Source organism: Streptomyces sp. NPDC007971, assembly GCF_042958635.1.
Lineage (GTDB): Bacteria > Actinomycetota > Actinomycetes > Streptomycetales > Streptomycetaceae > Streptomyces.
Genome location: NZ_JBIBJK010000014.1, coordinates 173,015 through 268,068 on the forward strand (window position 1 = coordinate 173,015; position 95,054 = coordinate 268,068).

Here is a 95,054-nt window from a genome sequence, read left to right on the forward strand (position 1 = left end):
ACCGTGGAGACCGAGGGCTTCACCGTCGACCTGGCCGCGAAGAAGGTCAACCGCTCCGGCAAGGACGTGCGCCTCACCCCGACCGAGTGGCACCTGCTGGAGGTGCTGGTCCGCAACACGGGCCGCCTGGTCAGCCAGAAGCAGCTGCTGCAGGAGGTGTGGGGGCCCTCGTACGGCACGGAGACCAACTACCTGCGCGTGTACATGGCCCAGCTGCGCAGGAAGCTGGAGACGGACCCGTCGCACCCGAAGCACTTCATCACCGAGCCGGGGATGGGGTACCGGTTCGAGAGGTGAGGGCCGGGGCGGCCGCGGGGCCGGGCGCCGTCCCCCGGGTGGGGGAGACCGCGAGGCGGGGGCGACTCACAGGGCCGGGCGGGCGGGGGACCGCAGGGCCGGGCGGCCGGGGACCACCGGGCCCGGGCGGGCTGGGGACCACCGGGCCCGGGCGGGCTGGGGACCACCGGGCCGGAGCGGGGACCTGCCCGGGAGGCGGGCGGCAGGGGCGGCGCGGGGCGGGAAGTGAGCTCCGCTACGGCGCTGTCGGCGTGCCCCGGTACGCTTCATGTATGACTGCTGTTCCTCGTTCCGGAAAGCCGGCCGGCCGGTTCCGGCGGATGCTCGACCGGCTCTCCTCGTCCCCGGAGGACCTGGAGTCCGAGGAGCTGCGGGAAGACGCCGAGACGACGGGCTGCACCCGGATCGGTGACTGTGTGGACCGCCAGATCGTCACCGTAACTGGTACCTTGCGCACGGTCACCCTGCGACCGCGCGCCGGAGTTCCCGCCCTGGAGGCGGAGCTGTTCGACGGTTCCGCCGCGCTGGACGTGGTGTGGCTCGGCAGGCGCTCCATCGTCGGCATAGAACCGGGGCGCAGGCTCATCGCATCGGGCCGGATCTCGATGAGCCGGGGCCGCCGAGTGCTGTTCAACCCGAAATACGAACTGCGACCCCTTGGACGGGAGTAGCCGGTGACGTCCCTCGACAAGCCGACCCAAGACGCCGGACAGGCTCAGACCGACGACGCCCGGGCGGTGACCGAGGCCGCGTTGTTCGAGGCGTTCGGCGGTGTCCGCGGCATGGTCGAGACGGTTCTGCCCGGTCTCCTCTTCGTCGCGATCTTCACGATCAACAAGGACCTGCACATCTCGGCGATCGCCGCGCTGGCCGTGTCCCTGGTGCTGGTCGTCGTCCGGCTGGTGCGCAAGGACACCGTCAAGCACGCCTTCAGCGGTGTGTTCGGCGTGGCCTTCGGCGTCGTGTTCGCGATGTTCACGGGCAACGCGAAGGACTTCTACCTCCCCGGCATGCTCTACACGCTGGGTCTGGCGCTGGCCTACATCATCACGACCCTGGCCGGCGTGCCCCTGATCGGCCTGATCCTCGGCCCGGTCTTCAAGGAGAACCTCTCCTGGCGCACCCGCAACCCCGGCCGCAAGAAGGCCTATGCGAAGGCCAGTTGGGCCTGGGGCCTGATTCTGCTCGCCAAGTGCGCGATCCTCTTCCCGCTGTACTGGTGGGCCAACACCGCCCAGCTGGGCTGGGTGCTGGTCACCCTGAAGATCCCGCCGTTCCTGCTGGCGGTGTGGCTTACCTGGGTCTTCCTGGCGAAGGCGCCCGCCCCGATCGACGTGTTCGCGGAGATGGAGGCGGAGGAGAAGGCGGCCGAGGAGAGGAAGACGGCGGCTGCGGAGGCAGCGGGAGGCAGGCACCGTCGGGAGGGGTAGCCGTCCTGGGGACTCGGCCCCCAGACGCCCGGGCCTTTGCCCACCCACCATCCGACTCGGTACGTTCAAAAGTGAAAGGGCGCCCTGTTCCCAGGGCGCCCTTTCTCGTCGGCTCAGCTCTCGCGCCGCACCGACAGCAGTTCCTCCAGCTGCTCCTCGCGGGCCTGTGCGGCCACGAAGAGGAGTTCGTCGCCCGCCTCCAGGGAGTCCTCCTTGGAAGGGGTCAGGACGCGCGTGCCGCGGATGATCGTGACCAGCGAGGTGTCCTCGGGCCAGTCCACCGCGCCGACCTGGGTGCCGGCCAGGGCCGACTCCTCGGGCAGGGTCAGCTCCACGAGGTTGGCGTCGCCGTGGCTGAAGCGCAGCAGACGCACCAGGTCACCGACGCTCACCGCCTCCTCGACCAGGGCGGACATCAGACGCGGTGTGGAGACGGCCACGTCGACGCCCCAGGACTCGTTGAACAGCCACTCGTTCTTGGGGTTGTTCACGCGGGCGACGACGCGCGGCACGCCGTACTCCGTCTTCGCCAGCAGCGACACGACCAGGTTGACCTTGTCGTCGCCCGTCGCGGCGATGACCACGTTGCAGCGCTGGAGAGCCGCCTCGTCCAGGGACGTGATCTCACAGGCGTCGGCCAGCAGCCACTCCGCCTGCGGCACCCGCTCCACCGAGATGGCGGTCGGGGCCTTGTCGATGAGCAGGACCTCGTGGCCGTTCTCCAGCAGCTCGCCCGCGATCGAGCGGCCGACGGCGCCGGCTCCGGCAATGGCGACCCTCATCAGTGACCGCCCTCCTCTTCCGGGCCGTCGGCGAACGCGGCCTCGACCTTGTCGACGTCGTCCGCCCGCATCATCACGTGCACGAGGTCGCCCTCCTGCAGCACCGTCTGCGAGGTCGGCAGGATCGCCTCGCCGAGGCGGGTCAGGAACGCCACGCGCACGCCCGTCTCTTCCTGCAGCTTGCTGATCTTGTGCCCGACCCACTTCGGGGAGGCGTGCACCTCGGCGAGCTGGACGCCACCGGTGGGGTCACGCCACAGCGGCTCGGCGCCCGAGGGCAGCAGACGGCGCAGCATCTGGTCGGCCGTCCAGCGCACGGTGGCCACGGTGGGGATGCCCAGGCGCTGGTAGACCTCGGCCCGGCGGGGGTCGTAGATGCGGGCGGCCACGTTCTCCACACCGAACATCTCGCGGGCCACGCGGGCGGAGATGATGTTGGAGTTGTCACCGCTGGAGACGGCGGCGAAGGCGCCGGCCTCCTCGATGCCCGCCTCGCGCAGGGTGTCCTGGTCGAAGCCGACTCCGGTGACCCGGCGACCCCCGAACCCCGGGCCCAGCCGGCGGAAGGCGGTGGGGTCCTGGTCGATCACGGCGACCGTGTGCCCCTGTTGCTCCAGGGTCTGGGCGAGAGCGGAACCCACTCTTCCGCAGCCCATGATGACGATGTGCACGACCGTCCTTCCGGTGTCCAAAAAGTTGCTGCTCAGCATCAGGGTCTCAGACCGACGCCCAAAGCTACACACGTGCGCTTCGGGGTGGGCACCCTTGTGCCGGTGTTTCCGGGATCACCGGAGCCGGACCCCGTCGGCGCGTGATGCTGCGCACGCTGCACAGGGTCAGGATTCCGAGGCCGAGGAGGGCGGCCGTCGCCCCGATCAGCTCTGCGGTCGCGGGCATGGAACCTCCGAAGGGCCGTAACAGGCAGGGTTTGCCATCTAGACACGGAGCGCGCACGGACCGCGGAATCCGCAGTTCCGGGCGCCTGCGATTTCACTCGTGAGGCAGATCTCAGACACCGGGTGGGCGGCTCGCCGTGCGAAGGCCTACGATCCTCTGTCGTGTCCAAACTGACCGACGTGCCCAAACGGATTCTGATCGGGCGCGCTCTGCGCAGTGACCGGCTGGGCGAAACGCTCCTGCCGAAGCGCATCGCACTCCCCGTCTTCGCCTCCGACCCGCTGTCCTCCGTCGCCTACGCGCCGGGGGAGGTTCTGCTGGTCCTCTCCGTCGCGGGTGTGTCGGCGTACCACTTCAGCCCATGGATCGCCGTCGCGGTGGTCGTGCTGATGTTCACAGTCGTCGCCTCCTACCGACAGAACGTCCACGCCTACCCGAGCGGCGGTGGCGACTACGAGGTGGCCACCACCAACCTCGGCCCCAAGGCCGGCCTCACCGTGGCCAGCGCCCTGCTCGTCGACTACGTCCTGACCGTCGCCGTCTCCATCGCCTCCGGCATCGAGAACCTCGGCTCCGCGGTCCCCTTCGTGGTCCAGCACAAGGTGCTGTGCGCGGTCGCCGTGATCGTCCTGCTGACGCTGATGAACCTGCGGGGCGTCAAGGAGTCCGGCAAGCTCTTCGCGATCCCGACGTACGTGTTCGTCGGCGGCGTCTTCATCATGATCGCGTGGGGTGCCTTCCGGGGCATGGTCCTCGGCGACACCATGCACGCCCCGACGGCCGACTACCACATCAAGGCCGAGCACCAGGGCCTGGCGGGCTTCGCCCTGGTCTTCCTGCTGCTGCGCGCCTTCTCCTCGGGCTGTGCCGCGCTGACCGGCGTCGAGGCGATCTCCAACGGCGTCCCGGCCTTCCGCAAACCCAAGTCGAAGAACGCGGCGACCACGCTCGCGCTGATGGGCGGGCTTGCCGTCACCATGTTCTGCGGCATCATCGTCCTCGCCATGTCGACCAAGGTCCGCATGGCCGAGAACCCGGCCACCGACCTGATCCACAACGGCGTCCCGCTGGGCTCCCACTACGTCCAGAACCCGGTGATCTCGCAGGTCGCCGAGGCGGTGTTCGGCAAGGGCAGCTTCCTGTTCGTCGTGCTCGCCGCCGCCACCGCCCTGGTCCTCTTCCTCGCGGCGAACACGGCGTACAACGGCTTCCCGCTGCTCGGCTCGATCCTCGCCCAGGACCGCTACCTCCCGCGCCAGCTGCACACCCGCGGCGACCGCCTCGCCTTCTCCAACGGCATCGTGCTGCTCGCGGGCGCGGCGATGCTGCTGACCGTCATCTACGGCGCCGACTCCACCCGCCTGATCCAGCTGTACATCGTCGGCGTGTTCGTGTCCTTCACGCTCAGCCAGACCGGCATGGTCCGGCACTGGAACCGTCACCTGGCGGCGGAGAGGGACCCGGCCAAGCGCCGCCACATGGTCCGCTCCCGCGCGATCAACGCCTTCGGTGCGTTCTTCACCGGCCTGGTGCTGGTCGTCGTCCTGGTCACCAAGTTCACGCACGGCGCCTGGGTCGCCCTGCTGGGCATGTGCATCTTCTACGCGACGATGACCGCGATCCGGAAGCACTACGACCGCGTCGCCGAGGAGATCGCGGCCCCCGAGGGCCCGTCCGACGACAGCGTGCGCCCCTCCCGCGTCCACTCGGTCGTCCTCATCTCCAAGATCCACCGTCCCACCCTGCGAGCCCTGGCCTACGCCAAGCTGATGCGCTCGGACGGCCTGGAGGCGGTCACGGTCAACGTGGACGCGGCGGAGACCAAGGCGCTGCGCGAGGAGTGGGAGCGGCGCGGCATCGACGTACCGCTGAAGGTCCTCGACTCGCCGTTCCGCGAGATCACCCGCCCGGTGATCGAGTACGTCAAGAGCCTGCGCAAGGAGTCGCCGCGCGACGCGGTCTCGGTGATCATCCCCGAGTACGTGGTCGGCCACTGGTACGAGCACCTGCTGCACAACCAGAGCGCCCTGCGCCTCAAGGGCCGCCTCCTGTTCACGCCCGGGGTCATGGTGACCTCCGTGCCCTACCAGCTGGCCTCCTCCGAGGCGGCCAAGCTGCGGGCCCGCAAGCGGCAGGAGTGGAGCGCGCCGGGCGCGGTCCGGCGCGGTCCGGCGGGCGAGCGTCCGAAGGAGCCGACGGCGGCCCAGGACTGAGACGGGCCTCGGCGTATGGAGCCGAGGCGTGCCGCAGTGGCCTCGGGGCCGAGGTGCGCGGGAGCGCCCTCGGACCGGGGCGGCCCGAGGAGGCCGTAGACTGGTGGGCTGTTGTCGGGCCCGCCGGTCTGCGGCCGCTTCCTTTCCCGCGTCTTTCTTCCCGATCTGGAGTCACCCCACCATGCAGGCAGAACCGATCAAGTCTCTGGTGGGCGAGGAGTACGAGGTCGAGATCGGCCCCGTCGCCCACGGCGGCCACTGCATCGCCCGTACCTCCGAGGGGCAGGTGCTGTTCGTCCGGCACACGCTGCCCGGCGAGCGGGTGGTGGCCCGGGTGACCGAGGGCGAGGAGGGCGCCCGCTTCCTGCGCGCGGACGCCGTCCAGATCCTCGAAGCCTCCAAGGACCGCGTCGAGGCCCCCTGCCCCTTCGCCGGCCCCGGCCGCTGCGGCGGCTGCGACTGGCAGCACGCCAAGCCGGGCGCCCAGCGCCGGCTGAAGGGCGAGGTGATCGCCGAACAGCTCCAGCGGCTCGCGGGGCTCACGCCCGAGGAGGCGGGCTGGGACGGCACGGTCATGCCGGCCGAGGGCGACAAGGTGCCGGCGGGCGAGGTGCCGCAGTGGCGGACGCGCGTGCAGTACGCGGTGGACGCCGACGGCAACGCCGGTCTGCGCCGCCACCGCTCGCACGAGGTCGAACCGATCGACCACTGCATGATCGCCGCCCCCGGTGTCAGCGAACTCGGCATCGAGGACCGCGACTGGGCCGGCATGGCCTCCGTCGAGGCGATCGCCGCGACGGGATCCCAGGACCGCATGGTGATCCTGGAGCCGCGGCCCGGTGCCCGGCTGCCGCTCGTCGAGCTCGACAGGCCCGTCTCCGTGATGCGCGTCGACGAGAAGGACGGCGGCATCCACCGCGTCCACGGCCGCGCGTTCGTCCGCGAGCGCGCAGACGACCACACCTACCGCGTCGGCAGCGGCGGCTTCTGGCAGGTCCACCCGAAGGCCGCGGACACCCTGGTCAAGGCCGTCATGCAGGGCCTGCTGCCGCGCAAGGGCGAGATGGCTCTAGACCTCTACTGCGGCGTCGGCCTGTTCGCCGGCGCCCTCGCCGACCGGCTCGGCGAGAAGGGCGCGGTCCTCGGCATCGAGTCCGGCAAGCGGGCAGTGGAGGACGCGCGGCACAACCTGGCCGACTTCCCGAGGGTCCGCATCGAACAGGGCAAGGTCGAGTCGGTCCTCCCGCGCACCGGCATCACCGAGGCCGACCTCATCGTCCTCGACCCGCCGCGCGCGGGCGCGGGCCGCAGGACGGTCGAACACCTCTCCTCCCTCGGCGCCCGCCGCATCGCCTACGTGGCCTGCGACCCCGCCGCGCTGGCCCGGGACCTCGGATACTTCCGCGAGGGCGGCTACCGGGTGCGGACGCTTCGGGCGTTCGATCTGTTTCCGATGACGCATCATGTGGAGTGCGTTGCCATCCTTGAACCGGCCGCGAAGGGCGCCTGACCTGCGGTTTCGTGCGTGCGCATGATGTGCGGTATGGGCGTTACGGGCAATATCCTGACGCTGAAATGACGCTCGTGATGCTCAAAAGTCGGTCCGTAAGGGCTTCAGTGCCCGAGGAAGGGCCTTAGGTCGTCGGCTCGCGATTCGGGGACGTCCGGCAACCGGGGTGGTGAGCTCGGCGGGTCGACGCGCTCGACGGTGGTCGCTGCCCAGCTGATCCATGCTTCGGCGTCGGTTCTGGCCTGCCCCGGCGGCATGGCCTCGACTCGCGCGCGCACGGCGCTTACGTACTCGGTCAATCGGGTGGCGTGGCGCCAAGACGCTTCCTGCGCTTCGAAGTGCCTGATGCCGGTACGCCTCCGCGTTCCGGATGCGGGCTTCTTCCATGGCGGCTTCCCAGCGGATGCGCTTCTGGCGTGCCGCTTCGATCTCGTTTTGGCGTCTGCGTTCAGCGGCCTCGCCGCGGAGAGTGACCTCTTGGGCGATCTCGGCGAGCTGCTCTTCGAGGGAGCGGCCGGGGGTGTCGGCCCATGAGACGGGGGAGCGAAGCCGGTCCGTCCAGGAGAAGTGGAATGTCCTGTGGCCTCGGCAGCGGTGATGAGCGCCTGGATGAGCCGGAGGGCACGTCCTTGGACGGGCTTCGTGAGGCCCAGCGGTTGGGTTTCGCTCTGTATGGCCTGTACCACGGGGTGCGGACGCGCGAGCCGAGACGGCACGGAGATGGGTTTGAGGACGGCAAGGCGCCAGGCGGGGATGTCGACGAGCTCGATCTCGTACCCGCCACGGCACCAACCCCCGTATAGCTCCTTCGTCTCCGGGACCCTTCCGGACCTACGTGCCGCGGCGACGCGGGACGGCCACTTCTCCATGTCCGGACCGCTGCCGCTCTTGACGATCCGGCCGTCGGCGTCCGCAAGCTCCTGCAGCAGCTGTTCCGTGAACGTCATACGAGGCTGTGATGGAGGGCTTGGCGTCCGCCCGGTGGCCGGAGTTTCGTGCGCTCGGGGGGAGTGGGGTCGTGGAGCGGTGGTCTGGGTCTTGGGCGGGCGTGACCCGCGGGGAGGGTAGGTGCCGTGCGCCGGCACCGCCGCCACCGGATACAGCCGCCCCTGCTCACGGCGCCCGTCGCCCACCTCACCCAGCCTGGCCGGCAGACCCGACAACACCTCGCAGGTGACCTCGACGGCCGTCCCTGCCGCCGGCGACGACACCCAGTCCCCAATCGCGGACAACCCGGCTTCGGGGATGGCAGACTCAACCAGCAACGGAGTTCCGGTGCAGACGATTTGGTGTGATAACCCTCGTCCTACCGGAGCTCCGCCCTGCTCAGCACGCCGACATGCGGCCCGCCACCCACCTCAAACCGATCTTGAAACGGCCGTGGCCTCGACCCTGAACGGGCCAAGAATCGTAGCGTGAGCCAAGCCAACGCCACTCGGCCTGACCGTCCGCTTCGAGCCCATCGAATCATTCGCTGATTGACCCGATCCGCGGGTCACCTCGTTCGCGGCGCAGCCATTCCGGCTGGAGTGGACGGATTCGTCACGTCGGCACTCGCATGTCCCTGATTTCTTCGCGCGGCGTGCCGACGGGAGCGGCGAGGTGGTCGACTGCCGCCCGGAGAACCGGATCACGGCTGCCGACCGGGCGGTGTTCGATGCGACCGCTGGGTTCTGCGATGTGGTGGGCTGGGGCTTTCGGCCCGTGCACGGGCATGAGCCGGTGCGGCTGGGCAATGTGCGCTGGCCGGCCGGGTATCGGATGAGCCGATGCTGCAAGCAGCCATGGGATGCACTGCTGCGGGCGCAGCTCGCCGAGCCGGGGCCGCTGATCGCGGGCGCGAAGGCGGTGGGCGATCCGATCGCGGTGCTCCCGACGCTCCACCACCTGCTGCGGACCGGGCGGCTGCACACGGAGTTGTCCGTCCGACTGGTTGCACTGTCGGTGGTGAGCTGCGCATGAAGGTGCTGCGTGTGGGCGACCGGGTGCTGCTCGACGGCGGCTGCCGGCAGGTCGCGGCTCGACGGGGTGCGGGTGCGCCTGGCCGCGTCCGCACCAGTTCCGGCCCGCGTGTCATGGCCGCGCTGCGGAACCTCGCCATCGGGGCGCTTCACCTGCACGGACGCGACGACACCGCCGAAGCCACCCGCCGGGCAGCGCGACGGGCACAACACCCGTTCCCACATCCTCGGACTCACATCATGATGTGGGAACGGCCGTGCCCCCGGACCACTGCATGCGGAGCGGGCCGGGAATGGTCTGCGCGATGTTGTCTCGCCGGCGAGACAGGCGCAGCATGAGGAGGGCCTGCAAAGGTATTCGTGGGCCGCGGCGAAGTGGTGTCGGCCGCCGTTCGGATGTCGAGTGTCGGATTGTTTGCACAGGAGAGTCATGGCGAACCCAGTTCGAGGATCAGGGAGATGGCCGATGAGTCGCGGCAGAGAGGCGGCGGGCAGGTGACGATCGGCAACGGCGACGGCCTCCTGGCCGTCCGCGGCTATCTCGACGGGCTGATCCGGGCGCGACTGACCAGCCCCCTCAGCTGCGACGTCCCGTTGGTCTCGCTCGGCTTCGACTCGCTCGCGGCCATCGAGCTGTGGAGCCGGCTGCGGACCGACCTCGGTGTGGACGTCCCGGCCGGCGAGCTGCTGGAACTCACCCTGGACGGCCTGACGGCGCGGGTGCGGGCGGAAGGTGGGTCTGTCGCCGCGTTCGCTGCCGGACCGGTTGCCGGCGGACCCGCCGGGGCAGACCTCGGCGATGCCTCTCCGGAGGCGGCCGCGCAGCTGCTGGCGACCCTTGACGGCCTGGACGACGCGGGGATGGAGCGCCTGGCGGCCGGACTCGGACCCGGATCCGAGACGACGCCCGCGGACTGAGCTCGGCCTCCCCGACACGGGCCGTCCATCGTTCGTGCCGGCCGACGACCTGTGCGGTGATCAAGGCTCTACTGGTGAGTCTCATGATCGGTGACACGCGCTGCGAGGGGAGTCCGCTCTTGAATGGCCTTCCCACGACCGTTGGAGGCCGGGGCGCCCCTTTGGCACGGCAGGCACGTGATCGACAAAGCCGAGGACGCGATTCCCAAGAAGTCCCTGTGGTTCAACCGAGACTTCATGCTCTTGTGGAGTGGGCAGGCCGCCAGTGAACTCGGCTCGTCGGTCTCCCTCCTGGCGATCCCGCTGGCCGCGTCGTCCTGCTCAAGTCATCGACGCTGGAAGTCGCGATCCTGTCAAGCCTCGGCGTGCTGCCGTTCCTGCTCTTCTCCCTCCCGGCCGGTGTCGTGGTCGACCGCCTCGCCAAGCACAAGCTCACGATGTGAATGCGACATCGGTCGCTTGCTGCTGCCTCGATCCCGCTGGCCACGCTGCCCGGATTGCGCGGTGATCGGTTGCTGGTGTGCGGGGTTGTAGGTGTCCTTCTCGCCGCTGCGGGGTATGCGGGACCTGGACATGATCGAGGAGGCCCGGTCGGACGAATCGGCGGCTGGTGCCGGGCCCGAGGCCGAGCCGGCCACCGCCGTAACTTGACCGATCACATACACATCCCGTTGTGGAGCCTCGATGAGTTCCTCCTCTGTCTTCCTGAGCGGACCGCAGTACGTGCTGGGGGAGATCGCGTCGCACCATTCCGAGACTCCGGATCTGGAGGCGCGGGCCGGTGAACTAGGGCTGCCGTATGCCCCGGAGGTCTGGGGCTGGGGCCATGTGCACCGGAGCCACAAGTCGCTGGAGGACCTGGCGGTCGAGGCGGGCAAGGCGACTCTCCGCGCCGCCGGTGTCGACCCCTCCTCCGTCGACGCACTGGTGCTGTGCTGCACCAGTTTTCCAGGGGGTCCGGACAGCCACGGCAGTTTCGTGCGGACCATCTCGGAGGGGTTGGGAACGCGTGAGGCCGACTTCCTCGGCATCACGCTCGACCGATGCACGAACCTGCTGGCGGGCCTGCGAGTCGCCGAGGCCTTCGTAGCTTCCGGAATCCATCGGCGGGTCCTGGTCATCACCACCGATCGAGTCCCTGTCGAGGCGGAAAGACTGGCCAAGTTCGCCCTGTTCAGCGATGGCGCGGCCGGTGTGCTGGTGTCGGACACCGACGGGGAGTACGAGATCGTCGCAAGTGCCGCAGCGCACGAGATGAAGGACCTGGACTGGTCGAACGAGATCAGTCCGGACCTCTCCCGCCGCGTGAACACGCAGCTGATGAAACGTGCATCCATGGGAATCGACCAGGTCGACCTCCTCATGCACACCAATATCTTCGAAGCCATCATCGTCATGAAAGAGCTTCAGGCGGGATTTGCCGCGGCGCAGCTGTATACAGACAACATCGCACGGGTAGGCCACTGCTTCGCCGCCGACCCGATCATCAACCTGACGGACCTCGCAGCAGCCGGTCGCCTTCGCGACAACGGGCACTACCTGCTGGCCGCCTCGGTTCCAGGAGTACGGTACGGGGTTCTGCTCCGCAAGCAGACGCGTTAGCACTCGAACCGGCATTATCGGAATGGTCGGGCGGGGGCGTTGTCTCGCTGGCGAGACAGGCGTCGGCCGACACGTCGCAGCAGGCTCATGGTGAAGACGGCAGGCGGAGCGCGAATCCTGCGGTCGTACGGTATCCGACACCAGACGATCACCAGGTTCCGTGCCTTCTTGCCGAATCCCCGCCACGAGGTGCTCAACCGACAGCGGTGAAGTGAAGATGCGCCTAGTGATCCACGATTTCGCCGTCCGTCATGCCCGTGAGTTCACGACCGTCGTCGTTTCCTGATGGGAAGAGGCCCGTCACCACGCCGACATCGGCGTGGTGACGCGAGAGGGCGGCGGATCTGGCGGGGCTGAGCCTCGGTCGCGTAATTTTCATCGAGCATCGCCTGATCAAGGTGCCGCCGGGGTCGCGGCCGTTTCGACCGATGCTGACCTGCGGATCTGAAAGGGCGACACATGACTTACGCGCTGTTCAGTGGTCTCGATGAGGACATACTTGCGTTGCCGTTCTACGAGGAGCAGCACCGCACGTTGGCCGTGGAGCTCGCCGACTGGTGCGCCGGCCATTCCAGCCTGTGGTCACGTCCTCTGGAGCAGACCCCGGAGAAGGCCGGCAGGGAGATCCTGAGCGCGCTTGGCTCCGCCGGATGGCTGGGATTCCTCGATCCCGCGAACGGGTCCGCCGCCGGTGACCACCGCTCGATCTGTCTGGCAAGGGAGATCCTTGCGTACGCCGACGATCTGGCGGACTTCGCCTTCTCCATCCAAGCGCTGTCGGCGACCCCGATCATCCAATACGGAAACAGTGAGCAGCAGTTGGAGTATCTGCCGCGAATGGCGTCGGGCGAGGTGACGGGATCGTTCGCGATCTCGGAGGAGGAGGCCGGCTCCGACATCTCGGCAGTCGGTCTGACTGCCGACCGAGTGTCCGACGGCTATCTGTTGAACGGCCGAAAGGCCTGGATCGCCAATGCCGGCATCGCGGATTTGCACTGCGTGATCGCGCGAACGGGTGGGGGACCCGGTGCGCTGGGGCTCACGGCGTTTCTGGTGCCGGCGCGCACGCCTGGAGTCCGGGTGCTGGAGGAGGTGCGGTTGGTTGCTCCGCGCTCGTTCGGACACCTGGCCTTCGAGGACTGCCTGGTCCCCGAATCGAGCGTACTCGGACGCCCCGGACAGGGGTTCGTGGTCGCGACGGACCTGCTGGAGCGATTCCGGATGACGGTGGGGGCGGCCGCGGTGGGGTTTGCGCGGCGCGCATTCGACTCGGCTGTCCAGCGGGCCCGTGAGCGGCGGATCCAGGGCGGCAAGCTGATGGACCTTCAGCTTGTGAAGGGTGCGCTTGCCGACATGGAAATAAAGCTGAATTATTCTGCGATGTTGGTCGCGCGGGCTGCGTGGGAGCTCGACCACGGGAACCCCGGCTACGCGAAGCACTCGAGCATCGCCAAGGTGGCCGCCACCGAGGCCGCACAGGAGATCGTCGACGCTGCCGTCCAGGTCCACGGGGCAGCCGGCCTGGTTGCCGACAGCGTCCCCGAGCGCTTGTACCGGCAGGTCAGGTCCCTGCGTATCTACGAGGGCGCGTCCGAGGTCCAGAAGCTGATCATCGCGGACGCGCTGGGACGACGGCCGCACGCGGGCCGATCCCGAGCGGCATCCGGACGCAGTGCAAGTCGAGTGGAGCGCTGACTTGTCGTCCCCTGTCGAAGCAGTGACGCGGGCAGATCCGTACCCGTGCATCCTGGCTCACACTGGCTGCCGGGCGCGGAAAGACATCCGATGCATACACGGGGAGAGCCATGAGTGACGAACAGCACTACGAGTGTGTCGGCATAGGCGTCGGCCCTGCGAATCTGAGTCTTGCGTCTCTGTTGCACGGTTGTCCGGGGCTGCCGAACCTCTTCCTCGAGAAGCGTGAGGTGTTCAGTTGGCATGATGGACAACAGATCCCCGATGCGACCCTCCAGGTGTCCATCTTCAAGGATCTGGTGAGTCTGTCGGACCCGACCAATCCCTTTTCGTTCCTGTCCTACCTGAAGGACAAAGGGCGGATATACCACTTCATCAATGCTCAGTTCAGCGCGGTGCCGCGGCAGGAGTTCCGCAACTACCTGGAATGGGCTAGCCGGCGCAACCAGAATGTGGTATTCGGAGAGGAGGTCGTCTCCGTCGACTTCGACGGCGTATTCGTCCTGCGTACCAACCGGCGCACCGTCACGGCGAACAACGTGTCAATTGGCATCGGCAGCAATGCCTGGGTGCCGGCGGAAGCCCGTGACCACCTCGGCCTCACTCAGTTCCACGTCAGCGAATTCGTGCCTCTCAGCCGCGATGTGGCGGGGAAGAGGGTCTGCGTGGTCGGCGGAGGCCAGTCGGGCGCCGAGGCGTTCCTCGACCTCATCTCGCGTCCGTCCAATGAGCGACCGCGCCGGGTCTCGTGGGTGTCACGCCGCCGCAACTTCTACCCCATCGACGACTCGCCCTTCACCAACGACTTCTACATGCCCGGCTACTCGGACTACTTCGCCAGGCTGGACCAGGGGACGCGCGAATCGTTCAACCGGGAGCACGTCCTCACCAGTGACGGCATCTCCGAGGGCACACTCCGCGAGATCTATCAGCGCATCTATGCCGAGCGGTTCATCCACGGAAACACCGACCTGGTCTCGCTGTACCCGAACCGGAACGTGATCGCGGTCTCCGCCTCCGACAACGCGTGGTCGTTGAAGCTGTCCAACAGCAACCATCCGGCGGTCCTCGGGCAGGTCGACGCCGACGTAGTGGTCTGGGCGACCGGGTTCCGCACCGTTGCGCCCGACTTCCTCGCCCCGATCGCGAACCGACTCGAGCGTGAGGGCGACGAGTACCGCATCGACAGTGATTTCGCCGTGAGGTGGGACGGCCCTTCGAACCGAAGCATCTTCCTCCAGAACGCGGCTCTGCGACAGCGCGGACTGGCGGACAAGAACCTCAGCCTGCTTGCCTGGCGGAGCCAGCGGATCATCGACCGCGTTCGATGTGTACGCAGCGACGACACGGTTCCTTCGTTCATCGAATGGTCGGCGAAGCTCAGCCCGGACGAGAGCGTGGGATGAGCCATGACGCATGTCGACTTCGCCGTCGTTGGTGGCGGAATCATCGGGTGCACGATCGCGCGGGAACTGGTGCTACGGGCTCCGCACGCTTCCGTGTTGGTGCTCGAACAAGATGCCGTCGGGTCCGGAGCCAGTCGCCGGTCGGCCGGTCTGCACTTCCCTCGTGGCGCGACGGAGCGTGTACGCCGCATGACCGGCTACAGCCAGGCCTACTACAGGGCCCTGCTCGACGCTGATCCGGCGTTGCCCATTCATCCGGTTCCCATGCTGGTGGTGTCCGACCGTGCGGCTGTGGGCCAGGTGGAGACGGCCTATCTTGACGAGGCTGGACTGTCCCGCGTGGACGCGTTGCCAGACTGGCTGCCACCACTTTCGGACGAGACGGCGGCTTGGACGGGCGAGGGCTGCCAGTACGCCGATGTCGGGGCGTTGACCCGAGCATTGGCCCGGTCTCTGCGGCCGCGGACGAGTTTCAGGGAAGGGGTCTCCGTCGATTCCCTGGACCGGGTCGGGAGCAGGTACGAACTCGGGTTCAGCACGGGAGAGCGCGTCACAGCCGACTCGGTCGTGCTCGCACCCGGCCCGTGGCTGGCCGCACCAGCCTGGCGGGAACGGCTCACCCCCCTGGGCGCCAGGGTGAAGAAGGTCGTCGCGCTGCACATCGAACGGCCGCCCGCGGCCGAGGACGGAGTCGTCGTCTTCCACGACGAGGACGCATTCCTGCTCCCGCTGCACGAGCAGAGGCGTTGGCTCTTCAGCTACACCAGTCAGGTCTGGGACGTCGACCCCGACCGGCTCACCGGCAGCGTCTCCCCGTCGGACCTGGCTGAGGCCCGCGAGGTGCTGATCGGCCGCGCCCCCCGCCTGGCCGACTCCGCCCGCAGCGGAAGGGTGTTCTGCGACGCGTACAGCGCGGATCGGGAGCCGCTGGTACGCGCTCTGGACGAGGAGGGCCGACTGGTGTTCGCGGGTGCCGCCAACGGCTCCGGCTACAGGCTCGCACCCGCCATCGCCGCAGAGACAGCGCACCTGCTCCGTACCGCCGTTGAGAACGTTTCCGACCAAGGGAGCCACCGATGAACGTGAGCGTCTTTTCCACGGAGGAACTGCACCAGGCATTCGGCATCGAGATGAGCTCCGTGGAGAAGATGAGTGCCGGAGCCGGCTGGGGCCGGGTCGCTCCGGGCGTCACCTCCGATCCACACCAGCACGACGAGATCGAGATGTTCGTCGTCGTCGCCGGAACCGGATGGGTGGCTTTCGACGGTCGGCGTATCCGGGTGGAGCCGGGAACGGTGTGCCAGTTCGAGCCCTTCGAGACACACGTCGTCGAGAACGACGGAGACGTCGACCTGGTCTTCTTCGACCTGTACTGGCGCGACCCGGTGCGCGCCGCCCAGGCCGCAGCGGCAGGCGGTACGCGCCGTCGGTTCCACGAGAGGCCGGTCTTCGTCTTCTCGACCCCGCCCACTCCGAACGGCGACCTCCACCTCGGTCACCTGTCCGGTCCCTACCTGGGAGCCGACGCCTACGTCCGGTTCCAACGCATGCAGGGCACTGAGGCATGGCACCTTACCGGGAGCGACGACTTCCAGAGCTACGTGGTCGACTGCGCCCGCCGTGAGGAGCGCGAACCGGCGCGTACCGCCGAGCACTACAGTGCCGAGATCGCCGCGACGCTCCGTCTGATGGACATCGAGGTCGACCAGTACACAGTGACCAACGAGGACCCCGGCTACCGGGACGGTCTACGGGGGTACTTCTCGAAGCTGGTCGACTCGGGGGCGGTTACCGTCCAGCAGACGGCTGCCCTGGTGGACGACGAGACGGACGCCTACCTCTACGAGGTGGACGTCTCGGGAGGTTGTCCCGGATGCGGGGGCGGCACCAGCGGCAACATCTGCGAAGAGTGCGGCGAACCGAACGTCTGCGTCGACCTGGTCAACCCGCGCAGCAGCCGGTCAAAGGCGCCGCCGAAGCAGCAACCTGTCTCACGCTTCGTCCTGCCCCTCCACGAGTTCGGCAGCGAGGTCGCCGATCACCACCGTCTCGGTCGGGTCCCGGCCCGACTCCGTGAACTGGCGGACCGGGTGTTCGCGCGTACCAGGCTCGACATTCCCATGACCCACCCTTCGGACTGGGGCGTCGCACCCGCGGATACGACAGTGGACGGGCAGGTGATCTGGGTCTGGCCCGAGATGTCCTACGGCTTTCTCCACGGCATCGAGGTCCTCGGCGGCCGTCTGGGCCGTGACTGGCAAGCCGTGACTCCCGAGCAGGACTGGAAGTTCGTCCACTTCTTCGGCTACGACAACAGCTTCTACCATGCCGTGCTCTACCCGGCTCTCTACCGGTTGGCGTACCCGCAGTGGAATCCCGATATCGATTACCACGTCAATGAGTTCTATCTGTTGGAGGACGGCAAGTTCTCCACCAGCAGGCGCCATGCCATCTGGGGCAAGCAGATCCTGCGACCGGAGACCGTGGACGCGGTGCGCTACTACCTGTCGCTCACGCGTCCGGAGCGGCGACGGACGAACTTCGAACTCGAGGCGTACACGGAGACCGTCCAGCGGGTCCTGGTGGACGGCTGGCAGGGTTGGCTGAACGACCTGGGCGCACGGGTCGCCGGGCAGTACGGCGGGATCGCCCCCGACGCCGGTGTCTGGACTCCAGAGCACACGGCGTTCCTCAACCGCCTGGGAGTACGGCTCGCCGCTGTCGCCAACAGCTTCGGGCAGGACGGATTCTCGCTGAACAGTGCGGCCGCCGAATTGGACGGGATCGTCGTCGACACTCGGCGGTTCGCTGAAGCAGAGGCACGGACCGCGCTGATCGCCGGTTGGAAGGACGAGGCCCGAACGGCCATCGCGCTGGAACTGGCCGCGGCACAACTGTTGGCCCGCGCGGCCACGCCGATCATGCCTCGATTCGCCGCCCGACTCGCCCGGGCGCTGGGGACGACCGACCTCTCGTCCTGGCCTTCACAGGTCGAGCTGGTCGCGCCCGGCACCCGGATCGACCTCGAACAACAGTCCTACTTCGAGGCTCTGCCGTCGGACTGGTCGCTCGCCGAAGGAGCCACGGGATGACGGACTCTGTGATCAACCGCTTGGTGGCGGGGCCGCCGGCTCCCGGCCACCGGATCTCCTTCATCCGGCTCGGCAGTCTCAGGACGCTGGACCTGACCGAACTGTACGAACAGTCGGGCCATGTCGCCGCCTACCTTCGGAGCCTCGGCGTCGAGTCCGGGGACCGCATCGGAATCCTGGCGGCCAACAGCCTGGAATGGGTTCTGTTGGACCTTGCCGCGCTGCGGCTCAAGGTTGTGGTCGCAGGTTTCGAGCCGGGCAAGTTCACCGATGGCGGAGAGCTGGTGGCACGCTACGGGCTCACGCTTCTGTTCACCGACCAGGACGTGCCGGCGGACGCGTCGGCGGCTGTCCGAACTTTCACTGATGTCGCCGAGGCTGCGAGGCAGGCATGGCCGGAGCCGCCCGGACCCGTCGTGTACGAGCCCGAGGAGGTGACGACGATCAAGTTCACCTCCGGCAGCACCGGTGCGCCGAAGGGACTCGGGGCCACGGTCGGCAGTATCGACGCGTCGATGCAGGCTGTGCAGGAGATCTTCGAGCACCGGGGCGGCGACAACCTCTTCGTCTTCCTTCCGCTGTCGCTGCTGCAGCAGCGGTACTGGCTCTACTCCGCCCTCTGCTTCGGCCACGATGCGACTGTCACCACGTACGAGGCGGCCTTCGCCGCGCTCGCGACGGCTCGGCCGACCGTGGTGATGGGTGTGCCGGCGTTCTTCGAGGCCGCCAGGCAGCAGATCAGCCAGGACGCCGCGCGCGCGGACGGCGTCACGCCGGACGCGGCGCGCCGCGCGGCCGCGCGGCGGCTGTTCGGCGATCGGATCCGCTACCTGTGGACGGGATCGGCGCCGGCGGACAGGGAGGTGCTGCGCTACCTCACCGACGCGGGCCTTCCCATCTACGAGGGCTACGGGCTGAACGAGACGTGCATCGTCAGCAAGAACCATCCCGGTGCCCACAGGGAGGGCAGCGTGGGGAGGGTGCTGCGGGGGAAGGAGGTGCTGTTCGACGAGGACGGCGTGCTCCTGGTACGAAGCGAGCATCCGGTGAACCAGCGCTACGAGTTCGCCGAGCCCGGTGACTCCGAGCGGATGTTCGTCGCGGACGGGGTGGTGCGCACCGGCGACCTCGGCTACGTGGACGAGGACGGCTTCCTGTTCATCCAGGGGCGCGCCGACGACGTCATCGTGCTCGGAAACGGCAGGAAGGTGATCGTCCGGCCGATCGAGGAGCACATGCGGACGAGTCCGGCGATCGAGGAGTGCGTGGTGTTCTGCCCCGCGCAGACGTCCCTGGTCGCGGTGGTCTCGCCGTCCTCCGACACGCCGGACCTCGAGGCGATCGCCGACCAACTGGCCCGCACCAACGCCTCGTTCGGCCGTGACGAACAGATCCGCAAGATCGTGGTCGCGAGCCCCCGGCCCAGCATCGCCAACGGAATGCTCACTTCGCAGTTCAAGCCGAAACGACAGGCCATCTTCGCCGCCTTCCAGGCGGAGATCACGAACAACCAGGACGGTATCCATGCCCAGTGACATCGAGACCATCGCGCGGGAGAACCTGTCGGCCGCGCTCCAGCCGGCCGCGGATCCGCACGGGATCGACCCGGATGTCGCGTTGACCGACTACGGACTGACCTCGCTGCAGAAGGTCCTGTTCCTGACCCGGCTCTGCGAGGACCTCGCGGTCGACCTCGCGCATCTGACCGAGCGCGACGTCGCCGAGATGCGCACTCTCCACGACGTCGTCGACACCCTGTCGCGCTACGCGGGAAAGGCTGCTTAGAGTGAGTTGGGCGGAGCTGGCCGCGGCCACGCTGGAGAATGACCACGTGAGGCTGCGGCCGATCAGTCCCGAGGACCGCGAGTCGATCCACGACATCGCGATGGACCCGGTGATCTGGCGCTACTTCGTGAGCCTGGTCGAGACGGAGGAGGACTTCGACGCCTTTTTCCAGGGCATGGTCGCCGACCACGCGGCAGGCAGGCGTGTGGTCTTCCACATCACCGACAAGACGACGGGGCGCTGCGCGGGGAGTATGAGCTTCGGCAACCTCTCCGAGGCGGACTCGCGCCTGGAGATCGGCTGGTCCTGGTTGGGCGTCGACTTCCAGGGCCGCGGCATCAACCGCTGGGCCAAGTACCTCTTGCTCGAGCACGCCTTCGAGAACCTGGGCGCCGAGCGCGTGGAGTTCAAGACGGACCAGCTCAACGCGCAGGCCCGAGCGGGCCTGCGCAACATCGGCGCCCTGGAGGAAGGCGTCCTTCGCAGCTTCAACCCGATGCCGGGCGGCAGGCGCCGGGACGCTGTCTACTACAGCGTGTTGCGCGGTGAGTGGTCGTGGCTCAAGGACGAGCTGGCCACCAACGCGAAGGTGACTCGTCAGGGCATGGCGGTGTGACCGGCGGAGCGGGCGTCGCCCATCTGCATCTCTGCGGCGATCCATATGAGGTCGGCCGACAGCACGGGGCAGCTCTCGCCGGTCCGCTGCGCGGCTTCGTCGACGACTCGCTCTGCCGCCTCAACCTGCTTCTGGACGAACCGGTCACGACGGCCGGGCTCGAACCGGTGCTGTCCGCGTTCGACAAGGTGATCACGGCAGAGCTGCCACGGCTGGCCGAGGAGATCACCGGACTCGCCGACGGGATCGGCATCCACCGCGACCAGGCGCTGCTGCTGCAGCTGCGCCGGGAGATCCTGGGCTACCGGAAGATCCCGGCGCGAGGCGACTGCACCACCTACGCCAAGGCCGGTTCCCATCCGGTCCTGGCCCAGACGGTGGACCTCAACGGCGACCTGGACGATCAGATCAGCGTCCTCGACGTCCGACTCACAGGTTCCCCGCGCCGGGCCCTGGTGCTCAGTTTCGCGGGCCTGCTCGGCTATCTCGGGGTCAACAGCGACGGCCTGGCCGTGGGCCTCAACCTGGTCCTCGGCGGCGACTGGAAACCCGGAGTCCCGCCGTACCTGGCCATTCGCCACGTGTTGGACTCCGCTGCCACCGTCGATGAGGCGGTCGAGTGCCTCCGCGGCCTCCCGTTGGCCAGCTCACGGTCGTTCATGCTCTGCGACGCGGGCAAGGCGGTCTGGGTGGAGGCTCTGGACGGCGGGTTCCGGTGCCTCGAAGCCCAACAGGCCGAGCACACCAACCACTTCCTCCATCCCGAATTCGAACCCTTCGACGAGATCAACGTCTTCGCGCGGAACTCCTCACGCCGAAGGCTGGAGGCGTGCCGCGCCGGTCTCGCCGCGATGGCGCCGGCCGCAGGGGTGGAGGAGCATTTCGCTTTGCTCTCGGTCCCTCCCATCCGCGTTGTCGGAACCGGTGACATCCGGTACGAGCGCACCGTCGCCGCTGCCGTCGCATTGCCGGGGAGCGGTCGGTTGTACATCAGGCCGGGTGACCCCGCCACATCTGTCACCAGGGAGTTCACCTTTGCGGACCCGGACTGCTGCACTGTCGGCATGCCCCGAGCGGGCACGGAGGACGCGGGGTGATGTCGAGGGCGCCGGGCTCATCTCGATCTTTTCGAACTCCGACGGGCGGGACCATGAACGTGCTCGATGACGAGAAAGAAGGTACTGCCATCAGCGTTGCCGGAATCGATGCCGGGATCGACATCGACGACCTTTCCAGCCTGCTGATGATCAGGCACTTCGAACAGGCCGTGCTCGACCTGTTCGCGCGCGGGCTGCTCAACGGCACCACGCACACCTGCCTCGGCCAGGAGTACGTGCCGGTGGCCCTGGGGCCGCTGCTGGCCCCGGACGACTTCGTGTTCAGCAACCACCGCGGCCACGGACACTACCTGGCCCGCTTCGACGACCCCGAGGGCCTGCTGGCCGAGATGACCGGCCGCGAGGGCGCCGTCTGTTCGGGCGTCGGCGGCAGCCAGCACATCTTCCGGGGCACCTACCTGTCCACCGGGGTGCAGGGCGAGAGCCTGCCGGTGGCCGTGGGCACGGCCTTGTGGTTCCAGCGGACCGGCCGGTCCGGGATCGCCGTGGCCTACATCGGCGACGGCACCTGGGGCGAGGGCGCCGTTTACGAGGCGTTGAACCTGGCCGCGCTGTGGCGGCTGCCGCTGCTGGTGGTCGTGGAGAACAACGGCATCGCGCAGACCACGCCGACCGCGCGCGCCATGGCCGGCGACATCGCCGGGCGGGCCGCGGCGTTCGGAATCGCCCATGTGTCCGTGACCGGCAGCGACGTCGCCGCGATCCGCGCGCGCCTGGCACCGGTGGTCGAACGGACGCGCACCGGCGGCGGCCCGGCTGTCGTGGAGTTCGCGACCCACCGCCTCGGCCCGCACAGCAAGGGCGACGACACGCGCTCCGCCGCCGAGGTCGCCGCCGAGCGGGAGCACGACTGGCACGACGCCTATCGGCGCCTGGACCCCGACCTGTTCGCCAAGGTCGAGGACGAGCAGCGGACGCGGATCGCCGAGGCCGTGGACCGGGTCCTGGCCCGTCCGGCCTCGGTGTGGGAGAGGGGCTGAGCCGTGGAGCGTGTCGCTGAGAACCTGAACCGGGCCCTGCACGCGGCCTTCGCCGCCGACCCCGACCTGTTCCTGCTGGGGGAAGACGTCGCCGATCCGTACGGCGGCGCCTTCAAGATCACCAAAGGGCTGTCGTCGGGCTACCCCGACCGGGTCCTGAGCACACCCATCAGCGAGCAGTCGCTGGTGGGCGTGGCCAACGGGCTGGCGCTGTCCGGCGGGCGCGCCATCGTCGAGATCATGTTCGGCGACTTCGCCACCTTGGCCTTCGACCAGATCGTCAACTTCGCGGCCAAATCGGTCGCGATGTACGGCCGCCGCGTCGAGGTCCCGGTGATCGTGCGCTGTCCCACCGGCGGGCGGCGCGGGTACGGCCCGACCCACAGCCAGAGCCTGCAGAAGCACTTCATCGGCGTGCCGCACCTGTCGGTGCACGAGATCTCGCCGTTCCACGACAGTACGGCGCTGCTGGCCGGCCTGCTCGCCGATGGCGAGCCGGCCGTTCTGTTCGAGGACAAGGTGCTCTACACGCAGCCGATGCACGAGCCGGGGACGGACGGGCCGTTCGTCGCCGATTTCCCGTTCGGAGCCGGCGGCCCGGCACGGCTGCGGGCGTCGGACGGCGACGACGCGGCCGACTGCGTGATCATCGTGCCCGGCGGCGTGGCCCGGCGGGCGCTGGCGGCGGCCGGGACGCTGTTCGCCGAGCACGAGATCACCTGCGAGGTGATCGTTCCGACCCGGTTGTACCCGTTCGACGTGGAGCCACTGCTACCGGCCCTGGCCGGTGCCGAGGTCGTGTGCCTGGTCGAGGACTGCACCGCCGGCGGCACCTGGGGCTCGGAGGTCGCCGCGCGCGTCTACGAGCGGCTGTGGGGCCGGCTGCGGCGCCCGGTCGTGCTGTGCAGCGCCGAGGCCGAGGTGATCCCGACCGCCGCCCACCTGGAACAGACCGTGTTCCCCCAAGCTCCTGACATCCACCGCGCCATCTGGGAGGCGTTGCATGCGTGAACTGCTGCTGCCGAAGTTCAACAACAACGACGAGGACTGCGTCCTGGTCGACTGGACGGTCGACGACGGCGCCGAGGTGTTCGCGGACGAGGTCGTCGCCGAGGTCGAGACCGCCAAGGCCCTGGAGGAACTCGTCGCGGACACGGACGGCCTCCTCCACCAGCTCGTCGAGGCAGGAGCGCGCTGCGAGTTCGGGCGGCCCGTGGGGCTGCTGTTCGACAGCCACCAGGAACGGGACGACTACCTGGCGAGCCCGGCGGCCGCCGCCGTGACCACCGCACCCGAGGGTGAGGGCGAGGCCGGGGACCACGACGGCGGCCCGGACCCGGTCCTCAGCGACGCCGCGCGCACCCTCGCCCAGGATCACGGCATCCGGCCCGAGCAGCTGCGCGCGCTCGGCAAGCGGGTGGTGAAGGCCTCCGACGTCCAGCGGCTCATTGACCAGGGGTCCGCGGAACAGGGGGCGGCTGGGGCGTCCGCGGAAGCCGCCGTCGTCAGCCTCAGCCGGCGCCAGCGCGCGGTGGCCGCCGTCGTCAGCGAGGCGCACCGCACGATCCCGGCCGCCTTCGCCGCGATCGCGGTCGACCTGACGGCGTTCCGCGCCACCCGCGGCGGCGCCCCGTACGGCCTGGTCGAGCTCCTGGTCAAGGCCATTGCCGCCCGCCACGCCGACTTCCCGCTGTTCTTCGCCACGCCCGGTGCGGACCACACCCTCGTCCTCGCGTCGGCCGCCAACGTCGGGGTCACCGTCGACGTCGGGACCGGGCTGTTCATCCCGGTGCTCAAGGACGCCGCCCACCGTCCGATCGGCGACCTGACCGACGACCTCATGGACTTCCGAGTCAGCGCCCTGCGGCAGAACTTCCGCGAGGACGAGTTCGCCGACGAGGCCATCACCCTCTCGCTGCACAACGATCCGGACGTCATCCTGGCCGCGCCGATCGTCCATCCGGGCCGCACCTGCGTCGTGACCTTGTGCGCCGAGCGGAGCGAAGTCGCGCTGACCGAGGACGGTGTGCCGTTCACCCGGCCGGTCACCACGGTCGCGGTCACCTACGACCATCGCTATCTCAACGGCCGCGACGCGGTCCGCTTCCTCACCGCGGTGAAGCAGGACCTGGAGAGCGCCGACGCCATCGCCCGGCTCGCGGGCTGACGGGAGGACGACGAAGCCACTGCCCGGTCCGGCCGACGACGTCGGGCCGGCCGGGCTGGTTCTGTCGCGGACGTCGCCCGACCCGGCGCCCGCCGATCCGGCGGGTGCCGCTTTCGTACAGTCCCCACCTCGGCCGGGCGACCGCGGCGGCGTGGGAAGGAACGGGGTCAGCTCGTGAGCCGGCAGGGCGCGTCGGCGCCGCACGCGTCCTGCAGTCGCTTGAGATAGGTCAAGCCGGTCATGACCTCGTCCGTCGGCAGTCCGAAGTCGATGAGACACGCGATCTCGTCCACGCCGAGCTCCGCGAGCCGCGCCACGACCTGCTCGCCCTTGTCGACCGAGCCGAGCAGGCCGACGTTGTCGAAGTAGTGCTCGAAGGCCCGCTCGACGAGCATGTCGATCTCGTCCGGCTCCAGGTCTCCGGTGCTGAGGTCCGACGCCAGGATGAGCCCGAGTGAGCTGCGCATGTAGTCGCTCAGCGACGGCCGGACCAGCTCTCGGACCGTGTCGGTGTCCTCGCCGAGGTACGTGTGCACCATCACCGCGACGTGGCCCGGCCAGCCGGCGTCGGCCGCGGCCTTCCGGTACTCGGCGATCTTGTGCGCCAGCTGTTCGGGACTCTGGCCGAGCAGGTGGGTGAGGAGCCCGGCTCCGATCCGGCCGGCGCTCCGGAAGGTCTCGACGTCGCCGACACTGGCGACCCAGATCGGCAGGTCGGTCTGGACCGGCGGCGGGAACGACCGCACCTTCACCGGGTTCCCCGCGCCGTCGGTGACCTCGATTTCCTCGCCGCGCCACAGGGCACGCACCTGCTCGATCCGCTCGTACATCTCCGTCCGGCGGTTCGTGTAGGCGGCCGGGTTCAGGGCGAAGTCGACGGCGTGCCAGCCGGAGGCGAAGGACACCCCGACTCGGCCCCGGGAGATGTTGTCCACCACGGACCACTCCTCGGCGATCCGCAGCGGGTGGTGCAACGGCGCCACGACGCTGCCCGCCCGGATCTTGACACGCTCCGTCGTCGCGGCGATCGCCGCACTGGTCACCGAGGGGTTCGGATAGGTCCCACCGAAGGGGTGGAAATGGCGTTCCGGGGTCCACACCGCCGCCAGGCCGTTCTCGTCGGCGAAGCGGGCGCCTTCGAGCAGCAACCGGTACCGGTCGGCCTCGGCGGCTCCGCTGTCGTTGGCGAAATAGAAGAGACTGAGATCCATCGTGCGTTCTCCCCAGCGGATACGAGTTCGGAGTCGGGGGTTGGCGAACATCGGTCGGTTAAATGCGCCCGTTCATGATTCGTAGCACCCTCGTTCTTCGCGGACACACTCACCGCGGACCGCGGTGGAAAACGACCGACGGAGTGTTGTCTCGCCGGCGAGACAAGCGCACGATGGACGCGTCCTTTGGGGAAACAGGTTTAGTTCATGCAGGAGAGCCGTAGTCAATCCCTTCGAACCAGCCTGCGAGAGCTAACCGATGAAGTGCGAGAGGTGGTCAAGTGACGGTCGACAGCGGGTTCCGTAACCCCATGGACGAGCTGGTGGTCGGCAAGGTGCGGGAGCTTCTGGGGAATTCGGGCATCGGCATCGGCGACGACTTCCTGGCCGTCGGCGGCAACTCCATCATCGCCGTCCGCCTCGGCCAGGCCCTCCGTCAGGAGCTCGGGATTTCCCGGATCACGGGCGTTATCCTCAAGAACCCGTTGCTCAGCGACCTCAGCGACGTGCTGAGCGAACTGGTCGGCAAGGCGTCCTGACCGGGTCGTGACGGTTCGATTCCTCGTGCCGGGCTAGTCGCACCGGCATCAGGAGGCCGGGACGGAGAGCCTGTCTCGCCGGCAAGACATCGCGTCATCCCATTCCAGCCCGTCGGATGTCGTCGCGGGCTCACGTGGCTGACTTCTTCCAGACTTGATAGAACGGTTGGAATTCCTTCGTGCCCGGAATGCCGTACGACAATGTTCAGGTCATGTCGGATTCAGACCCCGAGAGCAGTGCCCGGCCGGTGCTGCGGCGCGGAGGGACCTCGTGACGGCGGCCGGAATCCGGCCGCGGATCGGGTTCCTGTTCTCAGGACAGAGCTCTGAGTACGTCGGCATGGGCGTCGAGCTCCATCGCGAGCACCCGTTGTTCCGCGCGGGCATCGACCGGCACGCCGATCGGTTCCGCCGGCTCACCGGCGTCGGTCCGCTCGACGTGTTCGCCGACCCGGCCGCCCAGACCCGGGCCGAGCTGCTCCAGCCCGCGGTCTTTCTGCTGCAGGTCGCGTTGGCGGAGTTCTGGACCTCGTGCGGGGTGCGGCCGGACGCGGTGGTCGGCCACAGTCTCGGCGAGTACGCGGCCGCCTGTGTGGCGGGGGTGTTCGACGTCGAGGAAGGGCTCGAACTCGTCAGCGCCCGCGGCCGGGCCTTCGCGGCCGTGCCCGGCGCCGGCCGGATGGTCGCAGTGGGCGGTCCTGACCCGGCGGAGCTGGAACGCCTGGTCGCGGCACACGGCGGCGCGGCGTCGATGGCCGCGTACAACGCCCCGGAGCGGATCGTCGTCTCGGGGACCGACACAGCGATGGGGGAGTTGGTGGCGGCGTTCGAGCGGCGAGGCTGGCTGACGATCCCGCTGGAGACCACCCACGCCTTCCACTCGACGCTGGTCGCCCCGGCCGTCCCGGAGCTGGTCGCGGCGGCGGGCCGGATCCGGCACCGGAACCCGGCCGTGCCGCTGGCACTGAACCTCACCGGGGGTTGGGCCGCGGACGGGGAGCTCGGCGCGGAGTACTGGGGCCGGCAGCTCACCTCGCCGGTCAGGTTCATGGCGGGAGTCCGGGCACTGATGGACGGCGGCTGCACGGTGTTCGTGGAGGTGGGGCCCGGACGGGCGCTGACCACGGCCGGCCGGGCGCAGAGCGACGGGAGTGAGCTGTGGCTGGCGGGGTTGTCGCCTCGGACACCGGACTCGGTGACGGTCTTGGAGCACCTGACTCAGTTGGAGGAGGCGGGGATTCCGGTCGACTGGGTGAGGTACCACGCGCCGTTCCGTGCGAGGGGGCGGACGGTCGGTGATCGGCCGGGAGCGGATCGGCCGGCTCCGGCGCCGTCCACCGAGCTGCCGTTCCGGCTCGAGCGGGTCGTGATCCACGAGTCGGCGAGCGCTGCGGGGTCCGGAGTCGCGGTGGTCCGGCACCGGGTGGGTGAGACGGCGCGAGAGGTCGTCGACGTCTCGGTCGTCGACGACGCAGGCCGGCCGGTCGTCGAGGTCTTCGGGCTCGAGCTCGGGGCGGGGGCCGGTGAGGAGGCGGGCGGGCCGGAGCGGTTCTCGCCGGAGGAGGCGGAGCGGCTGTTGGCCTCGCTCGACGCGCTGACCGAGGACCAGTTGCACGCCCTCCTGCCTCTGTGGGCCGGCCCAGATGCTTCCAGCCCCGTCGGATCGACCGAGGAGTGACACGCATGACTGACTACGACCTCCGGAAGAAGCTGGAGGCGGTGCTCAGGGCACGGGCCGGACAGGCGCGCACCGAGCACCCGCTCTCGTACGCGCAGAGCTCGATGCTGATGATGCATCAGATGGACCCGGACAGTGCGTCCTACAACGTCGCCCTCACCGCCCGGTTCACCGGCGGATTCGACGCCGCCGCGTTCCACGGCGCGCTGCAGTCGCTCGTCGGGCGGCACGCGGCACTGCGCACCACCTTCAGCCTGGTGGGCGCCGACGACGGGGACGGCGCCGCCGGCCGTCAGGCCGTCCACGGCTGGCTCGAACCCGACTACGCCGAACTGGATGCCCGTCGGTGGACCGAAGGAGAACTCCGCGAGGCGGTGCGAGTCGCCTACCGCGAGCCGTTCGACCTCGTGACCGGGCCGGCCCTTCGAGCGCGGGCATACCTGGTGGCGCCGGGGGAAGCGGTCGTTCTGCTGGCCGCCCACCACGCGGTGTGCGACTTCTGGTCGCTCGGCACCATGCTGGCCGAACTCGAGCAGCTGTACGTCGCCGAGACCGAACGGCGCCCGGCGCGGCTGCCCGGACGCAACAATCCGTACAGCGACTTCGTCGCGTATCAGCGTGAGCTGATCGCCGGCGAACGGGGCGGCCGGGCCCGTTCCTACTGGCACGCCCAGCTCTCCGGTGACCTGGAACCGGCCGAATGGCCCCGGTTCGATCTGGACCCGGCGGACGCCGATGGCGGCGGTTCGCTCATGTTCCCCATCCCCGCAGAACTGGCCGCCGACGTGTTCGCGCTGGCCAAGGCGGAAGCGGTCACGCCCTACGTCGTGCTTCTGACGGCCTTTCAGGTCCTCGTCGGCCGCTACACCGGCCGGCGTGACGTGCTCGTCGGGAGCCCGTTCGCCGGCCGCACCGACCCGGCGCTGGCCGAATGCGTCGGGAACTTCGTCAACTCCGTCGTGCTGCGTGCGGATCTGAGCGACGCGGTCTCCTTCCGCGAGCAGCTCGGCCGCACCCGCCGCACCGTCGCCGAGGCGTTCGAGCACCAGGACTATCCGTTCGAGCTGCTCGTCAGCGAGCTGGCGCCGCGCCGGATGGACGGCCGCAACCCGATCTTCCAGGCGATGTTCATCTATCAGAAGTCCGATCGGCATCCGGCGCACGCCGCCCTCCACGCGGCCGAGGAGGGCGCGGCCCCGGTCGCCTGGGCCGGACTGTCCGCGGCACCGTTCCCGCTGGCCAAGCAGGACGACCAGCTCGAGCTCACGCTTGAGGTCGTCCACGACGGCGACCGGCTCGTCGGACTGCTCAAGTACCGCAAGTCCGTCTTCTCCGCGGCCGCGGCCGGCCGTGCCGCCGAGCACTACGCGACGCTGTTGCGGGCCGCGGTCGCCGGCCCTGACCGCAGTGTGGCGGACCTGCCGCTCCTGACCGAGGCCGGGCACGGCGTCGACCGGCATTCCGCGCCGGTGTCCGTCGCGTCGGACGACAGCGTGGCGGCCCGCTTCCGGCAGGCCGCGGAGCAGCACGCCGATCGAACGGCAGTGCGCTGCGACGGAGACCAGCTCACGTATGCCGAGCTCGACGAACTGGCCGGGCGCTGGGCGGCCCGGCTGCGGGCCGAGGGCGTCGGGCCGGGCAGCCGGGTCGCCCTCCTGCTCGCGCCCTCCCTCGACATGGTGGCCGCGATCGTCGCGGTCCAGCGGGCCCAGGCGGCCTACGTGGTCCTGGACCCGTCCGATCCCGCGCCATGGTGCCGGACGGTGCTCGACGACAGCGGTGCGCGCGTAGTGCTCACCCAGCCGGACCTGGCCGGTCTGCTGGACGGTGTCGCGGTGCCGGTCCTCGTCATGCCGGAGACCGAGCTGCCGTCGGCCGGCGAGCCCGGCGATCTGCCGCGAGCCGGCGACGTGGCCCACACCGTCTACACCTTCGGCCCGACCGGGACGCCCCAGGGGTTCGACGTCGAGCACGGCAACGTCCTGATGCTGCTGGAGTCGATGCGTGAACACGTCGCCATCGACGAGACCTCGGTCGGGGCGTTCTTCCACCCGGCCGGTTCCGACCTGTCGCTGTGGGGCACCTTGCTGGCCGGGGCGTGCCTGGTCGTCGTGCCCTCGGGGGCGGCCCGATCGCCTGAGCTCCTCCGCACGCTGCTCGTCGAGGAGCGGGCCACCCACATGGTCCAGACCCCCTCCGCCCTGCACGGCCTGTCCGCCGTGGTCGGGCGGACCGGGGCCCAGGGTCTGGCGCTGAGGCACGTCTTCTCGTGGGGCGCGCCGCTGCCCGCGCCGCTCGCCCGGACCGTCCGCGAGTGGTGCGGGACGCTGTGGAACACGTACGGCCCGGCCGAGACCACGGTCTGGGTCACCGCGCAGCCCGTCCGGCCCGAGGACTGCGCAGGAACCAGCGTGCCGGTCGGACTCCCGCTGGCGAACGCCCGGGTCCACGTCCTCGACGAGCACGGGCGGCCCGTGCCGCCGGAGTTCACCGGCGAACTGCACATCGACAGCCCGCTCGGGTCGCAGGGCCGGCTGTACCGCACCGGCGATCTGGCGCGGGTCAACCCCCGGGACCAGCTGGAAATCCTGGGACGTGTCGACCGCCAGGTGACGATCGGCGGGTTCCGGGTCGAGCTGGAAGGCGTGGAAGCCCGGCTGGACAAGGTGCCCGGTGTCAGCAGGTCGACGGCGTTGGTCGTCGGCGCGGGCGTCGACGACAGCCGCCTCGTCGCCTGCGTGATTCCCGAGCCGGGGCGGAACCTGACGGAGAGTGCCGTGACAGCGGAGTTGCGTTCCACGCTGCCGCCTCACCTGGTGCCCACCGCGATCGGGTTCTTCGACGAGTTCCCGCTCGACGCCGGTCAGAAGGTCGACCGCGCGCGACTGGCCGAGCAGTTCGCGAGCGTGGCCGCTCGAACCGCCGCCGCCGTGGCGCCGAGCGGCCACGAGCGCCGGGTGACGGCCGTCTGGCAGCAGGTGCTGCAGCGCCAGGACATCGGCCGCGAGGACAACTTCTTCGATCTCGGCGGCAACTCCATGCTGCTGCTGCAGGTCTACGAACTGCTCGACGGCGACGCCGCGGACCCGCCGTTGAAGGGGTCCGAGATGTTCCGCTATCCGACCGTGGCCAGTCTGGCCGCGCGCCTCGGCCGGGCCGACGCCGCGCCCGATGGCGCCGGCGCAGGCGGCGGCAGGGGCAGGACGTCGAGCCGACGCAGCCGAGCGGCGGACGACACGGTCCGCGGCGCGCGCCTGCGGGCCCGGGAGCGGGGAGGACGCAATGCCTGACGCGGACGAGATCGACGTGACGATCCGGTCGAACGACGTGGCCGTGATCGGGATGTGCGGCCGGTTTCCCGGCGCCCCCGACGTGGACGCGTTCTGGAGCCGGCTGCGGGCCGGGGACGAGTTGCTGACCACCTACACCGACGACGAACTCCTCGCGGCCGGTGTGCCCGAGCGGGTGCTCCGCGATCCGCGTTACGTCCGGCGAGCGGCCATCCTGCCCGACGCCTTCGACTTCGACCCCGAGTTCTTCGGCTATACCCGGCGCGAGGCGAAGCTGATCGATCCCCAGCAGCGGATCATGCTGGAGGTCGCGTGGGAACTGCTCGACACCATCGGCTACTCCGGCGGGGCCGGCGATCAGGCGGTCGGGGTGTTCGCCGGCGCGGCGATGAACACGTACCTGACGAACGTCGTGGCTCGGTCCTGTGACCTGCTGACCTACGACGGCATCGAGCTCATGGTCGCCAACGACAAGGACTACCTGACCACGCGGATCTCCTACAAGCTGGGCCTGAAGGGGCCGAGCGTCGCCGTGCAGACCGCCTGTTCGACATCGCTGGTCGCGGTGCACGTGGCCGCGCAGAGCCTGATCGCGGGGGAGTGCGACATCGCGCTGGCCGGCGGCGTCTCGGTGATCGCCAACGCGTATCCGGGCTATGTGTACCGCGAGGGGATGATGTTCTCCCCGGACGGCCGGTGCCGTCCCTTCGACGCGGACGCCGACGGCACCACGTTCGGCGACGGCGTCGGCCTGGTGGCCCTGAAGCGGCTGGCCGAGGCGATCGAGGACGGCGACCGGATCCTGGCCGTGCTGAAGGGATCGGCGGTCAACAACGACGGGTCCGACAAGATCGGCTACACCGCCCCGAGCGTCGAAGGGCAGCGGGCGGTGATCGGCGAGGCGCACGCGGTCGCCGGGGTGGACAGCGACACCATCACGTACGTCGAGGCGCACGGGACCGCGACCGCCCTGGGCGACCCCATCGAGTTCGCCGCTCTCAGCGAAGCCTTCGTCGCCGGCGGCGCCCAGCCCGGGCAGTGCGCGCTGGGCTCGGTCAAGGCGAATGTCGGGCACCTGGCCGCCGCCGCCGGGATCACCGGGTTCATCAAGACGGTGCTGGCCCTGCGGCACCGGGAGATCCCCGGCCACCCGACCTTCACCCGGCCCAACCCGGAGATCGAGCTGGCCGCCAGCCCGTTCCACATCAATGCTCTGCCGATGGCATGGCAGCCGGGCCCGACCCCGCGGCGGGCCGCGGTCAGCTCGTTCGCCATCGGCGGCACCAACGTGCACGTCGTGCTGGAGGAGGCGCCACCGCTGCCCGCGCGGCCGACGCCGGACGCCGGTCCCCGGCTGCTCGCGGTGAGCGCCAAGAGCGACCGGGCGCTGCGCGAGCTGGCCGGCCGGCTGGCCGACGCGCTGGCGCGGCCGGACGCCCCCGACCTCGCCGACGCCGACTACACGCTGCGGGCCGGCCGGCGCGGGTTCGCGTACCGCCGCGCGGTCGTCGCGGACGACCACGCCACCGCCGTGGCCGGACTGCGGGCGATCGCCGCGGGGGCCGCGGCGGCGCCGACGGCGAAGGCCGCCCCGGCCGTGTCGTTCCTGTTCGGCGAGGTCCCGGCCGAGGATTTCCGGGTGCTGGCCGAGCGAGTGCCGGCCGTGGCCGACATCGCGCAGCGGTCCGGCGACAGCGCGCAGAGTCCGTCGGCCGCGCGGGTGACCGCCGGACTGGCGCTCGCGACGCTGTGGGCCGAATCCGGCGCGCGGCCCGACGCGGTCGGCGGTGCCGGAGCCGGTGAAGTCCTCGCGGCCTGCTTCAGCGGGGTCCTCGACGAGACCGAGGCGCTGGCCCTGCTGTCCTGGCGGGCCGGGCTGCTCGGCGGCCCGCCGGAGGTGCGACCGCGGGTCCCGCGCGTCCCGATCCTGTCGGCCGTCGTGGGCGGCGAGCTGCCACAGGCGCGAGCCCTCGACCCGCTGCACTGGACTCGGGACGTGTGGGAGGGCGACCGGCTGGCCGAGGCCTTCGGGGACCGGACTGCGGACGGGGCGACGGTGGTCGTCATCGGAACCCCGGCTGAACCGCTGCCGGGGGACTTCGGCCCGGACGGCGGCTCCGAGTCGTCGCCGGTGGCGCGGCTGCTCCACGACGCGGCCCGACTGTGGACCGCGGGTGTGCCGGTGGACTGGTCGGACTGGTCCGGCCAGGAGCCCCAGCGGGTCCCGCTGCCGGCACATCCGCTGTATCGCAGCAGGCTGCGGCTGGACGAACCGGACCAGGCGCCGCCGGCGGCCCCCGTCGGCCCGCCGCGCGGCGAGGAGCTGAAGCGGCTGCTGGCGAAGCTGTGGACCGAGGTGCTGCGCACCGAGGTCGACCGCTACGACCAGAGCATCTTCGACATCAACGACGACTCGGTGCTCGCCGTGCGGCTCGCCCGCCGGATCGGGACGGAGCTCGGCGTCCCCCTGCCGACGATCGATCTGCTGAAGAACCCGACGATCGACCGCCTGGCGGCGCACCTGGCCCGGGTCGGCTGACGTGAACCACGAGGAGAACACCGTGGAGCCACTGCTCCCAGAGGTCGTCGCGATGGTCGGCGGCTATTTCGACATCCGGCCGGACGCGCTGGATCCGGACGTCTCGTTCGCCGATCTCGGTGCGGACTCGATGGTGCTGCTCGGCATGCTGCGGCTGGTCGAGGAACGCTTCGGCCACAAGGTCTCGCTCCGGCAGCTGTTCGGCGACATCCAGACGCCTGCCGCGCTGGCGGCGCACCTGGCGGCGAACGCGTCGGCCAGGACGTCGCCGGAGGCTGCGGCGACCCCGGCCACCGGTGCTGTGATCGCCGCGGCCGTCGACGTGCCGCAGACCCTCGCAGTGCCGCAGACCCTCGCACCCGCGCCGGTGGCGCCGGTTCCGGCCGGCACTGTGTCGGCGCCCGGATTCACGACGGCGGTCGAGCGGCTGATCACCGAACAACTCGCCGTCATGCGAAGCCAGCTCGCACTCCTGGCGGGCGGTACCGCCTCGGGCGCCGGACCAGTCGTCGCCGGACCGGCCGTCGTCGACCCGGCGCCCGCAGCCCGTCCGGCAGGGCGACCGGCCTCATCCCGGCCGGCCGCCCCGCTCGCACCCGGTGCGCGCGGCGGAGCCGGCCTCGTGGAGTCGGAAGAGGGTGTCCGGTATCTCAAGGTCCTGGCCGAGCGGTTCGGCAGCAGGACGAAGGGCTCGAAGGAGTTCGCCCAGCGGTTCCGCCCGCTGATCGCCGACAGCCGCTCGTCCATCGGCTTCCGGCCGACGACCAAGGAGATGCTGTACCCGATCGTCGCCGAACGCGGGCAGGGCGCGCGGCTGTGGGACATCGACGGCAACGAGTACGTCGACCTCACCCTGGGCTGGGGCGTCCACCTCCTCGGGCACAACCCGCCCGCCGTCATGGCGGCCCTGCGCGAGCGGCTGGACCTCGGCTTCGCCATCGCCTCGCGCACCGAGCTGGTCGAGGAGGTCGCCGCCGGCCTGATCGAGCTCACCGGCATGGAGCGGGTCGCCTTCCTGAACACCGGCACCGAAGCGGTCATGACCGCCCTGCGCATCGCCCGGACCGCGACCGGCCGCGACGACGTCGTGGTCTTCTCCAACGCCTACCACGGTCACGCGGACAGCGTGCTCGCCGCGGCCTCCTCCGAGAACGGCGTGCGGACCACCCGGCCGATCACCCCGGGCATCCCGGCGGGCGCGGTGCAGAACATGCACGTGCTCGAATTCGGCACCGACGAGGCCCTGGAGTTCATCGACAGGCACGGTCCGCGGCTTGCCGCGGTGATGACCGAGCCGGTGACCCTCCGCACCCCCGGAGTGCAGAACCCCGAGTTCCTGCGCCGGGTCCGGGAGATCACCCGGCGGCACGGCACGAAGCTGATCTTCGACGAGATGGTGACCGGTTTCCGCTGCCACCCGGCCGGTGTCCAGGGGCTCTACGGCATCGATGCCGACCTGGCCACGTACGGCAAGATCATCGGCGGCGGCATGCCGATCGGCGTGATCGCCGGCCGGGGCGGGATCATGGACACGATCGACGGCGGCGTGTGGAACTTCGGCGACGACTCCCGCCCGACGGCGGAGTCCACCTTCTTCGCCGGCACGTTCAACCAGCATCCGCTGACCATGGTGGCGGCCCGGGCGGTCCTGGACCACCTCCGCGCGCAGGGCCCCGGCCTCCAGCGGGACCTCGACCGCAAGACCGAGGTGTTCGTCGACCAGTTGAACGCCGACTTCCGCGAGCTCGACGTGCCGATCGACGTCCGCCGGTTCTCCTCGTTCTTCCGGTTCGAGCACGAACAGAACATGGACCCCCTGTACTTCAACCTGCTCGACCGCGGCGTGTTCGTCTGGGAGCTGCGCAACTTCTTCCTGTCCACGGCGCACGAGCAGGCCGACCTCGACCACATCCGGGCAGCGGTCCGCGACTCGATCACCGAGCTGCGGGAGCACGGTGTGCTCGGCCCCGGCCGGGCGGCCCCGACCGGGGCCGTGGTGTCGCCGCCCGCGCCGCGCAGCACCCTCGCGCAGCGGCAGCAGGCGGCACTGGACGAGGGCGGCGTGCCGGCGTATCAGATGTCCGTCGGCTTCTGGCTGGACGGTCGGCTGGACCGGGACGCGCTGCGCGGCGCCGTGCAGGGCCTGGTCGCGCGGCACGAGACCTTGCGGACCACGCTCGCTGCCGACGGCGTGACGCTCGTCGTGCATCCTGCTGCGGAGACGGTGCTGGACGAGGTTCTGACCGAACACGTCTGCCCGGATGACGACGACCTCGACCGCTTCCGGCAGTCCTGGGCCGAGCAGCGGCTCGACCTCGCGGCCGGGCCGGTGTTCCGCGCCGCGATCGTGCAGACCGCTCCGGAGCGGCATCTGCTGCTGATCTCCGGGGCGCACGCCGCGGTGGACGGCTGGTCGTTCAGCGTCCTGGTCGACGACCTCGTCGCGCTGTACAACGCCGGCTGTCAGGATGTCAGGCCCCTGCTGCCGCCCGCGGCGCAGTTCCGGGACTACGCCGCGTGGCACGAGCGGGTCGTCGGCGGCCCCGACGCCGCCGAGCACCGGGACTACTGGCGCACTCTGCTCCAGGGCGCGGCGGCTCCGGAGCTGCCCGAGTCCGGAACGTCCGGGCCCTTCCCCTACAGGGCGGTGCGGCACAGCGTCCGGCTCGACTCCGAGTTCTGCGACCGGATGCGCGACACCGCCCGAGAGCAGGGCGCGACGGTGTTCGCCTACCTGATCGCGGCCTGGGGCGCCGTGCTGCACCAGGTGACGGGGCAGGACGACATCGTCGTCCCGGTCCTGACCGCCCGCCGCCCGCCGGAGCTGGACCAGGTGGTCGGGTACTGCTCGAACCTGCTGCCGCTGCGTCTGCGACGGACGGCGGACGTCCTGGCCGCGGACTACGTGGCCGACGTCATGGAACACCTCGTGACCGGGCTCGAGTCCCAGGACCACCCGTTCGCCGACCTGATCATGGAGCTCACGCCCGGAAGCGGCTTGCGCGCCGACCTGCTCGCGACGTCCATCTCGTTCTACCGCCGCGTGGCGGCGCCCCCGATGGACGGGCTCACGGTGTCGGAGGCCGACCCGCTGCCGATCATTCACACCGGCCACCCCCTGGCGCTGAACATCATCGAGGGCGCGGACGGCTTCCGGTGCGACTTCGAGATCGCGACGGACGTCGTCGCCCCCGACCTCGCCGCCGACGTCGCGCGCCGCTACCAGAACCTGCTCGCCGGCCTGGTCGCGCACGGCGAGCGCCCACTGGCCCAGCTGGAACGGCCCGACCATGACGACCTCTGAGCACCACCCCGGACACGACCACGACAGCCCTCGGACAAACGGGAGCCGCAAGACCATGATCACGGCAGGCTTGAAACTCACGCAAAGCGGCGGCATCGCGATCCTCGACGAGGACCGTCTGGTGTTCAACGTCGAGATGCAGAAGATCGCCAACGGCGCCCGGTACAGCAACGTCGACGAACTCGACGACCTGGTCGGCGTCATGGACAAGTTCGGCCTCAAGGTCGGCGACGTCGGCACATGGGCGTTGGACGGCTGGGACGGCGCCGCCGACGGCCGCGTCAAGGTGCTCGCCGGCGGGATCCAGACCGAGGTCCTGGTCGCCCCCTACCGGGAGACCGACCTGGTGCCCGACCCGGCGCTGCCGGGCCACCGCGGCCGGCTCGTGATCGGCGGCCAGGCGCTGGACTACGACAGCTACGTCCACGTCGCCGGCCACCTGGCCTCGGCCTACTGCACCAGCCCGTTCGCGCGCCGCGGCGAGCCGTCGATGGTGCTGGTCTGGGACGGCGGCTGCTTCCCGCGGCTGTACTGCGTGGACGCCGACGGCCGGATCGAGGCCGGCGGCGAGGCGTTCCCGCTCATCGGCCACACCTACTCGATGACCTCGCAGTACTGGGGCCCGTTCAAGCGGCAGAACAAGTCGAAGAACGTCGACGACCTCTCCGTGGCCGGGAAGATGATGGCGTACATCGCCCTGGGCACCTCGCAGGAACAGATCAAGCAGGTCTTCCGCGAGGAGTTCTTCGAGTTCTTCGACGCCGACTCGCCGCGGGTGCGGGAGTACCGGCGGGCCATCATCGGGTGCGGCAGCACCGGTGAGCAGTCGCACGCCTACGTGCACCAGTTCCTCTCCGCCGTGCAGGCCCGCACCGCCGCGCTCGGGATCTCCGACGAGGACGTGCTGGCCAGCGTCCACACGTTCCTCGAGGAACTGCTGATCGACCGGGTGACCAAGAAGATCCAGGCGTGGAAGGGCGGCGGCGCCTGGAACCTGTGCTTCGCCGGCGGCTGCGCGCTGAACATCAAGTGGAACAGCGCCCTGCGCTCTCACCCGACGATCAAGGCCATGTGGGTGCCGCCGTTCCCGGACGACTCCGGCGTCGCCATCGGCACGGCCTGCCTGGCCGCGGCCGGCGGCTCCGGGCTCCGCCCGATCCAGTGGGGCCCCCGGCTGGGCCCGGCTCTCGAACCGACGCCGGACGTGCCGCGCGGCTGGAGCACGTCGCCCTGCACGCCGGAGGAACTGGCCCAGATCCTGCACACCACGGGCCAGCCCGCGGTCGTGCTCGACGGCCGTGCTGAACTGGGACCCCGCGCGCTCGGCGGACGCAGCATCATCGCATCGGCGGTCGAGGCGTCGATGAAGAGGCTCCTGAACGACGTGAAGAGCCGGGAGCATTACCGGCCGGTCGCGCCCATCTGCCTGGAAGAGCATGCCCCGACCGTCTTCTCCCCGGGCACGCCGGACCCGTACATGCTGTTCGAACACTGGGTCCGTCCCGAGTGGATAGACCGCGTCCCGGCCGTCATGCACCTGGACGGCACCGCACGGCTGCAGACCGTCAACGCGTCCGACGACCCGAACCTGCACGCCATCCTGCGCGAGTACTACAAGTGCAGCGGCATCCCGGTCCTGTGCAACACGAGCGCGAACTACAACGGCCGCAGCTTCTTCCCCGACGTCGCGTCGGCGATCGAGTGGGGCCAGCTCGACCTGGTGTGGAGCGAGGGCGTCCTGTACCGGCGGGAAGACTCGGCGTTCTGAGAGGGCGTTTGATCTGGGCAGTTTGCCGCTTGTGCCTTAGTAGGTTCCTCGCCAGGTGAGTTTCTATTCGTCCGTTATGCGCTTGGTGAGGTTGCCGGCCGAGGCGGTGTGGATCACGGCTTCGGAGCTGGTGGTGAGGGTCACGTCGTCGTGGGCGAGCCGGCGGTGCGTCATGATCCATCCGATGCTTCGCTCCACTGCCCCGACGCCGTGGGGCTGACGAAGCGTGACTGGCACGAAGACGGGCAGAACCGGGGCCTGTGTGAGGTTGTGATCATCAGGTCGTCCGCAGGAGATCGTCGATCCAGATCATCGAGGCACGAAGGTGGAGGCCGGCGGGGTAGCTGTCGGGTTCCGTGTCACAGCGGGTGGCGATGCCTCGCCATGCCTTCAGCTTGTTGATCAGGCGCTCGACGGTGTTCCGCTCCTTGTGGAGGTCGGCGTCGTGGCCGACCGGCCGACCGCCCAGGCTGCCCTTCCGCGTCCGGCTCGCGGCCTGGTCCTTCTTCTCCGGGACGACGGCCTTGATGTGACGTCTGCTCAGGTAGGAGCGGTTGCCGCGGGACGGGTACGTCCTGTCCGCGGCGACCGCGCCGGGCCGGGTGTGGGGACGGCCGGCGGGCAGGCGGACCCGAACCGGGCCGCCGACAGCTTCGGCCGGCCACGCCGACTTTCTCGTCCGCCCTCGGCGTCACGTGAGGATGTCGTCGGAGTCGCTCGTCTCCATGTCGAACACCATCCGGTTCAGGACGTCGGTCCCGGCGCGGTTGACGGGCGAACGGAACGGTCAGGGCGAGCCGGTTGCGGAGAAGAATCGCGAGTGAGGCGGCCTGACATGTCCGTGCGTTCAGTGTCAGAGAAGCCTTGTGGCCGCGATCTCCTGTGTAGCAGGATCACGAGGCGCCTCAGGGGGAGGGCTTGTTGCGGTCATCCCCTGCGTTCAGGCAGAACCCCTCTGCGTACGTCTGAAAGAGGACCGATCGTTGATGGGCTCGACCGTCGTGCGGCATGATCCGACATCCGCTTCCTTATTCGGTGCGATCTCTCGCCCCATGGACCGTCAACTCATGCCCTCCCCAGGCGAACAGGTCGGGGGTACCTCGTCCTCGGTCCGGGAGGTGCTCGTCTGCGCCGCCCTGGTGGCGCTCGCGGACTTCTCCGGCAGCCGTGACCTGGATGTCGGGACGATGGCAGAGCCGACCGGTGACACAACGTCACTTTCCTTACAGGGTCCGACGTTGGAGCTGACGGAGCAGGACAGCCTGCGGGCCTTGGTCTCCCGCGCCCCGCCCTCGCTCGACGAGGCGCCGAGTCCGGCTCCTTAACCTTGGTGACGATGGATCAGGCGGACCCGGCTGGGCTGCCGCCGGAACTCGAACTGGTTCTGGCCGACGAGACCGGAGGCCGGGCGGGCGACCAGCCCGGCAGTCTTCTGGTCCGGTACGCCGAGAATCTGTACAAGGCTTACGCCGCACGGCAGTTGGCCGATCACACCGTCGCCGTGCTCGAAGCGCTGCTGGCCGATCCGGACCGGCCGGTCATGCCGGCGATACGGCCCAACCTCGGCGAGGCGCTCGACTTCCTGCCCGGACAGCACTCCGACCTGGCGTCGGGTGGCCGGCACCGGCCCGGCGAGCTGGTGCGCAGCTGGGTGCATCGGACGCCCGGCGCGACGGCGATCCTCGACCCGGGCGGCGCCTCGCTCACGTACGCGCAACTCGGGCGGGGCCAGGGCGGCGAGCATGCCCCGCCGCGCCCTGCTCGACGTCCGGGTCAGCATCGAGGACGGCCGGCTCCGGGTGGCCTGGCCGTTCAGCGACCGGGCCCTGCCGACGGGTCGGGTCGAGGAGCGGGCCCGGGCCCACGAGGCCGCACTGCGGCTCACCGACGACGCACCCGGCACCGACCGGCCGGCCGCCGGCCCCGGTGCCGACGAGCTGGTCAACGACGAAACGGAAACGTCCCGATGACACCTCAGCACACCCAGAAGAAGCCGACCCTGATCGTCGTCCACGACCGGAAGGGAACGCCCCCGTCCGAGGTGGCCCTCCCCCTGGTCTGGGCGGAGTGCGTCTTCGTGATCCCCGCGACCGACGCCTCCCGCGGGATCGCCCCGATCCTCGCCGCCTTCGGTGAGGTGGTGGAGATGGACCTGGACGCGGTCGAGGAGACGGCCGAACGGCTGCGCAAGTACGGGCCCGACGGCATCATCACCTACTGCGAGCAGCTGCAGCGGGTCACCGCGCACCTGGCGGAGCTGCTCGAACTCCGCTACCAGACACGGCAGATGGCGGAGCTGCTGACCGACAAGTGGCAGCAGCGGGCGGCACTGCGCGAAGCCGGAGTGGACTCGGTGCGCACCGCCCTGATCCACACCGAGGCGGACTGGGCGGCCGCCGCCGCGCACGTCGGCTTCCCCGCTGTGCTGAAGCCCGTCCACGGGGTCGCCAGCGGCAATACCTTCCACGCCCCGGACGAGGCCACTGGGCTCGGCCACCTGCGCGAGGTGCTGGCGCAGGACCGGCCGGGGCTGATCCAGGGCGGCGGCCTGGTGCTGGAGGAGTACCTGGTCGGCCGCCCGACCGAGCCGTTCGGTGACTACGTGTCGGTGGAGATCGCTGTGGTCGACGGCGAGCTGACCACCATCGGCGTCACAGGAAAGCCGCCCCTGGCACCGCCGTTCCGCGAGACCGGCCGGTTCTGGCCGTCCCCGTTCGGCCCGGCGGAGGACGAGGAGTTCACGGCCCTCGCCCGGAGCGCGGTGGCGGCCCTCGGGATCCGCACCGGCATCACCCACACCGAACTCAAGGTCACCCCGCAGGGGCCACGCCTGATCGAGGTCAACGGCCGCCTCGGCGGCGGCATCCAGGAGCTCTCGCTCAGCGCAATGGACCTCGACCTGACCGAGTACGCCGCCCGCATCGCGCTCGGCGAGACGGCCCCGCCGCGGCTGGTCCCGGTGGAGGGGGTGCACTTCCAGCTCATCCTGCTCGCGCCGCAGCGGCCCTGCGAGGTCGTCGCGATCGAGGGGGCGAAGGAGGTGTGGGCCCTGGACGGGGTGACCAACTGCCGGTTCTACGTGAGGCCCGGTCAGACCCTGGACGGCGGAGTCGCCACCAACGTGGTGGGCCGCGTCATGGGTGTCGTTCCCGACCACGACGCGTACACCGCACTGGTCGAGCGGATCAACTCGCTGCTGCGGCTGGGCTTCGCGTTCGATGGGGAGCCGGAGCCCCGCTTCGTCAACGGCGACGAGCTGTCCTCGCTGTAGGCCGACGCGGTACCCGACGCACTCGAAGCACGACGGAAGGTTGAAGGTCACGGCTCACGAGCCGCCCGCCGCACCGGCGGCGAACCCGTTCAGTCCCGCCGAGGCCATGATGACCGAGGTGTGGGAGGAGGTGCTCGGCATCGACGGGGCGGGCCCGACGACGACTTCTTCTCTTGAGGTGGCGACTTCCTGCTGGTGATCACCGTGGTCGCCGAGGCACAGAGGCGCGGCCTGGAGACCACCACGGTGCACCTGTTTCGGAACCCCCACCATCCGCGGCGTGTGCGCCGCCGCTGGCGGATCGCCCGTCGGCCCGCCTGCGGTGACGGACCTCCTCTCGCCGGAAGACCGCGCCAAGGCGCCGGCCGGGGTCCAGGAGGTCATGCCGTCCACCCGCCTCCAGCCGGGCCTGATCCACGGAAGCCTGAGGAGCGACGGCGCGCAGTACGTCCGGGCCGCCCCTTTTTGCCGGGCCTTGTCCGCGTCGTCGGCGGCCCTCTCCAGGGCCGCCAGGGCGTCGGGGCTCGGCCCAGGTGTATCCCGGCGGCGTCGTGGTGAGCCCGAACGGTGCTGGAATCCACGCTGACCAGCGACAAGTCCGCCTCGCGGCTTCGCGATCGCGCCCTCCATCAGGGCTTCGAAGGCGCCCGCGTCACGCCACTGCCGGAAGCGATTGGCGACGGCCGACCACGCACCGAACTCCGACGGCATCGCCCGCCGCAGCCCTCCGGTCTTGAACCGCCAGATCACGCCCCCGAACTGCTGCCGCAGCCGCTCCGGGGACGGGCCGTACTCGCCGACCGGCAGGTACGGCTCGATGAACTCCCATTGCCGCCGAGTCGCCTCCTGCCTGCGCACCGAGGTCGGCCAGGACGACAGCATCTGCCGCCGTCGGCGTCCGCGTACCCCTCGGCGACGGCGATTGCCGCGCCCTCTGCTTGGTCAGTCGCTGCGCCGGAACCCCGACCGGGGGTTTCCGGCGCGGAGCCGGACATCACCTGTGATTCCGCACCGTGAGTTCCAGGTCGGACGCGATCTGGTTGATCATTTCGGTGGCGCCGGCGGGGTCGAAGAAGTGCCCGCCGGACACCGTGGTCAAGTTGAACGCCGCTGAGGTTTCCCGGTACCAGTCCCGCATGAGCTCGGGTGGTGCTTCCGTATCGTCTGTGCCGGTGAAAGCACGCAGCGGCACCGCTAGCGGCGGCCCGCTTCGCGGCGGGCAGGTGCCGACGACGGTGAGGTCGGCGCGCACGGTTGGCAGATACATCTCCAGCAGCTCTTTGCTGTCGAAGATCTCCGCAGCTGTGCCGCCAAGCTCACGCAGGTAGGCGATCAGCATCTCATCCGACTCGTTCCAGCCACGCACCGGCAGGCCTCGGGAAGGAGCACAACTGCTCGCGGAGAACAAATGAGAGGGCTGCGGCAGGCCCCGCTCGCGCAACAGGTGCGACACCGCCAGGGCCACACGCGCGCCCATGCTGAATCCGAAAAAGGCATACGGCGAATCCAGCTCTCCGGCCATCGCGTCGGCAACGGCCTCGGCCAGCGGTCGCATGTCCCGGAAGGGTTGCTCCGCGAAGCGGTTCTCGCGGCCAGGCAGCTGCACGGCCACCACCTCGACGTACGGCGGAAGCAGGAACTGCCAGTCCCGGAATGAGGCGGCACTGCCACCCGCGTAGTGGAAGCAGAACAGGCGCAGTGCCCTGGATCCGTAAGCCGGACCGAACCGCCGGAACCACTTGGTCTCTGGCCCGCGCCGTGACTGAGCAGCCATCTAGGCCCCCTTCGCACCCAGCCCGGCGGCGAACAGCTCGAACAACTCGGTCGGTCCGTCAAGGAACCGGTAGTGCGCCCCCGGAAGGACGTGGTGATCCGTGTCTCCGCACCGGTCCCAGCCACTCATGGTGTGGTGCTGGACTTCGCGGTCCTCACTCCAGCCGATGGTCGTGATCGGCATGGTCAGCCTGACGGGGTCGGGGACGACGTAGCGTTTGTTGACCTCGATGTCGGCACGCAGGACTTCCAGCGCCACTTCGAGCACCTCAGGGCTCGGGTTCCCGCCGCGTTCTTCGATCATGATGCGGAGCTCGTTGGTCAGCCCATCGTCATCGAGTTCCAGGAACCGTCCAGTCGGACCGTCCTGCGGCGCCACCTGGGAGGAGATGAACAGATGGCCCGGAACAGCCGAGCCTGTCGCCTCGACCTGGACGGCTGCCTGGTAGGCCGCCAAAGCCGAGCCGCAGTGCCCGAAGAACCCGTACGGCCGGTCGAGGTAAGGCTCCAGGCCGGCCACCAGGTGCTCGGCCAACTCTTCGTAGGTGGTCGGCGCCTGTTCGCGCATCCGGTTCGCGCGTCCAGGCAGTTGTACCGGGACGAGTTCGACACTGCCCACGCTGGACGGCCAACGGTTGTACATCCCCGCGCCGGTGCCCGAGTACGGGATACAGAATATCCGGGCGGTGGCCAGCGGATCGGGCTGACGCAGCAGCCAAGGATTCATGCCCTTCATGAACTTCTCCTCCTGGTGCGCCGCTTCGCGGTCATGGGAATGTGCTTGAAGCCCGAAACAAAGTTCGACCGCAGTCGTTCCGCCGGTCCGGCGGCCTGAAAATCATCGAAGCGCTCGAACAACTCGCTGAACAGGATGCGAAGGGTCAAACGCGCGAGTGAGTGACCGACGCAGTAGTGCGGCCCCGCCCCGAAGGCGAGGTGCTTGTTGGGCTTGCGCCTCACATTGAAAACCTCGGCGTCGGGGAACGCCTTTTCGTCACGGTTGGCCGCACCGAGCCACACCACCACCGCATCTCCGGCGGCGATCGGCGTGTTGTGCATGACTACGTCCTGGGTGGCATAGCGCAGGAAGTGATTCACCGGCGACGCCCAGCGCAGGGCCTCCTCGGTGGCGGTCGCGTCGACCTCGGGGTGCGCGGCCCAGTCGGCAAGAACGTCCGTACCGATGAACTGGGCCATGACGAAGTTGGGTGAATGCGGGGTGGTGACGTTCGCACCGAGCAACAAGCTGTAACAGTTGGAGGTGATCTCCCCCGGGGACATGTGGCGCCCCTCGAAAGTGGTCCCGATCAACACGCTGAGCAAATCGTCGCCGGGGTTGGCGCGCCGGAACTCCACGAGGTCTTGAAAATAGGCGAACAGCTCGCGGTGCGCGGCCTCCAGAGTGGCGGCCTTGCCATCTGGGCCTTGATACTCCGGATCGTCGGCGGCAATGCAGACCGTTGTCAGCCGGCTCAGCCACGGCCAGTCCCGCCGCGGGATGCCCATCAGTGTGCCGCTGACGGCCATGGGAAGAGCCAGAGTGGCTTGAGCGAAGTCGAAGACCCCTCCGTCGCCGAGTGGCTCGATCAGTTCGACCAGCAGACTTGTGATCACGTCGCGCTGCCGGTCGACAGCGCGCGCGGTGAGCGCCTTCTGGAGCCGGACCCGCATCTCGGTGTGCCGGGGTGGGTCGGTTACGGCGAGCTGCCGTCCACCTGCAGGGTCGTCGTGTCCGAGCAGGTCCACAAGAGTGCCGCGTTCGGAGGTGAAGACGGCCCAGTCACGCAGGACGCGATCGGCGTCGTCGTAGGAAACGACCGACCAGAACCCGTTCTCGCTGTCCACCTGCTGCCAGTGCAGGGTGTCCAGGGCACGCAGGCGACGCCAGACCGCCGGAGCGTCCCCGTCGCTGTACAGCATCGGGTCAACGAGGTCGATTCCGCCGTTGTGGACTGGGCAGCCCGTTATTCGGGCCGAGTGGGTGGAGTCGGACGTCCTCACGAGTGATCTCCCTCCCGGCTGAGGTCGGCGATCTGAGCGGCCAGCTCGGCGATGGTCGGTTGCAGGTACAGGGTCCGGGCGGCCAGCTTGACCTGGAACTCCCGCTGCATCTGGCTGAGCAGCTCCGCGGCGAGCAGTGAGTGCCCGCCGAGTTCGAAGAAGTCGTCCTCGACCCCGACCGGCTCCACGTTCAGCGCCTCACCCCACAACTCCGTCAGGCGTTGTTCGAGGCTGTCGCGGGCCGGGACGTACTCGTTCCAAACCGAACGCGCGATGGCGTTAGTGGCCGGCAGCGCCCGGCGATTCACCTTGCCGCTGACCGTCAGCGGAAGTGCGTCGCGGACCAAGATCGCGGCTGGCAGCGAGTACGCGGGCAGAGTCGTGGCCAGATGGGTTCGCAGGCGGACCGCGAGATCGGCCTGGTTTCGCGCCGCCCCATCTCGTGCCTCGACGTACGCGATGAGCCGAACATCCCCCGAGGGGACGCGCTGCGCCACGACCGCGGCCAGCCGCACGTCCGGGTGAGCCAGCAACTCGGTCTCGACGGCGCCGGGCTCCACCCGGTATCCGCGGACTTTGACCTGGCCATCGCCGCGACCATGGAAGAGCAGCGTGCCGTCCTCGGTCCAGCTGGCCAGGTCACCGGTCCGGTACATGCGTCGGCCCGGCTGGTCGGCGAACGGGTCCGGAAGGAAGCGCTCGGCGGTGGCCGCGGGGTCGCCCACGTAACCGAGCGCGACGCCCTCGCCGCCGGCCCACAGCTCGCCGCGCACACCGATCGGAACCAACCGCATCTGGGAGTCCATGACGGCGACCGAAGTCCCGGCGATCGGCCGGCCGATCGGTACCGGATCTCCACCGGTCGGGCCGTCGGCGACCCAGCATGTCGTGAAGGTGGTGTTCTCCGTGGGACCGTAACCGTTGGTGAACGTCAGGCCGGGCTGGGCAGCCAGCAGATGGTTCAGGTGAGCTGGAGAAATCACGTCGCCGCCGGCGATCAGCCGTCGGACGTTGGCCAGCGCCTGCGGCCGGGCGGCGACGAACTGGTGGAAGAGCCCAGCAGTCAGCCAAAGCACGCTGACTTTCTCGGCGGCCAGGGTGTCGGCGAGGGTATCGATGTCCATCGGTCCGGGCGGGAGGACCGCCAACCGCGCGCCGTGGACGAGGGGGGCCCACAACTCGAGGGTGGCGGCGTCGAAGGCCAGCGGTGCCGCCTGCAGGAAGACGTCGCCGGGAAGGGGGTCGAGCCAGTCGGGGTCGGCGACCAGGCGGCTGACGGCGCGGTGCGGCACCAAAACACCCCGGGGCTGACCCGTAGTGCCCGAAGTGAAGGAGATATAGGCCGGAGACTCATCATGGAGGTCAGGAAGCGTCGGCGCTACGGTCGTACCCGCCGTGCTGTCGAACGGGATGGCCCGCACGCCGTCGGGCAACCCGACGGCCAGGTCCGGATCGGTCACGGCGACGCGCACATCGGCGGTGGCCAACAGCCGGTGCACCCGCTCGGTCGGATCGTTGAGATCCACAGCCAGGTACGCGCCACCGGCACGAAGCACGCCGAGTAGGGCGATCACGGCTTCCGGGGAGCGGGGCATGAGAACGGCGACGACCGAGCCGGTGCCAACCCCCGCCGTGTGGAGCTCTGCGGCCAGGGCGCCGGAGCGGTCCATCAGCTCGCGATACGTAACGTGGTCGCCTCCCCGGCTGAGCGCGACGGCGTCGGGAGTCGAGGCGGCTCGCTCGGCGATCAGCACCGGCACCGGACGCAGTTCCTTCGCCGGTGGGCCGGCCATGAAGCCGCGCACCTTCGCTTCGTCGGCTTCGGTCAGGAGATCGAGCCGGCTCAGGCAGAGGTCCGGCTGCGCCGCCGCTCGCCGCGCCTGCCTGGCGATCGGCGTGTCACCTGCCAGCCGTACGGTCAGCGCTGCCCCGGCTTCTTCAGTGTCCGCGTCGGTTGCCAGGACCTCGACGTCCACCGATCGTGCGTCACCGTAGTAGTCCACCTCGGGCGGCGCCGCGTCCCACTCCGCCGCTACCCGCTCGGCCAGAGCGACGAGCGTCGGATCGCCTGAGACATCCACCTCAAGCGGTCCACGTACCCCGTCCGCGTCCCGATACAGAACGCTCATCCGCTCGGCGCCCGTCCGCCGGTGAATTGCCGCGACCACTGTCGCGATCGTCGTAGCCGCGCTGGTCATTGGGACCTCCCGATCGCCCGCACCGGCAAGCGGTTGAAGCCAAACATGAAGTTGGAACGCAGCCGTGAAGTCAGGGTGTGCTCCTGGTCTGAGATGGTCGGCTGGTCCGCGTAGACCGCGGCGTTCCGCCCGAATGGTGTGATGGCGCTGGATTTGCTCACGGATAACTCTTTTTTGTTCTGAGCACTAGATTCTTGAAGATGATGCGGACAGTGCGGGGTGTTCCAAGTTTTTCGCTTGGCCCGAGGGGGTCCGCACGCTACCGGCCACCAGTGCGTCCGTAGGGTTGCGGAACTCGTTCCTACCGCGGTTCATCGCCCATCGCCCTGATCAGGCTGGCCGGCCTCATGTCCGTCCAGTGCGCGGAAACGTATTCGAGGCAGTTCTTGCGAGTTTCCTGGCCGTACACCACCTTCCAGCCGGCCGGTACCGCGCGGAAGGCGGGCCACAGCGAATGCTGATTCTCGTCGTTCACCAGAACCAGGCATGCGCCATCATCATCGTCGAAAGGATTTGCCACGAATTCTCCTGAGGAATCGATCAAACGGCCGTCAGCGTAACAGTGGCGATAATCAGCCGTCACCGTTGCGACAGCTGAATAACGTGCCTCGCACCGGGCATGTCTCGCCGGTGAGACAGCGGCGTCGGGGTTATGGGATATCGCTGTTCCTGATCTCCGTCGCAGCGAAGGCAGGCGGCGGTGGCGGCGCGGCGAACTGCTGCCTGCAGCGCCACCCGGGTGGTCTGTTCCTGGAGCTCGGACCGAGCTCAGCTCATGGCAGGCACGGCCTGGCTTCGCCGGTCATGTCGCCGAGCGCCACCACGATCTTCCGCGGCCCGGTGAAGGGACTGCGTGAGTGCGCGACCAGCATGTTGTCGATGACGAGGACGTCACCCTCCTGCCAGGAGAAGGCGACCGATTCCCGGTCCATCAGGTCGCGGACCTCGTCCACCAGGGCGTCGTCGATGACGGTGCCGTCGCCCCAGAAGACGTTGCGCGGCATCCCCTGATCGCCGCAGATCTCCAGCAGCGAGGAGCGCGTCTCCGGGTCCAGCGACGAAGGGTGGTGCAGCGCCAGCTGGTTGAAGAACACGGTCTCGCCGGTCGTCGGGTGGCGCAGCACCGCCTCGGCCTGACGCGAGGTCCGCAGGCCTCCGTCCGGCGTCCACTCGAAGCTCGTCCCCTCCGCGGCGCACTTGCGCTCGACCTCGGCGGGATCGTCGGTGCCGAAGAAGCGCGACCAGCTGACGTCGACGCCTTCGATGAAGTTGCGGACATAACGGAGCTTCTTGGTGGCGAAGAGCTCGGCCAGCTCCGGACGCATCCGGTCGAGGACCGTCCGGCAGTCGACGATCGGCGTCTGACCACCGGACTGCGGGGCCACGATGCACGAGAAGAACTGCCGCATCGGCCACTGCGGCAGATGCGAACTCTCGTTGTGGAACAGGATCGAGAGGTCTTCCGGATACGGCGTCGACTTGTACACGCGAGCCGACTCGCCCTCTCGCGGAAGGTCCCCGTACTCAGGGAAGAGAGTGCTGCAAATCGCCGAGGCGGCCTGCTCGAACTTCTCCACCGAACCGCCGTGGAACCCCCGGAGCAGGACCGCGCCGTGCCGCAGCAGCCGTGCTTCGAGTTCTTCCCGGTTCGCGCGCAGCCAGCCGGGCAGGTCGACGCCGGGACCGGCCGGCGTGATGAGGACGGGGGTCGTCGGTGACTCCGGCAGGAAACCGATGTTCACCGAACCCTTGCCGGGTACCCGCACCTGCCGCCGAGTCGCGCCCAGCAGGGAGCGCGGCACCGGTGTCCCGGAAGTGGCTTCGATCATGTCCTGGTCCTCATTTCCTGGGCGGTGAACCCGGCCGTGCTCTGTGTCATGCGTCGATCTCCCGCTGGATCAGCTCGGCGAGTTCCTCCACCGCGGGCTGTCGCATGATGCCGTGGTGGGTGGTCGCCACCGAGGCGAAGCCGAGCTCGGGCCCGACCACCGATCCCCAGCCCCACGTACGGTCCGGATCCTGCGGCTCGTCGGCCGGCTCGGCGCGCACCAGCAGCACCGGGAAGTCGGCCCGGCCGAGTTCGGCCTGCTCCTGCACGAAGTAGCGGTCCAGAGCGGTCATGTTGGTCATGTAGACGTCCAGCAGGGTCCGCAGCTCCGCCTCACCGGAGTCGGGAGGCAGCCGCCCGACGTCCTGCAGGGCCTTGAGCAGTTCCTGATGACCGAGGTGTTCGAGCGGCCCCTCCGGCAGGTCCAGCTGGTAGTGGAAGGCGAAGCGGCGCAGGAGATAGTCGGCGGGCTGCCGCGCCAGGGCGCTCTCCGCGTCACCGGGGACGCCGCAGTTGACGATGATCAGCTGCGCCACCTCGCGTCCGGAACGGCGCAGCGCCTGGGCAGTGGCGTAGGCCATGACGCCGCCGAAGCACCAGCCGATGATCACGGGAGCGGCATCGCTCGCGGCCGCGATGTTCGCCGCGTACTCCTCGGCCATGGCGGCGAAATCGTCCTGCGGCGGCCTGCCGTGCAGACCCCAGGCCTCGATGCCGTAGACCGACCGGTCCGCCGGTATCAGCCGGGCCAGCTCCCAGTAGCTGAGCGTGTTGCCGCCGCCGGGGTGCACACAGAAGACCGGGGCCTGCTCGTGCGGTCCACGGGCGGCGCGCAGCGGGACCAGGTTGGAGTCCTGGACGTCGCTCCCGCGCACCAGCTCCGCCATCGTCGCGACGGTCGGGGCGCTGAACACCGTGGACATCGGCAGGCGCAGGCCGAAGGCGTTGTTGATCTGGGCCATGAGTTTGATCGCACGCAGCGACTGGCCCCCGAACTCGAAGAAGTCCGCGTCGGGGGAGGAGATGTCCTGGTCGAGGATCGAGGACCAGATCGCCAGCAGACGCTGTTCCACCGAGTCGCGCGGCCGGCCGGCCCGGGCCTTCGGCGGCGCGATCGGTGCGAGGGCGCGGCGGTCGAGCTTGCCGTTGCGGGTCAGCGGGAACCGCTCCAGCACCTGCCACCCGGTCGGCACGAGGGCGGCCGGGAGGTGCAGAACCACGTCTGCCCGCACGTCCTCGGCGGAGATGTCCACTCCGCCGGCGGCGGTGAGGTAGGCGTCCAGGTGTGTGACGAGTCCGTCGGCGTCCGCGCGCGCCACGACCGCCGCGGCGCCGACGCCGGGCCGGTCCGCCAGCAGCGTCTCGATCTCGCCGAGCTGTACGCGGTAGCCGCGCAGCTTCACCTGGTCGTCGATCCGGCCGAGGATCTCGATGCCGTTGCCGGGCACCAGGCGGCCGAGGTCACCGGTCCGGTGGGCGTCCGCGGTGTCCGCGGTACCGAAGCCCGACTCGCCTTCGCGCAACCGCGCGAGGTAGCCGAGGCCCACGCCGGGCCCGCTGATCAGCACCTCACCGGGGCACCAGGGCGGCAGCGCGGCACCCGCCGCGTCGACCACCGTCAGGACGTTCGCCCCGAGGCCGGAGCCCACCGGGACCGAGGAACAGCGTTCGTCGATCGAGGCGTCCAGCGGGAGGCATGCGGCACCCACCGTCGACTCGGTCGGGCCGTAGTGGTTGTACAGACGCAAGGACGGCGCGATCTCCCGCAGCCGCTCGTACAACGGACGCGGCAGTAGCTCGCCGCCGAGCACGAGCACCTCGCTCGGCAGCAGCGCGAGCGGATCGGCAGCCTCGGCCAGCAGCGCCGACAGGTGCGAGGGGACCAGCTTCATCGCGGCCGCGGGGCTCCCCCGGAACCACTCGGTGAGAGCCGCGGGGCTGGTGGCGGTCTCGGTGGGGACGAGCTGGACGCAGCCACCGCCGGCCAGGGTCGGGAAGAGGGCCGTGTAGGCCAGGTCGGCGGCGAGGGTGGAGACCGCCGCGAACTCGGCGCCCTCGGACAGGGCGAGCGTCTCGCCGATCGCCGAGGCGTAGTGCGACAGCTGCTCGTGCCCGATGACGACACCCTTGGGAAGCCCTGAGGTGCCCGACGTGAAGATCACGTAGGCGACGCCCGTGGCCGCCGCGCCGGAAGTCACCGCGCGCCCCGGGTCGACGACCGCGTCGGCCGTGCACACGATGCGGACGGAGGCCTGGTGGTCGGCCTTCGGATCGGGGGTGAGCAGCAGCGCGGGGTCGGCCTCCCGCAGGATCGTCTCGATCCGCGCTTGCGGCCACGTGGGGTCGAGGGGGACGAACGCCGCGCCGGCGAGCCAGACGCCGAGCATCGCGACGACCGTTTCCGCCGAGGCGGGAACGAACAGCGCGACCCGCTGCCCGGCCCGTACGCCGTGCTCGCGCAGCAGGTGCGCCACCGCGTCAGCGCCCTGCGCCGCGTCCCGGTAGGACACGACGGTCTCGCCGCAGCGCAGGGCGGGCTGCGCGGGCGTGCGCTCCGCCTGCGCGAGGAAGCGGTCGAGCACCGAGGCGTACGACGCACGGGGCCCGGCCTCGGTGTTCGGCGCGTTCGGTGCGGTGAGGCGCAGGCCGCCGATGGCGCGCTCCGTGCCACTGGACAGCAGATCGGTCAGCTGATGTCCGAACGCCTCCGCGACGAGGTCCAAGTCGGCCTGGGTGACGCGGCCGGCGCCGCCGACGAAGGTCAGGCGCAGGCTCCGCGAGCCGCGCACGCAGTCGAGGTGCAGCGCACCAGGAGCTTCGTGGACGGACGCACCGGCCGAGAGTTCCTCGGCCCACCGGTCCAGTCGGTGCCGGTACGAGAGCGGGTGGACGTCCGCCGCATGGGGTGCGGAGGCCGCGGTGCCCGGGTCGATCTGGTTCTCGATCGCCGCCACGGAGCGGAGCGCGTCCTGCGACGCCTGGAGCGCGTCGGCGACCGGGGTGTCCGCGCCGATCTCCAGCCGCACCGGTACCGGACGCTCCAACAGGCCGAGTACGTTCTCCAGGCCTTCCGTGGACCGGCCGTCGGCCAGCACCAGCACATGGTCGTCGGCGTCGCGGCAGTACCGGCCGTACAGCGAGCGCCAGAGAGCCAGCAGCACCGCCGCCTCGCTCACGCCGCACCGTCCGGTGAGTTCGTCCAGCCGTTCCAGGGCCGGCCCCTCGACGACGGCCGAGGCGCTCACCGGCTCGGCGGCCGGGTCCCGGAGGGCGACGGGAGTGAGGAAGGGCAGCGCCGAGGACGGCTTCGACGACTGCCGCGCCGCCTCGTCGGCCCCTGGCGGCTGCACCGACTCGTCCAGCACTTCGCCGAGCCAGGCTGCGACATCGGCGTACTGCAGCACCGTCTCGCCGGCCGCGGCGACCGCGTCCTCCAGCAGCAGGCCGACAAGCAGGGTCCAGGAAGCGTCGTCGACACTCAGCCGCGGCAGGGTGAGAACCAGCCGCGTGCCGTCCGGACCGAGTTCGTGCTCGACGGTCAGCGCGCCGGCCCGGAACACGGTGCGATCCGTTCCCGACTGCTCGATCGCGACCGGGCCCACCGCGTCCACGACCTGGACGAGCGTGGGCAGCCCCGCGAACTCGGTGTACCGCGTACGCAGGCTCTCGTGCGTCGCGACCGCCGTCGCGATCCGGGCCTCCAGATCCGGCACCGGTATCCGGGTGGCGGTGCGGACGGTGCGCACCGCCGTGCTCCGGGCCTCGCCCAACCGGGCCAGCTGTTGCGGGGAGAGCTGATAGCCCTCCTCCTGCCAGGTCTCGACGCTCGTCATGATGTCTGCTCCTGAACGGTCAGGCCGGGGTCCGGCGCGGGAGCCGAGTCGGAATCGGCCGCGGATGCCTCAAGGCGGCGTACCGCCCGCACGGGTGAGAACAGCAGGGCAAGGGAGGCCAGGAACGTCCCGCTCGCGGCCAGCACCACAGCCGTCCGCAGCCCGGTTCCGGACGCGAGCGCACCGCCGAGCAGCGAGCCGACCGAGAACGCGCCCAGCGCGCAGGTACGGGCCGTGGCGTTCACCCGCCCGAGCAGCTCGTCCGGGGTGGAGACCTGCCGGAAGCTGATCACCGTCACGTTGAAGACGGGAATGCTGAGCTGGACGAAGAAGGAGGAGACCGCGACGACGGCGAGCGCGGCCAGTGAGCGGCCGTGCACGGCCGCCAGGATGAGATAGCCGAGGCCGGGCAGCGCCATCGTCAGGATCAGGGTCGGGCCGACACCGAACCGTCGGGTCAGCGGGCCGACCAGAAGGACGCCGACCAGGGCACCGACGCTGCCGACCGCGACGATCAGGCCGACCTGCTTCGAGTCCATGCCGAGGACCCGGAGCAGATAGAGGAAGTACACCGACATCAGGGCGCCGGAGAACAGGTTGATGATCAGCGCGGCCGTGGTGAACCAGCGCAGCAGCGGGTGCCGCACGATCGCGGCGAATCCCTCACGGATCGAGCCCCACACCGAGAGGGTCTCCGCCCCGGGCTGAGGCTTCGGCGCCTCGTCGGCCGGCAGTCCCGCCACCGTGAGGAAGGACAGGACGTAGCTCGCCGCGTCCACCGCGATCGCCACCGGTGCGCTGAGCGCGCTGACCAGCAGGCCCGCCGCGCCCGGCCCGACGACCTGCGCCATCGAGCCCGACAGTTCCAGCTTCGCGTTCGCCTCGCCGAGCCGGTCCCGGCCGATCAGACCGGGTGTGTAGGACTGGAGGGCGAGGTCGAAGAACACGGTCATCACGCCGACGACGAAGACCACGAAGAAGAGCTGACCGATGTTCAGCACATCGAGCCAGTGCGCGACGGGGATCCAGGCGAGGGCCGCGGCACGCACGACATCGGCGACGATCATCACGGACCTGCGCGCCCGGCGGTCCAGCATCACGCCGACGAAGAGGCCGAAGAGCAGGAACGGCAGCGTCTCGAGGGCGACGAGCACGCCGGCTTCCATCGGCGTCGCGTGGAGCAGCAGGACCGCGGTCAGCGGCATCGCGACGTAGGTGATCGGGGAGCCGAGCATCGAGGCCGACTGACCTGTCCACAGCAGCACGAAGTTCCGCCGGCGGAACAGCGAAGCCGGCTTCTTCCCGGCGCTCGCGACATCCTCGCTCATGGGCGCCACACCGCCTCACGGGTCTTGACTCCCGGTCGGGAGCGCAGGGTCTCGGCGCGTTGGTCCATCACAGTCTTCCTATCGGGTCGAATTCGCCGCACGTGTGATCGGCACTCAGCCTGCGGCTCCGCCGAGCGGCTGTTCCGGCGGAAGACCGGGACGGGCCACTACCCGTCGCCTTCCGGGGCCGAGCCCCGGCCGGGTCTTCAACCGGTCCTGTTTCGCGTTGCGTTGAGCCATGCTCAGGACTTCGACCTTGCCGATCGGCTGATCGGGGTCGGAGGCCAGTTCTCCGAGCAGGTGGTCGAGCTGCTCGGCCATTGCCTGGATCGTGTGGTGGTCGAACAGGTCGCTGGCGTACGCGATGATCCCCGTGATCCCGGTCGGTCGCCCGTCCGGCTCGTACGACCCTCGCAGGAGGACGTTGAGGTCGAATTTGGTTGTTTCGTGTCCGGGGATGTCGAACTCGCCGGTCTTGAGGCCGGGGAGGTCGAAGGCGGCTTCGGTGTTGGTGTCGAAGGACAGCAGGACCTGGAAGAGGGGGTGGCGTGCCGCGGTTCGTGGTGGGGCGATGATCTCGACGAGGCGTTCGAAGGGGAGGTCCTGGTTCTCGAAGGCGGCGAGGTCCGTTTCCCGTACTCGGGTCAGGAGTTGGGCGAAGGTGGGGTCGCCCGAGACGTCGGTGCGCAGGACGAGGGTGTTGAGGAAGCAGCCGACCAGGTCGTGCAGGGCTTCTTCGGTGCGTCCGCCGACCGGCGTGCCGAGCGGGATGTCGGTTTCGCCGGAGAGGTGGGAGAGCAGGACGGCGAGGGCGGCCTGGACGACCATGAACGGTGTCACGCCGGTCTGCCGGGCCAACTCCGTGATGCGCGTGTGGACTTCCGCGTCGATGGTGACGGGCACCACGGCGCCGCGCTGGGCGGCCGTCGCGGAGCGTGGCCGGTCGAAGGGCAGGTCCAGTTCGACGGGGAGTGCGGCCAGTGCGTCGCGCCAGAAGGCGGACTGGCGGGCGATGGTGCTGGTGGGGTCGTCCTCGGAGCCGAGCAGGTCGCGCTGCCACAGGGCGTAGTCGGCGTACTGGACGGGGAGTTCGGTCCAGGCCGGGGCCGTGCCGGCGGTCCGTGCCGCGTAGGCGGTGGCGAGGTCCTTGCCGAGCGGGCCGACGGACCAGCCGTCGCAGGCGATGTGGTGGACCAGCAGCATCAGGACGTGTTCGTCGGGTCGGGTGCGGAAGACGTGGGCGCGCAGCGGGATCTCGGTGGCGAGGTCGAAGACGTGCCCGGCGGCCTGGATCGCGAGGTCGGTCACCTGCTCGTCGTCGGTGTCCGTCCAGGTCAGGGGCAGCGTGACCTCGTCGGCGGGCACGATCTGCTGGACGGGTTCGCCGTCGATGACGGGGAAGACGGTCCGCAGGCTCTCGTGCCGGCCCATCACGTCGGCCAGTGCCGCGGTCAGTGCCTGCCGGTCCAGCGCCCCGGACAGGCGCAGCGCCACAGGCATGTTGTACGCCGTGCTCGGCCCCGCCAACTGACCGATGATCCACAACCGCTGCTGTGCAAACGACAACGGCAGCGGCTCCGGACGAACCCCGGCCGCCAGCGCCGGACGGGCGGGTCCCGCCTCGACCAGCGCACCGGCGAGGGCGGCCACAGTGGGGGTCTCGAACAACGCGCGGATGGTGATCTCCACCCCGAGCAGGGCGCGGATGCGGGCGACCAGCCGGGTCGCGAGAAGGGAGTGCCCGCCGAGTTCGAAGAAGTGGTCGTCGACGCCGACAGCGGGCAGACCCAGCACCTCGGCGAACGCCGCGCACAGCATCTCCTCCCGCACGGTCGTCGGAGCGCGGTGAGTCGAGGCGAGCGCGTAGTCCGGGACGGGCAGGGCCTTGCGGTCCAGCTTGCCGTTGGCGGTCAGCGGCAGCCGGTCCAGGACCACGACCGCGGCCGGCACCATGTAACCCGGAAGCGGCCCCGCGGCATGCCGGCGCAACAGGCCGGGCAACTGCGCGATCTGTTCCGAGGATTGACCCGGGGCGGGTACCGCGTAGCCGACCAGACGCTTGTCACCGGGGATGTCCTCGCGGACCACCGCCACGGCCCGGGCGATACCGGGATACCGGGCCAGCACCGCCTCGATCTCCCCGATCTCGATCCGGAACCCGCGGATCTTGACCTGGTCGTCGGCCCGGCCGGCGAACTCGAGGGTCCCGTCCGGCCGCCACCGCGCCAGGTCCCCGGTCCGGTACATCCGCTCGCCGGCCGCACCGAACGGGCACGCCACGAACCGCTCCGCGGTCAGTGCGGGACGGTTCAGGTAGCCACGCGCCAGACCGGCACCCGCCACGTACAACTCGCCCGTCACACCGGGGGCCACCGGTTCCAGCCCGTCGTCGAGCACGAACACCCGCATGTTGAAGGTGGGGCCGCCGAGTATCGGCCGCGGTGTGGACCGCGGCTCTGCGAAGACCTGGTAGACCGTGCACTCCGTGGGCCCGTAGAAGCTGAAGCTGCGGGTGCCCTCACCCAGTGATCCGAGCCACTCCCAGAGGGAGTCGGGTACGGCCTCGCCACCGACCACGAGCAGTGCCGGAGTACAGCGGCCGTCGTCGAACAGGCCTGCCGACACAGCGGCGGCCATGTGCGTGGGGGTCAGCTCCAGGAAGTCGACGTCGTGTGCGTCCAGCCAGGTCGCGAGGAGGCCGAGGTCGGAGAGCTCCTCCGTGCTCACGACGTGCAGCTCGTGCCCCTCCAGCAGGCACGACAGCTGGTCCCACACCGCGTCGAAGGAGATGGAGGTGGTCAGCGCGACCCGCAGCGGGCGACCGTCCGGCAGATCGGCGGCGCAGGCGAAGACCGACTCACGGTGAACGGTGATGAAGTTGGTGATGCTGTGGTGCGGTACCGCCACGCCCTTGGGAGTTCCGGTGGAGCCGGAGGTGTAGATGACGTAGGCAGGATGGGCGGGGGTCAGCGGGCCGGTGCGCTCGCTGTCGGTCGGGTCGTGACTCCAGGCCGGGTGTGCGGTCAGCTCCTCCTGGGTGGCAGCATCGTCCAGGACCAGCAGGGGTGCGTCGGCCGGCAGCCATGCCGCGGTGGCCCGGAGCGTCACCACGTACGACGGCTTCGCGTCCTCGATCATGAACCGGACCCGTTCCTCCGGGTACTCGGTGTCGATCGGGAGATACGCCGCACCCGCCTTGAGCACGCCGAGCATCGCCACGACGAGGTCGATCGACCGTGGCAGTGCCATGCCCACGATGTCCTCGGGGCCGACCCCGTGCTCGATCAGGTGGTGCGCGAGCCGGTTGGCGCGGGTGTTGAGCTCGCCGTAGGTCAATTCGGTGCCCTCGAAGACGACCGCGGTGGCCTCGGGGGTGCGGGCGGCCTGGTCCTGGAAGAGCGCCGTCAGGGTCGTGGGCGGGACGGAGCGGGAGGTGTCGTTCCAGGTGTGCAGCACCTTCTCCTGCTCCGCGGCCGAGAGCACCGGGACCTGGTCGACCCGCTGGTCCGGGCCGGTGACCAGGGCGTCGAGGACACGGGTGAAGCGTTCGGCGAGCTGCTCGATGCTCGCCTGGTCGAACAGATCGACGGCGTAGGAGATCCCGCCGGTCATTCCGGCGGGCCGGCCGAGCTCGTCGAAGCTTTCGCGCAGGTCGAAGGAGAGGTCGAACTTCGCCAGGGTGCCCTCGTCGGGCAGGAAGCTCGTGCGTAGGCCGGGCAGTCGGAGCACGGGATCGGCGTTGTTCTGGAGCGCGAGCATGACCTGGACCAGCGGGTGGCGGGCCATGGAGCGGACCGGGGCCAGCTCCTCGACCAGGCGCTCGAACGGTACGTCCTGGTACGCCAACGCGTCGAGCGTCTGCTCCCGCACCCGGGCGAGCAGTTCGCCGAAGGACGGACCGCCGGACACGTCCGTGCGCAGGACGAGGGTGTTGACGAAGAACCCGACGAGGTCGTCGAGGGCGGTGTCGGTGCGCCCGGCCGTCGGGGTCCCGATCACGATGTCCCGGCCGGCGCCGAGCCGGGAGAGCAGCACGGCCAACGCGGCCTGGAGCACCATGAAGACCGTCGCGCCTTCGTCCCGGGCCAGTTCGGCGACCCGGGCGTGCAGCGGCGCGGGGATCTCCAGCGCCGCGCTCCCGCCCCGGTGCGTGGCCACCGCGGGGCGGGCACGGTCGACGGGCAGCGGCAGTTCCTCCGGTATGCCGGCCAGCGCGCGGCGCCAGTGGGCCAGTTGCCTGCTCAGCAGGCTCTCGGGGTCCTGCGCCTCGCCGAGCAGTTCACGCTGCCAGAGCGTGTAGTCCGCGTACTGGACCGGTAGCGGCGCCCATCCGGGTTCCTGGTCGGCCAGCCGCGCTGTGTACGCCACCGAGAAGTCCCGGACCAGCGGCACCAGCGACCAGCCGTCACCGGCGATGTGGTGCACGAGCAGCACCAGCACGTGTTCGTCGCCACCTGCTTCGAACAGCCAGGCCCGGAAAGGCACTTCGGCCGAGAGGTCGAAGCAGTGGCCCTCGGCCTCACCGATCGCCGCGGTCAGGCCGGACGGCCCGACCAGGGCCGCCGGTACCACGGTGAGCACCTCGCCGAGCTCCTCGACCGGTACCACCCGCTGGTACGGCCGACCCTCGACCGACGGGAAGAGCGTGCGCAGCACCTCGTGGCGCCCGAGGACGTCCCGCAATGCCGCGTCCAGCGCACCGGTGTCGATCGCACCGGAAAGCCTGATGGCCGCCGGGACGTTGTAGGTGGCGCTCGGTCCCTCCAACTCGTGCAGGAACCACAACCGCTGCTGCGCGGAAGACAACGGCAGCGACTCCGGACGATCCGCGGTCACCAGCGCCGGACGCGAGGGGCCCGCCCCGGCCAGCGCCTTGGCCAGGGCGGCGATGCTGGGGGAGGCGAACAGCGTACGGATGCCGAGTTCGACCCCGAGCAGGGTGCGGATGAGGGCGACCAGCCGGGTCGCGAGCAGGGAGTGGCCGCCGAGAAGGAAGAAGTTGTCGTCGATGCCGACGGTGGACAGCTCCCGGTTCAGCACCTTGGCGAACGCGGCGCACAGGATCTCTTCCTGGACGGTCGCCGGAGCGCGGTGGGTCGAGGCGGTCGTGTAGTCCGGGAGGGGCAGGGCCTTGCGGTCCAGTTTGCCGTTGGCGGTCAGCGGCAACTGGTCCAGGACCACGACCGCGGCCGGCACCATGTAATCCGGGAGCTGCTCCGCGGCATGCCGGCGCAGCAGGCCGGGCAACTGTGCGATCTGTTCCGGGGATTGACCTGGGGCAGGTACCACGTAACCGACCAGTCGCTGGTCGCCAGGGATGTCCTCGCGGACCACCGCCACGGCGCGGGCGATCCCGGGATGCCGGGCCAGCACCGCCTCGACCTCTCCGGTCTCGATCCGGAACCCCCGGAGCTTCACCTGGTCGTCGATCCGACCGAGGAACTCGAGGGTGCCGTCCGGCAGCCAGCGCACCAGGTCGCCCGTGCGGTAGACCCGCGCGTCCGGATCACCGGAGAAGGGGTGGGGCACGAACCGCTGCTCGGTCAGGTCGGGCCGGTTGTGGTAGCCGCGGGCGACGCCGACGCCGCCGATCCACAGCTCGCCGGGGACGCCGAGCGGAGTCAGGCCACCGAACCCGTCCATGACGTAGACCTCGGTGTTCGCGAGCGGACGGCCGATCGGGACCACCGGCTGGTCCCCGGTCAGCACGAACGAGGTCGCGGTGATCGTCGTCTCCGTCGGCCCGTAGGCGTTGTGCAGCGGCACCGCGGTGTTCTTGAACCAGCGCTTGACGAGCGCGGCGGGCACCTGCTCGCCGCCGAGCACCATCAGCCGGAACGCGTCGCCGAGCCGCGCGCCGGACTCCAGCTGCGGGACGAGCTGTTGCCACAGGGACGGGGTGAGGTTCGCGACGGTGATCCCGGTCCGGCCGATCTCCCGAAGTATCTCGGCCGGCGTCCACTTCTCGTCGTCCCTGAGCACGATCCGGCCGCCCGCCATCAGCGTCGGGAAGATCTGCTCGGCCGCCGCGTCGAAGCTCACCGAGGCGTACTGCAGCGTCCTGTCGCGATCGGTCAGCGCGTACTGGCGCATCGCCTCCTGCATCCGGTTGCTCATCGAGCGGTGCTCGACGAGCACCCCCTTGGGGGTTCCGGTGGAGCCCGAGGTGTAGATGACGTACGCGAGGTCGTCAGGCCCGGCCGCGGGCTCCGGGTCGGACCCGTCGAGCTCGTCCAGCGTCTGCCGCTCCTCGTCGAGCAGCAGGACCTGCCGCACGTCGGTGCCGGCCAGTCGGCCGACGAGCGAGGTCTGGGTGACGACCAGCTGCGCCGCGGTGTCGGCCAGCATGAACGCCAGCCGCTGCGGCGGGTGGTCCGGGTCCAGCGGGACGTAGGCCGCGCCGGACTTGAGGATGCCGAGCAGGGAGGTGATCAGCTCAGGGCCGCGCTCGAGACAGACCGCGACCAGGCTGCCGACGCTTGCTCCCTGCGCGCCGAGGTGGCGCGCCAGCCGGTTGGCGCGGGTGTTGAGCTCGCCGTAGGTCAGGGTGGTGTCCCCGCACACGACCGCGACGGCGTCCGGGGTGCGTGCCGCCTGGGCCTCGACCAGCCGGTGCACCCCGAGGTGGTCGGCGTAGGGGATGCGGGTGTCGTTCCAGGTGTGCAGCAGCAGTTCGCGCTCGTCAGCGCCGAGCACGTCCACCTGGTGCAGGCGCTGGTCGGGGTCGTCCGCGACGGCCTCGAGCAGGCGGACCAGGCGGTCCGCCATGGTGACCACCGTCGGCAGGTCGAACAGGTCGACGGCGTAGGCGAGAAACCCCTTGATGCCGGTCGACTGTCCCTGCGGACCGATCCCCTCCTCGAACTCGAAGCTGAGGTCGAATTTGGTTGTTCCGGTTTCGGGGATGTCGAACTCGCCGGTCTTGAGTCCGGGGAGGTCGAAGGCGGCTTCGGTGTTGGTGCCGAAGGACGACAGCATGACCTGGAAGAGGGGGTGGCGTGCCGCGGTTCGTGGTGGGGCGATGATCTCGACGAGGCGTTCGAAGGGGAGGTCCTGGTTCTCGAAGGCGGCGAGGTCCGTTTCCCGTACGCGGGTCAGGAGTTGGGTGAAGGTGGGGTCGCCGGAGACGTCGGTGCGCAGGACGAGGGTGTTGGGGAAGAAGCCGACCAGGTCGTGCAGGGCTTCTTCGGTGCGTCCGGCGACCGGTGTGCCGAGGGGGATGTCGGTGCCGCCGCCGAGTCGCGACAGCAGGACGGCGAGGGCGGCCTGGACGACCATGAACGGTGTCACGCCGGTCTGTCGGGCCAACTCCGTGATGCGCGTGTGGACTTCCGCGTCGATGGTGACGGGCACCACGGCGCCGCGCTGGGCGGCGGTCGCTGAGCGTGGCCGGTCGAAGGGCAGGTCCAGTTCGACGGGGAGTGCGGCCAGTGCGTCGCGCCAGAAGGCGGACTGGCGGGCGATGGTGCTGGTGGGGTCGTCCTCGGAGCCGAGCAGGTCGCGCTGCCACAGGGCGTAGTCGGCGTACTGGACGGGGAGTTCGGTCCAGGCGGGGTGCGTGCCGGCGGTTCGTGCCGCGTAGGCGGTGGCGAGGTCCTTGCCGAGGGGGCCGATCGACCAGCCGTCGCAGGCGATGTGGTGGACCAGCAGCATCAGGACGTGTTCGTCGGGTCCGGTGCGGAAGACGTGGGCGCGCAGCGGGATCTCGGTGGCGAGGTCGAAGACGTGTTTGGCGGCCTGGATGGCGAGGTCGGTCACCTGCTCGTCGTCGGTGTCCGTCCAGGTCAGGGGCAGCGTGGCCTCGTCGGCGGGCACGATGTGCTGGACGGGTTCGCCGTCGATGACGGGGAAGACGGTCCGCAGGCTCTCGTGCCGGCCCACCACGTCACCCAGCGCCGCGGTCAGGGCCTGCCGGTCCAGCGGTCCGGACAGACGCAGCACCAACGGCATGTTGTACGCCGTGCTCGGCCCCGCCAACTGACCGGTGATCCACAACCGCTGCTGTGCAAACGACAACGGAATCATGCAGGCTACCTCGCTGTTTCCGACCGCTACCAGTCTCGATCCGCAACCGATGGCTCAGGCGCCGAAATCACCGGCCAGGCATGGGGCCGCAGCGGGGTCGGGAGCCGTTATGTCGGCGGAATTAATCGGCAAAGAGAAAACGGATTTGTATCGACTTCGCGAGGCTAGCAGGCGGCACTCGCCAGGGTGAATGAGTCCCGGGCACCACTCGACGGAGCCCGGGAGGACTGTCTCGCCGGCGAGACGGGACAAGCGGCTTCAGCTGTCCGAACGGTGGAATTCCAGGCCGTCGAACTCCCCACTGTTCCGCCATTCCTGAAGGTGTTGGAAGAAGCCCAGGCCATCGGGGAACTCGTGTGCGTCCCAAAGGGAATGCGGACCGAGATCCGTTCCCTCGTTGTTGGAGTAGCCGGGGGTGCAATCCGCGCCCAGGAACGTGCGCCAGTCCGGATTGATTCCCACGTTGCTCATCCAGGAGTCCTCCGCCTGCTGGGTGAGTTCGACGACGGCGACCCCCGTGGTGACCGCGTGCGCGATGACGGCGGCGACGGTCTTGGCCGCTTCGGACAGGTTGTGCGAGAGGTTGGAGAACCGCGTCCCGCCCGTGATCGACTGGACGTGGAACGCGTTCGGGAACCCGTGCACATGGAGTCCGTGCATCGTGCGCATGCCGTTGGTCCAGTGCTCCGACAGTCGCCTGCCGTCCCTGCCGACGGGGTCGAATCCGGCGCGCCGGGTGGGCGCGGTGCCGACCTCGAACCCCGACGCGTAGACGATGCAGTCCACCTCGTACTCGGTGCCGTCCACCACCACACCTCGCGGCGTGATCCGCTCGACCCCCTTGCCGTCCGTGTCGACGAGACGGACCGTCGGCTCGTTGAAGGCGCCCAGATACTCGTCGTGGAAGGTCAGGCGCTTGCACGCGAGGTAGTACCGGGGCTTGAGGAGTTCCGCGGTCCGTGGGTCCTTGACCGTCTCCTCCACCCGGGTGTGGATCCGGCCCATCTTCGCCATGTCCGCGAAGAACCAGGGCTGGAGGAGTTCCGCGGCCCGTGGGTCCTTGGCAGTCTCCTCCAGGTCCGCCTGGTCCAAGTCCGACTTCGATACCTCTCCAGCGTCGCGCCACATCTTGGCCATGGCGGTCCAGCTGTCGTTGATCAGATCCTCGTCCGGCGGCTCGGCCGACGTCATGATGGCCGCGTAGTTGTCCAGCCAGCGCTGCTGCCATCCAGGCGCGGCCATCTGCGCGAACCACTCCGGGTCGATCGGCCGGTTGTTGCGGACCTCTATGACGGAGGGCGTGCGCTGGAACACGAACAGTTCCTGGCATGCGGTGGCCAGGTGAGGGATGCACTGCACCGCGCTGGCGCCGGTGCCGATGATCGCCACCCGCTTGTCCCGCAGGTTGCCCAGCGGTCCGCCGACCGGGTCGCCGGTGTAGGCGTAGTCCCATCGGCTCGTGTGGAAGGCGGGGCCCGCGAAGGTCTCGATACCCGGGATACCGGGGAGCTTCGGCACGGAGAGGTGGCCGAGCCCCATGATCACGAACTGGGCGGTGAACTCGTCACCGCGGTCGGTCCGCACCGTCCACAGCTGGGCGGACTCGTCCCAGTCCAAGCCGGTGGCCCGGGTGTGGAAGAGCGCGTTCTCGTACAACTCGTAGTGCTTGCCGATGCGTTGGCAGTGCTCCAGGATCTCCGGGCCGTGCACGTACCACTCGGTGGGCACGTGGCCGGTCTCCTCCAGCAACGGCAGGTAGATCATGGACGCGACGTCGCACTGGACGCCTGGGTACCTGTTCCAGTACCAGGTTCCGCCGAAGTCGCCGCCGGTGTCGATGATCCTGACATCAAAGACCCCCGACTCCTTCAGGCGGGCGCCCGCCATCAGGCCGGCGAACCCCCCGCCGATGACCGCGACCGTGACGTGGTCGCGGTACGGCTCCCGCTCGATGCGATCGGTAAAGGGGTCCTCGTTCATGTGCGCGAATTCGCCGCTGAGGTTCAGGTACTGGCCGATGCCGTCCGGCCGTAGTCGTTTGGCCCGCTCGGCGGCGTTTTTCGCGATGTGCTCCGACACCTTGTGCCTGGACATGAAAGTCTCTCCTCCGAATACATTTTTCCGGCCGCCTGGCCAGCACCTGGAATGTGTCGTGGTCGGTACTTGACGAGGCCCGTGGGTCTGTCTCGCCGGCGAGACAGACCCACGGCCGTTTCAAGATCGGTGTGAGGTGGGTGTCGGGTCGCGTGTCGGCGCGCCGAGCAGGGCGGAGCTCCGGTAGGACGAGGTTTCTCACACCAAGTCGTCTGAACCGGAGCTCTGTTGCTGCCTGCCAGCCCCGAGGCCGCGTTGTCCGCGAAGAAGATCAAAAGCCCTCTGAGTACGAACGCGTCGCCACCCTCACGAGTCCGCTCTCCTGCCCAGCACGGGCCGGGGCGCGCTGACCTCGGCACTGAGGTGAGCAGCGAGCTCCCCGAGCGACTGCACTTCGAAGAACGCCCGCAGCCGCAGCTCACAGCCCATGACGGCGCGCACCCGACCGATGACGGTCATGGCGAGCAGTGAATCTCCGCCGAGCACGAAGAAGTCGTCGTCAACGTCTGTCTGCGGAACGCCGATCACCTCGGCCACGATCTGGCACAGCTGCCGTTCAAGGGGGTCGTCGGACACCGAGACGCCTCGGACGGTGTCCGACACGGTGCTCGACGGCGCGCCGCCCGACAGTGCCGTGCGGTCCAACTTCCCGTCGGGCGTGGTCGGAAGAGCGGCGAGAACCTGCACCCGGTCGGGCAACAGTGCGGAGGGGAGCCTGTCGCGCAGGAACTCCCGGACGGTGGCGGGCGTCAGCGCGTCCTGGCCTTCGTCGCCGGGCACGACGTACGCCACCAGTTCGGCCGTGCGGGTGCCGGGCTGGGTCGCCACGACCGCGGCGTGGGCGATCGCGGGATGCCCGAGCAGCACGCCCTCCACTTCGGCCGGCTCCATGCGCAGGCCGCGGATCTTGACCTGGTCGTCGAGGCGCCCCCACAGTTCCAACTGCCCGTCGGGAAGCAGCCGGCCCCTGTCGCCGGTGCGGTACATACGCCGTCCGGGGACATGGCTGAAGGGGTCGGCCACGAATCGCTCGCTGGTGTGCGCCGGCTGCCCCGCATACCCCTGGGCCACGCCGAGTCCACCGATGCAGATCTCACCGACGAACATGGGCGGCAGCAACTGCAACTGGTCGTCGACGACGTAGATCCGGGACGTGCCGGCCGCGCGCCCGGCCACCGGCTTCGGGTGTTCGCGGATCTCCGCCCTGGCCGACTCGACGGTGCACTCGTTGAGGCCGTAGACGTGGAACGCGAGCAGCCCGGGTTGGTGGTGCAGACGCTCCCACAGCCGGTCGGACGGGCTCTCGCCACCGATCACCACGATCTTCGGCGGGTGCGGGAGCGTCAGGAGGCCGTTGTCGACCAGCATTTCCAGCCGGCCGCTTGCACAGTCAAGTACATCGATCGCCGTTTCGGGATCCGATCCACGGGCGAGGAGCTGATACGGGTCCGTTCGCTCCTCTTCGTCGATCAGCAGCAGCCGGTGCCCGAAGGCGATCATGCCGAGACAGTGGTTGACGAACACGCCGGAGGTCAGGGCACTCAGCGCACCGACGTTCACCTGACGGCCTTCGGGCAACCGTCCGTACACCGGCGCCAGTTGGCTGGTGGCGAGGGCGAGAAGGCTCGCCTGATCGATGACCACACCCCTCGGCTGTCCCGTGGAACCCGGTGTGAAGACCACGTAGGCCGGAGCGGCAGCCGGGCGACGCGCGAAGCCGCCGTCGGCCGGATCGTCTCCGGAGGTCTTCTCCGCGTCCGCCAGGAGGGCGGCCGTCGAGACGGTCTCCACCTCGGCGAACGCCTCGTCCGCGATGACGAGAGCGATGCCCGCCTCCTTGAGGAGCAGGCGGCGGCGGAACTCGGGCTGTTGCGGATCCAGCAGCAGGAAGGCGCCGCCCGCGCACCAGGTGGCGAGCATCGCGACGATCAGATCGCTGCGCCGGTCCAGGCAGATCCCCACCACGGTGCCGGTCCGCACGCCGCGAGCCTGAAGGCCCGCGGCCATTGTCCGCGCCCGGCCGGCCAGTTCGGCGAAGGTGAGCCGCGCGCCGTCCGCGACGACTGCCTCCCGCTCGGGCACGGTGGCCGCGGTCAGTTCGAAGAGGTCCCACACGGACGTGGGCTCCGAGGGAGTACGGTCGACCTCGGGTTCACCGCTCGCGCCGAGCGCCAGCGTCTCCGTCAGTGCGGCCTGGTCGAGCAGCGGGATGCTGCCGAGTGCGACATCGGGTTGCCGGCTGAGTGCGCCCAGCAGGTCGCCGTAGGCCTCGGCGAACCGCTGCATGGCTGCCTCGGAGAACCGCCGGCGGTTGAATTCGACGTTGAGTGAGACTTCGCCCGCCAGCTGCTGTATGTCCAGCCTCAGGTCGAACTGAAGCCCCGACAATTCCGCAGGTTCCGGCAGGAGCGTCATCTGGAGACCTTCGAGTGCCCATACGTCGCTCAGGTCGAGCATGCCATAGGTGATGGCAGCCTGGAACAGGGGGTTGCGGTCGGCGTCACGCTCGGGAGCCAGTGCGCCCACCACCACCTCGAACGGAACGTCCTGGTAGTCCAGTGCGTCGTGAACCGTGTCGCTCACGAGACCGAGAAGCTGATCGAAGGTCAGCGCCGAATCCACCTGGCAGCGCAGTGCCACCGTGTTGGAGAAGAATCCGATCGTTTGGAAAAGTTCTGGGGTCGGCCGGCCGAGCGTCTGCGTTCCGATCGATATGTCGCTCGTTCCCGTCCAACGCTGCAGCAGAACGAAGTACACGGACAGCAGGCCGGCGAACGGGGTCACCGAGCGGGCCCGGCAGAACTCTTCGAATTCTGCCACGACACTCTGCGGGACGGTGATCGGCAACCTCGATCCGATCATTCTGCCCGGGCTCTCCTCGCCGTCCTCGGGCATCGGCGCCGGCTGAATTCCTGCCAGCTGGCCACGCCAGTAGTCGAGGTCGGCCTCGGCCACCTTGGAGGCGTTCTCCGTCAGGCAGAAGTCGGCGTACTGTGCGGCCGGCACCGCGAGGGCGGGCGCGTGCGGGTCTGCGTAGGCGAGACGGAGTTCTTCGGCGAACACCTTCCCGGAGATTTCGTCCGTGATGATGTGGTGGAGCACGAAGACCACCAGATGGAGGCTCGGCGATACCCGTATCACCGACGTTCGCCAGAGCGGGCCCGACGAAATGTCGAACGGGAGGTCGACGACCCTCCTGGCCTCGGCTTCTGCCCACGCTCGGCGCTCGTCCTGCGAATCGCCCTCGGCCTCCACGAGGTCGATCAGGACCGGCTGCGTGGCGTCGCCGTCCTCGTCGTGCACCAATTGGAAGACTTCGCCGCCGCGCTCCAGGAATGTGGTTCGAAATGCCTCGTGCCTGCTGCGCAGCACCTGAAGCGCGCGCTCCAGCCTGTCTATCGAGAGATCTCCACCGACGGTAAGAATCGGCCTCCAGACGTCAGACGAGTTGTTCGGTCGCATCATCGAGGAGAAGTACATCCTGCGCTGCGGCGATGAGGCGGGAACCATACGCGAATGACGCTTGCCCGCGAGACTGTCACCCTCAAGATCCGGCATATCCAGCCCATGTGTGTGACGTATTCGGGGCACGGAAGCCCTCCCCTATCGATCGGCCGTTCCTTCGGGAACACCTTATTTTCAGGCTCGATCAACGCAATCGTTCGAGCGTGTGTCAGACGGTCTCACTCGCTCCGCATTAAAAGCCCGTCGCCGCGAGAAGAACGTGGACCCAAACATGACACCTCTCCGGGGTCATATCCAGCCCTGGCGGGGGTAGTTCGCTCCGCTCACGTGTCTCGCCGGCGAGACACCGCCAGGACGTAGACGCACTCTCGCACCGATCGGCCGGGAACATGGCGAATTGTCCGATGGGCGGCACGGGACGGCGCGGAAATGGGTGACGCAAATGGGGCAGTCGACGCCAGAGAGGTTTTGCTTAAGGGAAACCTCTTATCGGTGAACGGCTCCTCGACCCGCGTGAGCTCTCGCGCTCGTGTCGATCGTGAGTGAGTAGCGATATGCGAGTGCGGGCGGCAGTCGACCCGTCTCCGTGCCGTAGCGGGCGGCCCGCGAATCGCGCACAATTACGTCCTGGATGACGTCCAACTGTTACGGTTGGCCAATACATGCGAAAGCATCAACCAACGGGGGATCGTTGCGCACTGCTATCCTAACAAAGAGGACAAACGAGACAACTGCGCGGAACGTTGCAACGACAAACACTGCGGGACAGCTGCTGAGCAGGGGCGTGCAGTTCCACAAGTCCGGCTTGTCGTTCACATCCAGGCAGAGCCTCAATATGTGGGAGCAAGTCGGGACCGGACTGTTCTCTTTCGCTGACTCTTCTACCTGGTGGATCGCCGACTGGCTGGTTTATGGTGAATCCGAGTTCCAGGACCGTTACTACGAAGCCATCAAGCGGACGTCGCTCAGCTACCAGACGCTTCGTAACTACACGTGGGTCGCGCGCAAGTTCCCGCTGGCCCGCAGGCGGCAGAATCTGAGCTTCAGTCATCACCTTGAAGTGGTGGCGCTCGATCAGCCGGAACAGGACTACTGGCTGAGGAAAGCGGAAGCGATGGGCTGGAGCAGGAACAAGCTTCGCGGGGAGGTTCGTAGCAGCCTCCGCGCGCGGCAGGGCGAGGTGACCGAGTCCGAGAGCCGCGCTGAGCTGGACAAAGTCGGTCCCGCCGGGGCCGGTTCGGCTTCGGAGCGGGTCGAACCCGCCGCGACCGGATCCGGCTCGGGTCCGGACCGGCGCGATGCCGACCCCTCGCCCGAAGCGGGCCTGCTGCACATCGAACTCCCGGCCGAAATCCTGGCACAGATCCGGACCGCTGCCAGGAAGGAAGGCGCGCCGGTCGAGACCTGGGCGATGGAGATACTGCGGCGGGCGGCCGGCGGGTCCTGAGGCGAGGGTGCCGTCGGCGTCGGGAGACCTCCTGGGTGCACGACGTGCGGTGGCCGCCGGTACCGTTCTGAAAGCGAGCCACGGCGAATGTTGTCACTCGCCGTCGGTCAGGCCCAGGTAAATGCCTTCGGGCGTCCTCGAACGGATTCGTCGCAAAATATCCTGAAGAACGAACCTGGTGCCCGGTGCAGAGTGCGCCTGTCCCGTCGGCGGACAAGGTTTTCACCGGCAACACAAACCAGGATTCCTCATTTGTCTGGACATGTTCAACCGGTGTCCATGACGATGAAGGCGCTGTTGGGCGAATGGCATTCCAAGTATGAGGATGATAAATGACCCTGTCATTGTTGTGCGTACCCTTCGCCGGGAGCGGCGCCGGCTTCTACAGGGCCTGGCCGAACGGCGGTGAGCAGGGTCTTCGGATCGTCCCGTTGCAGATGCCGGGCCGGGAGGAGCGTTTCCTGGACGACCCGTACAAGGACGCCGCGGAGGCGGCCAAGGACCTTGCCGGAGCCGCGCTCCGCCTGGTCGGCGGGGCGGAACGAGTGGTGCTCTTCGGGCACAGTCTCGGAGCCGTTCTCGCCTACGAGACGGCTCGTGAACTCCAGGCGCAGGGCTTCACCGCGCTGGAGCACCTCTTCGTGAGCGGGTCCCCCGGACCCCGGAGCGGTCGCACCGGGCGGACCGCGGAACTCGACGACGACACCTTCGTGGAGCGGGTCGCCGAGCTCGCCGGGTACCGGCACGCGGCACTCGACGATCCCGACCTGCGGGAGGTGCTGCTTCCGTTGCTCCGGGCGGACGTGGCCCTGCACGAGGAGTACCGACCCGTTTCGGACGAGCCGTTGACGCTGCCTGTCACCGCCCTGCGCGGGACGGACGACGCCCTGGTGAGCCGGGCGCAGTGCGCGACCTGGGAGACGGTGACCACCGGGCCGTTCGAACTGAAGGAGCTTGCGGGCGGACACATGTATCTGACCGACAGAGAACAGGAACTGCTCGCTGTCATCGCCGCTGCGGCGCGAGGCGCCCGCACATGACGCGCGGCAGGGAAAGTGCCGCAGGTACGGCCCTGGAGGGCAGGACCGTGGTGATCACCGGCGCGGGCCGTGGCCTGGGACGCGCCTGTGCGCTTCGGTTCGCGGAAGAGGGAGCCGACCTCGTCCTGCTCGACGTGGGCGAGGACATCGAGGGCGTCCCCTACCCCCTGTCGACGAGCGGTCAGCTCACGCACACCGCCAAGCTCTGCGAGGAGCGCGGCGCGGCGGTGCTGGCGGAGTCCGTCGACGTACGCGGCAATGTGACGCCGGCCGTCGAGAAGGTGCTCGACCGCTTCGGCCGTGTCGATGTCCTCGTCAACAACGCGGGCATCGCCGCCCCTTCGGGAAAGGCCGTCCACGAGATCACCGAGGACGAGTGGCGTCTGATGATCGACGTCGACCTCTCCGGCGCGTGGCGCATGATCAAGGCCGTGGCGCCGACGATGATCGCTCAGCGGCGGGGCAGCATCATCAACGTCTCGTCCACCGCCGGTCTGGTCGGCTACCGGCACTTCGCGGGGTATGTCGCCGCCAAGCACGGGCTGATAGGGCTGACCAAGGCCGCGGCTCTCGACTACGGGCCGCACCGGGTCCGGGTCAACGCCCTCTGCCCGGGCTCCGTCGCGGACGACCCGTCGGTCGACGGCCGGATGCTGTCCGAGATCGCCCGTTCCCTGGACGTGGCCGTGGAAGACCACGAGAGGGTCTTTATCCAGGCGCAGCCGATGAACTCGCTCATCGCCCCCTCCGACATCGCCGGCGCCGCCCTCTGGCTCGCCGGTGACGATTCCCCCCAGGTGACCGGCAGCGTATTGACCGTCGACGGGGGCTTCACCGCGCGCTGACCCGCGTCGGCCGACCGTGTTCCCCGCACCCTTCTTGGCGCACCGACAGGAGTTCTCCCATGGCGACAGCCCACTGGTCTGTGCCGCTGCAGTGCCACGAACAGGCCGCCATGTGCCACAGCCTGACGGTCAGGTGCCCGCAGCCACCCAGCAGCAGTGAGCTGCGGCGACGGCTGGAACAGGTCGGCGAACCGGCCGAAGGCGTGCTGTGGGAACGGCGCACGCGGGAGCGCTCGACGGCACCGGCGGCGCAGCAGTACGCGGAACAGGAAGCCCGCCGGCCGCTGCGCGCCACCGCCGGTCCGGGGCTGCGCATCACGCTCGTGCGGCATACGGACGACGTCGCCGATCTGGTGCTGGTCGCCGCCCGTGACGCCCTGTCCCGGGCGGCACTGGGCGACTTGGCCGGATTCCTCACCGGCGGCTCGCTGCCCCGGGCAGGCCGGCACGGCACCCCGCGTGAAACGCGCGGGGAGGGGACCGCCTCACTCGTTGGTCCGGAGTGGGGCCTCGGTGACCTCGCGCGCCGCGGACTCGTCGGCGCGGCCCGATGCTCCACGACGGTCTGCGAAAACCCGGTGGACCAGAAGCTTTTGATTGCCGCGACCGCCATCCTCCTGGCCCGGTACGACGCCGAGGAGACACCGCGGATCGCCCTGCTCGATCCCGACGCGGCAGGACCGGACGCGTTGTCCGAGTATGTCCTCAAGTACGACGAGACCATGTCCGTCGCCGGTTTCCTCGCCGCCGGGCCCGAGACACCGGAGCCGGCCGGTGAACCGGCGGCAGAACTCGGGGGTGGCCTCGCGATTCCGGTGGGCATGGTCTTCGGCGAGTGGGACGACGCGCGGCAGTACTACCCCTGCCTCGCGCCCGTCTTCCCCCTCACGCTCCAGGCCGAGCAGCGCCCGGACCGGTCCTGGAGCGTCACCTGCTGGTACGACGAGGGTGTGATCGATCCGCGGATCGCGCGGGCCTTCGGCGAGCAAGTGGCCCATGTCGCACAGTGGTTGGCGGACCTGGGCGGGTCCGGGGAAGAACTGCCGCTGTCGGCCGTCCCCCTGATGCCGGCCGAGCGCGCCGCGGACATCGTGCGGCGGGGAGCGACTCCTCCGGTCGCCGCGGCCCCCACGGCCGGTACGACCGTCCACGGGCGCTTCGAGGACCTGGTACGCCGCCATCCGGACGCGGTCGCCGTCACGGACGGCACCCGCACTCTGACCTATCGCCAGCTCGATGAGCAGGCCGAACTCATGGCCGAGGGGCTGCGCTCCTCGGGGGCGGTGCCGGGGAGCATGGTCGGCGTGTGCCTGGAGCGCGACGCGACCCTCGTCGTCACCCTGCTCGCGGTACTCAAGGCCGGCTGCGCCTACGTACCCATGGACGTCGAGTACCCGCACGAGCGCCTGCGTTACACGGTCGGCAGCGCCGGGGTGCGCGTCGTCGTCGCAGCAGCCGGCGTGTTCCCGGTCGTCGAGGGCGTTCGGTCCGTGCCCCCCGAGGAACTGCTCCGGCTCGGCGAGCGGAGCGTCTCCCGCGGCCGGACCACACCCTGCGACGAGAACGACCCCGCCTACATCATCTACACGTCCGGATCGACGGGGCGGCCCAAGGGCGTCGTCGTCCCGCACCGCAACGTGCTGGCCCTGATCGACGGCACGGCAGAGGACTTCGGGCTCGGCGCGGACGACGTCTGGACGATGTTCCACTCCAGCGCGTTCGACTTCTCCGTCTGGGAGATCTGGGGCTGTCTGCTGACCGGCGGGCAACTCGTGGTGGTGCCCTTCTGGATCACGCGGGACACGGGGGAGTTCCACGCACTGCTCGCCGAACGACGCGTCACCGTGCTCAACCAGACGCCCTCCGCCTTCCTGCCTCTCGTCGCACAGGACCGGGAATCGCCCGCCGAGCTCGCGGTGCGCCTGGTGATCTTCGGCGGTGAGCCGCTGGACGCCCGTGAGCTGCTGCCCTGGTTCGCCCGCCATCCGCAGGCGGAGTGCCGTCTGGTCAACATGTTCGGGATCACGGAGACCACCGTGCACGTGACGGCGCAGACCGTGACGCCTCAGACGGCTCTGCAGGGGAGCCGGTCGGTGGGCCCGGCGCTCCCCGGCTGGTCGGTGTCCGTACGTGGACCGCGAGGAGAGGTTCTGCCGGTGGGAGCGGCGGGCGAGATCTGGGTCGGCGGGGCTGGAGTCGCCCGTCACTACCAGGGGCAGCCGGAGCTCACGGCGCGACGTTTCGTCATCGACCCGGTGACCGGTGAGCGGATCTACCGCAGTGGCGACAAGGGCCGCATGAGGCCCGACGGGTGCCTGGAACACCTGGGGAGGATCGACAGCCAGGTGAAGATCCGCGGATACCGGATCGAGCCGGACGAGATCCGCAACGTCCTGCTCGGAGCACCGTCGGTCACCGGGGCGACCGTCGTCGTCCACCACGACGAGAGCGGCGATCGAGCAGCCGACCGGCTGGACGCCTACGTAGTGCTCAAGGGGGACGCGACAGTGGCCATGGTCGCGGAGCATGCCAGCCGGCTTCTGCCCGACTACATGGTCCCGGCAACGGTCACAGAGCTCGATGCCATCCCTTTGACGATCAACGGGAAGGTCGATGTCGCACAGCTCCCCGCACCGACTGCTGCTCGGCCGGCCCCGGCGGAGTCCCCGGATCCCGTCGGGACCGGGTCCGCCGACCGGCTGGAGCGTGACGTGCTGGACATCTGGAGCCGGCACCTGGGTACGCAGGTGGGCCCTGAGGACAACTTCTTCGCGCTGGGCGGCAACTCGCTCCTGGTCGTCCGCGTACTGGCCGAGGTCAAGGAGCTCGGTGCACCGAAGATAGCCGTGCGGGATTTCTACCGGAACTCCTTCGCACGACAGTTCATCCAACTGGTCAGGGAGCGGATCACCCTCGCTTCCGACGCCCCGGCTGCCACTGGTAGCGCGCGGAGCTGACCTCGTCGCAGGGACGGGACAACCAGACGCCGTTCGTGCGGCGGCGCAGCTCGATGCTCGTGCCGCCGCAGCGGGCGCACTTCGGCGGGCGGGTGAACAGCTCGGCGTGCTCGTGCTCCAGGAGCTTGCGGGCGAAGTGGCCGCCGCGCATCGTCACCCTGCACCAGTGGCAGGATGCCGCGCACCCGGTTCGCGACCCACGGCGCCCACAGCCAGACCGAGGGGCGGGCCTTGCGGATCTCGTCCTCGAAGGTGCTGAAAAATGTCGTCTTGTCGTCGATGCCCGTGACCTCGACATGCCGGGCCAGCACGTCGGCGAGGGCGGCGCCGAACTCGCCGAGTTTCCGCGCGTCCTCATGGGGCGGGGTGATCAGGTGCCCAGCCCGCAGGCGCCGGACGCCGGGGGTGCCGACCAGCGCGGCCATCGGCCATGGGTACCGGGTTCTCGGTGGCGACATCGAGGTCCTGGCGTATCCGCCGGTGAGGACCAGCGGATATGGGGAGCCGAGGGCGATCACATTCGCCAGGAGCCGCGTGTGCAGCTCTGGCATGTCCGTCACGCGGCTGCCCGGGTGCGGGAGGCGAGCTGGGGGAAGGTGTCCTCCCACACAGGGCGCACGGTGCGACCGACCAGTGCGCGCAGCACCGGCCACACTGGAGGAGCAGGTCCTGGTTCAGGCAGCGGGTCAGGTCGTCGCGCAGTCCCTCGTGCAGGACAGTGCGGTACAGGCCCATGCGCTGGCGAGGCTTGCTCATGTCATACGAGGTCATCCCCGACCCGGCCATGTGCAGAGGCAGCTCTACGACCCCTTGGATCGGGCCGTGCAACTCCTCCAGCGACTCCGGCAGACGCCGCCGTCGTGCCGGCAGCTCAGGCAGCGCACCACGGAACACGACAGGTGTGGGGCGCCGTGCCCTCCGGACACAAAGACCTGATCACTGTCTTACGGATCACTCGCCATGTCCGCAGGGAACACGCCAGGTGGACGCGCAGCTCGACCGCTTCCCGTTCGCCACTGCTGTGACCCGGATGTTCGAAGGCCCACTGTTCCGCCAGGTGATCGTACGTCTCAGCGGTCGTCAAGTCGCCGTCAGGACAGGTGCGTGCAACGTCCGCCTTGACGATCCGGGCACTCCGGGAATCCACAGTCCGGTCGACGAGCTCCCTGACCCACGCCAGCCCCTGCTGGTCTGCATACAGGCCGAACCTCAGAATTCGAGTCCTCATGATGGCGCCAACCTACGGATCGTCAGCTTTCAGTGGCAACGCTTTAACCTCGAACGGCACAGGGCGCGCGGCAGGCGTTCCGCGAGTTTCCATACCGGAATGCACCGTTGCATCTGTCGACGGACGCACAGAAGGCTGTCCTCGGGGTTTGGGAGTGCCTGCGCTCCACGGTCTGGCCGAGTTTCCGGTAGTGCCCGTGAGAGGGTCCGCCGTTCTGCGTACCGCCGGTGATGGGATGATGACCGGTGACAGGGCGACGGCGGTCCGAGGAAACCGGTGTGAATCCGGTGCGGTCCCGCCACTGTGATCGGTGAGCGAGTTCCAGGAGGCCACGGCCCGCAAGGGCGGGAAGGCCGGGACGAGCGACGACCCGAGAGCCAGGAGACTCACGCGGTCGCCTCCTCGACGGACACCGGGGCGGATCTCCCCGGGGAGGGGTGGTGCGGCATGCCCGGGAGGCCGGCCGAAGAGCTGTTCGGTGACGAGGCGGTCGCGAAGGCGGCCGGACCGGCGCCGTGCCGCGTCGTCGTGTGCCGGGACTGCTGCTGCGGCAGTCCCAAGGTGACCGGAGTCGACCACGCGGCGCAGACCGCCCGGCTGCGTGCGGAGGTGCCCGTGCGCATCTCCGCGTGTCTCGACGTGTGCGAGCAGGCCAACGTCATCGTCGTGCAGCCCTCCGCCGCCGGCCGCGCCGCCGGCGGCCGACCGGTCTGGCTGGGGCTGGTCAACGACCTTGACGCGGCGGAGGACATCACCGAGTGGGTGCGTGCGGGCGGCCCCGGCATCGCGCCGGTGCCGGAGATCCTCGACCTCTACACCTTCACGCCGCCGCGACTCGCCAGGGCTTCCCAGGACCGGCCCGGCCCCGGCCGCCCGTGAGAACGGGTGCGCGCTTCGCGGCCCGGAACGCCCGACGGGAGCCGGCCCCGTGGTCCGTACACAAGACAGCCCCCCTGCACGCGAGTCGACCCGCTTCACCAGCGGCAAGCACGTCCCGGGCACCCGGGGGCGTTCGGCGACGTCCACGATCCCGGCACCGGCCGCACCCTGGTGCAGCAGGCCGCCCAGGCCCTCGACCGGGGAGGCCACAGGCCCCGTGCCTGTGCGCGAGGGCGAAGCGGTTCTGCACCGGCACCGGTACTCGGTGGCCGACCGCGCACTCGCACTCGGGCTGCACGGCGGCTACGGCTGCCCGTCGCGTACGGGAACGAGAAGATCGTCCGTGACCTGCGTGTCCATCAGATCCTGGAAGGAACCAACGAGATCATGCGTGTCATCGTGGCCCGTGGCCTGACGGAGGCGTTCGGATGAGCGGCACCGAAGAACCCGTCCTCCTGCACACCTCGGGGCGGGCCGCCCACATCACACTCAACCGGCCCAAGGCCCTCAACGCGCTGTCCCACGTGATGGTGCGCCGTATCGACGAGGCCCTGACCGTCTGGGAGCACGACCCGGCCGTGGAGACCGTGGTCGTCTCCGGCGCGGGGGAGCGCGGGCTGTGCGCGGGCGGCGACATCCGCGCCGTCCACGACGACGCCCGCGACGGCGACGGCACCGCCTCGGCCGCCTTCTGGCGCGACGAGTACCGCCTCAACGCCCGCATCGCCCGCTACCCCAAGCCGTACGTCGCCCTCATGGACGGCATCGTCATGGGCGGCGGCGTCGGCATCTCCGCGCACGGCAGCGTGCGGATCGTCACCGAACGCTCCCGGGTCGCCATGCCCGAGACCGGCATCGGCTTCGTCCCCGATGTGGGCGGCACCTACCTGCTCGCTCTCGCCCCGGGCGAGCTGGGCACCCACCTCGCGCTGACCGGGGCGCAGATCGGCGCAGGCGACGCCCTGCTGTGCGGGCTCGCCGACCACTACCTGCCGGCCGGCGGCCTCGGCGCCTTCGTCGACGACCTCGCCGAGATGCCCGTACGGGACGTCCTGCGGCGGCATGTGCAGCCGGCGCCGCGGGGCGAGCTGGCCGCCCGGCGCGAGTGGATCGACGCCTGCTACGCCGCGGGCACGGTGGAGGAGATCGTGCAGCGGCTGCTCGCCCACGGCGACCCGGCCGCGAAGGAGGCGGCGGAGACCCTGCTCACCCGCTCACCGACCGCTGTCAAGGTCACCCTGGCCGCCCTGCTCCGTGCCCGGCGCCTCGGCCCGCTGGAGCGGGTCCTCGACCAGGAGTACCGCGTCTCCTGCGCGGCCCTGAGCACGCACGACCTGGTGGAGGGCGTCCGCGCCCAGGTCATCGACAAGGACCGCAGCCCGCGCTGGTCGCCCGCGACCCTCGCCGAGGTCACCGACGCCGACGTCGAACGCTTCTTCACCCCCCTCGGCGAACACGAGCTGGGACTCGCCGGGCCCGGCACCGCCCCGGAGGCGGCCTGGTGAGCCGGTGAGCCCGGTGAGTCCGGTGCGCAACATGCCGACGACCACCTCGGCGTCGGCGTCGGCGTCGGCGTCGGCAACGGTCTCGGTAACGGCAACGGTCTCGGCAACGGGAAAGCTGAGTTGTGCGCCGCATACGCCGAACACACTGGTATCGCCGAGGCCTTATCCGGAATCCTGCGCACCGCCAGGCACGGGAGAGGTCCGGAGAACCGAAGCGGATCGGAGCGGATCGGAGCGGAAAACCTGCATGGCTCGCCGCGCCCGCCGAACGGGACGAGGGCAGGGGCGTCTTTGCCGACCGGTGCCCACGGAGTTCCGGCCGGGTTCCGTCGCCGCTGACCTGCCCGGTCGCGGCCACCCGGCGCGAGAGGAAGATCACGCCGGGTGGTGCGGTCTTGGCCGGGCCCGCGGGGCGCGGTACGGTCTGTCAGATATCGACGACGGCGAGACGGAAGCCGGTGGGAATCCGGCACGGTCGCGCCACTGTGTGCGAGGCGCCCTGCGGGGCGTTTCGTGAGTCAGACCCGTGGCCGTCGTCCACTGCACCACCGAGATGGGACGCGAACTCCCAGAGGAGGTTCTGCCATGGCGCAGACCGTCGCCCAGCCGACAGCCACCACCCCCGTCGTTCCCGCCACGCTGCCGCTGAAGGCGATAGCTCCCTGGGCGGTCTTCTTCGGCATCCTGATGCTGGTCCTGCTCTACTTCGTCGGCGCCGAGCAGGGCGCCACCTCCGTGTTCAACGGCACGGACGTCCACGAGTGGGTCCACGACGCCCGACACCTGCTCGGCTTCCCCTGCCACTGAGCCGAGGGACGCCGCACGCCCATGAACTCCGCAACGGTCAGAAACCTCCTCGTGCGGGGCATGCTCGCCGGCCTGGCGGCCGGCGTGCTCGCCCTGGTGGTCGCCTATCTCCTCGGTGAACCGAACGTCGACAAGGCGATCGGCTTCGAGGAGGCGCACTCCCACGAGCACGAGATGGAAGTCGTCTCCCGCTCCCTCCAGTCCACCGCCGGTCTCGCCACCGGCGTCCTCGTCTACGGGGTCGCCTTCGGCGGCATCGCCGCGCTCGCGTACTGCTTCGCACTCGGCCGCGTGGGCCGCTTCAGCCCGCGGGCGACCGCGCTGCTGCTGTCCGGCTGCGCGCTCCTCGCCGTGTACGTGGTCCCGTTCCTGAAGTACCCGGCCAATCCGCCGTCGGTCGGCAACCCCGACACCATCGGCAAGCGGACCACCCTGTACTTCCTGATGATGCTGCTCAGCGTCCTCCTCGCGGTGGCCGCCACCATCCTGGGCAAGCGCCTGGCGCCCCGTCTGGGCACCTGGTGGGCGACCGTGACCGCGGTGGCCGGCTTCGTCTTCGTGATCGGCCTGGCCTACGAGTTCCTGCCGGTCGTCAACGAGGTGCCGAAGGACTTCCCGGCCGCCCTGCTGTGGCGGTTCCGTCTCTCGGCGCTGGCCATCCAGGCCGTCCTGTGGGGCGGATTCGGCCTGCTCTTCGGGGAGCTGGCAGAGCGGCAGCTGAATCCCAAGCCCGCCAAGGCTCCTTCCGGGCGGACTGTTCCCGCCTCGAACTGACGGTTTCGGGACACAAGAGGGCCCTTCGGAACCTTCCGGGGGCCCTCTCGCGTTCCCCGGACACCGGCGCAGGCGACGAGCGGAGGAGCCGAGTGGGCAGACATCCCCAGCCACGCCACATCACTCTCGACGGCCGTGACGCGATCGCTCTCACCGTCGAGGAGTACGAGCAACTGATCGCCAGCCGGCGGCAGATCGGCGGCCAGAGCGCACGGGTGCGGGTGCTCGCCCAGCAGGCGAAGCGGACCGAACAACTCCTGCGGGAGCTGCAGACATTGGTCGACGACCCGGTGGACTGCCACGAGCAGGACCGCATGCAGCCGTCGGCGTGCGCGGCGTCCGACAGCCCCCACCGGGCCGGGGAACGGGACGCGCAGGCCCACTGCCTGCGCTGCGCGATAGCGGTGCTGCTGCGCCGGCACCGGGACGCGGCCTCCTGAACACCGGCGCCCGCTCCGCCTGGGCCTGTCTGCTCCGGTTCAGCCCGCCGAGGTGCTGCCCGCAGCGGTGTCCGGTATGCCGTCCGACGTGGCCAGGGGCTGCCCGAGCCGCAGATTCCACCGGCCGGCCCGCCCACTGAGTTCCGTGGCCGTCAGCGGCGGTACGTCGAGCCGCCAGAACACGGCCGTGGGCAGGCCAAGGACCTGCACGACCGCAGCACGTACGACCTCCGGCTCGACCACCGCGACCGTACGGCCGTCGCTGTCCCGCAGGGACTCCAGCCAGCGTCCGACCCGCTCGCACGCGTCCCGCACCGACTCCCCACCGTGTGCAGCCCAGTCGGGGTCGCTGAGCCAGCGACCCACCGCCTCCGGGTCGGCGGCCGCCACCTCCTCCAGGGTGCGGCCTCGCCAGCGGCCCACATCCAGACCGCCCAGCTCCGGCGTCTGTGCGCCGTCGAGACCGAGCGCCGCCGCCGTCTCCCGGCAGCGCACGCTCGGGGACGTCAGCACGAGGCCGGGCGAGCGCAGCGATCCGGCCGCCGAGCGCGCGCGGGCCGCACCGACGGCGTCGACCGAGTCGCCGTCGTAGAAGCGGGCGCACCGCAGCGACGGGCTCGTCGCGGGCGAGACGAAGGTGACGCGGCTGGTCACGTGGCTGTTCCTCCTACGGTGGTCATCCCGAGGACGGTACATGCGCGGTTCCCGAGGACGGTACATGCGCAGTTCGCGAGGACGGTACATGCGCAGTTCGCGAGGACGGTACATGCGCAGTTCGCGAGGACAGCACATGTGCAGATGGCGAGGACAGCACATGCGCAGTTCGCGCGGGCGGGCAGCGCCGCGACGCACGAAGACCCCGGACCGCCGACCCGTGCGCCGAGCGGTGCCGACGGTACCGTCGCGGCCGTGCACGCCCGCTCCCGACGTGGAGCGGGCGTGCGGTGCCGGGGACGTCCGCTACAGCTCCGCGCGGATCGTCCTGGCGGCTGCCACCAGGTTCTCCAGGGAGGCCCGGGTCTCCGGCCAGCCGCGGGTCTTCAGGCCGCAGTCCGGGTTCACCCACAGCCGTTCCGCGGGGATCGCCTTCAGCCCCATGCGCAGCAGCCGGGCGGCCTCCTCGGCACTCGGCACGCGCGGGGAGTGGATGTCGTACACGCCGGGTCCGGCCTCGCGCGGGTAGCCGTGGGCGGCGAGTTCACGGGCGACCTGCATGTGGGAGCGGGCGGCCTCCAGGCTGATGACGTCGGCGTCGAGGTCGTCGATGGCCTGGACGACGTCGCCGAACTCGGCGTAGCACATGTGGGTGTGGATCTGGGTGTCCGGGCGTACGCCGGCGGTGGTCAGCCGGAAGGCCTCCGTGGCCCACGCCAGGTACGCGGGACGGTCGGCGGCCCGCAGCGGCAGGGTCTCGCGCAGCGCGGGCTCGTCCACCTGGATCACCGAGGTCCCGGCCGCCTCCAGGTCGTTCACCTCGTCGCGCAGGGCGAGGGCGACCTGGCGGGCGGTGTCGGCGAGCGGCTGGTCGTCGCGGACGAACGACCAGGCGAGCATGGTGACCGGTCCGGTGAGCATGCCCTTGACCGGGCGGCCGGTCAGGGACTGGGCGTACGTCGTCCAGCGCACGGTCATCGGCTCGGGGCGGGAGATGTCGCCGGCCAGGATCGGCGGCCGGACGTACCGCGTGCCGTAGGACTGGACCCATCCGTGCTGGGTGGCGAGGTAGCCGGTGAGCTGTTCGGCGAAGTACTGGACCATGTCGTTGCGTTCGGCCTCGCCGTGCACCAGGACGTCCAGGCCGGCCTTCTCCTGGAAGGCGATCACCTCCTGGATCTCCGTCCTGACGCGCTCCTCGTACCCGGCGGTGCCGATCCGTTTGGCCCTCAGGTCGGCGCGTGCGGTGCGCAGTTCGCCGGTCTGCGGGAAGGAGCCGATGGTCGTGGTGGGCAGCAGGGGGAGGCGCAGATGGGCGCGCTGGGCGGCGGCCCGCTCGGGGTAGGACGGGGAGCGGCGCGCGTCGTCCGGGGCGACGGCGGCGGTGCGGGCGCGGACGGCCGGGTCGCGGGTGACGGGGGAGTTCGCGCGGGAGGCCAGGTCGGCCCGGTTCGCGGCGAGTTCCGCGGCGATGGCGTCGGCGCCGTGGGCCAGGCCCTTGGCGAGGACGGCGATCTCGGCCGTCTTCTGCCGGGCGAAGGCGAGCCAGCGCAGGATCTGCGGATCGATGTCCCGCTCGGCCGCCGTGTCGAGGGGCACGTGCAGCAGGGAGCAGGAGGCGGACACGTCGACCCGGTCGGCCAGGCCCAGCAGGGTGCCGAGCGTGGCGAGCGACGCCGTCAGGTCGTCGACCCAGATGTTACGCCCGTTGACGACACCGGCGACCAGCCGCTTGCCGGGCAGCCCGCCGACGGCGGCCAGGTCCTCCAGATGGGCGGCGGCGGCCCCGGTGAAGTCCAGGGCGAGTCCGTCGACCGGTGCCTTGGCCAGCACCGGCAGGGCCGCCCCGAGACGGTCGAAGTAGGAGGCGACCAGCAGCTTCGGCCGGCCGGTCAGGGCGCCGAGGTCGCGGTAGGCGCGGGCGGCGGCGTTCAGTTCGGCCGGCGTGCGGTCCTGGACCAGGGCGGGCTCGTCGAGCTGCACCCACTCGGCGCCCGCCGCGCGCAGGTCGGCGAGGACCTCGGCGTACACCGGCAGCAGACGGTCCAGCAGGGTGAGCGGGTCGAAGCGGGCTCCAGCGGCGCGACGTCCTGGGTGCCGCGCGCCATGGCGAAGTACCCGTCGAGCGGGTCGGCGGCGACGGCGTCGCGGTGGCGGCCGGGGATCGCGCCGACCATGACGGTGGTGTCCAGCACGTGGTCGTAGTACGAGAAGTCACCGGTCGGCACTTCGTCGATGCCGGCGTCGGCCAGCCGGCGCCAGTTGGTGCGGCGCAGGTCGGTGGCGGTGGCGAGCAGCGCGTCGGCGGTGACGCGGCCCTTCCAGTAGCCTTCGACGGCCTTCTTCAGTTCCCGGTTCTGTCCTTGGCGGGGGTAGCCGTACACGGTGGCCCGTGCTGCCGCGGCTGCGGTCTTGGTGGTCACGGAGATCTCCTTCGCGAGATGAATCCCTGAGATCCCGGGGACGGGACGAGAGCGCGAAGGGGCGACGGACCGGACGGCACCGGCCCACGGCCGTCCGTTCGGTGTGTGCGCCGACCCGCCCTCGAGGTCACCGGGATGTCCGCGCACGAGCGGTTCCGTACGCGGGCAGATGGCAGGTCTTCGGACTCGCGGGCACGTCCTCAGGGGAGGACACCTACTGGCCGTCGCTTCCCAGGCCCTTGTCGGGCCCAGTGCGTATGACGGCGGTCGTTCCCGCTCACCGCTGCGGGGCAGTCCCGGATTCCCACCGGGTTCCCTCTTGCGACGCATCCCGTCTGGCGGACGGGGCGAACCAGCTGCACCGGCCACCCTAGAGGGCGGTGCGGTCGAGCGTGAGGTGATGTCCGTCATTCGGATGGCGGCACGAGACGGGCCGCCATCCGAACGTCGGACGACGCGCCGGGGCGGGAAGCGCCGCACACGCGCTTCCCGCCCCTCCCCTGTGAGCAGCAGCCGGATCCCTCGACCGGTCGCTGCCGTCCGGGCCTCGCGGCCCGTTCCCCGCACCGGGCCCCTCAGCCCGGGCGAGCCGGTCCGCTCAGGACCGGCCGTACTCGTGGAACCCCCGCCCGGTCTTGCGGCCGAGCAGCCCCGCCTCGACCATCCGATGGAGCAGCGGGGGAGGGGCGTAGAGGGGTTCCCTGAACTCGTCGTAGAGCGACTCGGCGATCGAGGCGACGGTGTCGAGCCCGATCAGGTCCGCGAGCCGGAGCGGCCCCATCGGGTGGGCGCACCCCAGCTCCATGCCGGTGTCGATGTCGGCGGCGGTGGCGAAGCCGGACTCCGCCATGCGGACGGCCGCCAGCAGGTAGGGGACGAGCAGCGCGTTGACGACGAAACCGGCCCGGTCCCGGGAGTGGACGACCGTCTTGCCGAGGACCTCGGTGACGAAGGACTCGACGGCGGTCACGGTCCCGGGTGCGGTGTGCAGGGAGGCGACGACCTCCACGAGCGGCAGTACCGGCACCGGGTTGAAGAAGTGCAGCCCGACGACCCGGTCGGCGCGGGCGGTGGCCATGCCGAGGCGCATCACGGGCAGGGAGGAGGTGTTGGTCGCCAGGACGGCCGCCGGGTCCTCGACGATCTTGTCGAGGGCGGCGAACACCTCGGTCTTGGCGTCCGCGTTCTCGACGACCGCCTCGATGACGAGCTGCCGGTCGGCCATCTCCTCCAGGTCGCCGGTGAAGGCGAGGCGGGCGAGGGCGTCCTGCGCGGCGGCCGGCTCCAGCCCGCCCCGCCCGACCGCTCGCTCCAGGGAGGCGCTCACGCGCTCGCGTGCCGCGCGGGCGGCCGTGGCGTCCGCCTCGCAGACCACCGTGTCCAGCCCGGCCCGCGCGCACACCTCGGCGATGCCGGCGCCCATCAGACCGCCGCCGACCACCCCGACGCGCCGGATCCCGCCGGTCATGACCGGGCCCCCGCGCGCCGCACCAGGTGGGCGGTGTAGGCGTCGGGGGTGAAGAAGAGCGGCAACTCGCCCGCGAGCGCCGTGCGTTCGAAGAGGGCGCGCACCTCGTCGACGGGCGCCCACGGGTACTCGGCGCCGAGCGCGGCGATCTCGTCGTCGAGCAGTCGAAGGACCGTCTCCCGGTCGATCACCCGGTGCCGCAGCCACTGCCAGATCTGCACGCGGGCGATCTCGGCGGTGGCCGCGTCCTCCATGAGACCGTGCAGAGCGACCGCGCCCTGTCCGCGCAGCCAGGCGGCGAAGTAGCGCAGCGCCACCGCGATGTTGGTGCGCACCCCCTCGGGCGTGGGCGGCCCGCTGATCCGGCGCACCGACAGCAGGTCCGCGGCCGTCACCTCCACGTCGCCCCGCGTCCGGTCGATCTGGTGCGGCCGCTCGCCGAGGACGCCGTCGAACACCTCGCGGCAGACGGGCACCAGGCCGGGGTGGGCGACCCAGGAGCCGTCGAAGCCGTCCTCGGCCTCGCGCTCCTTGTCCAGCCGCACCTTGGCGAGGGCCGCCTCGTGCGCGGCCGGGTCCCCACCCGGCACGTGCGCGGCCATGCCGCCGATGGCGTGGGCGCCGCGCCGGTGACAGGTGCGTACGAGCAGTTCGGTGCAGGCCCGCATGAAGGGGGCCGTCATCGTGACCTTCGCGCGGTCCGGAAGCAGGAAGTCGGTGCGGTGCCCGAAGGTCTTGATCAGGCTGAACAGGTAGTCCCAGCGGCCCGCGTTCAGGCCCGAGCTGTGCTCGCGCAGCTCGTAGAGGATCTCCTCCATCTCGAACGCGGCGGTGATCGTCTCGATGAGGACCGTGGCGCGGATCGTGCCGTGGGGGATGCCGAGGAGTTCCTGGGCGGTGACGAAGACGTCGTTCCACAGGCGGGCCTCGTAGCGGTTCTCCAGCTTCGGGAGGTAGAAGTACGGGCCGCGGCCGGCGTCGATCTGGCGCTGCGCGCAGTGGAAGAAGTACAGGCCGAAGTCGACGAGTGCGGCGGGCACGGGCCCGTCGCCGAACTCCAGGTGCTCCTCGTCGAGATGCCAGCCGCGCGGGCGTACGACGACGGTGGCGAGCTGTTCGCCGAGCCGGTACCGCTTGCCCTCGGCGGTGGTGAAGTCGAGGCGCCGCCGGGTGGCGTCGAGCAGGCTGAGCTGGCCGCCGATCACGTTGTTCCAGGTGGGCGCGGTGGCGTCCTCGAAGTCGGCCATCCACACCCGGGCGCCGGAGTTGAGGGCGTTGACCGTCATACGGCGGTCCGGCGGCCCGGTGATCTCCACGCGGCGGTCGGTCAGGCCCGGGGCGGGCGGCGCGACGCGCCAGGAGGGGTCGGCACGCACGGCGGAGGTGACCATCGGGAAGTCGAGCGGGGAGCCACTGGCCAGGCGGAGGATCTGCCGCCGGCGTTCCCGCATCAGGTCCCGGCGGCGGCCGGCGAACGCCGCGGTCAGCCGGCCGAGGAAGTCCAGGGCGGCGGGTGTGAGGATCTCGTCGTGCCGCTCGCCCAGGGGAGCGAGGACACGGACGTGGTGGGGCGGAGCACTGGTGGGCATCGCTTCTCCTGCGGGCGGGCGGGCGGAAGGCAGGGGCCGGACAGGGACGGTCGTCCGGCCCCCGCCGGGCCGGGGCGGGCCGCCGGGCGTCCGGCCCTCCCCGGGGCCTTTCTCCCGGACCGGGCCGGCATCCGGCGAGGGCGTCTCGCGTGGACCGGGCCGGCATCCGGCGAGGGCGTCTCGCGTGCACCGGGCTGGTATCCGGCGACGGCGCCTCGCGGCGGACGGGGCCCCGGCGAGATCCGAAAGGGGGGCCTAGTGGAACTGCTCCTCCTCCGTGGAGCCGGCCAGGGCGGTGGTGGAGGAGGCGGGGTTGACGGCGGTGGAGACCAGGTCGAAATAGCCGGTGCCGACCTCGCGCTGGTGCTTGACGGCGGTGAAACCGTGCGCCTGCGCGGCGAACTCCTTCTCCTGGAGGTCGACGTAGGCGGTCATGCCGTGCTCGGCGTAGCCGCGGGCCAGGTCGAACATGCCGTGGTTGAGGGAGTGGAAGCCGGCCAGCGTGATGAACTGGAACTTGTAGCCCATCGCGCCCAGCTCGCGCTGGAACTTGGCGATCTGGTCGTCGTCCAGGGCCGCCTTCCAGTTGAAGGACGGCGAGCAGTTGTAGGCGAGCATCTGGTCCGGGTACCGCGCATGGATCGCCTCGGCGAACTCGCGGGCCTGGGCGAGGTCCGGGGTGCCGGTCTCGACCCAGATCAGGTCGGCGTACGGGGCGTAGGCGAGCCCGCGGGCGATCACGGGCGCCATGCCGCCCCGGACGCGGTAGAAGCCCTCGGCGGTGCGCTCGCCGGTGGTGAACTCGGCGTCGCGCTCGTCGACGTCGGTGGTGAGCAGGTTGGCGGCGAGGGCGTCGGTGCGGGCGATGATCACGGTGGGCACGTCGGCGATGTCGGCGGCGAGGCGGGCCGCGTTCAGGGTGCGGATGTGCTGCGAGGTCGGCACCAGGACCTTGCCGCCGAGGTGGCCGCACTTCTTCTCCGAGGCCAGCTGGTCCTCGTAGTGGATGCCGGCCGCGCCCGCCGCGATCATCGCCTTGGTCAGCTCGAAGGCGTTCAGCGGACCGCCGAAGCCGGCCTCGGCGTCGGCGACGATCGGCGCCAGCCAGTCGGTGCCCCCGTCCGTCGAACCCGTGCCCGCGCCCTCGGCGGTGGCGATCTGGTCGGCGCGCAGCAGCGCGTTGTTGATCCGGCGGACGACCTGGGGCACGGAGTTGGCGGGGTAGAGGCTCTGGTCGGGGTAGGTGTGGCCGGCCTGGTTGGCGTCCGCGGCGACCTGCCAGCCGGACAGGTAGATGGCCTGCAGACCGGCCTTGACCTGCTGGACGGCCTGGCCGCCGGTGAGCGCGCCGAGCGCGTGGATGTAGTCCCGCTCGTGCAGCTGCCGCCACAGCCGCTCGGCGCCGCGCCGGGCCAGGGTGTGCTCCTCGCGGACACTGCCCGAGAGCCGGACCACGTCCTCGGCACGGTAGGTGCGCTCGATGCCCTGCCAACGCGGGTCGGTGGCCCAGCGCTGCGCGAGCTTCCCGGCCGCCTGCGTCCTCGCCTCTGCCATGACTGTCACGTCTCCTCGGTCTGTGCCGGCTGCCAATGCTCCTGCCCGGGCGAGCAGGGATGGCACTGTGTGTCGAATTTCTGAGGTGCGGCCCGTCGTCACGCGGTGGGACGGAGGTGAGCAACGCTGCCGGTCATGACCACGCCGACGCCGGGATCTCCGACGTCAGGGCATGAATCGCGCCCCGGTTCCGGGCGGTGGTCCCCGGAGTCCGGCGGGCCGCACGGAAACTCTGACACTGGCACTGAGTGCCAACAAGCATGGATGCCTGCCAACTTCTGCGAATCTTCCGGCCGTTATCTGCCAAGTTTGCGAAGGGGGCCCGGGCGGTTTGATCGCCTACGCTGAGCCGAAGCCGGACATGGAGGTCCACGGGGTGAGCAAGACGTATGCGGGGGCGCGGCTGCGGCGCCTGCGCGAGGAACGGCGCATGAGCCAGGCCGAACTGGCCCGCGTCCTCGCCATCTCGCCCAGCTACCTGAACCAGATGGAGCACGACTCCCGGCCGCTGACGGTCCCGGTCCTGCTGCGCCTGACCGAGGCCTTCGGCGTCGATCCGGGTTTCTTCTCCGAGCGCGACACCACGCGCCTGGTGGCGGACCTCCGGGAGGCGCTGGCCGGCGAACTCGCCGAGGCCCGCGTCTCCGCCGCCGACCTGACGGACCTCGCCTCGCGGATGCCCGCCGTCGCCCAGGTCCTGCTCGGCCTCGGCCGCCGCAACCACCTGCTCGCCGAGCGCCTCGCCGAGGCCACCGACGGCCGCGGAACCGCGGCCGACCAGCCGCTCTCACCCCACGAGGAGATCCGGGACTTCTTCTACCGCCGCCGGAACTACCTCCACGACACCGACCTCGCGGCGGAGGAACTCGCCCGGGAGATCGGTATCCGGCCCGGAGACGTCGTCCAGGCCCTGACCGCCCGGCTCGCCGGCCACCACGGCGTCCGGCTGACGGGCGAGCCCGGCGACCACCTGCACCACTACGACGAGCCGACCCGCACTCTTCACCTGTCCACCCGCCTGCGCCCCGGCCAGCGCGCCTTCCGGATGGCCACCCAGCTCGCGCTGCTGGAGTACGGCGACGAACTCGACCGCCAGGCCGCCGAGGACTTCGCCGCCGGCTCGCCCGCCCACGCCCTGGCCCGCATCGGCGTCGCCAACTACTTCGCGGCAGCCCTGATCCTGCCGTACGGCGCCTTCCACGCGGCCGCGGAGGAGGTGCGCTACGACATCGAACGCCTCACCGACCGCTACGGCCTCGGCCACGAGACCGTCTGCCACCGCCTGAGCACCCTGCAGCGTCCCCGGCTGCGCGGGGTGCCCTTCTCCTTCGTCCGTGTCGACAGGGCGGGCAACATGTCCAAGCGCCAGTCGGCCACCGGCTTCCACTTCTCCCGGGCCGGCGGCACCTGCCCGCTGTGGAACCTCTACGAGGCCTTCGCCGCCCCCGGTCGCATCCACGTCCAGATCGCGGAAATGCCCGACGGCCAGCGCTACTTGTGGACCGCCCGCGCCCTCACCCGGCACCGCGGCGGCTGGGGCGAACCCGGCAAGACGTTCGCCATCGGCCTGGGCTGCGAGATCCGCCACGCCCACCGTGTCGTCTACTCCGACGGCCTCGACCTCGCCAACGCCTCCGCCGCCACGCCCATCGGCATGGGCTGCCGCGCCTGCGAACGCCTCGACTGCCCGCAACGGGCTGCGCCGCCCCTCGGGCACCCACTGCGGATCGACCAGAACACGAGCACGTTCGTGCCGTACCCGGTGTCGGACGGCACGCCCTGACCGGATCGAACGGCGGGAGCGCCGGTGCGGCGGCATCGGAGCCCCTCGGACGTGCGCCGTGCCGTACGGGCGCGGCCCGTCATGCGATCCCCCCAGCTCCTTCGCCGCCCGCTGGGACCGGTACGGGTCGCGCAGCGGTTCCCGGCGAGAAAACGGCGCAGCTCAGGCAGTGTCGGCGGGCGCGCCCCCGGCATCGGGACCACGAACATCGCCAGACGCTCGCCGAGCCGTGGATCCGGTACCCCGCGGCAGACGGCATCCGCCACACCGGGGTGCGCGCCGTGCTCCGCGGATCGGGGGATCCGTCCACGGAGCACGACGGCGAAGGGCGTCGTCCCGGCGAAACCGGACCGCGCGGGGTCAGGCGCTCCCGGGCAGGACGCAGGCGATGACGCACAGGTCCGCCGGACACGGGGTGACCGACACGACCTCGAGCCCCGCCTCCGTCACCTCCCGGCGGATGTCGGCCTCGGTGCGCTCACGGGCGTTGGTCTCGCCGACCACCATCTTGATCACATTGCGGAACGCGGCCCCGGAGTCGTGCTCCACCAGCGGGTCGATGACCAGCAGCATCGGCTTGCGGTCCGGACCGGCACCCGCACTCATCGCCGCGCGGATGTTGCTCAGGATCCGGACGCTGCTCTCGGAACTCCAGTCGTGCAGAACGTTCTTGATGATGTAGAGATCGCCGCCCTCCGGGACCTCGGCGAGGATGTCCGAAGACCGGTAGCTCAGCCGCCCCACGAGGTCCTCGTCGCCGGACTCGCGCAGCGCGGCCTCCGCCCGCCGGCACGTGTCCGCGCGGTCCACGCAGATGCCCTCCAGGTGCTGGTGCGCCGCGAGGATCGTCTTGAGGAGCGCGCCGTTGCCCCCGCCGACGTCGACGACCGTGCGCACGTTCTCGAACGGGACGTGCTCCGCCAGCACCGTGCCGATCGGCCGCGCCCAGTCCTGCATCGCCAGGTCGAAGATCCGCGCGGTCTCGGCGTCCTTGTCCAGGTACTCGTAGAGCGAGACACCGAACGCCTGCGGCATGACCGACGTGCCGTGCTGCACCGCCTGCGCGAGACCTCCGCTGGCCGCCTGGGCATAGAGCCCGCACAGCAGCGCGGTCAGGTACCGGATCGACTCGGGGTGATCGGTCCTGAGCTGCTCGGACAGCGGCGAGTTGGTGTACCGGCCCTCCTCGTTGCGGGCGAAGACCCCGAGGGCCGTCAGGGCGTTCATGAGGGAGACCAGCGAGTCGTGGTCGGCGCCGACGGCCTTCGCCAGCTCGGCGCTCGTCGCCGGCCCGTCCGCCAGGGCGTCCGCGACACCGAGGCGAGCCGCGGCACCGACCGTCGCTGACGTGAAGGACCCCATGACAAGACTCAACAACGACACTTCCATGGCCCTATTTCTCCCTCGGCTGGATGGCAGGATGACACGACGCGGATGACAGGTCCGAGTTCTCGGCCGACGCTCCACCTGTTCGGGATGTCCCGCCCGGCAGGCGGGCGCGCGACAAGAGACGGTGCGGACCGGCCGAGTTCCTGAGGAGTCGGCCTCGCCTTGGGAACAGATGTCGGGTACGGATGCCAGGCTGTCGTTGCGGTGTGCGGACGGGCGCACCGGTGATGGCCTCAAGGTGGGGCCTGCGCGGCACACGCTAGGTGAAGCCGGGTCTTCCCGTCGCCTCGTTCAACTGCCTCGTCATCACCGGGCCCGAGGAGTTCTGCGAACCGTGGCGCAAATCCGCACGGAGTGTTGCTCCGCCGTCCGGCCAAGATCCGTTCAGTCGCGCCGACATGTCAGTTGAACGGAGACTTCGGACGGCGTTCATCTGCGCCGTGCACCGTTCGCCATTGTGATATCCCTGTGGAGTTCCGGGAGTTGGCCGAAGCCGTCTTGCGATTCCTACGACGGGAGATCAGGCTGTGGGGCATGACCGATGACAAGCCGTCGAGCGATGACGGCGCCGAGGACGTGAACACAGGAGACCTGAGGGCTTCGGACGCCGACCGGGAACAGGTCGTGGAGATCCTCCGCGACGCCACGGGGGACGGCCGGCTCACAGCCGAGGAACACGACGAGCGCGTGGAGGCGGCACTGAAGGCCCGCTTCGTCAGCGAGCTGGCCGCGCTGACCCGCGATCTGCCGAACTCCCCCGTCGAGCAGCACACACCGTCCGCGGGCGCTCCGCAGCCCAAGGACGTCGTGGAGATCAACCAGCGCTGGGGCACCCTGCAGCGGTCCGGCTCCTGGGTGGTCCCGCGCCGCCTGGACATCCGCATGCACGGAGGCGACGTCAAGCTCGACTTCACCGAGGCGGCGATCAGCCACGACGCCCTGGACATCGATGTCGACCTGGGCATCGGCGGCAACCTGATCCTGATCGTCAGGCCGGGCATCGCCGTGACGACCGGCGAACTGACCGTGGGCGTCGGCGAGGTGAAGAACCGCCAGCCCGCCGCCGACGCGGAGGAGCCCGTCGAACTCCGTGTGAACGTGACCGGCCGGGTCCGCGGCGGCGACGTGGTGATCAGGCACCCGCGGCGGACGCTCGGGCAGTGGGTCCGCGGAGAGAGCGCGCTCTGACGCTGCCCGCACCAGGCACCTGCCTCCCCTGTCCTGGGACAGAAGAAGCCCGAGGGCGGTGACCGGCTCGATCGAGCCGGTCACCGCCCTCGGTGTGTCGGCCCCCGCGACCCTCTGGTCCCGGAATACAGGGCCGTGGTATTTATGCAACCGGTATTGTGTGTTCTTGCGGATCGAATGCCGGATTCCCCGCCGTATGCAGGCGGTTCAAGTGTTCAACTGCGGCGTTGCGGGGCCCGCCGCGGGCCGACTATGTTCCAGTTATCGGTGAGCCTGGGCTCCAACACATTATTCACATCACTTGGTGTCTTTGCCCGGAATTATTGGGGACGTAACTTGCGGCAATCGCGAGGTGGCGGTTTGTAGGGATAAGTTGTCACTGGTCCGGGGCGGAAGTGCCGCCAACCGGTCGGTGCCCGGAACAAGCGGTGCAATACCCTTGGAATGGTTGTCGCGACGGGGTGAACAGAGTCGACGAGAAATACCTCGTCGTCGGCCGCGGCAGGTGATTGGGTCCCTGCCGCAGTAAGAACGTGCCAGATCTCTCTGCCGGGCCTGTGCGTTCCTCCTTCGTGTGCCTGAGTACCCATCTGCGTAAATTCCGCGGCAGCCCCGCGGCGCAGCCGCGCAGATCAGAAGTGGCATATCCTCGGCAAGCAGGGATGGCGGAAGTAAATGGCCAACGAAGACAAGCTCCGCGATTACCTCAAGCTCGTGACGGCTAATCTGCGCCAGGTCCGCCGTCGACTGACTGAGGTCGAGGAACGGAGCCAGGAGCCGATCGCGATCGTCGGCATGGGCTGCCGTTTCCCCGGCGGGGTGAAGAACCCCGAGGAACTGTGGGAGCTGCTGGCCACGGGCACGGACGCGATCGGCCCGTTCCCGCAGGACCGCGGCTGGGACCTGGAGAACCTCTACGACCCCGACCCGGACCACCCGGGCACCTCCTACGCCCGCCACGGCGGATTCGTGTACGACGCCGCCGAGTTCGACTCCGGGTTCTTCGGCATCAGCCCGCGCGAGGCGCTCGTGATGGACCCGCAGCAGCGGCTGCTGCTGGAGGTGTCCTGGGAGGCGCTCGAACAGGCCGGTATCGACGCCGCCTCCCTGCGCGGCAGCCGCACCGGAGTCTTCGCCGGCGCCTACAGCCAGGGGTACGGCACGAACCCCTCCGCGGAGTCCGGAGGTTCCGAGGGCCACCTCCTCACCGGCATCGCGACCAGCGTCCTGTCGGGCCGGCTGGCGTTCACCTTCGGCCTGGAGGGCCCTGCCGTCACGATCGACACCGCGTGCTCGTCCTCCCTGGTGGCACTGCATCTGGCCGCACAGTCGCTGCGGGCCGGCGAGTGCTCGCTGGCGCTCGTCGGCGGCGCCACGGTGATCGCCTCCCCGTCCGTGTTCGTGGGCTTCTCCCGGCAGCGCGGGATGTCGGTGGACGGGCGCTGCAAGTCCTTCAGCGGGACGGCGGACGGCTCCGGCTGGGGCGAGGGCGTCGGCGTCCTCGTCGTGGAGCGGCTGTCGGACGCCCGCCGCAACGGGCACAACATCCTGGCCGTCATGCGGGGCTCCGCGATCAACCAGGACGGCGCGTCCAACGGCCTGACCGCGCCGAACGGCCCCTCGCAGCAGCGGGTCATCCGCGCCGCGCTGGCCAACGCCGACCTGCGCGCCGACGAGGTCGACGTGGTCGAGGCCCATGGCTCGGCGACCACGCTCGGCGACCCCATCGAGGCCGACGCACTGCTGGAGACCTACGGTCAGGAGCGCGCCGGCCAAAAGCCGTTGTGGCTGGGCTCGGTGAAGTCGAACATCGGGCACCCGCAGGCCGCGGCCGGGGTGGCCGGAATCATCAAGATGGTGCTGGCGTTGCAGCACGAGCAGCTGCCGCGGACGCTGCACGTGGAGGAGCCCACGCCGCACGTGGACTGGTCGGCCGGCGAGGTGCGGCTGCTGACCGAGTCCGTGCCGTGGCCCGCCGGGGAACGCGTGCGCCGCGCGGGTGTGTCGGCGTTCGGCATGAGCGGCACCAACGTGCACCTCATCCTGGAGGAGGCTCCGGCCCCGACCGGCGAGGTGACGCAGGAGGACGCGGACGCCGGGGATCCCGACTCGGCGGAGACCACCGAGGACACCGTCGCCGCCGGAGCCGAGCCGGCCGTCGCTCCCGCCGTGGTCGAGGCGGACGGGCTGGCGGCCTGGGCGCTCTCCGGCCGGTCGGCGAAGGGTCTGGCGGGGCAGGCGGGTCGGTTGCGGGAGTGGGTTGTGGCCCGGCCCGGGTTGGCGCCGGTGGATGTGGGGTGGTCGTTGGCGGCGACGCGGTCGGTGTTCGAGCACCGGTCGGTGGTTCTGGGCGGTGACCGTGGGGAGTTGGTGTCCGGTCTGGAGAGCCTGGTCGACGGGGTACCTGTGGGTTCGGTGGTGTCGGGTGTGGCGCGGTCGGGTGTGCGGACGGTGTTCGTGTTCGCGGGTC

At 70.0% G+C, this 95,054-nt stretch carries 61 protein-coding genes, 8 pseudogenes and 3 riboswitches (1 of these 72 cut by a window edge); of the genes and pseudogenes, 40 read left to right on the top strand and 29 right to left on the bottom strand.

Annotation, left to right across the window (positions count from 1 at the left end; genetic code table 11):
• The 3 genes from ACFZCP_RS28540 to ACFZCP_RS28550 form a co-directional block, all read left to right on the top strand.
• Nucleotides 1–297, top strand: partial view of a response regulator gene (locus ACFZCP_RS28540; protein WP_362687428.1) — the 3' portion only. The gene continues 390 nt to the left of window position 1, outside the view; 297 of the gene's 687 nt are visible here — the last part of the coding sequence; its start codon lies off the left edge, out of view; it ends in the stop codon at nucleotides 295–297.
• A 272-nt stretch (nucleotides 298–569) separates the two neighbouring features.
• The gene (locus tag ACFZCP_RS28545) at nucleotides 570–968 is read left to right on the top strand and encodes an OB-fold nucleic acid binding domain-containing protein (RefSeq protein ID WP_391431969.1); all 399 of its coding nucleotides are present in this window, start codon (nucleotides 570–572) and stop codon (nucleotides 966–968) included.
• A gap of 3 nt (nucleotides 969–971) precedes the next feature.
• A complete protein-coding gene (locus ACFZCP_RS28550) occupies nucleotides 972–1,727 on the top strand; it encodes a DUF3159 domain-containing protein (protein ID WP_391431972.1) in 756 nt (251 codons plus the stop codon).
• A 113-nt stretch (nucleotides 1,728–1,840) separates the two neighbouring features.
• Here ACFZCP_RS28550 and ACFZCP_RS28555 read toward each other — a convergent pair whose 3' ends face one another.
• Both ACFZCP_RS28555 and ACFZCP_RS28560 read right to left on the bottom strand, forming a co-directional pair.
• The gene (locus tag ACFZCP_RS28555) at nucleotides 1,841–2,509 is read right to left on the bottom strand and encodes a TrkA family potassium uptake protein (RefSeq protein ID WP_362687419.1); all 669 of its coding nucleotides are present in this window, start codon (nucleotides 2,507–2,509) and stop codon (nucleotides 1,841–1,843) included.
• Nucleotides 2,509–3,180, bottom strand: a complete 672-nt coding sequence (locus tag ACFZCP_RS28560) for a TrkA family potassium uptake protein (RefSeq protein WP_362687416.1) — start codon at nucleotides 3,178–3,180, stop codon at nucleotides 2,509–2,511. The genes ACFZCP_RS28555 and ACFZCP_RS28560 overlap by 1 nt, the downstream gene beginning before the upstream one ends.
• A 387-nt stretch (nucleotides 3,181–3,567) precedes the next feature.
• Here ACFZCP_RS28560 and ACFZCP_RS28565 point away from each other — a divergent pair, with 387 nt between their 5' ends.
• A complete protein-coding gene (locus tag ACFZCP_RS28565) occupies nucleotides 3,568–5,619 on the top strand; it encodes an amino acid permease (protein ID WP_391431979.1) in 2,052 nt (683 codons plus the stop codon).
• A 181-nt stretch (nucleotides 5,620–5,800) separates the two neighbouring features.
• A complete protein-coding gene (locus ACFZCP_RS28570; protein WP_391431982.1) occupies nucleotides 5,801–7,129 on the top strand; it encodes a TRAM domain-containing protein in 1,329 nt (442 codons plus the stop codon).
• A 104-nt stretch (nucleotides 7,130–7,233) separates the two neighbouring features.
• Here the strand turns inward: ACFZCP_RS28570 and ACFZCP_RS28575 are convergent, their stop codons facing one another.
• Nucleotides 7,234–8,076, bottom strand: a complete 843-nt coding sequence (locus ACFZCP_RS28575; RefSeq protein ID WP_391431985.1) for a hypothetical protein — start codon at nucleotides 8,074–8,076, stop codon at nucleotides 7,234–7,236.
• Between the two features lie 550 nt (nucleotides 8,077–8,626).
• Here ACFZCP_RS28575 and ACFZCP_RS28580 point away from each other — a divergent pair.
• The 14 genes and pseudogenes from ACFZCP_RS28580 to ACFZCP_RS28645 form a co-directional block, all read left to right on the top strand.
• Nucleotides 8,627–9,091, top strand: a pseudogene (locus ACFZCP_RS28580) (TnsA-like heteromeric transposase endonuclease subunit); the annotation flags it as partial.
• A 458-nt stretch (nucleotides 9,092–9,549) separates the two neighbouring features.
• On the top strand, nucleotides 9,550–10,008 hold the full coding sequence (locus ACFZCP_RS28585) for a phosphopantetheine-binding protein (RefSeq protein ID WP_391431988.1): 459 nt from the start codon (nucleotides 9,550–9,552) through the stop codon (nucleotides 10,006–10,008).
• Between the two features lie 723 nt (nucleotides 10,009–10,731).
• On the top strand, nucleotides 10,732–11,610 hold the full coding sequence (locus ACFZCP_RS28590; protein ID WP_391431991.1) for a 3-oxoacyl-ACP synthase: 879 nt from the start codon (nucleotides 10,732–10,734) through the stop codon (nucleotides 11,608–11,610).
• Between the two features lie 459 nt (nucleotides 11,611–12,069).
• Nucleotides 12,070–13,305: an acyl-CoA dehydrogenase family protein gene (locus ACFZCP_RS28595; protein WP_391431993.1), complete on the top strand. Its 1,236-nt coding sequence runs from the start codon at nucleotides 12,070–12,072 to the stop codon at nucleotides 13,303–13,305.
• Between the two features lie 110 nt (nucleotides 13,306–13,415).
• Complete coding sequence (locus ACFZCP_RS28600; protein ID WP_391431996.1) at nucleotides 13,416–14,711, top strand: SidA/IucD/PvdA family monooxygenase; 1,296 nt, start codon at nucleotides 13,416–13,418, stop codon at nucleotides 14,709–14,711.
• A gap of 3 nt (nucleotides 14,712–14,714) precedes the next feature.
• Nucleotides 14,715–15,791 (top strand): FAD-dependent oxidoreductase, encoded by a 1,077-nt coding sequence (locus ACFZCP_RS28605; RefSeq protein WP_391431999.1) that lies wholly within the window; start codon nucleotides 14,715–14,717, stop codon nucleotides 15,789–15,791.
• A complete protein-coding gene (locus ACFZCP_RS28610; protein WP_391432002.1) occupies nucleotides 15,788–17,803 on the top strand; it encodes a class I tRNA ligase family protein in 2,016 nt (671 codons plus the stop codon). Before ACFZCP_RS28605 ends, ACFZCP_RS28610 begins: the two co-directional genes overlap by 4 nt.
• The gene (locus ACFZCP_RS28615) at nucleotides 17,800–19,338 is read left to right on the top strand and encodes an AMP-binding protein (protein WP_391432005.1); all 1,539 of its coding nucleotides are present in this window, start codon (nucleotides 17,800–17,802) and stop codon (nucleotides 19,336–19,338) included. The genes ACFZCP_RS28610 and ACFZCP_RS28615 overlap by 4 nt, the downstream gene beginning before the upstream one ends.
• On the top strand, nucleotides 19,328–19,588 hold the full coding sequence (locus ACFZCP_RS28620) for a phosphopantetheine-binding protein (protein WP_391432008.1): 261 nt from the start codon (nucleotides 19,328–19,330) through the stop codon (nucleotides 19,586–19,588). Before ACFZCP_RS28615 ends, ACFZCP_RS28620 begins: the two co-directional genes overlap by 11 nt.
• 1 nt (nucleotide 19,589) lies before the next feature.
• Nucleotides 19,590–20,204 carry a GNAT family N-acetyltransferase gene (locus tag ACFZCP_RS28625; RefSeq protein ID WP_362687308.1) on the top strand — a complete coding sequence of 205 codons (615 nt, stop codon included), beginning with the start codon at nucleotides 19,590–19,592 and terminating at the stop codon, nucleotides 20,202–20,204.
• Nucleotides 20,201–21,301, top strand: coding sequence for a C45 family autoproteolytic acyltransferase/hydolase (locus tag ACFZCP_RS28630; protein WP_391432012.1), 1,101 nt, complete (start codon nucleotides 20,201–20,203; stop codon nucleotides 21,299–21,301). The genes ACFZCP_RS28625 and ACFZCP_RS28630 overlap by 4 nt, the downstream gene beginning before the upstream one ends.
• A gap of 53 nt (nucleotides 21,302–21,354) precedes the next feature.
• A complete protein-coding gene (locus ACFZCP_RS28635; protein ID WP_391432016.1) occupies nucleotides 21,355–22,302 on the top strand; it encodes a thiamine pyrophosphate-dependent enzyme in 948 nt (315 codons plus the stop codon).
• Nucleotides 22,303–22,305: 3 nt separating this feature from the next.
• Nucleotides 22,306–23,313: a transketolase C-terminal domain-containing protein gene (locus ACFZCP_RS28640; protein WP_391432021.1), complete on the top strand. Its 1,008-nt coding sequence runs from the start codon at nucleotides 22,306–22,308 to the stop codon at nucleotides 23,311–23,313.
• The gene (locus ACFZCP_RS28645; protein ID WP_391432024.1) at nucleotides 23,306–24,469 is read left to right on the top strand and encodes a 2-oxo acid dehydrogenase subunit E2; all 1,164 of its coding nucleotides are present in this window, start codon (nucleotides 23,306–23,308) and stop codon (nucleotides 24,467–24,469) included. Before ACFZCP_RS28640 ends, ACFZCP_RS28645 begins: the two co-directional genes overlap by 8 nt.
• A gap of 167 nt (nucleotides 24,470–24,636) precedes the next feature.
• Here ACFZCP_RS28645 and ACFZCP_RS28650 read toward each other — a convergent pair whose 3' ends face one another.
• A complete protein-coding gene (locus tag ACFZCP_RS28650; protein WP_391432029.1) occupies nucleotides 24,637–25,680 on the bottom strand; it encodes a MupA/Atu3671 family FMN-dependent luciferase-like monooxygenase in 1,044 nt (347 codons plus the stop codon).
• A gap of 281 nt (nucleotides 25,681–25,961) precedes the next feature.
• On the opposite strand from ACFZCP_RS28650, the gene ACFZCP_RS28655 reads away from it, so the two are divergent.
• From ACFZCP_RS28655 to ACFZCP_RS28680, 6 genes are all read left to right on the top strand, one after another.
• On the top strand, nucleotides 25,962–26,219 hold the full coding sequence (locus tag ACFZCP_RS28655) for a phosphopantetheine-binding protein (RefSeq protein ID WP_391432034.1): 258 nt from the start codon (nucleotides 25,962–25,964) through the stop codon (nucleotides 26,217–26,219).
• Between the two features lie 271 nt (nucleotides 26,220–26,490).
• Nucleotides 26,491–27,897 carry an acyltransferase domain-containing protein gene (locus ACFZCP_RS28660; protein ID WP_391432037.1) on the top strand — a complete coding sequence of 469 codons (1,407 nt, stop codon included), beginning with the start codon at nucleotides 26,491–26,493 and terminating at the stop codon, nucleotides 27,895–27,897.
• 5 nt (nucleotides 27,898–27,902) lie between these two features.
• Complete coding sequence (locus ACFZCP_RS28665; RefSeq protein WP_391432040.1) at nucleotides 27,903–31,187, top strand: condensation domain-containing protein; 3,285 nt, start codon at nucleotides 27,903–27,905, stop codon at nucleotides 31,185–31,187.
• Nucleotides 31,180–33,726 (top strand): beta-ketoacyl synthase N-terminal-like domain-containing protein, encoded by a 2,547-nt coding sequence (locus tag ACFZCP_RS28670; protein ID WP_391432043.1) that lies wholly within the window; start codon nucleotides 31,180–31,182, stop codon nucleotides 33,724–33,726. Before ACFZCP_RS28665 ends, ACFZCP_RS28670 begins: the two co-directional genes overlap by 8 nt.
• 22 nt (nucleotides 33,727–33,748) lie before the next feature.
• Nucleotides 33,749–37,030, top strand: coding sequence for an aminotransferase class III-fold pyridoxal phosphate-dependent enzyme (locus tag ACFZCP_RS28675; RefSeq protein WP_391432046.1), 3,282 nt, complete (start codon nucleotides 33,749–33,751; stop codon nucleotides 37,028–37,030).
• Between the two features lie 70 nt (nucleotides 37,031–37,100).
• The gene (locus tag ACFZCP_RS28680) at nucleotides 37,101–38,798 is read left to right on the top strand and encodes a carbamoyltransferase N-terminal domain-containing protein (RefSeq protein ID WP_391432050.1); all 1,698 of its coding nucleotides are present in this window, start codon (nucleotides 37,101–37,103) and stop codon (nucleotides 38,796–38,798) included.
• A 63-nt stretch (nucleotides 38,799–38,861) separates the two neighbouring features.
• On the opposite strand, the pseudogene ACFZCP_RS28685 reads toward ACFZCP_RS28680, so the two are convergent.
• From ACFZCP_RS28685 to ACFZCP_RS28695, 3 genes and pseudogenes are all read right to left on the bottom strand, one after another.
• A pseudogene (locus ACFZCP_RS28685) lies at nucleotides 38,862–38,996 on the bottom strand (IS5/IS1182 family transposase); the annotation flags it as partial.
• A gap of 79 nt (nucleotides 38,997–39,075) precedes the next feature.
• Nucleotides 39,076–39,435: pseudogene (locus ACFZCP_RS28690) on the bottom strand (transposase); the annotation flags it as partial.
• A gap of 684 nt (nucleotides 39,436–40,119) precedes the next feature.
• The gene (locus ACFZCP_RS28695) at nucleotides 40,120–40,542 is read right to left on the bottom strand and encodes a hypothetical protein (RefSeq protein WP_391432053.1); all 423 of its coding nucleotides are present in this window, start codon (nucleotides 40,540–40,542) and stop codon (nucleotides 40,120–40,122) included.
• Here ACFZCP_RS28695 and ACFZCP_RS28700 point away from each other — a divergent pair.
• Both ACFZCP_RS28700 and ACFZCP_RS28705 read left to right on the top strand, forming a co-directional pair.
• Nucleotides 40,541–40,768, top strand: a complete 228-nt coding sequence (locus tag ACFZCP_RS28700; RefSeq protein ID WP_391432056.1) for a hypothetical protein — start codon at nucleotides 40,541–40,543, stop codon at nucleotides 40,766–40,768. The genes ACFZCP_RS28695 and ACFZCP_RS28700 overlap by 2 nt on opposite strands.
• Complete coding sequence (locus ACFZCP_RS28705) at nucleotides 40,765–42,069, top strand: ligase (protein ID WP_391432059.1); 1,305 nt, start codon at nucleotides 40,765–40,767, stop codon at nucleotides 42,067–42,069. The genes ACFZCP_RS28700 and ACFZCP_RS28705 overlap by 4 nt, the downstream gene beginning before the upstream one ends.
• Nucleotides 42,070–42,513: 444 nt before the next feature.
• Here the strand turns inward: ACFZCP_RS28705 and ACFZCP_RS28710 are convergent.
• The 13 genes and pseudogenes from ACFZCP_RS28710 to ACFZCP_RS28770 all read right to left on the bottom strand — a co-directional run.
• Nucleotides 42,514–42,927 (bottom strand): annotated as a pseudogene (locus tag ACFZCP_RS28710) (transposase); the annotation flags it as partial.
• A gap of 136 nt (nucleotides 42,928–43,063) precedes the next feature.
• Entirely contained in the window at nucleotides 43,064–43,843 is a 780-nt protein-coding gene (locus tag ACFZCP_RS28715; RefSeq protein WP_391432062.1) for a thioesterase domain-containing protein, read from the bottom strand.
• Nucleotides 43,844–44,578, bottom strand: coding sequence for a thioesterase domain-containing protein (locus ACFZCP_RS28720; RefSeq protein WP_391432067.1), 735 nt, complete (start codon nucleotides 44,576–44,578; stop codon nucleotides 43,844–43,846).
• Nucleotides 44,575–45,762 carry a cytochrome P450 gene (locus ACFZCP_RS28725; RefSeq protein ID WP_391432070.1) on the bottom strand — a complete coding sequence of 396 codons (1,188 nt, stop codon included), beginning with the start codon at nucleotides 45,760–45,762 and terminating at the stop codon, nucleotides 44,575–44,577. The genes ACFZCP_RS28720 and ACFZCP_RS28725 overlap by 4 nt, the downstream gene beginning before the upstream one ends.
• Before the next feature lie 77 nt (nucleotides 45,763–45,839).
• The gene (locus ACFZCP_RS28730) at nucleotides 45,840–48,041 is read right to left on the bottom strand and encodes an amino acid adenylation domain-containing protein (RefSeq protein WP_391432075.1); all 2,202 of its coding nucleotides are present in this window, start codon (nucleotides 48,039–48,041) and stop codon (nucleotides 45,840–45,842) included.
• Complete coding sequence (locus tag ACFZCP_RS28735; RefSeq protein WP_362687245.1) at nucleotides 48,038–48,202, bottom strand: hypothetical protein; 165 nt, start codon at nucleotides 48,200–48,202, stop codon at nucleotides 48,038–48,040. The genes ACFZCP_RS28730 and ACFZCP_RS28735 overlap by 4 nt, the downstream gene beginning before the upstream one ends.
• A 140-nt stretch (nucleotides 48,203–48,342) precedes the next feature.
• Nucleotides 48,343–48,561, bottom strand: coding sequence for an MbtH family NRPS accessory protein (locus ACFZCP_RS28740; protein ID WP_391432078.1), 219 nt, complete (start codon nucleotides 48,559–48,561; stop codon nucleotides 48,343–48,345).
• A gap of 253 nt (nucleotides 48,562–48,814) precedes the next feature.
• Entirely contained in the window at nucleotides 48,815–49,870 is a 1,056-nt protein-coding gene (locus ACFZCP_RS28745; protein WP_391432082.1) for a TauD/TfdA family dioxygenase, read from the bottom strand.
• A gap of 46 nt (nucleotides 49,871–49,916) precedes the next feature.
• A complete protein-coding gene (locus ACFZCP_RS28750) occupies nucleotides 49,917–53,702 on the bottom strand; it encodes an amino acid adenylation domain-containing protein (RefSeq protein ID WP_391432085.1) in 3,786 nt (1,261 codons plus the stop codon).
• Complete coding sequence (locus tag ACFZCP_RS28755; protein ID WP_391432088.1) at nucleotides 53,699–55,030, bottom strand: MFS transporter; 1,332 nt, start codon at nucleotides 55,028–55,030, stop codon at nucleotides 53,699–53,701. Before ACFZCP_RS28755 ends, ACFZCP_RS28750 begins: the two co-directional genes overlap by 4 nt.
• Before the next feature lie 114 nt (nucleotides 55,031–55,144).
• The gene (locus ACFZCP_RS28760) at nucleotides 55,145–63,055 is read right to left on the bottom strand and encodes an amino acid adenylation domain-containing protein (protein ID WP_391432091.1); all 7,911 of its coding nucleotides are present in this window, start codon (nucleotides 63,053–63,055) and stop codon (nucleotides 55,145–55,147) included.
• A 258-nt stretch (nucleotides 63,056–63,313) separates the two neighbouring features.
• Nucleotides 63,314–65,149 (bottom strand): FAD-dependent oxidoreductase, encoded by a 1,836-nt coding sequence (locus ACFZCP_RS28765; protein WP_391432094.1) that lies wholly within the window; start codon nucleotides 65,147–65,149, stop codon nucleotides 63,314–63,316.
• A gap of 306 nt (nucleotides 65,150–65,455) precedes the next feature.
• Entirely contained in the window at nucleotides 65,456–68,659 is a 3,204-nt protein-coding gene (locus ACFZCP_RS28770) for a condensation domain-containing protein (protein WP_391432097.1), read from the bottom strand.
• A 739-nt stretch (nucleotides 68,660–69,398) separates the two neighbouring features.
• Between ACFZCP_RS28770 and ACFZCP_RS28775 the strand changes: the two genes are divergently transcribed.
• From ACFZCP_RS28775 to ACFZCP_RS28790, 4 genes are all read left to right on the top strand, one after another.
• Entirely contained in the window at nucleotides 69,399–70,061 is a 663-nt protein-coding gene (locus ACFZCP_RS28775) for an LmbU family transcriptional regulator (RefSeq protein ID WP_391432100.1), read from the top strand.
• Nucleotides 70,062–70,393: 332 nt separating this feature from the next.
• Complete coding sequence (locus tag ACFZCP_RS28780; RefSeq protein WP_391432103.1) at nucleotides 70,394–71,101, top strand: alpha/beta fold hydrolase; 708 nt, start codon at nucleotides 70,394–70,396, stop codon at nucleotides 71,099–71,101.
• Nucleotides 71,098–71,946 (top strand): SDR family oxidoreductase, encoded by an 849-nt coding sequence (locus ACFZCP_RS28785; RefSeq protein WP_391432106.1) that lies wholly within the window; start codon nucleotides 71,098–71,100, stop codon nucleotides 71,944–71,946. Before ACFZCP_RS28780 ends, ACFZCP_RS28785 begins: the two co-directional genes overlap by 4 nt.
• A 59-nt stretch (nucleotides 71,947–72,005) precedes the next feature.
• On the top strand, nucleotides 72,006–74,903 hold the full coding sequence (locus ACFZCP_RS28790) for an amino acid adenylation domain-containing protein (RefSeq protein WP_391432108.1): 2,898 nt from the start codon (nucleotides 72,006–72,008) through the stop codon (nucleotides 74,901–74,903).
• On the opposite strand, the gene ACFZCP_RS28795 is transcribed toward ACFZCP_RS28790, so the two are convergent.
• On the bottom strand, nucleotides 74,804–75,328 hold the full coding sequence (locus tag ACFZCP_RS28795; protein ID WP_391432165.1) for a hypothetical protein: 525 nt from the start codon (nucleotides 75,326–75,328) through the stop codon (nucleotides 74,804–74,806). The genes ACFZCP_RS28790 and ACFZCP_RS28795 overlap by 100 nt on opposite strands.
• Before the next feature lie 131 nt (nucleotides 75,329–75,459).
• A pseudogene (locus tag ACFZCP_RS28800) lies at nucleotides 75,460–75,797 on the bottom strand (transcriptional regulator).
• 600 nt (nucleotides 75,798–76,397) lie between these two features.
• A riboswitch (cobalamin riboswitch) is annotated at nucleotides 76,398–76,519 on the top strand.
• A gap of 59 nt (nucleotides 76,520–76,578) precedes the next feature.
• Between ACFZCP_RS28800 and ACFZCP_RS28805 the strand changes: the two are divergent.
• The 6 genes and pseudogenes from ACFZCP_RS28805 (at nucleotide 76,579) to ACFZCP_RS28830 (ending at nucleotide 80,536) form a co-directional block, all read left to right on the top strand.
• On the top strand, nucleotides 76,579–77,010 hold the full coding sequence (locus ACFZCP_RS28805) for a (2Fe-2S) ferredoxin domain-containing protein (protein WP_391432111.1): 432 nt from the start codon (nucleotides 76,579–76,581) through the stop codon (nucleotides 77,008–77,010).
• Between the two features lie 162 nt (nucleotides 77,011–77,172).
• Nucleotides 77,173–77,442 (top strand): annotated as a pseudogene (locus ACFZCP_RS28810) (acyl-CoA dehydrogenase family protein); the annotation flags it as partial.
• Nucleotides 77,439–78,515 (top strand): enoyl-CoA hydratase/isomerase family protein, encoded by a 1,077-nt coding sequence (locus ACFZCP_RS28815; RefSeq protein WP_362687210.1) that lies wholly within the window; start codon nucleotides 77,439–77,441, stop codon nucleotides 78,513–78,515. The pseudogene ACFZCP_RS28810 and the gene ACFZCP_RS28815, both read left to right, overlap by 4 nt.
• A 404-nt stretch (nucleotides 78,516–78,919) precedes the next feature.
• A riboswitch (cobalamin riboswitch) is annotated at nucleotides 78,920–79,064 on the top strand.
• A gap of 36 nt (nucleotides 79,065–79,100) precedes the next feature.
• Nucleotides 79,101–79,322, top strand: coding sequence for a CbtB-domain containing protein (locus ACFZCP_RS28820; protein WP_031170427.1), 222 nt, complete (start codon nucleotides 79,101–79,103; stop codon nucleotides 79,320–79,322).
• Nucleotides 79,323–79,343: 21 nt separating this feature from the next.
• Nucleotides 79,344–80,096: a CbtA family protein gene (locus tag ACFZCP_RS28825; protein ID WP_391432116.1), complete on the top strand. Its 753-nt coding sequence runs from the start codon at nucleotides 79,344–79,346 to the stop codon at nucleotides 80,094–80,096.
• Between the two features lie 92 nt (nucleotides 80,097–80,188).
• Nucleotides 80,189–80,536 (top strand): hypothetical protein, encoded by a 348-nt coding sequence (locus ACFZCP_RS28830; RefSeq protein WP_391432119.1) that lies wholly within the window; start codon nucleotides 80,189–80,191, stop codon nucleotides 80,534–80,536.
• Between the two features lie 39 nt (nucleotides 80,537–80,575).
• Here the strand turns inward: ACFZCP_RS28830 and ACFZCP_RS28835 are convergent, their stop codons facing one another.
• From ACFZCP_RS28835 to aceA, 5 genes and pseudogenes are all read right to left on the bottom strand, one after another.
• Nucleotides 80,576–81,190 (bottom strand): histidine phosphatase family protein, encoded by a 615-nt coding sequence (locus tag ACFZCP_RS28835; protein ID WP_391432122.1) that lies wholly within the window; start codon nucleotides 81,188–81,190, stop codon nucleotides 80,576–80,578.
• A gap of 306 nt (nucleotides 81,191–81,496) precedes the next feature.
• Nucleotides 81,497–83,613: pseudogene (gene metE, locus ACFZCP_RS28840) on the bottom strand (5-methyltetrahydropteroyltriglutamate--homocysteine S-methyltransferase).
• Nucleotides 83,614–83,766: 153 nt separating this feature from the next.
• A riboswitch (cobalamin riboswitch) is annotated at nucleotides 83,767–83,985 on the bottom strand.
• Between the two features lie 226 nt (nucleotides 83,986–84,211).
• Entirely contained in the window at nucleotides 84,212–85,081 is an 870-nt protein-coding gene (locus ACFZCP_RS28845) for a 3-hydroxybutyryl-CoA dehydrogenase (protein WP_391432125.1), read from the bottom strand.
• A complete protein-coding gene (gene aceB, locus ACFZCP_RS28850; RefSeq protein ID WP_391432128.1) occupies nucleotides 85,078–86,670 on the bottom strand; it encodes a malate synthase A in 1,593 nt (530 codons plus the stop codon). The genes ACFZCP_RS28845 and aceB overlap by 4 nt, the downstream gene beginning before the upstream one ends.
• Before the next feature lie 255 nt (nucleotides 86,671–86,925).
• Nucleotides 86,926–88,224, bottom strand: coding sequence for an isocitrate lyase (gene aceA / locus ACFZCP_RS28855; protein ID WP_391432131.1), 1,299 nt, complete (start codon nucleotides 88,222–88,224; stop codon nucleotides 86,926–86,928).
• Between the two features lie 376 nt (nucleotides 88,225–88,600).
• Between aceA and ACFZCP_RS28860 the strand changes: the two genes are divergently transcribed.
• Nucleotides 88,601–90,007 carry a short-chain fatty acyl-CoA regulator family protein gene (locus ACFZCP_RS28860; RefSeq protein ID WP_391432162.1) on the top strand — a complete coding sequence of 469 codons (1,407 nt, stop codon included), beginning with the start codon at nucleotides 88,601–88,603 and terminating at the stop codon, nucleotides 90,005–90,007.
• A 155-nt stretch (nucleotides 90,008–90,162) separates the two neighbouring features.
• On the opposite strand, the pseudogene ACFZCP_RS28865 reads toward ACFZCP_RS28860, so the two are convergent.
• Nucleotides 90,163–90,324 (bottom strand): annotated as a pseudogene (locus ACFZCP_RS28865) (hypothetical protein); the annotation flags it as partial.
• Between the two features lie 43 nt (nucleotides 90,325–90,367).
• Nucleotides 90,368–91,396, bottom strand: coding sequence for a methyltransferase (locus ACFZCP_RS28870; RefSeq protein ID WP_391432134.1), 1,029 nt, complete (start codon nucleotides 91,394–91,396; stop codon nucleotides 90,368–90,370).
• Between the two features lie 534 nt (nucleotides 91,397–91,930).
• On the opposite strand from ACFZCP_RS28870, the gene ACFZCP_RS28875 reads away from it, so the two are divergent.
• Together ACFZCP_RS28875 and ACFZCP_RS28880 are read left to right on the top strand one after the other, a co-directional pair.
• On the top strand, nucleotides 91,931–92,584 hold the full coding sequence (locus ACFZCP_RS28875; RefSeq protein WP_391432137.1) for a DUF1707 domain-containing protein: 654 nt from the start codon (nucleotides 91,931–91,933) through the stop codon (nucleotides 92,582–92,584).
• Between the two features lie 675 nt (nucleotides 92,585–93,259).
• Nucleotides 93,260–95,054 (top strand): beta-ketoacyl synthase N-terminal-like domain-containing protein (locus tag ACFZCP_RS28880; protein WP_391432140.1); only part of this gene is annotated, 1,795 nt, incomplete at its 3' end.

What these genes read in the sequence shown, in the direction of transcription:
- ACFZCP_RS28765 (WP_391432094.1), bottom strand. Translation starts at nt 65,149, where the DNA reads ATGTCCAGGCACAAGGTGTCGGAGCACATCGCGAAAAACGCCGCCGAG.
- ACFZCP_RS28725 (WP_391432070.1), bottom strand. Translation starts at nt 45,762, where the DNA reads ATGCTGTACAGCGACGGGGACGCTCCGGCGGTCTGGCGTCGCCTGCGT.
- ACFZCP_RS28720 (WP_391432067.1), bottom strand. Translation starts at nt 44,578, where the DNA reads ATGAAGGGCATGAATCCTTGGCTGCTGCGTCAGCCCGATCCGCTGGCC.
- ACFZCP_RS28770 (WP_391432097.1), bottom strand. Translation starts at nt 68,659, where the DNA reads ATGGTTCCCGCCTCATCGCCGCAGCGCAGGATGTACTTCTCCTCGATG.
- ACFZCP_RS28820 (WP_031170427.1), top strand. Translation starts at nt 79,101, where the DNA reads ATGGCGCAGACCGTCGCCCAGCCGACAGCCACCACCCCCGTCGTTCCC.
- ACFZCP_RS28705 (WP_391432059.1), top strand. Translation starts at nt 40,765, where the DNA reads ATGACACCTCAGCACACCCAGAAGAAGCCGACCCTGATCGTCGTCCAC.
- ACFZCP_RS28825 (WP_391432116.1), top strand. Translation starts at nt 79,344, where the DNA reads ATGAACTCCGCAACGGTCAGAAACCTCCTCGTGCGGGGCATGCTCGCC.
- ACFZCP_RS28875 (WP_391432137.1), top strand. Translation starts at nt 91,931, where the DNA reads ATGACCGATGACAAGCCGTCGAGCGATGACGGCGCCGAGGACGTGAAC.
- ACFZCP_RS28545 (WP_391431969.1), top strand. Translation starts at nt 570, where the DNA reads ATGACTGCTGTTCCTCGTTCCGGAAAGCCGGCCGGCCGGTTCCGGCGG.
- ACFZCP_RS28730 (WP_391432075.1), bottom strand. Translation starts at nt 48,041, where the DNA reads ATGACCAGCGCGGCTACGACGATCGCGACAGTGGTCGCGGCAATTCAC.
- ACFZCP_RS28610 (WP_391432002.1), top strand. Translation starts at nt 15,788, where the DNA reads ATGAACGTGAGCGTCTTTTCCACGGAGGAACTGCACCAGGCATTCGGC.
- ACFZCP_RS28805 (WP_391432111.1), top strand. Translation starts at nt 76,579, where the DNA reads ATGCCCGGGAGGCCGGCCGAAGAGCTGTTCGGTGACGAGGCGGTCGCG.
- ACFZCP_RS28700 (WP_391432056.1), top strand. Translation starts at nt 40,541, where the DNA reads ATGCCCCGCCGCGCCCTGCTCGACGTCCGGGTCAGCATCGAGGACGGC.
- ACFZCP_RS28600 (WP_391431996.1), top strand. Translation starts at nt 13,416, where the DNA reads ATGAGTGACGAACAGCACTACGAGTGTGTCGGCATAGGCGTCGGCCCT.
- ACFZCP_RS28650 (WP_391432029.1), bottom strand. Translation starts at nt 25,680, where the DNA reads ATGGATCTCAGTCTCTTCTATTTCGCCAACGACAGCGGAGCCGCCGAG.
- ACFZCP_RS28750 (WP_391432085.1), bottom strand. Translation starts at nt 53,702, where the DNA reads ATGACGAGCGTCGAGACCTGGCAGGAGGAGGGCTATCAGCTCTCCCCG.
- ACFZCP_RS28615 (WP_391432005.1), top strand. Translation starts at nt 17,800, where the DNA reads ATGACGGACTCTGTGATCAACCGCTTGGTGGCGGGGCCGCCGGCTCCC.
- ACFZCP_RS28670 (WP_391432043.1), top strand. Translation starts at nt 31,180, where the DNA reads ATGCCTGACGCGGACGAGATCGACGTGACGATCCGGTCGAACGACGTG.
- ACFZCP_RS28570 (WP_391431982.1), top strand. Translation starts at nt 5,801, where the DNA reads ATGCAGGCAGAACCGATCAAGTCTCTGGTGGGCGAGGAGTACGAGGTC.
- ACFZCP_RS28715 (WP_391432062.1), bottom strand. Translation starts at nt 43,843, where the DNA reads ATGGCTGCTCAGTCACGGCGCGGGCCAGAGACCAAGTGGTTCCGGCGG.
- ACFZCP_RS28845 (WP_391432125.1), bottom strand. Translation starts at nt 85,081, where the DNA reads ATGACCGGCGGGATCCGGCGCGTCGGGGTGGTCGGCGGCGGTCTGATG.
- ACFZCP_RS28635 (WP_391432016.1), top strand. Translation starts at nt 21,355, where the DNA reads ATGAACGTGCTCGATGACGAGAAAGAAGGTACTGCCATCAGCGTTGCC.
- aceB (WP_391432128.1), bottom strand. Translation starts at nt 86,670, where the DNA reads ATGCCCACCAGTGCTCCGCCCCACCACGTCCGTGTCCTCGCTCCCCTG.
- ACFZCP_RS28745 (WP_391432082.1), bottom strand. Translation starts at nt 49,870, where the DNA reads ATGATCGAAGCCACTTCCGGGACACCGGTGCCGCGCTCCCTGCTGGGC.
- ACFZCP_RS28605 (WP_391431999.1), top strand. Translation starts at nt 14,715, where the DNA reads ATGACGCATGTCGACTTCGCCGTCGTTGGTGGCGGAATCATCGGGTGC.
- ACFZCP_RS28695 (WP_391432053.1), bottom strand. Translation starts at nt 40,542, where the DNA reads ATGCTCGCCGCCCTGGCCCCGCCCGAGTTGCGCGTACGTGAGCGAGGC.
- ACFZCP_RS28760 (WP_391432091.1), bottom strand. Translation starts at nt 63,055, where the DNA reads ATGATTCCGTTGTCGTTTGCACAGCAGCGGTTGTGGATCACCGGTCAG.
- ACFZCP_RS28645 (WP_391432024.1), top strand. Translation starts at nt 23,306, where the DNA reads ATGCGTGAACTGCTGCTGCCGAAGTTCAACAACAACGACGAGGACTGC.
- ACFZCP_RS28870 (WP_391432134.1), bottom strand. Translation starts at nt 91,396, where the DNA reads ATGGAAGTGTCGTTGTTGAGTCTTGTCATGGGGTCCTTCACGTCAGCG.
- ACFZCP_RS28815 (WP_362687210.1), top strand. Translation starts at nt 77,439, where the DNA reads ATGAGCGGCACCGAAGAACCCGTCCTCCTGCACACCTCGGGGCGGGCC.
- ACFZCP_RS28785 (WP_391432106.1), top strand. Translation starts at nt 71,098, where the DNA reads ATGACGCGCGGCAGGGAAAGTGCCGCAGGTACGGCCCTGGAGGGCAGG.
- ACFZCP_RS28755 (WP_391432088.1), bottom strand. Translation starts at nt 55,030, where the DNA reads ATGAGCGAGGATGTCGCGAGCGCCGGGAAGAAGCCGGCTTCGCTGTTC.
- ACFZCP_RS28585 (WP_391431988.1), top strand. Translation starts at nt 9,550, where the DNA reads ATGGCCGATGAGTCGCGGCAGAGAGGCGGCGGGCAGGTGACGATCGGC.
- ACFZCP_RS28555 (WP_362687419.1), bottom strand. Translation starts at nt 2,509, where the DNA reads ATGAGGGTCGCCATTGCCGGAGCCGGCGCCGTCGGCCGCTCGATCGCG.
- ACFZCP_RS28665 (WP_391432040.1), top strand. Translation starts at nt 27,903, where the DNA reads ATGACTGACTACGACCTCCGGAAGAAGCTGGAGGCGGTGCTCAGGGCA.
- ACFZCP_RS28575 (WP_391431985.1), bottom strand. Translation starts at nt 8,076, where the DNA reads ATGACGTTCACGGAACAGCTGCTGCAGGAGCTTGCGGACGCCGACGGC.
- ACFZCP_RS28780 (WP_391432103.1), top strand. Translation starts at nt 70,394, where the DNA reads ATGACCCTGTCATTGTTGTGCGTACCCTTCGCCGGGAGCGGCGCCGGC.
- ACFZCP_RS28595 (WP_391431993.1), top strand. Translation starts at nt 12,070, where the DNA reads ATGACTTACGCGCTGTTCAGTGGTCTCGATGAGGACATACTTGCGTTG.
- aceA (WP_391432131.1), bottom strand. Translation starts at nt 88,224, where the DNA reads ATGGCAGAGGCGAGGACGCAGGCGGCCGGGAAGCTCGCGCAGCGCTGG.
- ACFZCP_RS28620 (WP_391432008.1), top strand. Translation starts at nt 19,328, where the DNA reads ATGCCCAGTGACATCGAGACCATCGCGCGGGAGAACCTGTCGGCCGCG.
- ACFZCP_RS28795 (WP_391432165.1), bottom strand. Translation starts at nt 75,328, where the DNA reads ATGGCCGCGCTGGTCGGCACCCCCGGCGTCCGGCGCCTGCGGGCTGGG.
- ACFZCP_RS28790 (WP_391432108.1), top strand. Translation starts at nt 72,006, where the DNA reads ATGGCGACAGCCCACTGGTCTGTGCCGCTGCAGTGCCACGAACAGGCC.